Origin of the sequence: Variovorax stachyos, from assembly GCF_051400855.1 — a bacterium.
Classification (GTDB): domain Bacteria; phylum Pseudomonadota; class Gammaproteobacteria; order Burkholderiales; family Burkholderiaceae_C; genus Variovorax.
Genome location: NZ_JBLFFN010000010.1, coordinates 109,791 through 198,318, shown reverse-complemented (window position 1 = coordinate 198,318; position 88,528 = coordinate 109,791). Strand labels below are relative to the sequence as shown.

Sequence of the window (88,528 nt, the reverse complement as noted above, 5' to 3'; positions counted from 1 at the left end):
AGTAGGTCATCGTCAGGCTCTTACAGCCACAAAAAGCCCAGCCAGCAATGGTTGGGCTTTTTGCCTTTTAGCCACCCCCCTCCCCACCACCTCCACCATCTACCCAAGCATCGGCCTACCCCGCGCCACCACACCATTCGTCCTTGTTCCCGCTATTGGCCAGTCAACGCACTTCGACGTACCGCGCGAGCGCCCTTGGCTCCTTGATTCGCCGATATAGCCCTCTGGGCGCGCCGTGCCTCCAGGCGGTGTCGCCGCAGGAAGGCAAGCAACCGTGCCTCCGCTGAGTGAAGCCGGCGCGCACTTTGAGGTGCGTTTGCGAGTTCCTTCCAGATCTCGGTCATTGCCCCGGAGTCGGCGGCCAGCTTGGCGCCGAGCGTCAGCACAGCCGGATGAATATAGGCCTTCTTGCAAACCGCTGGCGTGTTGCCCAGTTGCCGCGCTACCGCGCCGAGAATTTCCTTGGCGCTGAGGCGTGAGTTGACTGATTCACCCGATTCGCCGCTGCAGGCAAGGCGCGTGAGTTCAAGTGCTTGCACTGTTCCATGCCAGGTTCGGAAATCTTTCGCGGTGAAATTTTCTCCCGCTGCCTCTCGCAGATACTCGTTGACGTCAGAGGAGGACACGCTGTGGACTTCGCCGTCGGAGCCCTGATACTGAAACAGCTCCTGGCCCGGCAGCTGCTGGCACCCCCGAATCACGCGCGCTACCCGTGGATCGTCGACCCGGGCCTCGTGCAGCACGCCACTTTTGCCGCGAAAGCGTAGCTTGAGCAGGCTACCGCGAACATCCACGTGCCGGTTGCGCAGGGTCGTGAGGCCATACGAGCGATTGCTGTTTGCGTATTCCTCATTGCCGACCCGCAGGAAGGTAACGTCGAGCAAACGCACCAGCGTGGCCAGCACTGTAGCGCGTCCCGGCAGCGGCTCCCTCGCACCTGCTAGAAGGTCGCGCGCCACCCGCGCGCGGATTTTCGGCAACGCGCGCCCGAAAAGCTCCAGTCGTTCGAACTTGGTCTCGTCCTTCAGCAGGCGCCATTCGGCGTGGTAGCGGTACTGTTTGCGGCCCCGCGCATCGATTCCCGTGGCTTGCAGATGGCCATTGGGCAGCGGACAAATCCAGACGTCTGTATACGCGGGTGGAATGGCCAACTGCCTGATACGGGAAAGCTCATCCGCGTCGCGCAACCAGCTGCCCTTCGCATCGCGATAGCGAAAGCTGCTGCCATGCCGCACACGCGTGAACCCAGGCATACCGGCATCCACATAGACGAGCCCGTTGGCAAGAGGCACGGTTCGAGGACTTGCAGCGTCAGCCATGCGCTTAAAAAATTGGAGCAAGAATGCATCCGCCGATGCATTGACGCGAGATGGCGCCGACCCCGCCCGCCTGTAGGACGCAGCAAGCGTTGCGAGTCCGAGCCCGCCCCTTCCCTGACCACCTGAGGCGAGGGCTCTCAGTCCTCGGGCTGCCAGAGCGTCGGGTAGTGCGTGACGAAGCCGTCGGGCGTGGTCAGCAGCAGGCCCTCGTAGTCGAAGCGCGGGGACTGGTACCAGTACTCGATCTCGCTGCGACGTTCGTAGTGCTGCGCCAGCGCACTGAGGCCTTCGTCGTCGAGGTCGAGCCAGGCGGCCGGCGCCTCGGCGCTCTCGCCGACCTGGAGATTCAGGCGGCGCAAGGGCAGGAGGTTGGTGGCGGGAGTGAAGCCCAGGTCCAGATCCGTGCAGTGCGCCAGGTCCGGCATCCGCTGGTCGTTCAGGGACCATTCGCCGTTGGCGGCTCGCGCGATTGCGAAGTCCACCGGGAGGCTGCCGACCCAACCACGTACGCGTCCCCACTTGGCATGCCATGCCTTGTCGCAATGCACGCGGTAGTCCAGACGGGCGGGCTGGCCGTTCTCGCTGCGGAAGACGGCCGCGCCGTCGAGCTGCCATCCGTCGCTGTGCTTCTCGAGGCGGCAGGCATCATGGCCGGGCAGGTCGAGCCGGCGCCAGAACATGGTGGCTACGATTTGCATGGGCCCGATGATGGCATCGATGCCCCCAGCGCACCAGTGCCCGCACCCGAACGTTCAGAATCCAGCGCGTGACCACCGCTCCTATCCGCCGCATCGCCCACCTCGACATGGATGCGTTCTATGCCTCGGTAGAACTGCTGCGCTACCCGCAGCTCAAGGGGCTCCCGGTCGTGATCGGAGGCGGCCGGCGCAAGGTGGATGAAGCCATCCGCGAGCTGCCGCAAGGCAGCACCCTGGCCGATATCCCCATCGAGGCGTTCCCGCTGCTCAGGGACTATGTGGGTCGAGGCGTGATCACCACCGCGACCTATCCCGCTCGGCCCTTCGGTGTCGGCTCCGCGATGGGCCTGATGAAGGCGGCGAAGCTATGCCCGCAGGCCATCATCCTGCCGGTCGATTTCGACGAGTACCGCCGCTATTCGCGCATGTTCAAGAAGGTGATCACCGAAATCGCGCCGGTGATGGAAGACCGAGGCGTCGACGAGGTGTACATCGACTTCACCGAGGTGCCTGGCGGCCAACGGGAGGGCGGCCGCGTGCTCGCCCGCCTCATCCAGCGCTCGATCCTCGAAGCCACCGGGCTCACCTGTTCCATCGGCGTCGCCCCCAACAAGCTGCTGGCCAAGATGGCGAGCGAGTTCGAGAAGCCGAATGGCGTCTCGGTGGTCTACGACCATGACCTGCAGCCGCGCATCTGGCCGCTGCCCTGTCGGAAGGTCAACGGCATCGGGCCCAAGGCCGACGAGAAGCTGCAGCGCTTCGGCATTCGCACCATTGGCGAACTCGCGGCCCGCGACCGCGATTGGCTGATCCAGAACTTCGGCAAGGCCACCGGCGCGTGGATGCACGAGGTGGCCTGGGGGCGCGACGAGCGGCCCGTGGTGACCGAGAGCGAGCCGGTGTCGATGAGCCGCGAGACGACGTTCGAGCGTGACCTGCACGCGGTGCGCGACCGGGCCGAGCTGGGCGCCATCTTCACGCACCTCTGCGGCAAGGTGGCGGAAGATCTGCAACGCAAGGGCTATGTGGGCAAGACCATCGGGATCAAGCTGCGCTATGACGACTTCAAGATCGCGACGCGCGACCAGACCGTCGAGCAGTTCACCTCGGACGCAAAAACCATCCGGCAAGCTGCCGGGCGCTGCCTCAAGCGCGTGCCGCTGGATCGGCCGCTGCGCCTGTTGGGCGTGCGCGTGGGGGCGCTGGTGAAGGCGGGTAGTCCGGAGGCACTGCTGGCGTCGGCGCAAGGTGGATCCGTCGCGCAGTCGCGCGCCGCCGCCTCCCTCGCGATGACAGCCTCCCTTTTCTAGACAAGGTGATCGCTCAACAGTGCCGCTGACCCGCATCTGCCTGCTGCATCCGCGGTCGACCTTGATGCGCAGCGCCGACCGATGACGCGAGAGTCCTTCAAGGCATCAGGCGCTTGCCCGATGAGTATTTCTGCTCGAAGCGAGTCTGCAGGAAGTCCAGCAGCGCGCGCAGGGCTGCACTGTTGTGGCGTCGCTGCAGGTAGGCGGCGGACAGCCACATGTCGTTGCGCACGCAGTCCTGCAGCACCGGAACCAGCTCGCCCTGGTCCATGTGGGTCTGTACCAGGAGGGCCGGCAGGTAGAGAACGCCGAAGCCCATCAGCGCCGCCTCGATCAGCGGCCCTGCCTCGGAGGCGTCCATTCGGCTCTTGACCGGCACGTCCAGCGCCTGGCCGCCGACCTCGAAGCGCCAGTGCGGATGGGTGCCGAGCCGGGAGTGCGTCAGCGTTTCGTGTTGCGTCAGGTCGGCCGGATTCGCCGGCGTGCCGCGCTTCTTCCAGTAATGCGGCGAGGCGCACACCACCAGTTTCAGCTGCGTCAGCTTGCGCACGATGAGGTTGTCGTCCTCGATGGGACCAACACGCAGCGCGAGGTCGATTGCTTCCTCGGCCATGTCGACTTGGCGGTTGCTCAGGTGAAGGCTGAGGCTGACTTCCGGGTAGTAGCCCATGAACTGCGCCAGGAGCTTGGGCAGGTCGCCCTGGCCCATGCCGTGCGGCGCCGAGATGCGCAACCGGCCCCGCGGCTGGCTCGCATGCTCCTGCAGTTCGGCCTGGGTGAGCTCCACCATCTCCATCACCGGCTTGCTGCGCTCGAGCAGCAGCGCGCCAGCGTCCGTGAGGCTGACGGAACGCGTCGAGCGGTTGAGCAGGCGCACGCCGAAGCGGCTTTCGAGCTCTGCCACGTACTTGCTCACTGTGGCCTTGGACATGTCGAGGCGGGTGGCCGCACGGGAGAAGCTGCCGTAGGCGGCGACTTCGCGGAATGTCTTGAGGAGGTCTAGGCTGTCCATGTCAGTCGCCCATTGTGCGGCGGACCCGGCAACTTCAGCTCGATCAGCCCGTGTTGCGCAGGCCCGCCGCCACCCCGTTGATCGACATGTGGATGCCGCGCTGCAGGCGCTCGTCGTCCTGCTGGCCGGCGCGCCAGCGGCGCATCAGTTCCACCTGGAGGTGGTGCAGCGGATCGATATAGGGGAAGCGGTGGCGGATCGAACGCTGCATTTCGACGTTACCTTCCAGCCGCTGCTTCGCGCCGGTGATCAGCGCCAATGCGTCGGAGGTGCGGTGCCATTCGGCCTCGATCATCGAGAACACCTTCTGGCGCAACTTGCGATCCTCCACCAGCTCGGCGTAGCGCGTGGCCAGGGCGAGGTCGCTCTTGGCCAGCACCATGTCCATGTTCGAAAGCAAGGTGCTGAAAAAGGGCCACTGCGCAACCATGCGCTGCAGCAGAGCCTGTCGTTCCTTGCGCCCCGCCGCGCTGCCCGCAGCACCCAGGAACCGTTCGATCGCCGAGCCGAAGCCGTACCAGCCCGGTAGCGTGAGCCGGCACTGCCCCCAGCTGAAGCTCCAGGGCACGGCGCGCAGGTCCTCGATCCGGCGGCTCGGATTGCGCGAGGCCGGCCGGGAACCGATGTTGAGCTCGGCGATCTCCCGGATCGGCGTGGCGCTGAAGAAGTAGTCGCCGAAGCCCGGCGTCTCGTAGACCAGCTTGCGATACGCCGCCATGCTGGCTGCCGACAGCTCGTCGGCAGCGGCGAGGAAGGCCGCCGGCGCCGCCTTCGCCGAGGGCAGCAGCGTGGCCTCGAGCGTGGCGGCGACCAGCGTCTCGAGATTGCGCCGCCCGATCTCGCGATTGGCGTACTTGGAGCCGATCACCTCGCCTTGTTCGGTCAGGCGGATCTGGCCGCGCACCGTGCCGGGCGGCTGCGCCAGGATGGCCTGGTAGCTCGGGCCGCCACCGCGCCCCACCGTGCCGCCGCGGCCGTGGAACATGCGCAGTCGGATGGAGGTCCCGGCCTTCTTGTTCAGCTCGTCGAAAAGCGCCACGAGCGCAGTGCCGGCGCGGTAGAGCTCCCAGTTGCTGGTGAAGATGCCGCCGTCCTTGTTGCTGTCGCTGTAGCCCAGCATCACGTCCTGCTCGGCGCCCGAGCGCGCGACCAGGGCCTGAATGCCCGGCAGGCCATAGAAGGCGCGCACGATGGGCGCGGCATTGCGCAGGTCCTCGATGGTCTCGAACAGCGGCACGACGATCAGGTCGCAGGTGGCATTGCCGAGCTGGGGGGCGGCGCCATTGCTCAGCGTGCCGCGCAGAAGGCCGACTTCCTTCTGCAGCAACAGCGCCTCGAGCAGGTCGCTCACCGTCTCGGTGTGGCTGATGATGTAGTGGCGAATCGCCGCCGCGCCGTAGCGCGCGCGCACCCTGCGCGCGGCCGCGAAGATCGCGAGCTCGCTCTGGGCAAGCGGCGAGTAGCCGGCATCGGGCACGCGCAGCGGACGCGCGTCGTCCAGCAGGCGCAAGAGGAGCGCTTGCTTCGCTTCTTCGGCCAGCGCCGGGTAGTCGGGCTCGATGCGCGCGGTGGCCAGCAGCTCGGCCACCACGGCCTCGTGCTTGTCCGAGCTCTGGCGCAGGTCCACCGTTGCGAGATGGAACCCGAACACCTCGACTGCGCGGATCAGCGGCCCGAGGCGCTGGCCCACCAGCGCCGCGCCATGCTTGTCGAGCAGGGATTCCTCGATGGTGCGCAGGTCTGCCAGGAATTCCTCGGCATGGGGATAGGGGTTCTGCGGCGCCACCGCATGGCGGGCCGCCTCGCCGCCGCTGAGTTCGCGCAGCGTCGCCGCCAGGCGCGAATAGATGCCGGTCAGCGCGCGGCGGTAGGGTTCGTCCTGCCGGTGCTCGCTGTGGTCGGGCGAGCGCTCTGCCAGCGCCTGCATCTCTACCGACACGTCCACCAGCGTGGCAGACAACGACAGCTCGCCGCCGAGATAGTGCACCTCGGTCAGGTAGTAGCGCAGCGCCAGCTCGGCCTGGCGGCGCATGGCGTACTCCAGGCTCTCGGCCGTCACGTTGGGATTGCCGTCGCGGTCGCCGCCGATCCACTGGCCCATGCGCAGGAAAGGCGCGATGTCGCTGCGGCCCAGGGCCCTCTCGAGCTCGGCGTAGACGCGCGGGATCTCGCGCAGGAACGTGGCCTCGTAGTAGCTCAGCGCGTTCTCGATCTCGTCGCCAACGGTGAGCTTGGAGAAGCGCAGCAGACGCGTCTGCCAGAGCTGGAGCACGCGCGCGCGCATGCGGCTCTCGTTCTCGGCCAGGGCGATCGGCGTCAGCATGTCCCGGGTACCGGCGAAGCACTGCTGGCGCAACTTGATGTCGTCGCGCTCGGTCAGCAGCTGCGCGATCGCACGCTCGGCATCGAGGATGCTCTTGCGCTGCACTTCAGTCGGATGGGCAGTGAGCACCGGCGAAACGTAGCTGTGTGCCAGCGATTCCACCACCGCTGCCGGCGTGATGCCCGCCTTGCGGATGCGCGCGAGCGCCATCTCCAGGCTGCCGGGGGCGCTGTCGCCCGTGCGTTCGGCCTCGGTGCGGCGGCGGATCTGGTGCCGGTCCTCGGCCAGATTTGCCAAGTGGCTGAAGTAGGTGAAGGCCCGGATCACGCGCACCGTCTCGGCCGCGCTCAGTCCCTTGAGGAGGTTCTTGAGCGCGCGGTCGGCTGCATGGTCGGCATCGCGCCGAAAGGAGACGGACAACGTGCGGATCTTCTCCACCAGCGCGAAGGCTTCCTCGCCCTCCTGCTCGCGGATCACGTCGCCGAGGATGCGCCCGAGCAGGCGGATGTCGTCGATCAGGGCTTGTTCATCGCTGTCGCGGCGCTTCGTGCTGGGAGCGGCGGTAGGGCTGCTTTTCATTCGGGACATCTCCTCGTTCGACCGGGTCGGCGCTGCGTTGCTGCGTTGCAACAATGCTAGCATTCCAACCGTCCCCCACAGCAACGGAAACGGCTCCCCTTGAGCAACATCGTTATCGCCACGCGCGAAAGCCGCCTGGCCCTCTGGCAGGCCGAGCATGTGCAGTTTCTGCTCCGCCAGCGAGGTCACGCGGTGAGCCTGCTCGGCATGACGACTCGTGGCGACCAGATCCTCGATCGCTCGCTCGCCAAGGTCGGCGGCAAGGGCCTGTTCGTGAAGGAACTGGAGCTGGCGCTCGAAGAAGGGCGTGCCGACATCGCGGTGCACTCGCTCAAGGACGTGCCCATGGATCTGCCCGAGGGCTTCGTGCTGGCCTGCGTGTTGGAGCGCGAGGACCCGCGCGATGCGCTGGTGTCGCCGCACTACGCGTCGTTCGAGGCCCTGCCGCAGGGTGCCGTGGTCGGCACCTCGAGCCTGCGGCGCGTGGTGCTGCTGCGCGCGCTGCGGCCCGATCTTCGCATCGAGCCCCTGCGCGGCAATCTCGACACCCGGCTGCGAAAGCTCGACGAAGGGCAGTACGACGCCATCGTGCTGGCGGCCGCCGGCCTCAAGCGGCTTGGCTTGGAGCACCGCATCTGCGCCGTCTTCGAACCCGAGGCCATGCTGCCGGCCGCGGGACAGGGCGCGCTGGGCATCGAGGTGCGGGCCGACCGCAGCGACCTGCTATCCCTGCTGGCGCCGCTCGCCAGCCTGCGCGACCAGCTCGCCACTGCAGCCGAGCGCGCCGTCAGCCGGGCCATGGGCGGCAGCTGCTCGATGCCGCTGGCCGCCCACGCGCGCTGGCAGGAAGACGGCCTGCTGCGCATCGATGCGGCCTGGGGCGATCCCGAGGGCGCCGCGCAGCTGGTCCGGGTCCACGCGCAGGCCGAGGTCACCGATCCTGCGCAGGCCGTCGCGCTCGGCGACGGGGCCGCTCGCCTGCTGCGCGAGGCGGGCGCGCACTGAATGAGATGCCTGCGCCCAGAGTGATCGTCACGCGCCCCGCGCGCGAGGCGGCGCGGTGGGTCGACGCCCTGCGCGCCGCCGGGCTGGACGCGCAGGCCCTGCCCCTGATCGGGATCGCCCCAGTGGCCGATCGGAAAGATCTCCAGGCGGCGCTGCAGCGCCTCGGCGACTACGCGGCCCTGATGTTCGTGAGCGCCGCAGCCGTCGAGCACTTCTTCGACAGCGCCGGCGTCATCGCCGCCGGCTTGCGTTCACGCTGCTGGGCCACCGGCCCCGGCACCGTGCGCGCGCTGCTGCAGGCCGGCGTTGCGGCCTCCGCAATCGACTCGCCGGGAGCGGACGCCGGGCAGTTCGATTCAGAGGCGCTGTGGGCCAAGGTGCATGCGCAGGTGGGCCCGGGCGCACGCGTGCTGATCGTGCGCGGCGGCGATGCGGTGGGGCAGCCGGCCGGACGCGCCTGGCTGTCGCGCGAAATCGCCGCGGCCGGCGCCGTCTGCGACGTCGTGGTCGCCTATCGCCGTGTCGCGGCGCCGTTCGACGAGGCCGCGCGTGCACTGGCCGCGGAGGGTGCGCGCGGCGAGGCGATCTGGCTCTTCAGCAGCGCGGAGGCCATCGCCCGTCTGCGCGCCGCGATGCCCGGTACGGCATGGGCGTCCGCCCGTGCGGTCGCCACCCACCCTCGCATCGCGGAAGCCGCGCGGGACGCGGGTTTCGGGGCGGTGCGCGTCTCTTCCCCGGCGCCGGGCGCGCTGGTCGCGTCGATAGAATCCTTCGCATGAGCGACGCCTCGGTCTTGAACGAAACCCTGCAGGAACCGGCTGCGCGCGCGCCCGTACCGACGCACCTGCAGACCGCGCCGCTGCCGGCAGCCACGCTCTCGAAGATCCTCCTCGGCCTCCTGGCCGGGGGCGCGGTGCTGGCACTGGTGGCGGTGCTGGTTCTCTGGCAGAAGGTCAGCGGGATGCAGGAGCAACTGGCCCGGCAGAGCGCCGACGCCATGGCGCAGTCCATGGAAGCCCGCACTTTGGCCCGCCAGGCGCAGGAGACGGTGCGAGACACGGCGGCGCGGCTGGCACTCAACGAAACCCGGGTTGCGGAGGTGGCGCTGCAGCGTTCACAGCTCGAGGAGCTGATGCAGAGCCTCTCGCGCTCGCGCGACGAGAACCTGGTGGTCGACATCGAAGCCGCCGTCCGCCTGGCGCTCCAGCAGGCGGAGGTCACGGGCAACGTGCAGCCGTTGCTGGCCGCACTCAAGGCCGGCGACCTGCGCATCGCGCGCGCCGCCCAGCCGCGGCTGGCGCCCCTGCAGCGCGCGATGCAGCGCGACATCGAGCGTCTGCAGTCCAGTGCCACGGCCGAGAGCGGCGAGACGCTGCGCAAGCTCGACGACCTGGTGCGCATGGTGGACGACCTGCCGCCCCTCAACGCGGTGGCCACGCGCGGCGCTGGCCTCAACCCGTGGACGGCCGAGCCGATGCCGGCTGATGCGCCCTGGTGGCAACGTGCGCTGCTGACGGTGCGCAACGAGGCGCGCTCCCTGCTGCGCGTGGGCCGCATCGACCGCCCCGAGGCCGTGCTGCTGTCGCCCGACCAGACCTTCTTCCTGCGCGAGAACCTGAAGCTGCAACTGCTCAACGCGCGCCTGGCCCTGCTGTCCCGACAGTTCGACACCGCCCGCAATGAACTGGCCACCGTTTCGGCCTCCCTCAGCCGCTACTTCGATCCGGCCTCGCGCCGCGTGCAGGCGGCTGCCACGCTGTTGCAGCAGCTGCAGGCCCAGATCAAGACCAGCGAGCCGCCGCGCATCGACGAAACGCTGGCGGCGCTCACCACGGCCGCGGCCGGACGATAGGCTTCCGGCATGCGCGCAGCCCTGTGGCTCCTGGCCTTGTTCGGCATCGCGGCGGCGGTGGCGCTGTTCGCCGGCAACAACCAGGGCACGGTCACCGTCTTCTGGCCGCCGTGGCGGGTCGACCTCTCGCTCAACCTCACGCTGCTGATCCTGCTTGTGGCCTTCGGGCTGTTGCACGTGGCCTTGCGCGCGCTGTCGGCGCTGTTCTCCCTGCCGCGGCAGGCGCGTCAATGGCGGCTGCAACAGAAGGAGCGCTCGCTGCATGCGGCACTGCTCGACGCCCTCGCGCAACAGCTGGCCGGCCGCTTCTCGCGCTCGCGCAAGGCGGCGCAAGCGGCGCTCTTGCAGGAGCGGGCATTGGCCGCGCTCGATGCAAGGCTGCCCCAGGCGCAGCAGATCCGCGTGCTGTCGCACCTGCTCGCCGCGGAGAGCGCGCACGCCCTGCAGGACCGTGCCGCGCGCGATGCGCACCTGCAGCAGGCGCTCAACGAGAGCGCAGACCGCGCCGTGCTGGCCAGCCCCGAGACGCGCGAAGGCGTGCAGTTGCGCGCAGCCCGCTGGGCGCTCGACGATCGCGACGCGCCTGCCGCGCTGGCCCGGCTGGAGGAACTTCCGCAGGGTGCGCAGCGCCGCACGCTCGCCCTGCGCCTGCGGCTCAAGGCGGCGCGCCAGGACGGGCGCACGCAGGAAGCGCTCGAGACCGCGCGTCTTCTGGCCAAGCATCGCGCCTTCTCCGATGCCGCCGCGCAGAGCATCGTGCGCGGCCTGGCGACGGAGCTGCTCTCGGGCGCGCACGACCCCACGCAGTTGCTGCGGGCGTGGAACGAGCTCGAGGGTGGGGAGCGCGAGATGCCTGAAGTCGCGATCCATGCGGCGCAGCGCATGGTGGCGCTGCGCGGCGACCTCACGCTCGCGCGCGCCTGGCTGCTGCCGATCTGGGAGCGCATGGTCGAGCAGCCTCGCAGCCTGAACGAGTCCTTGCGCGTGAAGCTGGTGCGAGCGCTGGAAGCCGGTCTCGACTCGGTCGATGCCGACTGGCTGGCGCGCATCGAGGCGGCACAGCGGAACAACCCGCGCGATGCCAATCTGCAGTACCTCGCCGGCATGGCCTGCATGAAACGCCAGCTCTGGGGCAAAGCGCAACAACTGCTCACCCATGCGGGCCTGGCGTTACAAGATCCCGCTTTGCACCGACGTGCCTGGCAGGCCCTGGCAGAACTCGCCGAAGCTCGTGACGACGCCGACCAGGCATCTGCTGCCTGGAAGCGTGCTGCGCAAATCGAAACCCCCTGATCGGCTGAGTCCGGTAAATTTTTCCGCTATCTTTTTGATAGCTGGAGAACTAATTCCCGCTTGAAATTGCGCCGTGTAGGAGCTTGCTTACCCCATCCGGCGCCGCAGCCGTTTAACCTGCCGGACGCTCTAGGCCAAGAAAGAATTTGAGCCTAGCGCGTTGCTGATGTACAGTCGTAACTGTTTGCAAAAGTATTCATTCAGGGTCTTGACGCGGAGTTGGGTTTGAAACGTTTCCTACTACTTGCCACTTTGTTCGCCTCGGCTGGGCTGCTGTTACAGGCTTGCGCGCCGCTGGCGCCCGGCTTTCGCTCGGCGGGCAACGATGGTGCCCAGGCTGTTTCGCCTTCGGGCTTTTCAACCGCGGAGATCGATCCGCCACCGCCCGGCGCCATCACCGAGATCACACCCCAGCTGATCCAGGCACAGCGCGCCGCTGTCGGCAACAACGTGCCGCCCGAAGTGCGGGCGCTGGTGGGTGAGCCCCCGGTCTACAAGATCGGTCCCGGCGACGTGGTGAGCATCGTGGTCTATGACCACCCGGAGATCGTGTTCAGCGGAATCCCTGCGACCACGGTGGCCGATCAGGCGAGCGTGTCGCCGGCGCCCGGCTTCATCGTGTCCAACACGGGCCACATGAGCTTCCCCTACGTGGGCCAGATCAAGGCCGAGGGCATGACGGTCCAGGAGCTGGAGCAAACGCTCATCAACAGGCTGTCGCGGGTGTTCAAGAACCCGCAGCTCAGCGTGCGCGTGAATGCCTTCCGCAGCAAGCGGGCCTATATCGAAGGTGAGGTCCGCACGCCCGGCCTGCAGATTTTCACCGACATTCCCATGACCCTGGCCGAGGCGATCAACCGCGCGGGCGGGTTCTCGGGGAACGGCGACCGCTCTGCGGTGACCCTGACGCGCGACGGCAAGACCGTCACCCTCGACCTGATGTCCATGGCCGAGGCCGGCATCGCTCCGACCAGCATTCCGCTGCGGTCGGGCGACCTGGTGATGGTGCGCAGCCGTGATGAACGCAAGGTCACCGTCATGGGTGAGGTGAACGTGCAGACCGGCGTGATGATGCGCAACGGCCGGCTCAGCCTCAACGACGCGCTGACCGAAGTCGGCGGCGTCAACCTCGGGACCGCCAATCCGCGCCAGATCTACGTGATTCGCAACGAGACCAATGGCCTGTCGATCTTCCACCTCGACGCCCGCACGCCAACGGCGATCGCCATGGCGGACGGCTTCGCCCTCAGGCCCAAGGACGTGGTCTACGTCGATCCGGTGCCGCTGGTCCAGTGGAACCGCGTGCTGAGCCTGATCCTTCCGACAGCCACGACCGCGACCTCCTATCGCGATCTGGGCTCGCGCAGCACCACCGGGAGCGGCAGATAGTGGCCATCCAGAACGTCCTCGTCGTGTGCACGGGCAACATCTGCCGCAGTCCGATGGCGGAAGCCGTGATGGCGGCCGATCTGCCCGACGTGAAGGTCGGTTCGGCCGGGCTGCAGGCGCTGGTAGGCAAGCCTGCGGACCCGACCGCGCGCGAATTGCTGGACGCGCGCGGCATCGATATCGGCGGGCACCGGGCGCAGCAGCTCAGCCTGGAGCTGTGCCAGCGCGCCGACCTGATCCTGGTGATGGACCGCGAGCAACGCCGTGCGGTCCAGGAGCGCTATCTCTTCGCTGCCGGCAAGGTGTTCCGTCTCTGCGAGTTCAGCGACGAGGATGTGCCTGATCCTTACCGCGAGGATCGCAGCATCTTCGAGCATTCGCTCCAGCTCATCGAATCCGGCGCCAGGCAGTGGGCCCAACGCATCTCAAGAGTATCCAGTTGATGACTTCCTCAATCATTACCAAAACGAATCCCTCCCCTCCGAGCGCGGCGGACGAGGAAGACCTCGACCTCGGGCGCTACATCGAGGTCCTGGTCTCGAACAAGTGGCTGATCGCGGCGATCACGCTCGTCGTGTTCGTCATCGGCGCGAGCTACGCCTTCCTCGAGCGCCCGGTGTACGAATCCAACATGGTGATCCAGGTCGAGGACACGGAGCCCGGTGGCAAGGGCATCCTGGCCGAGGCGGGTGGCCTGATCGACGTGAAGACGCCTGCAAGCGCCGAGATCGAGATCATCCGCTCGCGCATGATCGCGGGCCAGGCGGTCGAGGCCACGAAGCTGTACATCTCCTCCGGGCCGCGCTATGTGCCCTACATCGGCGGCTGGCTGGCGCGCCGCGCCAACGGCCTGTCTGACCCGGGCTTCCTCTGGCTGGAGGGCTATGTGTCCGGGACCGAGCGCATCCTCGTCTCGCAGTTCGACGTGCCGACCATCATGGAAGGCGGCCTGTTCACCGTGACTGCCGCAGCGAACAATCAGTACACCCTGGACTACCCAGGCATGCAGCAGCTCAAGGGCACCGTCGGCACGACACTGAAGGCCGACACGCCGGAGGGCCCGATCACGCTGCACGTCGACCAACTGGCCGGCAAGCCGGGCGCGCTGTTCAACCTGTACCGCTACGCGAAGCTGCCGACCACGATCGGATTGCAGTCCAGCCTTGTCCTCCAGGAGCGTGGCAAGAACTCCGGCATCGTCAACGTATCGCTGCAGGACACCGACCCCTTCAAGCTGACGCGCGTGCTCAATGCCGTGGGCGACCAGTACGTCCAGCAGAACGTCGAACGCAAGGCCGCGGAGGCGCAGAAGACCCTGGCCTTCCTCGACGTCCAGCTGCCCCTGTTCAAGAAGCAGCTGGAGGCTTCGGAGGAGGTCTACAACCGCTACCGCAACCAGAAGGGCACGGTGGCCTTCAGCGAGGAAGCCGCGCTGATCCTGGGCCAGTCGGTCGACCGGCAGACCAAGCTGCTGGATGCCCAGCAGCGCCGGCGCGAGCTGGAGTCGCGCTTCACTTCCGCGCACCCCGCGGTGCAGACGCTGGACACCCAGATTGCTGCGCTGAAATCCGACATGGGCAGCATTCAGGAACGCATCAAGGGCCTGCCGGCGATCCAGCAGGAGGCGGTGCGCATGGAGCGCGACGTCAAGGTGAACACCGAGCTCTACCAGTCGCTGCTCAACAATGCGCTGCAACTGCGCCTGGTGAAGGAGGGCAAGGTCGGCAACGTGCGCGTGCTGGACGAGGCGGTGGTGCCCACGCAGCCCGTCAAGCCGAACCGCAAGGTGATCATGGCCGCCGCGCTGGCGCTCGGGTTGTTCCTCGGCATCGTCGCGGCCTTCATCCGCAGCTCCTTCGTCGAGCAGCGGCTGCGCGATCCGCACGAGGTCGAAGCCGACACCGGCCTGCCCGTCTTCTCGACCATTCCGCTGAGCCCCTCGCAGGCTGCCATTGCCAAGCGCCGGCTCAGTGGCGCCACCGGCGTGCGCCTGCTGGCGATCGAGAACCCAGACGACCCGGCAGTCGAGAGCCTGCGCAGCCTGCGCACCGCGATGCAGTTCGCGATGCTGGAGTCACCCAACAACCGGGTGCTGATCAGCGGCCCCACGCCTGGTGTCGGCAAGAGCTTCGTGACGGCCAACTTCGCCGCCCTCATGGCCGCGGCCGGCAAGCGCACGCTGCTGATCGACGCCGACCTGCGCCGCGGCCACACGCACCAGTACTTCGGCCTGCAGCGCCACGGCGGCTTGTCCGAGCTGATCGCCGGCAGCCTGACGGTGCAGCAGACCGTGCACCGCCAGGTCGTGCCCAACCTCGACTTCCTTGCCACGGGCCAACTGCCGCCGAACCCGGCGGAGCTGCTGGTGTCGGACTCGTTCAAGACCATGCTGGAGCGCCTGTCCGAGCAGTACGACCTCGTCGTCATCGACACGCCGCCGGTGCTGGTGGCTGCCGACACGTCCACCGTGGCGGCCCACGTGGGCACGGTGCTGCTGGTGGCGCGCGCCGACCAGTCGACCATGGGTGAGCTGAAGGAAAGCACCCGACGGCTCGCCATGAGCGGCAAGGCCGCCACGGGCGTGCTGCTCAATGCGATGGACCTGGGCCGGCGCACCTTCGCACCCTACAAGTACGGGCGCTATCGCTACACCAGCTACAACTACGAGAGCATCCTGCCCGAAGAGCAGTGAGCAAAAAAGAACCGGGCCGAGGCCCGGTTCTTTTTTTGGAGCGGGCGCTCCTCTCAGCGCTTCGCAACGCAGGCCAGCAGGTCGCGCTCGAACTGCGCCAGCACGGCATCGCGGTCGAAGCGCGCTTCGGCCACGGCACGCGCCTTCAGCCCCAGCTCGCGCCGGCGTTCGGGCTGCGATGCCAGCGCCAGCACAGCGTCTGCAAAGGACCTGACGTCGTCCGGCGGCACGGCGATCCCGCATTCGGCCGTCACCTTGCCGAGCTCGGTCTCGGGGCGTGCACCGGCGACAACCGGCCTGCCGCTGCTGAGCATGCCGGTCAGCTTGGAGGGCATCACCAGGTCCGCCGCATCGGCACGCTGGGGCAGCAAATGGATGTCGGCCAGGCCGAGAAAGTCGCCGAGCCGCTCGACCGGCTGCAGGTCGAGGAAGCGCACGTTGGCGAGCGACTCGCAGCGTTTCATCAGCGCGGCGCGACCGGCGCCGTTGCCGCAGAAGACGAACTCCAGGCCGGGCTGGTCCTTGAGCATCAAGGCCATGTCGGCCAGCAGCTCCAGGCCCTGCTTGGCGCCCATGTTGCCCGAGTAGAGCGCCACCACCGCGTCGGGGCGAATGCCGAGTTCGGCGCGGTAGGGGCTCACGCCTTGCAGCGGCTGGATCGCCGAGACGTCGGCCCAGTTGGGCAGCGAGACCAGCCGCGCGTCCTCGGTGCCCTTGCTGCGTGCGCGCTCGAGCATGCGTTGCGAGATGGTCGAGACGCGGTCGAAGCGGCGCATCAGCCAGCGTTCGGCCGCCGCCACGAAGGCGCGCGTGCGCGCGCCCTTGAGCAGCCCGAGCTCGAAGGCGGCGTCCACCTCGTAGTCCTGGATGTGCAGCCAGGACCTGGCCGAGCGCAGGCGTGCAAAAGCCAGGGCCGCCGGCGTGCAGAACATCGGCGGCTCCGTGACCCACACCACGTCCGGCTTCCAGTGCCATTGGGCGAGCAGGGCCGGCACGCTGCTGGCGGCGAAGCTTGCCAGGTGCAGCAAGCGCTTCGCACCCGTCACCTTGCGCGGCACCCACAACGGCGTGCGAAAGACCTGGGCGCCCTGCCATTCGTGCCGGACGTAGCGCCCGGCGTGGTGGCCCGCCCGCACTTGCCAGTCGGGGTAGTAGGGCGGAGCGGTCACCACCCGCACTTCGTGGCCGCGCGCCGCGAGCCAAGCCACCATCTCCCCGGTGTACTTGCCGATGCCGGTCAGTTCCGGTGCGAAATTGATGCCGTAGACGAGCAGCTTCATGAGGGCCTGTTGACGCTATGGAAGGGGCGCGTTGGGCCCTCAGGAGATATGCGGAGCGTGCGTGCGGATGATGTCCACCAGCGTCGAAGCAACCTGCTCCATGCGAAAGCGCTGCTCGAAGGAGCGCAGCGCGGCGGCGCGCATCGCGTCCAGCTCGGCCGGCGTCGCGGCCAGCCAGCGTTGCAGCAGGGCGGTCGTGCCTTCCAGCGTGTCGGACTCGACGAAACCGGCCTGGTCCGCGTCGATTTCGCGCCAGATGTTGACCTTGTCGCTGATCAGCACCGGCCGGCTGCAGGCCATGGCCTCGACCACCGCGATGCCGAAGTTCTCCTGGTGAGAGGGCAGGCAGAAGACTTCGCATGCATGAAAGGCGCCCCACTTGAGATCGCCCGACAGCATGCCGGGCCAGCTGATGCGCGCGGCGACCCCCAGGCTGCGCGCACGGGCTTGAAGTTGCCGCGTGAGGGCATCGTCGCCGGGCCCCGCCATCACGAGATGGACGTCGGGCGCCCTTGCCGCCACCTGCGCGAAAGCCTCGATCAGCAGGTCGCATCCCTTCTTCTCGTGGATGCGGCCGAGAAAGAGCAGAAGGCGCTTGTTCCGCAGCTCGGGGAAGGACGAGAGGAAGACCTCCGACAGGCGCTCTGCATCCCGTGGCGGCGTACTGGTGCCGTAGGAGCCCACCACCTCGCGGCAGCGATAGAGCCAGAACGATTGCCGGGCCAGCAACCGCTCCTCCTCGCAGGTGAAGACCACGGCGGATGCGTCGCGCAGCACGCGGTACTCGCCCCAGGGCCAGTAGAGCCACTTCTTCAGGTGCTTGAGCGGATAGCGGCGCTTGAACCACGGGTCCAGCATGCCGTGGCTGTACACGAAGTAGGGCGTGCCCGAGCCGTGCAGCGCACGCCGGGCCGCGAAGCCCACGTACTGCCAGAGCCCGTTGACGATAACGGCGTCATAGCTGCCGGCATGTGCCTTCAACCAGGGCAGCAGGCGCTCGTTGTAGCCGTAGCTGGAGACCGAAGGGCCGGTCGCGACCACCGTGCCGGGGTAGGCGCTCACGCAGGCGGCATCGGGGCTGTCCAGGCTCACCACGTCGCCGCTGTGACCCAAAGCGGTCAGCGCGTCGTGAAGGCGCCGCACTCCCTCGATGACGCCTCCGCCCTGGGGATCGACGGAGGGGACCAGATGCAGCAGTCTCACGATCGCGAGGCGCGCGGCGGGAAGATCTCGAGCCTCGGATACCGGAATAGCAGGAGAGCGTAGGCGAACATGAGCCCGAGCAGGGCGTTGGCGGTCAGCTGCCCGAGGGCAGGCCAGCTGACCACCGCCAGCGCGGTCGTCAGCCACACGAGAAGCGGATAGGGGGAGTTGGTGCTGATCGATATCTTCAGGCTGCGGATCACGCCCAGCGTCAGCACCAGGTACTTGATCCCGATGTACGCGAAGCCCAGCAGTCCGCCTTCCATCAGGATGCGGCCGCCTTCGGCCTCCGCGAGCGCGAAGACATCGGCAGAGCCGGTACGCACGTAGGTGGCGAGATTGGAGCCGAAGCCCACGCCGTAGCCGAGCCAGGTGACGAGGTCGAGCACCCAGGGCTCGCCGAACAGCACCGTGAGCACCCGTTCGGTGAAGTTTTCTGCCGCCGACGCCTGCTCGAAACGGGTCTGAGTGACGCCGATGGCGTCGCGGAATACATAGGCGAAGATGGCGGTCAGCAGGCCGATCACCAACACGGCGGCGGCTGCGCCCACCTTGTTGCGCGCCTTCGAGAAAAGCAGGCGGCCGACCAGGAAGGCGCCGAGCATCCCCGCTGAGGAGATCGCTGCGGTTCTGGACCCGCTCACCAGTGCGCCGGTGGCGAAGGCCCCGAACACCGCGAGCGCGAACAGGAACTGGAACTGGTTGCGCTTGCGTGCGGCCAGGATGCCGAACACCAGCGGCGCCACCATGGTGAGGTAGGTGGCATAGCCCGAGGTGAAGCTGAAGGTCCCGGTGGTGCGGACCACCCCGACGACCGCGACGAACACGCTTTCCTCGTCGCCGTCGATCTGGGTGTTGATGCGCGCGCCCGGCGGCGAGTAGTGCTGCAGCACCGCCAGCGGTGCCAGCAGCAGCATGATCCAGGCGGCTGCCTTGATGGCGACGCGGTAGTCCGCTTCGTTCATCGCCGCCGCCGCGGCCACCGCGAACCAGATGTAGAGCAGCCAGAAGCGCAGCCCGATCACGAACACCACGGGCGTGCTCTGGCCAGCGACCAGCTGCAGCAGCCCCCAGCCAACCACCAGGCAGGTCCAGGCCATCATGGCGGCAGTGATCTTTCTGTGCCGCCTCAGGTGCCCGTGTCGCCAGGCGTAGACCACCAGCATCAGCGCCAGCATGTCGCGCAGCAGGATCAAGGGCAGGGTGGACGCAGAGGACACCCATTTACGGACCGAGCCCTCGAACACGACGATCAGGAAGACGGCGAGGAAAAGCTTGCCTGCGCGGCTGAGCGACACCGCCCGGCTGGGCGCCTGCACGGCCGTGGTAGGTGCAATGGCGCTCATCGGTATGCCTCGCTCGCGAGCGTGCGCAGTGCCGCCACGTGCGCGTCGATGCGATGGGGCTTGTACCACCTGTGCGCCTCGCCGCCCACGCTGCGTGCATCGGTGGTGGCATCGAGCGCGCCGAACCCGCGTACGTAGTGGACGTTGGCGGTCAGGCCGTCATGCTCGCCGTAATCCTTCGACAGCAGGATGGGGCAGACCGCGTGCGCGCAATAGGCAGCGAAGATGCCGCTCTTGGACACATAGTCCGGTGGATAGGCCAGTGCGCCGAATTCCGCGCCGGACAAGGCCGCGCTCACCTGTTCGGCCGGCAGCTTGCCGTGCACCACCACGCCTTCGTGGACCATGCGCTGCGCGACCGGCCCTTCGGGCATGGCCGGGCCGATGTCGTGGACCTCGAGGCCGTTGCGCTTCGCACTGCGGAAGATCTCTCCGTCGGACCAGTCGTAGACCTGGGCACGGATGCCGGCGCTGCCGAACACGACCAGCCGGCGCTGCCGCTCGGTGTCGATCACGTCGAGCTCCCCGACATTCGAGAACACGGGGAGCACCCGGTGCGGCGCAGCCTTCGATTGAGCCAGCAGCCAGCGCGCGGCATCCTCGCGGTTCGTCAGCCAGAAGTCGGCCTGAAGCAGCAACTCGCGTGCGATGCGCCGCTGAATGCCGCTGAGCCAGAAGGCCGAGCCCCACGGCGGTCCGGTCGCGAAGAGCTCATGGAAGACCACGCCGACCGCCTTGAACTGCGCGCGCAGGCTGCGGATCCGGCGGACCAGCCACAAGGGAATGCCGCGCTTCTCGAAGCCGTAGCCGCTGAAGTGCAGCAGCACGAAGTCACCCGAGAGCGATGCGGTGTCGGTGTCGTGTTTCAACTCCATCAGCGGTGCGTGGAGCGGATGGCCGACCACGGACGCGTAGTCTCGCACGCCGCCCGTGCCGGGCGGAATGAGGGAGAGCGAGGAAGCGTTCATGCAGGACAGGAAAGGGGCACCTCAGGAAGGAACGAGCTCTTCGCTGCGGAAGTCTTCGTAGGCGCGCGTCACGCCGTCGCGCAAGGATACCTCGGGCGTCCAGCCGAGCTCGCGAATGCGCGAGATGTCGAGCAGCTTGCGCGGCGCGCCGTCGGGCTTGCTGGTGTCGTAGCGGATCTCGCCCTGGTAGCCCACCACCTCGCTCACCAGGCTGGCGAGTTCCGCGATCGACAGGTCTTCACCGGTGCCGACGTTGATGTGGCTGGTGGTGACCTCGGTGCACGCCGCGTAGGTTTCGCGCGGCAGGTCCATCACGTGCACGCAGGCGCGGGCCATGTCGTCGACGTAGAGGAACTCACGCTTCGGAGAGCCGGTGCCCCAGATGACCACCGCCGGCGCATCGGCCAGCTTGGCTTCGTGGAAGCGCCTGATCATCGCCGGCAGCACGTGGCTGTTCTCGGGGTGGTAGTTGTCGCCCGGACCGTAGAGGTTGGTCGGCATCACGCTGCGGAAATCGCAGCCGTACTGGCGGTTGTAGCTCTCGCACAGCTTGATGCCCGCGATCTTGGCGATCGCATAGGGTTCGTTGGTCGGCTCCAGCTTGCCAGTCAGCAACGCGTCCTCGGCCATCGGCTGCGCCGCCAGCCGGGGGTAGATGCAGCTCGAGCCGAGGAAGAGCAGCTTGCTCACGCCGTTGCGCCACGCCTCGTGGATCACGTTCGCCTCGACCATCAGGTTCGAGTAGATGAACTCGGCCGGATAGCTGTTGTTGGCATGGATGCCGCCCACCTTGGCTGCGGCCACGTAGACCTCCTGCGGCTTCTCCTCGGCGAAGAACGCCCGCACCTGGGCCTGGTCGGTCAGGTCCAGCTCGGCACGGCTGCGGCTGATGATGTTGCTGTAGCCCCGCTCGACCAGGCAGCGCACGATGGCGCTGCCGACCATGCCGCGGTGGCCCGCCACGAAAATTCGCTTCTGGAACTGGCTCATGGAATGTTGACTTTCCGCGCAGGATTGGTGAAACCGGAACGCCCGGAGAAGGACCGCTCAGGCCAGCTTCTTGCCTTTGCCGAGGACGACGGCGGCGGGTGCGTCATCGAAGCGGACGATGTCGTCCTCGCCGAGATAGCCACCGGTCTGGACTTCGATCACTTCGAGCATGGTCTTGCCTGCGTTCTCGAGCCGGTACTTGGCCCCAACGGGGATGTAGATCGATTCGTCTTCCTTGACCAGGCACACCTCGCCGTTGCACAGCACGCGGGCCGTGCCCTTCACGACCACCCAGTGCTCCGCGCGGTGGTGGTGCATGCGCAGGGCCAGGCGCGCGCCGGGCTTCACCGTGAGGCGCTTGACGGCGAAACGTTCGCCATCGTCCACGCTGTCATAGGCGCCCCAGGGGCGCGGGATGCGGCGGTGGCGCGTGGCCTGGCTGTGGCCCTGGGTGGTCAGCAATGCGACCGCGTCCTTGACCTGTTCAGCGAATTCCGCGTGCGCGACCAACAATGCATCAGGCGTGTCCACCACCAGCAGGTCTTTGGTGCCCAACGCCACGACAGGACGGTTCGGTGCGTAGATGAAGGTGTTGTGCGCGCCCATGGCAAAGCCCTGGCCGCTGATCCGGTTGCCGTTGTCGTCGGCCTCGTGCAGCTCGGCGACCGCGTTCCAGCTCCCGACATCGCTCCAGCGGCCCTGGAATGGCAGGACGGCAACCTTCTCGCATTTCTCGAGCACGGCGTAGTCGATGCTCTGGCTGCGGCAGCGGCCGAAGGCAGCGGCGTCCATTCGAAGGAAGTCGCCGTCGATTTCCACGGTTGTGGTGGCCTCACGGCAACTCTGGAGGATGTCGGGTGCATGCTGCTGCAGCGCTGCGATCAGTACCCGGGCCTGGACCAGCAGGATGCCTGCGTTCCAGAGATGGCCGCCCGCGAGCAGCAACTGCTCGGCGTGTGCGGCGGCCGGCTTCTCGACGAAAGCGGCCACCGCATGGCCGGCCTCATCGCCCAGCGATGCCTCGAGCGGCTCGCCTTGCCGGATATAGCCGTAGGCCGTGCTCGGGAAGCTGGGCTCGACGCCGAAGGTCACGAGATGGCCGGCGAGGGCGGCGGGCACGCCCTTGCGGATCGTCGCCACGAAGCGCTCGGCATCGGGAATGTGATGGTCGGCCGGCGCGAACAGCAGCAACTGGTCGGGCTCGGACAGAAGGGCGACCGCCGCCATTGCGGCCGCCGTGTTGCGCGCCACCGGCTCGAGCAACTGCTGACCGCTCACGTCTGCCGCCTCGATGCTTTCCTGCACCAGGAAGCGGTGCTCTTCGGCTGCGACGCAGGTCACCTCGGGGTTCAGCAGCCGCAGGCGTTCCAGCGTGAGCACCAGCAGGTTCTTGTTGTCGATCAGAGGGACGAACTGCTTGGGTAGCGTCTTGCGCGAGAGCGGCCATAGCCGCGTGCCGCTGCCGCCGCAGAGAACGATGGGTCGAATCATGCTTACCTCGACCCGTCGCCGGTGATCACGGTGCGCACCGTCTTCAGCAGGATCTTGATGTCGAGCCAGAGCGACCAGTTGCTGACGTACTCCACGTCGAGCTCGACGCGTCGGGCATACGACAGCCGGTTGCGGCCGCTGACCTGCCACAGGCCAGTGATGCCGGGGCGCATCGCGCAGTAGTGCTCCCAGCCCTTGCCGTAGAGGCTGCGTTGGCGTTCCATGCAGGGACGCGGGCCGACCAGGCTCATGTCACCCTTGAGCACATTCCAGAACTGCGGCAACTCGTCGAGGCTCAACTTGCGGATGAACTGGCCGATCGGCGTAATGCGCGGGTCCTTCTCCAGCTTCTGGAAGGTGTCCCATTCGGTGCGCGCCATGTCGTTGCGGCTCAGGAACTCGTCGAGCACGTGCTCGGAATCGCGCACCATCGAACGGAACTTGTAGAAGCGGAAGCGCTGGCCGTTCTCCCCAAGACGGTGCTGCCAGAAGTGCACGGGACGTCCCATGCTGATGCCCACGCAGAGCGCCACCAGCAGATAGAGGGGGCCGAAGAGAATGAAGAAGGTCAGCGCACCCACGATGTCGATGCTGCGCTTCGCAGCGCGCTCCAGCAGGCCGAGCCTGCGCGGTTGCACGTAGATGGGAGACGCCGAGGGGCCGCCGCCCCCGGGGGTGTAGCGTCGAACCACGTTGCCGTGTGCGGTTGAGTCGGAACGAAACATTGAATATTCCCCCGGTGACGGGTATGTGCTGCCTCAAGCCAGAGCGCGGCAGCTGTAACGCTTTACTACTATTCGCAAGAATTTGAACACAAGATGAGCCGTTTGTCTTGTGAACAAAAGACGTACATCGCTTGTCAGACGACGTCAGCTTCACCCTCTACCAAAGAGCTTCGGCGAAGCCTTGACGCGATGCAACATCAAGCATGAAGTGTAGTTCTTTTGTATGACAAGATGTTAACGCGCATTGACGTTTGTGTGTTGTTTGCAGACGCCGCTCGCCGTTTTTGTGACGTAGTTAATGATTTCTTGCCGGGTTTGTGCTGTTGCGCTGCAGCATGCATAGAGTATGCCGTTCTGAACAAGAAGGAATTACACCGGCGCACGTAGGACAACACCTGCAAATGCTTCCCAGGGGCAGGCGGCGCCCCATGGCGGCAGGCTCGCGCACGAAAAAGGCCGCGCCATTTCTGGCGCGGCCTTGAGGCACCGTCGGCGGTACCGATGGAAGGAGGCAGGCGATTCGCCTGCGCAAGCCCTTACTGGCCTGCGCCAGGTTCGCGGACAGGCTGCTCGAACGGCAGCACCATGTTGCCGAGATCGCGTCGCGTTTCAACGAGGATCAGCGGCCCTTCGTCCTGCACGACGGCAGGCGGCCGTTCGCGCGGCACATGCACCGGCCGAGGTTCCGCCGCGATCGCAGCGCGAACCTCGGCAACGCGTTCGGCGTTCGAGTTCACCCACTGGAGGCCCGAGCCTTCGGCGATCTGCGCGAGCTCGTCCGTCGGCAGCTCAAAGGGCTGGACCTTCGGCAGCGCGCGAGTGCGCACGGCCGGCCGGTCGACGACTATGGGCGCGATGGGCGCGATGGGCGCGATAGGTGCGACGCGGGCAGCGGGCGCGATGGGCGCCGATGGTCTCTCGGGCGCCTTGGGCAGGCGATCGAGGTCGGCTGCGCCGCTCGCGTCGGCTGCTTCGAGCGGCAGCGCCGCCGCGCCGGTATCGGCTTCTTCGCGCGGGCCGCGTTCGCGACGATCACGGCCATAGCGGTCACGCGAGCGGCTGCGGCGTTCGTCACCCTCGCGGCGCGGTGCACCATCGCCGGTCACTGTTTCAGCGGCGTCGCTGCCGGTGGCCAGGGAAGTCTCGGCGGCCGGAGCAGCTTCGGTCGTGCGCGGAGCCCCGTCGCCTCGGCGTTCCCGCCGGCCTTCGCCGCGCTCGCCACGGGGGGCGCGTTCCTCGCGGCCACCGCGTGCGGCGCGCTCGGCATCCGGCTGGGCTGCATCGTTGGCGGAATCGCGCACGGTATCAGCGCTGCGTTCGCCGCGTTCCCGCCGCTCGCCGCGTCCGCGTGGCGCACGTTCTGCCTGCGGCGCTCCGTCGTCCGTCGCCGGGCCGTTCGGGGCAAGCGCTTGGGCGTCGAGCTGGATGTCGGCTTCGGCCGGGGCCTGGCGTGGCTCGTTGTCGCGCCGCTCGCCACGGCCACGCCGCTCGCCGTCGCGCGGTGCGCGTGCCTCGCGCGGCTCGCGGATCGGAGCGTCGTTGCGCGCCTCGCCGCGTGCTTCGCGTCCTTCGCGACGCTCGCCTTCACGGCGCTCGCCAGTGCGCCCGCCGCGGCGTTCACCGCCTCGACCTTCGCCGCCTCGACCTTCGCCGCGTCCGCCGCGGCGCGGCTCGCCTTCTCGCGCGGTGCGCGGTTCGCCGTCGCGGGCGCTGCGGCCTTCACGGCGCGGCTTGGGCGCTTCTACAGGAATGACCGCCGGGGCTGGCGCCGGTGCAGGAGGCGCGCCGAACAGTCGCTTGACCCAGCCGAAGAAGCCGGCTTCTGCCGGTTCCGGGGCGGCCGCCGGTTGCGGGGCCACGGGCGCGGGCGCTGCCGCGGGCGGCTGCACCGCTTCGGGCTTGGGCGCCACCACCGGCGCCGGCGCGTCGGGCAGCACGCCCTTGATCACCGGAGTTTGACGGTTGGTAGGCTCCTGCGAGCGCCGCGTGACCGAGGTCGGATCCTCGATTTCGTCGGCCATCTTGTAGCTGGCCTCGATGTGGTCCAGGCGCGGATCGTCGTGCTTCAGCCGCTCCAGCTTGTAGTTGGGCGTCTCCAGCGTCTTGTTGGGCACCATCAGCACGGTGACGCGCTGCTTGAGCTCGATCTTGGCGATTTCCGGGCGCTTTTCGTTGAGCAGGAAGGAGGCGACCTCCACCGGCACCTGCACATGCACGGCGGCCGTGTTGTCCTTCATCGACTCTTCCTGAATGATGCGCAGGATCTGCAGCGCGCTCGATTCGGTGTCGCGGATGTGGCCCGAGCCGCCGCAGCGGGGGCAAGGGATCGAGGAGCCTTCGGAGAGGGCAGGCTTGAGGCGCTGACGGCTCATTTCCATCAGGCCGAATTTGCTGATCGAGCCGAATTGCACGCGCGCGCGGTCCTGGCGCAGCGCATCGCGCAGGCGGCTTTCGACCTCGCGGCGGTTCTTCGACTCGTCCATGTCGATGAAGTCGATGACGATCAGGCCGCCCAGGTCGCGCAGGCGCATCTGGCGCGCCACTTCGTCGGCGGCCTCGAGGTTGGTGCGCGTGGCCGTCTCCTCGATGTCGCCGCCCTTGATGGCCCGCGCCGAGTTCACGTCCACCGAGACCAGCGCCTCGGTGTGGTCGATCACGATCGCACCGCCGCTGGGCAGCTGCACGGTGCGGGCGTAGGCGGACTCGATCTGGTGCTCGATCTGGAAGCGGCTGAACAGGGCGGCATCGTCGCGGTAGCGCTTCACGCGCTGCGCATGCTCCGGCATCACGTGCGCCATGAACTGCTGCGCCTGGTCGTAGATGTCGTCGGTGTCGATCAGGATGTCGCCGATGTCGTGGTTGAAGTAGTCGCGGATTGCCCGGATCACCAGCGACGACTCCTGATAGATCAGGAAGGCGCCCTTGCCGCCCTTGGCGGCGCCGTCGATCGCGGCCCACAGCTTCAGCAGGTAGTTCAGGTCCCACTGCAGCTCGGGGGCGGAGCGGCCGATGCCTGCGGTGCGCGCGATGATGCTCATGCCCTTGGGGTATTCGAGCTGGTCCATCGCCTCCTTGAGTTCGGCGCGGTCGTCGCCCTCGATACGCCGGCTGACGCCGCCGCCGCGCGGGTTGTTCGGCATCAGCACCACGTAGCGTCCTGCCAGCGAGATGAAGGTGGTCAGGGCCGCGCCCTTGTTGCCCCGCTCTTCCTTCTCGACCTGGACCACCAGTTCCTGGCCTTCCTTGATCGCGTCCTGAATGCGCGCCTGGCTGGCAGACACGCCCTCGGCGAAGTACTGCTTGGAAATTTCCTTGAACGGGAGGAAGCCGTGCCGGTCCTCGCCGTAGTCCACGAAGCAAGCCTCCAGCGACGGTTCGACGCGCGTCACGACCGCCTTGTAGATGTTGCCCTTGCGCTGCTCGCGCCCTTCGATCTCGATTTCGTAGTCGAGGAGCTTCTGCCCGTCGACGATTGCCAGGCGGCGTTCTTCTGCCTGCGTGGCGTTGATCAGCATCCGCTTCATGATGCGTTTCCTTTTGTCGTTTCTGTCGTTCTCACCGGTCCATGACGGACCCACGATGCACGGACGACGCTTCGCGAAACGAAGGAGGAATTGCCGCTTGACCCCGGATGCCGGCGGCGTGCGAGCGCGCGCCACCTGAATTGAGCGTCAGCTCAATCGCAGCAAGGGTGGGGGCGCGTGGATGGGCGCGAGCCCGATGTGATGTTGACTTGCCACGTTTTCGATGGCAACTGGCGCGGTGGAAACAGGCGCAACCGATGACTCAATGCCCGAAGGCGCCGGCATGAGCCAGCGTAGGCACAGTTGAATCAACAGCATCAACACAAGGGACTCGCTTCGATCCGCCGGCAGCCTGTTGCCTGCCGGCTGGTATTCCGTATCGGTGTTTCGTGGGCGTCGGCTTGGCTTGGATGGAGCGGCTGCCGCCTTGCACGTTTGCGCGTGGCCTGCAGATTCAACGCCCAAGCGGCATCGACCTCGCAGCGCTGTCGGCCGTGCTCTAAACTTCTGTTTAATCAAGCACTTACAAGACCGCGCTGGTGAAAAAGATTATAGGTGCGAAGCCAAGCCCCGCGGCAGCAGAAGTTCGCTTTCTGACGGTCGATGGTGAATTTGCGGGTCAGAGACTCGACAACTTCCTCTTCAGGGAGCTCAAGGGCGTTCCCAAGACCCATGTCTATCGGATCATCCGGTCAGGCGAGGTGCGCATCAACAAGGGGCGAGCGCAGGCCGAGACCCGGCTGGCAGCCGGCGATGTGCTGCGGCTGCCGCCGTTGCGGACGGCCGCACGGGCTGAGGCGGAGGGCGGATCGCCGCCTCCGCCGGCGCGCGAATTCCCCTTGTTGTATGAGGACGATGCGCTGCTTGCGATCGACAAGCCGGCCGGCGTGGCGGTCCACGGCGGAAGCGGGGTGAGCTCCGGCGTGATCGAGCAGCTCCGTACGGCGCGGCCGGCCGCCCGCTTCCTCGAACTCGTGCATCGGCTGGACCGCGAGACCTCGGGCATCCTGCTGGTCGCCAAGAAACGCAGTGCCTTGACAGGCCTGCAGGACCAGTTTCGCGAGCGCGAGACCGGCAAGACCTACCTGGCGCTGGTCGAGGGCCACTGGCCGGCGAACAAGAAGGTGCTCGATGCAGCGCTCGCACGCTATCTGCTGCCGAGCCGACCGGGATCTTCGGAGCCGGGCGAGCGGCGCGTGCGCGTTGTCGCCAAGGACCACCCTGACGCCATGCGTGCCGTGACACTGGTCAAGGTGCTGGCCCGGGTTTCGCTGCCGATCGAGCCGGCCGCCTTTTCCCTGCTCGCCGTCACCATCAAGACAGGCCGCACGCACCAGATTCGCGTCCATCTCGCCACTGGAGGCCATGCAATTGCCGGAGACGACAAGTATGGCGACTTCGAGCGCAACCGCGCGCTGCACAAGCTCGGCCTCAAGCGCATGTTCCTGCATGCCTGGCGGCTCCAGTTCACCCATCCCGTGAGCGGCGAGCGCATGGCCCTGCAAGCAGAGCTGCCGCCCGAGCTGCGCGCGCTGATGCCTCAGCCCGCGCTCGACACGCTCGCCGTTTCCGCCCCGCCCCCTGACCATGACTGAAATCCGTCCGCGCCGCTTCGACCTGATCGCCTTCGATTGGGATGGCACCCTCTATGACTCCACCCGCCTCATCGTGCGCTGCATCCAGGCCGCAGTGGTCGATGTCGGTGGCGCCAGGCCGAGCGAGAACGACGCCGCCTGGGTGATCGGCCTGGGCCTCGCCGAGGCGCTGGCCCGCGCGGCGCCCGATGTGCCCCGCGAGAAATACCCGGAGCTCGGCTCGCGCTATCGGTACCACTATCTCAAGCACCAGGACGACCTCGTGCTGTTCGACGGCGTTCTGCCGATGCTCGACGCGCTCCATGATCGGGGACACAAGCTGGCGGTGGCCACCGGCAAGTCGAGGCGCGGGCTGAACGAAGCCCTGGCCACCGTCGCGCTGCGCGAGCGCTTCGACGCCTCGCGCACGGCCGACGAGACCTTCGGCAAGCCGCACCCGCGCATGCTGCTGGAACTGATGGAGGAGCTGGAGGTGCCGGCCGAGCGCACCCTGATGATTGGCGACACCACCCATGACCTGCAGCTCGCGATCAATGCCGGCTGCGCGAGCGTGGGCGTGAGCTACGGCGCGCACGAGTCTGATACTTTCGATTCGCTGCAGCCCCTGTACGTGGCGCACTCGGTGTCCGGCCTCACGCGATGGCTACTCGACAACGCATGAAAATCGGGAAATGAGCGAAGGCATTCCCCTGTGCAATGCGGCCGATCTGGTCGAAGGCGGTCGTGCCGTGCCCTTCGACGTGGTTCACGGCGGTCAAACCTGCCGGGCCTTCGCGGTCCGCTACAAAGGCCAGGTGCATGCTTACCTGAACCGCTGCAGCCACGTGGCGATGGAGCTGGACTTCCAGCCCGACCGCTTCTTCGACGACAGCGGCCAATGGCTGCTATGCGCAACCCACGGCGCCGTCTACAAGCCGGACACAGGCGAATGCGCCGGCGGGCCTTGCCGCGGCGGGCTCGTGAAGATCGTCCTCAGCGAACGGGACGGCGTGGTGCACTGGCATACTGCCTGGAACCTCCAACCCCTGGCCTTCTGATATGACCGACCCCCACCGCACGGAACCCGAAGGTTTCGAGCCTTTCGAGCGCGCCACGCCAGCGCACAGCAGTTCCAGGAACGATCCGACGCGGCAGCCCGGCTGGGAGCGCGCCACGCTCGAGAAGCTCGCCTTCGCCAGCCTGCGCGAGCAGCAGGCCGCACGCCGCTGGAAGACTTTCGTCCGGCTGAGCTGGCTGGCCTTCTTCATCTTTCTGGTATGGATGGCAGTCTCGCGCGGCGCGCCGACCACTGCCAAGACCACCGCGCACACCGCGGTCGTCGAGATCAAGGGCGAGATCGCCAATGGCGCCGATGCAAGCGCCGAGTTCGTTATCGCGGCGATGAAGGCCGCCTTCGAGGACGAAGGCGCCAAGGGTGTCGTGCTGCTGATCAACTCGCCCGGCGGAAGCCCGGTGCAGGCCGGCATCATCAACGACGAGATCCGCCGCCTGCGGGCCAAGCACAACAAGCCGGTGTACGCGGTGGTCGAGGAGACCTGCGCCTCGGCGGCCTACTATATCGCCGCGGCGACAGACAAGGTCTTCGTCGACAAGGCCAGCATTGTCGGAAGCATTGGCGTACTGATGGACGGCTTCGGCTTCACGGGGCTGATGGAGAAGGTCGGCGTCGAGCGCAGGCTGCTCACGGCCGGCGAGAACAAGGGCTTCCTCGATCCTTTCAGCCCGATGAGCGATGCCCAGCGCGCGCATGCACAGCAGATGCTCGAGCAGATCCACGCGCAGTTCGTCGACGTGGTCAAGAAGGGCCGGGGCGAGCGGCTGAAGACCGGGACGCCAGGCCTGTTCAGCGGCCTGTTCTGGAGCGGTCAGCAGGCGGTGGATCTCGGGCTGGCCGATCAACTCGGCAATGTCGACTTCGTCGCGCGTGAGGTCGTCAAGGCCGAGGAAGTCATCGACTACACCCGCCGCGAGAACGTGGCCGAGAAGCTGGCCAAGAAGTTCGGCGCGGCGCTCGGCGATGCTTCGGTGCGTGCGATGCGCAGCGCACCGGCGTTGCGCTGATCAGGCCGGATCGGCCCAGCGCGCCGACGCTGCGAGCCCCACGGCGAAGGCCACCACGACATAGAGCGCCGCAGTCAGCGAACTGACCTCGGCCAGGAAGCCGATCACAGGCGGTCCCGCCATGAAGCCCAGATAGGCCGCCGCAGAAACCGCCGCGATGCCGCGCGCCGGCTCGACGCCCGGCACCCGCGCCGAGGCCGCGAACAGGATCGGCACCACGTTGGCGAATCCGGCCCCCACGCCTGCGAAGCCGACCAGTGCCAGCCACGGCGCATCGGTCAGCAGGACCAGTGTCATCGAGGCCGCCGCCAGCAGGGCGCTGGTGCGCAGCAGCACAGCGGGCGCGAAGCGCGCCCGCATCGTGTCGCCGCAGAAGCGCGTCGCGGCCATGGCGGCCGAGAAGCTGGCGTAGGCAAGGGCGGCCTGCTGTTGCGGACTGCCCAACTCCTGCTTGAGATAGAGCACGCTCCAGTCGTAGATCGCGCCTTCGGCGATCAGCCCCAGCGCGGCCAGCACGCCGAGGATCACGAGGGCGCCGCGGGGCAGGCGGAAGCCTTCGTTGTTGGCGGCGAAAGCGGTGGCTTCGCGGGGCAGCATCCATTGGCCCGCAAAGACGATCGCCACGGCCATTGCGCTCGCGACGAGCGTCAGATGCGACTGCGGGGCCATGCCCGCGGCCAGCGCCGCGCTGCCGGTCACCGCGCCGGCCATGCCGCCCAGGCTGAACATGCCGTGCATCCCGCTCATGAGCGGGCGCCCGTTGCGCAGCTCGAGTTCTGCGGCTTCGGTATTGATCGCCACGTCGAATACGCTGGTGACGATGCCGAAAGCCGCCAACAAGCCCAGCAATGCGGCATAGCCCGGCATGACCAGCAGGCCGGCGAGCAGCAGGGCGTAGACGGCGCCGCAGGAGCCAGCCGTCGTCCGTGCGCCATAGCGGCCGATCCACCGGCTCGCCTGCGTGAGGCCAAGCAGGGCGCCCACGCCCGCTGAGAGCATGGCCAGGCCGAGTTCAGCCTCCGTGACGCCGTATTGGGCTTTTACTGTCGGAATGTGCACGCCCCACGTGGCGAAGATGAAACCCGAGGCGAAGAACTGCGCGCGCGAGGCCCAGCGCGTGCGCGCGGACGGCTGCATGACGGTGGCAGACACGCCTAGCGTCCGATCGCGAACACGGCGGGCATGCGTTCGTTGGTGCCGGTTGGCTTGGCGCGCCAGGCTTTCACCGTCTCGCTACGGATGTCGGCGCTCGCGAGCGTCAGGCTGCGGGCCACCGCGAGTCGTGTGTTGTGCTGGAGTGTCTGCATCAAGGCTTGCAACAGGGCTGCATTGCGGTAAGGAGTTTCGATGAAGAGCTGGGTCTGGCCGGTGCGCAACGCGATCGATTCGAGCTCGCGGATGCGCTGCACGCGGGCTTCGGCCTCCTGCGGCAGGTAGCCGACGAAGGCGAAACTCTGGCCGTTGAGTCCGCTGGCCGCGAGCGCGAGCAGCAGCGATACCGGCCCGGTGAGGGGGGCCACCGCGATGCCCAGCTCATGAGCGGCGCGCACAACGGAGGACCCCGGGTCGGCAACTGCCGGCATGCCGGCCTCGCTCAGCAGTCCGATATCGATGCCGGCCAGCGCCGCGGCGAGCAGCGGGCGCGCGTCGAACTGGCCTGGGTCGTGGTCGCCCTTCTTGTGGACCTCGCGCGGCAACTCCTGGATCTGCTGCGCCTGCAGCGGTGCGGCGAGCGGCACGACGCCATCGATGCGCTTGAGATAGGCACGTGCCGACTTCGCGTTTTCGCAGATCCAATGGGTGATGCCGGCGGCGGCTTGCAGCGTGCCGAGCGGCAGCACCTCTTGAAGGGCGGCTTGCGTGTCGCATCCGAAATCCAGCGGTGCCGGAACCAGGTAGAGCTTGCCTCGGCTCACAGCAGATCGATTCCAGCGGCCCGCAGCATGTTGGCAGTGCGGATCAGGGGCAGGCCCACCAGCGCCGTCGGATCGTCGCTATCGATGGAGCCCAGCAGCGCGATGCCCAGGCCCTCGCTTTTGGCGCTGCCGGCGCAGTCGTACGGCTGCTCTGCCAACAAATAGCGTTCGATCGCCGCGTCACTGAAGTTGCGGAACACGACTCGCACGGGGGCGAGCTCGCGCTGGGTGAAGCCGGTGGCCAGGCAGACCACGGCGACGGCGGTCTGGAACACCAGCGTCTGGCCGCGCATGCGGCGCAACTGGGCGGTCGCGCGGGCATGGTCTCCGGGCTTGCCCAGCGGCTCGCCGGCCAGGTCGGCCACCTGGTCGGAGCCGATCACCACCGCTTCTGGAAAGCGGCGTGCGACCGCCACGGCCTTTTCGAGGGCCAGCCGCTCGGCCAAGGCGCTTGGCAATTCGTCAGGCAGCGGTGTTTCGTCGACCTCAGGGGGTTGGACGTCGAAGGGCAGGAGCAGGCGGGCGAGCAACTCGCGGCGATATCGCGAGGTCGAGGCAAGAATCACGGGGCGTTGCATGGCCCATGATTGTGCGTGAGCGGTTTAGACTGGCGACGATGAGCAAAGAATTCACCTCCGGCAGGCTCGACGTGAATCGCTTCGCCGAAGCGGCCGCGACGCTTTCGGACGAGGAGCCCCTCGAGGCGTATCCGCGCCTGCGCGCGGAGCTGGCCGGCCCGGCGGCCGATTCGCGCGTGCGCTGGGAGGCTGTCGGCACTGAGCGCGACGGCCACGCGGAAGCCCCCGTTCCGTGGCTCCATCTGAGCGCATCGACCACTGTGCCCCTGGTCTGCCAACGATGCCTGACGCCGGTGGATGTCGAGTTGAAGGTTGACCGCTGGTTTCGATTCGTCGCGGACGAAGGCACTGCGGCGGTCGAAGACGAGGAATCCGAGGAGGACGTGCTCGTCGCCAGCCGGGACTTCGATCTGCATGCCTTGATCGAGGATGAGCTGCTGATGGAAATCCCCGTTACTCCCCGCCACGAACATTGCCCGGAGCCACTGAAGCTGTCCGCAGTCGATCCCGATTTCGACGCCGCTCAGGCCGCTCGCCCCAACCCTTTCGCCGTGCTTGGCGCGCTGCGGCCGCACAAGCGGAAATAGCCTTGGAACCGAGTGGCTGGTATCTGGAGCTTCGATGGAGCTATAATCATGGGCTTCGCGCGCGCCGCCCATTGCATGTGGTCGACGGACGGCAAGGGCCGCCAGAGCCCACGGTCGAGCGCGTGCCCACCAACTCACCCGAACATTTTCAGGAGCCAGCATGGCTGTCCAGCAAAACAAAAAGTCGCCGTCCAAGCGCGGCATGCATCGTTCCCATAACGCATTGGGCGTGCCGGGCTTGGCTGTCGAGCCGACCACCGGCGAGACGCACCTGCGCCACCACATCAGCCCCACCGGCTTCTATCGCGGCCGCAAGGTGCTCAAGACTAAGTCAGAAGCCTGATCTGCTGTTTCAAGGCTGAAGGCCCGAAGCTACTTTTGCCGTAGCGTCGGGCCTTTGTTTTGATGGTTACGTCTTCCGACTCCGTAACGTCCGCCCATCCCGCGATCACGCTGGCCGTCGATTGCATGGGCGGAGATCATGGGCCGCGTGTCACGCTCGCGGCCTGTCGGGCCTTTCTTGAGCGCCATCCGGCGGGCTCGCTGCTTCTGGTTGGCGCGCCCGCCGCGCTCGTCGGCTTTTCGCATCCGCGCGCCCAGGTCGTGCCGGCCAGCGAAGTTGTTGGCATGGACGACCCCATCGAGGTCGCGCTCCGAAAGAAAAAGGACTCGTCCATGCGGGTCGCGATCCAGCAGGTGAAGGATGGCGCCGCCCAGGCCGCAGTTTCGGCCGGCAATACGGGCGCGTTGATGGCCATCGCGCGCTACCTGCTCAAGACGCTCGAAGGAATTGATCGGCCAGCCATTGCGCCGCAGCTGCCCAACAGCAAGGGCGGTGCGACTACGGTCCTTGATCTCGGCGCTAACGTGGATTGCGATGCGGAAGACCTTCTGCAATTCGCCGTGCTTGGCTCCGCCCTGGTCTCGGCCCTGACCGGCAACGAATCGCCTTCGGTCGGGCTGCTCAATGTCGGAGAAGAAGCGATAAAAGGAAGCGAAACAATCAAGAAGGCAAGCCAACTGCTTCGAACAGCTGCTAGCTCCGGTGATCTGAACTTCTACGGCAACGTGGAGGGGAACGACATCTTCAAGGGCACGACAGACATCGTCGTCTGTGACGGCTTCGTCGGAAACGTCACCTTGAAGGCCACCGAGGGCGTGGCATCGATGATCGTGGACTTCCTTCGAATTGAGTATTCCAGCACTATCTTCAGCAAATTTGCGGCTATCGTCTCGTATCCTGTACTAAAGGCTCTCAAGCGTCGCCTAGACCATCGTCGCTACAACGGCGCGGCTCTGCTGGGGCTGCGCGGCTTGGTATTCAAGAGCCATGGCTCTGCGGATGAAGTGGCTTTCGGTCATGCGCTCGATCGCGCTTATGATGCCGCTCGCAACAACCTGCTCGATCGCGTGCGGGCCCGCATCGCCCACGCCGCGCCCTTGCTCGCGCGGCAAGAGCAGGCGACGCCGGTCGACACGGCGGCGCTCCACGTTTGATGACTCCTTTTTCTCGCATCACCGGCACCGGCAGTTACCTGCCGCCGCGTAGAGTGACCAACGACGACCTCGCCCGCGAACTCGCGGCTCGTGGCATCGAAACCTCCGATCAATGGATCGTCGAGCGGACCGGTATCCGTGCCCGTCACTTTGCTGCGCCCGAGGTGACCAGCAGTGATCTGGGAGTCCAGGCAGCCAGGCAGGCGCTCGAGGCTGCGGGCCGCAGCGCTGCCGAAGTCGACCTGATCATCGTGGCAACCTCGACACCGGACATGGTGTTTCCTTCGTCGGCAGCCATTCTCCAGAACAAGCTGGGCATCACCGGCTGCCCTGCCTTCGACGTGCAAGCCGTGTGCAGCGGCTTTGTCTATGCTTTGACAGTCGCGGACGCGATGATCCGCACCGGGAGCGCCAAGTGCGCGCTGGTCATCGGTGCCGAAGTGTTCTCGCGCATCCTCGATTTCAACGACCGCACCACCTGCGTGCTGTTCGGCGATGGCGCCGGAGCGGTGGTGCTCGAGGCCAGCGCAGAGCCCGGCATCCTCGCCAGTGATCTGCATGCCGACGGCAAGCACGTTGGCATTCTTTGCGTCCCCGGCCATGTCTCGGGCGGCAATGTGCTCGGCACGCCGCTGCTCCACATGGACGGGCAGGCCGTGTTCAAGCTGGCCGTCCGCGTGCTGGAGGAGGCGGCGCGCGCCTGCCTGCAGAAGGCCGGCAAGGACAGCACGCAGATCGACTGGCTGATTCCCCATCAGGCCAACATCCGCATCATGGAAGGCACCGCGCGAAAGCTCAAGCTGCCGCTCGAGAAGCTGGTCGTGACCGTCGACGAGCATGGCAACACCTCCGCAGCCTCCATTCCGCTCGCATTGGACGAGGCAGTCCGTGCGGGCAAGGTGAAGAAGGGCGATACGGTCATGCTCGAAGGCGTCGGCGGCGGCTTCACCTGGGGCGCGGTGCTATTGACTATGTAGTGCGACACGCCGCCCGAGGGGACGGCGGGACGCGCAACGGAGACGCAACAATGAAATCCTTCGCTTTCGTATTCCCGGGCCAGGGCTCGCAGGCGGTCGGCATGCTTGACGCCTGGGGCGATCACCCCGCCGTGGTTGAGACGCTGCGGGAAGCCTCCGATGCGCTGGACGAGGATGTCGCGCGCCTGATCCGCGAAGGCCCCAAGGAAGCTCTGGGCCTCACCACCAACACGCAGCCCGTGATGCTGGTGGCCGGCGTCGCTGCCTGGCGGGCTTGGCTGGCCGAAGGCGGTGCCAAGCCGGCGCTGGTCGCTGGCCATTCGCTGGGCGAGTACTCCGCGCTCGTCGCTTCGGGCGTGCTCACGCTGGCGCAGGCGGTGCCGCTGGTGCGCTTTCGCGCTCAGGCGATGCAGCAAGCCGTGCCCGTGGGCGCGGGCGCGATGGCAGCAGTCCTCGGCATGGACGCGGAAAAGGTGAAGGCAGGTTGTGCAAAGGTGACGGCAGGCTTCGGGCCCGGCAGTGCCGAGGTCGTCGAGGCCGTGAACTTCAACGACCCGATGCAGACGGTGATCGCCGGCAGCAGGGCGGCGGTCGACAAGGCCTGCGAGGTGCTCAAGGCTGAGGGGGCCAAGCGGGCGCTCCCCTTGCCGGTATCGGCTCCCTTCCATTCCAGCCTGATGCGGCCTGCGGCCGAAGCCCTGCGCCAGCGCTTGGCATCTGTCAGCCTGGCGCCGCCGCAGATCCCGATCCTCAACAATATCGACGTGGCGGTGGAAACCGATGCCGACCGGATCCGCGATGCCCTTGTGCGCCAGGCCGCGGGTCCTGTGCGCTGGGTCGAAAGCGTGCTGGCTTTGAAGGCACGCGGCGTGGAGGTCATCGTCGAATGCGGGCCCGGCAAGGTGCTCGCCGGAATGGCCAAGCGCATTGCGCCCGAGCTCGTCGCGGCCTCTGTGTATGACCCGGCGACCCGGGCGGAAACCCAGCAACTGCTCGGCGCCTGAGTGTCGAGTCTCAACATCCATCTCCCATGAGCATTCCCAAATTCGAGGGCCAAGTGGCTCTGGTCACCGGCGCCTCGCGCGGCATCGGGGCGGCAATCGCGCTCGAGTTGGCGCACCGCGGCCTGCAGGTCATCGGCACCGGCACCACCGAGGAGGGGGCCAACAGGATCACCGCCGCTCTCGGCGCTTATGGTGGACGCGGCCTGGCGCTCGACGTGAACGACGGCCCGGCGGTCGAGGCGATGGTCGACCAGATCGTCAAGGCGTACGGTGCGATCCACGTGCTGGTCAACAACGCAGGTATCACCCGCGACATGCTGGCCATGCGCCTGAAGGATGAGGACTGGGATGCGGTGCTCGACACCAATCTCAAGGCCGTCTTCCGCCTCTCGCGCGCGGCGATCCGCCCCATGATGAAGCAGCGCTACGGCCGCATCATCAGCATCACCAGCGTGGTTGGCGCGTCGGGCAATGCCGGACAAGCCAACTACGCCGCTGCCAAGGCCGGTGTCGCGGGCATGACTCGTGCGCTGGCACGCGAGCTCGGCAGCCGCAACATCACGGTCAATTGTGTCGCGCCGGGCTTCATCGAAACCGACATGACGGCCAACCTGCCCGAAGCCCAACAGCAGGCGCTGCTGGCGCAGATCCCACTCGGCCATCTCGGCAAGCCGGCCGATATTGCCCATGCCGTGTCCTACCTGGCTTCGCCTCAGGCCGCCTATGTGACAGGGCAGGAGCTGCATGTCAATGGCGGCATGCATATGTGAATGCGGAAGCAATTCCTTTGCCGGGTCGGGCAGGGCCAAATGCCATGATCCGGCCGGCTAAAATCATCGATTACCTACAACCCTTAGAGGGAACCAAATGAGCGATATCGAAGCACGTGTCAAGAAAATCATTGCCGAGCAACTCGGCGTTGAAGAGTCCCAGGTCACCAACGAGAAGGCTTTTGTCGCGGACCTCGGTGCGGACTCGCTCGACACGGTCGAACTGGTGATGGCACTCGAAGACGAATTCGGCATCGAGATCCCGGACGAAGACGCCGAGAAGATCACGACTGTCCAGAACGCCGTCGACTACGCCACCAAGAATCAAAAGGCCTGATATCGGCCACACTGGGTTCCCGCATCGGTCCGCGGCTGCCATGATCGTGCAGGCCGCCCGATGGTCTCAGTGCTTCCAGAAAGGTTTGCCGGCATGACCAAACGCCGCGTCGTTGTGACCGGACTCGGTTGCATTGCCCCCGTCGGAAATACCGTCGCCGAGTCTTGGGCCAATCTGCTCGCCGGAAAATCGGGCATCGACACCATTGCCAGCTTCGATGCAAGCGCATTCGCGTGCAAGTTTGCAGGCGAGGTGAAGGGTTTCGACATCACCCAGTACATCGCCGAGAAAGAAGCGCGCCACATGGATCGCTTCATCCATCTCGGCTTGGCCGCTGCGATGCAAGCTGTGCAGGACAGCGGTTTGCCGACCGGCGATGCGCTGTCTCACGAAGACGCCGTTCGTATCGGCTGCAACATCGGCTCGGGCATCGGGGGGCTCCCCATGATCGAGGCGACGCATGCCGAGCTGACCAACCGCGGTCCACGCCGCGTCTCTCCCTTCTTCGTGCCCGCGTCGATCATCAACATGATCTCCGGCCATGTGTCCATCCAGTACGGCTTCAAAGGGCCGAACATCGCGATCGTTACAGCCTGTACCACGGGTTTGCATGCGATCGGCACCTCCGCTCGCATGATCGAGTATGGCGACGCCGATGTGATGATCGCCGGCGGTGCCGAATCCACGGTTTCGCCGCTCGGCATCGGCGGCTTCGCGGCGGCCCGGGCACTGTCCACGCGCAACGACGATCCGGCCACGGCCTCACGACCCTGGGATCGTGACCGCGACGGTTTCGTGCTCGGCGAGGGCGCCGGAGTGGTGGTGCTCGAGGAATACGAGCGAGCCAAGGCACGCGGCGCCAAGATCTACGCCGAGGTCGCTGGCTTCGGCATGAGCGCCGATGCCTTCCACATGACCGCTCCAGACATCGACGGGCCACGTCGCTCGATGGTCGCGGCGCTGAACAACGCCGGCGTCAATCCCGACCAGGTCCAGTATCTCAACGCGCACGGTACCTCGACGCCGCTCGGCGACCTCAACGAGACCAACGCGATCAAGAAGGCCTTCGGCGAGCAAGCCGGCAAGCTGGTGGTGAATTCGACCAAGTCCATGACCGGCCACCTGCTCGGCGGGGCCGGCGGCATCGAGTCCGTGTTCACCGTGCTGGCGATCCATCATCAGAAGAGCCCGCCGACGATCAATATCTTCAATCAGGATCCGGAGTGCGATCTCGACTACTGCGCCAATGAGGCACGCGATCTCAAGATCGACTTCGCGGTGAAGAACAACTTCGGGTTCGGCGGCACCAACGGCACGCTGGTGTTCAAGCGCGCTTGAATTCCCAGAACCCATGCACGGCGCCCCGTCGGTGAGCTACCCGGTGGGGCGTTCGCGTAATGCGGACCGGCTCTTGCTCCTCCTTTGGATCGGTGGCGCGTGCTGCGCGGTCGCGGCGTGCGCTCGGTTGGGCCAGGTGGACTGGCGCGCCGGGCTGCTGGTGCTCTGCGTCCTCGGAACTGGCGTGGCGGCGTGGAGAGGCTCGCCCCCGGCTTCGTCCGATGTTCTGGATTTCGACGGGTCGCGCTGGTCGATCCGGGGCGCGACTGGCTTGCAGGCGGCCCGAGCGCGCGTCGCGCTCGATGGCCAGTCCTGGCTTCTCGTCCGCATGGCCAAACCGGAGGGCGCCTGCACGTGGGTCTGGCTCGAGCGAAGTACCATGCCTGCGCGCTGGCAGAACTTGCGCCGTGCGGTATATTCGCGCCCCATTCCGGCGAGCCAGGCCCTGACCGACGACCGGTCCGAGCCCATCGGCGCGCAACATCCTCTTTCATGACCGCAGCTCCGCCGCCCGTGCCGCCCGACGCCGGCCTGACCGATGCGCCGACAGCCGCGCCGAGAGCCGGGGAGGTCGATTTCCAACTGGTCCAGCGCACGGTCGCCGGTGATCAGAAGGCGTTCGAATTGCTCGTCCTCAAATACCAGCGCCGGATCGAGCGGCTCATCGGCCGCATGGTCAGAGACGTGAACCTGGTCGAGGACATCGCGCAAGAGACCTTCATCCGGGCCTATCGGGCCCTGCATCAGTTCAGGGGCGAGGCGCAGTTCTACACGTGGCTCTACCGCATCGCTGTCAACACCGCCAAGAAGGCCCTGGTGGACATGAAGCGCGATCCGACCGTGACCGAGAGCACCCTGCGTTCGTCTTCCGACGAGGACGATGAAACTTACCGCCCCGGAAACGAACCAACCAGCGACGAGACGCCCGAATCCGTGCTGGCCGCCAATGAAATCGCGGCCGCCGTCGAAGCAGCGATGGAGGCCCTGCCCGCAGAGCTGAGGCAGGCGGTCACGCTGCGCGAGATCGAAGGCATGAGCTACGAAGAGATCGCCGAGGTCATGAATTGTCCGATCGGTACGGTGCGGTCACGGATTTTCAGGGCGCGCGAAGCCATTTCGGCCAGAGTCAAACCGTTGTTGGACAACCAGTCCGGCAAACGTTGGTAAGCAGGTGAACAAGATGAAGCACACGACCACTGTCCATGAGCAGGTTTCCGCACTCGCCGACGGGCATCTGCGGGATGAAGAGTTCGCCCGGGTAATCGACGAGGTCTGCGCGAGCGACGATTTGCGTGCCACCTGGCATGCCTACCACGTCGTCAGGGACGTTCTGCGGTCTGGCGTCCATACCGCATGCAGCGACAGCTCGCAGTTCCTCGCTCGGCTCCAGCAACGCCTGGCGGCCGAGCCCTCCGTTCCGGTGCTCGCGCCGGACGCCACGGCGATGCCCGTGCTGCGTCGCGCCGAGGCCGCCAACGAGCCGGTGTTCCGGTGGAAACTCGTGGCCGGCGCGGCATCGCTCGCAGCCGCGGCGGCCATCGGTTGGAACTGGGTCGGGGGCACCGGTCCTCAGCCGGCGCCGCAATTGGCGCAGCAGCAACAACAGCAGCAGAGTTCTGGCTCGGTGCTCGCCGCCAGCGGGGCCGCGCCGCAGGGCGCATCCGTGCTGACGCCGATGCGAGTCGTGGTGGGAAATGGTCATCCGCAGGTCATGCTGCGCGATCCGCGCCTGGACCAGTTGCTTGAAGCGCACCAGCAGGCTGGCGGCGCCTCCCAGATGCCCTCTGGCTTCCTGCGCAATGCGACCTTTGACGGGCCCCCGCGTTGATGATCGTGCTTCCGCAGCTGCCGCAATGACTGTCTCGATGCCGATGTCCGTGCGTGGCACCGTGGTCCTGGTCACGGCGCTGTGCGTGGCGCCGCTGGTCGTGGCCCAGAGCAAAGCGCCGTCGCCGGTGGGGAAAGCGGCGACCAGCGCGGTCGGCGGCGAGGCGCCGGCGCTGAGCGTGGTCGAGTGGCTGCAGCGCATGCATACGGCATCCCGCCAGCGTTCCTATGTAGGAACCTTCGTCGTTTCGGCCGCAGGCGGGAACTTGTCGAGTGCCCGCATCTGGCACGTCTGCGAAGGCGACCTGCAGCTCGAGCGCGTCGAGGTTCTGTCCGGGCCGCCGCGCTCGACCTTCAGGCGGAATGATCACGTGATGACCTTCCTGCCCGAGGCGAAGATCGTCAAGAGCGAGAAGCGCGAGAACCTCGAACTGTTCCCGAATCTACTCGGTTCACCCGACTCCGCGATCGGCAACTACTACGGTGTGCGCGTCCTGGGCAAGGATCGGGTCGCAGGTTTCGATGCAGACGTCGTGCAGCTGGAGCCGCGCGACGGCCTGCGTTTCGGCTACCGCATCTGGAGCGAGCGGCGCTCGGGTCTGGTCGTGAAGTTGCAGACCCTCGATGGTGAGAACCGCGTGATCGAACAGTCTGCCTTTTCCGAACTCCAGCTCGATGCACCGGTCAAAGCTCAGGCACTGGCACAGATGATGTCCAGCACCGCGGGCTACAAGGTGGAGAAATCCGAGCTCGAGCGCAGCACGCCTCTCAAGGAAGGGTGGGCCCTGCGAGCCCCCATCGCCGGTTTCAAGCCGGTCAGTTGCTACAGGCGCGCGATGGGCGCTGCGGCGGGCGGCGAGCAAGGGCACACGATGCAGTGGATATTTTCCGATGGCCTGGCAACGGTCTCGCTCTTCGTGGAGCCTTACGACCCCACGCGCCAGGCCCGGGAGGTCCTGCTCGCACGCGGCGCGACCTACACGCTGACGCGCAAGCTGACGAGCAAGGACGGCGATTGGTGGCTGAGCGTGGTCGGCGAAGTCCCGCCTCAGACGCTCGATGCGTTCGCGCAAAGTCTTGTGCGCGCGCGTTGAGCCGCCATATCGATGTTTTCTAGTTTTCTCCAACCAAGGAAGCCGATGATGTTCAGAACCGAGAGGAACAGGATCCGCTCATTCTTCCTGGCCGGCGCATTCATGCTCGCCTCCGGCGCCGCGCTGCTGCCAGCCACCCCCGCCGCCGCGCAGACCCAGGCGCGCGTGCTGCCCGACTTCACCGATCTGGTCGATCAGGTCGGCCCAGCGGTGGTCAATATCCGGACTGTGGAAAAGGTGACACAGCGCGGTGGCAGCAGCGAGATGGACGAGGAGATGCAGGAGTTCTTCCGCCGCTTCTTCGGGCAGCCCATGCCCAACATCCCGCGCCAAGGGCCGCGACCCAATCGGCCGCAGGCCCCCCAGGAAGAGGAGCGGCCGCGGGGCGTCGGTTCGGGCTTCATCCTGACGTCCGACGGCTTCGTGATGACCAACGCCCACGTGGTCGAGGGTGCATCCGAGGTCTTGGTGACCCTGGTCGACAAGCGCGAATTCAAGGCCAGGATCATCGGGGCCGACAAGCGAACCGATGTTGCGGTCGTGAAGATCGATGCGACCGGGCTTCCAGCCGTCAAGGTTGGCGACATCTCCAAGCTGCGCGTCGGCGAATGGGTGATGGCGATCGGCTCACCCTTCGGTCTCGAGAATACGGTGACTGCCGGCATCGTGAGCGCGAAGCAGCGTGACACCGGCGACTACCTGCCCTTCATCCAGACCGACGTCGCCATCAACCCGGGCAATTCCGGCGGGCCGCTGATCAACATGCGCGGCGAGGTGGTCGGGATCAACAGCCAGATCTATTCGCGCTCGGGTGGCTTCATGGGCATCTCGTTCTCGATTCCCATTGACGAGGCGATTCGCGTGAGCGACCAGCTGCGCACGAACGGTCGCGTTTCGCGCGGGCGCATCGGTGTCCAGATCGACCAAGTCACGAAGGATGTGGCCGAATCCATCGGGCTGGGCAAGGCCCAAGGCGCCCTGGTGCGCGGGGTCGAGGCGGGCTCGCCGGGCGAGAAGGCCGGCATCGAGCCCGGCGACATCATCACCCGCTTCGACGGCAAGGCCATCGAAAAGCCCAGCGATCTGCCGCGCCTCGTCGGCAATACCAAGCCCGGCACCAAGAGCACAGTCACCGTGTTCCGCCGCGGCAATTCGCGTGACCTGACCGTGACGATCGCGGAGATCGAGCCCGACAAGTCCGCGCAGGCCGCCGAGCGCGAGGAGCAGCCGGCCAGCAAGCCGTCGGCCTCGGCCGCTGCCAAGTCGCTGGGCCTCGCCGTCAGTGACCTCACCGAGTCGCAAAAGAAAGAGCTCAAACTCAAGGGCGGGGTGAAGGTCGATTCGGCCACGGAAGCAGCGACGCGCGCTGGCCTGCGCGAGGGGGACATCGTCCTGGCGGTCAATAACATCGAGGTTGCCAACGTCAGAGAGTTCGAATCCGCGCTGGTGAGGGCTGACAAGAGCAAGCCCGTGAGCGTGCTTTTCCGCCGCGGCGACTGGGCGCAATACGCCCTGATCCGCCCCTCACGCTGAACGGCGCTCCGCGTCAAGTGGCCCCATCCCGCAGTCGGGTTTGGGGCCTTTTTCGGCCCGGTTTTGGTGTTCTCGCAACCCGGACCAAAAAATTTTTTGGCGTCTCCGAGTCTGCCGAATAGTTGGCGATCACTAACTTACTTCAAAGCTAATAACGGTTTTCGGTAGAATACGGCGTCCAGGGCCCTCACTCGGCGCATAAGCCGGCGGAGCTTCTCCACGATGCGGGATTCCCGCATATCGCCCACCGGTGCTCCACAGATCGCCCACAAGTTGTTAAGGAACTGTTCCACCGATCCTGTTGATAAGCTGTTCACAAGTTCCATGTTGCTGACCTGCAACGACGGATCCAGGCCCCAGCCCCGGCTGTACGCGCCCCCCTTTTTGCCTACAATGAAGTTCCAACTACTGCAGTTGCCATTGCTTGTTGGTTCAGGGCGCGTCTCTTGGGGACGCGCCCTTTTTTCTTGCCTGTAGCCTGCTGCGCACGAGCCAATTCAAGTACTTAAGCGTTCCCGTTGATGAATCACATCAGAAACTTTTCGATCATTGCGCACATCGACCATGGCAAGTCGACACTCGCAGACCGCTTGATCCAGCGCTGCGGAGGCCTCGCTGATCGCGAGATGGAAGCCCAGGTCCTCGACTCGATGGACATCGAGAAAGAGCGTGGGATAACCATCAAGGCGCAGACCGCGGCACTGCACTACAAGGCACGCGATGGACAGGTCTACAACCTCAATCTGATCGACACACCGGGTCACGTCGACTTCTCTTATGAAGTGAGCCGCTCGCTGTCCGCATGCGAAGGCGCACTGCTCGTCGTCGATGCGAGCCAGGGCGTCGAAGCGCAGACGGTGGCCAACTGCTACACCGCTCTCGATCTCGGTGTCGAGGTGGTGCCGGTGCTCAACAAGATGGACCTGCCGCAGGCCGATCCCGACAACGCGAAGGCCGAGATCGAGGACGTGATCGGCATCGACGCGGGTGATGCGATTCCTTGCTCCGCGAAGACCGGCATGGGCATCGACGAGATTCTCGAGGCCATCGTCGCCAAGGTGCCGGCGCCGCGCGGCAATCCCGACGCGGCACTGCGCGCGATGATCATCGACAGCTGGTTTGATGCCTACGTCGGCGTGGTAATGCTGGTGCGCGTGGTCGACGGCCGCCTGGCGAAGGGCGACCGTATCAAGATGATGGCCTCGGGTGCGAGCTACAACGCCGACAGCCTTGGCGTGTTCACCCCGGCAACCGAGACGCGCCAGTCGCTCGAGGCAGGCGAGGTGGGCTTCATCATCGCCGGCATCAAGGAGCTGCAGGCCGCGAAGGTGGGCGACACGGTCACGCAGATCAAGACCGGCAGCGGCGGTGCGGCCGCCACCGCCACCGAGGCTCTGCCGGGATTCAAGGAAATCCAGCCGCAGGTGTTCGCCGGCCTCTACCCGACGGAGGCGAGCGAGTACGACTCGCTGCGAGATGCGCTGGAGAAGCTCAAGCTCAACGACTCCTCGCTGCACTACGAGCCGGAGGTGTCCCAGGCGCTCGGCTTCGGCTTCCGATGCGGCTTCCTGGGCCTGCTGCACATGGAGATCGTGCAGGAGCGCCTGGAGCGCGAGTTCGACCAGGACCTGATCACGACGGCCCCCAGCGTGGTCTACCAGGTCGTGAAGAACGACGGCGAGGTGATCATGGTCGAGAACCCGTCCAAGATGCCGGACGTCGGCCGCATGGCGGAGATCCGCGAGCCGATCGTGACGGTCCATCTCTACATGCCGCAGGAATACGTCGGCGCGGTGATGACGCTGGCCAACCAGAAGCGCGGCGTGCAGATGAACATGGCCTACCACGGCCGCCAGGTCATGCTGACCTACGAGATGCCGCTGGGCGAAATCGTGCTGGACTTCTTCGACAAGCTGAAGTCGGTCAGCCGGGGCTACGCGTCGATGGACTACGAGTTCAAGGAGTACCGCGCCTCGGACGTCGTCAAGGTAGACATCCTGCTCAACGGCGAGAAGGTCGATGCGCTGTCGATCATCGTGCACCGCAGCCAGAGCCAGTACCGCGGCCGGGCTGTCGTGGCCAAGATGCGCGAGATCATCAGTCGCCAGATGTACGACGTCGCGATCCAGGCCGCCATCGGGGCCAACATCATCGCGCGTGAGACAATCAAGGCCCTGCGCAAGAACGTGCTCGCCAAGTGCTACGGCGGCGACATCACCCGCAAGCGCAAGCTGCTCGAGAAGCAGAAGGCGGGCAAGAAAAGAATGAAGCAGATCGGTTCGGTCGAGGTCCCGCAAGAGGCCTTTCTCGCCATCCTGCAGGTCGAAGACTAAGAACACGGCATCGATGGCATTTCTCACCTCCCTGATCCTTGCGGCTTTCGTTGGTTATATCGGTGCGTGGTACTTCGGTGCGGTCGAAGGCAACTTCGCGCTGCTGCTGTTTCTGGCCACCGTGATCACGGGCCTGTACTGGTTGGCAGAGCGCCTCTATTTCCTCCCGCGGCGCCGCAAAACGGCCGAGGCGCTGGAGATCTCCCTCGTTCAACGGCGCGAAGAGCTGGCCCGCCAGGGCATCACCCAAGTCGACACCACGGACCCCAAGGCGCGCGAGCGCCTGCTCATGCAGCCGTGGTGGCTGGACTGGACGGCGGGCCTGTTCCCAGTGATCCTGGCGGTGTTCCTGCTGCGCTCCTTCCTGGTCGAGCCCTTCAAGATTCCCTCCGGCTCGATGATGCCCACGCTGCTGACGGGCGACCTGATCCTCGTCAACAAGTTCACCTACGGCCTGCGCTTGCCCGTCATCAACACCAAGCTGACCGAAGGCACCCCGCCGGCTCGCGGCGACGTGATGGTGTTCCGCTACCCCCCCAAGCCGAGCATGGACTACATCAAGCGAGTGATCGGCGTGCCCGGCGACGAAGTGGCCTACCTCAACAAGAAGCTCATCATCAACGGACAGCCGGTCAGCAAGCAGCCGGAGCCCGACTACTTCGACGAGGAAGCGATGCGCTACCTCAAGCAGTATTCCGAGGACCTGGGCGGCAAGAGGCACATGCTGCTCAACGACGAGGGCCGTCGCGCGGGCCTTTCGGAAGCCGAAATCATGGCGTTCCCGCACCGGGAAAATTGCCGCTACAGTGTCGAGGGCGTGGTGTGCAAGGTGCCGCCGGGCCACTATTTCATGATGGGCGACAACCGCGACAACTCGCTCGATTCGCGCTACTGGGGCTTCGTGCCTGACAAGAACATCGTGGGCAGGGCCTTCTTCGTCTGGATGAATTTCGGCGACCTCAAGCGCATCGGCGGGTTCCAATAATCGAGGTTTTGGAGGGAAAGAGGGCATGAGAGCAAGTCAATCCAGGCGGTCCCAGCGTGGCATCTCCTTCATCGGGCTGCTGTTCGTCGCCGTCGTGCTGGCCTGCGTCGGCGTGGTGGTGGCTCAGGTCATTCCGACGCTGATCGAGTACCAAGCGATCACCAAGGCGGCGAACAAGGCCAAGGAGGGAACGACTGTTCCCGAGGTGCGGGCGATCTTCGACCGCGCACAGGCCATCGACGACTTCCAGTCGGTCGCGGGCAAGGACCTCGACGTCAAGAAGGTCGGCGACAAGGTCGTGGTGTCCTTCGCCTATGAGCGCGAGATCCACCTGTTCGGTCCGGCCTACCTGACGCTCAAGTACGCAGGCCAATCGAACTGAAATGGACGCCCACGGGGTCGCGGCCAAGCCCTTGCGTCACCTTTCCGAGGGGTTGCGCAGGCCCCGGCGCAGCGCCTCGACGGGCCGGCCGTGACGGGCGGTGACCTTGACGCGCTGCAGGCGCGCCTGCAGCATTCTTTTTCCGACCCGCGGCTGCTCCAGCGTGCATTGACGCACCGCAGCTTCTCGGCCGATCACAACGAACGGCTCGAATTCCTCGGCGATTCGGTGCTCAACCTCGCGGTCGCTCACCTGCTCTACGAGCAGCTGTCGCAATTGCCCGAGGGCGACCTGTCCCGGGTGCGGGCCAATCTGGTCAAGCAGGACACCCTGCATCAATTGGCACTCAAGCTGGCGCTGTCCCCGCTGCTGCGGCTGGGCGAAGGGGAAGCGCGCTCCGGCGGGCCGAACCGGCCCTCGATCCTGGCCGATGCGCTGGAGGCGTTGATCGGCGCCGTCTACCTCGACGCCGGCTATGGGCCGGCCCAGGCGCTGGTGCGACGGCTCTACGAATCCGTCGCCATTACCCCGCGCATGGACGCCGCGGCCAAGGACCCCAAGACCGAATTGCAGGAATGGCTGCAGGGCCACAAAATGAAGCTGCCGGTCTACCGTGTGGTCGGCACGCTGGGCGCGGCGCACAAGCAGACCTTCGATGTCGAATGCGAGGTACCCGAACTGGGCTTGCGCGAACGCGGCATCGGAGGCTCGCGGCGCGCCGGCGAGCAGGCCGCTGCCGCCGCCATGTTGATCCGGCTCAAGGCGCGCGGAGGCGCTGCAAAGGCATCCCCATGAACCATCCCACCGAATCCGACCCGCTCCCTCCCGCAGAGGGCGCGGGGCCGAACCCATCCCCCGGCCAGCGCTGCGGCCTGGTGGCCATCGTCGGCAAGCCCAACGTGGGCAAGTCGACGCTGCTCAACGCGCTGGTCGGCCAGAAGATCAGCATCACCTCGCGCAAGGCGCAGACGACGCGGCACCGCATCACCGGCATGCGCACGCGCGGGCTGACGCAGTTCGTTTTCGTCGACACGCCGGGCTTCCAGACACTGCACGCCAACGCGCTCAACCGCTCGCTCAACAAGACCGTGGTGGGCGCGGTCTCGGACGTGGACCTGATCCTTTTCGTGGTCGAGGCCGGGAGTTTCACCGCGGCCGACGAGCGGGTGCTGAAGCTGCTCGGCACCGGCATCCCGACGGTGCTGATCGCCAACAAGCTCGACAACGTGCATCGGCGCGGCGAGCTGGCGCCGTGGCTGCAGGACATGCAGAGCCGGCACGCGTTCGCCGAGTTCGTCCCGATGTCGGCCAAGAACCCGAAGGACATCGAACGCCTGTTCGGCATCTGCGAAAAGTACCTGCCGGAGCAGGCCTGGTGGTATTCCGAGGACGAGCTCACCGACCGCAGCGAGCAATTCCTCGCCAGCGAGCTGGTGCGGGAAAAGCTGTTTCGCCTGACCGGCGACGAGCTCCCCTACACATCGACCGTGGTGATCGACAAGTACGAGGAGGAGCCGCCTGCCCGCAAGGGCCAGAAGCGCCTGCTGCGCATCGCCGCCACCATCGTCGTGGAGCGCGACAGCCACAAGGCGATGGTGATCGGCGACAAGGGCGAGCGCATCAAGCGCATCGGCATGGAAACGCGGCAGGAGCTCGAAAAACTCGCCGACGCCAAAGTCTTCATCGAGCTTTGGGTCAAGGTGCGTTCGGGCTGGGCTGACGACGAGGCACGGGTGCGTTCATTCGGATATGAATGAACGCGCCCAAGGGTGAATGGCAACTCACCGCGTTTCGCATGAACCGGCCTATGTGCTGCACCACTACGACTGGAGCGAGTCGAGCCTGATCCTGGAGGTCTTCACCCGCCACCACGGGCGCATCGCCCTGGTGGCCAAGGGGGCCAAGCGGCCGAGCTCCAACTTCCGGCCGGTGCTGCTGCCGCTGCAGCCGCTGCAAGTCAGCTACGGCGGCGACGCCGAGATCCGCACCCTCAAGGGCGCCGAGTGGATGGGTGGCCATGTGATGCCCACCGGCGAAGCCCTGCTGTCGGGCTACTACCTGAACGAACTTCTGCTGCGCCTGTTGGCACGCGACGACGCGCACGAGGCGCTGTTCGACGGTTACGCCGTCATGGTGCAGGTGCTGGCCGGCGACCATGGCGGAGCCCAGGCTGCCACCCAGGCGGCCGCGCTGCGGGCCTTCGAGCTGCTGCTGCTGCGCGAGGTCGGGCTGCTGCCGGTGCTGGATATCGAAACGCTGACGCTGGTGCCCCTCGACCCGCAGGCTCGGTACGCCCTCGTGCCCGAGGCCGGCCTGCGCCTCGCAGCCGAGGACGAAACCGCGCTCGAAGGCGCCGAGTGGCAGGCCCTGCAGCGCACGCTCGAGGAGCGCGCGCCCCTGGCTGCCACGCTGCGCCAGGTCGCGACCATGAACGTCGGCGCCAGCAGCGCCCTTCGCAACCAGCTGCGCGTGCTGCTCAACTACCATTGCGGTGTGAGCACGCTGCGCACGCGCCAGATGATGAGAGACTTGCAAGCCTTATGAGCACTTCCCTGTCGATCAACCTCAACAAGGTGGCGCTGGTGCGCAACACGCGCTCGCTGGGCATCCCCAGCGTGCTCTTCGCCGCGGCGCTATGCCTGGATGCCGGGGCGCACGGCATCACGGTGCACCCCCGGCCCGACCAGCGCCACATCCGGCCGCAGGACGTGCAAGACCTGTCGGAGCTGCTGCGCAAGGACTGGCCCCAGGCCGAGTTCAACATCGAGGGCAATCCGTTCCACAACCTGATGGACTTCGTGCGCGAGCTGCGCCCGCACCAGGCGACCTTCGTTCCCGACGAGGTGGCCCAATCGACCAGCGACCACGGCTGGACTTTCCCCGATGATGCCGATCGGCTGCGGCCGCTGATCGCCGAAGCCAAGACCCTGGGCGTGCGCGTGAGCCTCTTCATGGATCCGGAGCCGGACATGATGGCGGCCGCCAAGGCCGTCGGCGCCGACCGCATCGAGCTTTACACCGAAGGCTATGCCGCCTCGCGCGGCACCTCCAGGGCGGACACGGTGCTGGCGCTTTACGCCGAGGCCGCCCGCGCGGCGCAGGCAGCCGGCCTCGAAGTCAACGCCGGTCACGACCTGAGCCGCGACAACCTCACCGAGTTCCTGCGGGCGGTGCGCGATGTGCGCGAGGTTTCGATTGGCCATGCCTTCGTCTCCGATGCACTGGAGCTAGGCTACGCCGCAGCCACGCGGGACTACCTGCGCTGTATTCGAGAGGCCACGTGATCTACGGCATCGGCACCGATATCTGCGACATCCGCCGCATCGCCGCAACCTTCGAGCGCCAGGGTGAGCGCTTTGCGCAGCGCGTGCTGAGCGACGCCGAACTCGCCGTCTGGCGCGCCCGCAGCGCCCGCTGGCCCAAGCGCGGCTTGCGCTACCTGGCCACCCGCTTTTCCGCCAAGGAGGCCTTCAGCAAGGCCATCGGCATGGGCATGCGCATGCCGATGAGCTGGCGGCTGTGCGAGATCGCGAACCAGCGCAGCGGCAAGCCCGTGATCGTGCTCCACGGTGTGTTGAAGGACTGGTTCGAGGCCGAAGGCCTGGTTGCGTACGTGACAGTGACCGACGAGACCGACTACGCGGCCAGCTTCGTCGTGGTCGAACGCGTGCCATGACCGACCAGAATCTCGTGCACGCCCCCTTGATCATCGACGTCGCGGGCACCGCCTTGAATGCGGCCGACCGCCGACGCCTTGCCGATCCGCTGGTGGGCGGCGTGATCCATTTCGCGCGCAACTGGCAGGACCGGGCTCAGATGAGCGCCCTCAACGCCGAGATCAAGGCGCTGCGGCCGGACATGCTGATCTGCGTCGACCACGAAGGGGGTCGGGTGCAGCGCTTCCGCTCCGACGGCTTCACGCGCCTGCCCTCGATGCGCACGCTGGGCGAACTCTGGATGCGCGATCCGATGCGTGCCACCCAGGCGGCCGTGGCCTGCGGGCATGTGCTGGCCGCGGAGCTGCGCGCCTGCGGCGTCGATTTCAGCTTCACGCCCGTCCTGGACCTGGACTACGGCGAAAGCAGCGTGATCGGCGACCGCAGCTTCCACCGCGATCCGCGCGTGGTCGCGCTGCTGGCCCGCAGCCTCGCGCACGGCTTGCTGCAGGCGGGCGTGGCCAACTGCGGCAAGCATTTTCCGGGGCATGGCTTCGTGCGTGCCGATTCGCACGTGGCGATCCCCGTGGACCGTCGCAGCCTCAAGGCGATCCTGGCCGACGATGCGAAGCCGTACGACTGGCTGGGCGGCACGCTCGCAGCAGTCATGCCGGCGCATGTGATCTATCCGAAGGTCGACGCCCGTCCGGCGGGCTTCTCGCCGAAGTGGCTGCAGCAGATCCTGCGCGGCCGACTCGGGTTCGAAGGGGCGGTGTTCAGCGACGACCTCAGCATGGAGGCCGCGCGCAGCATTCAGGGGGAGCTGCTGAGCTACACCGATGCCGCGCTCGCCGCACTCGACGCTGGCTGCGACCTCGCGCTGCTGTGCAACCAGAGCATCGGCGAGAGCACGGTGCTCGACGAAGTGCTCGACGGCTTTGCGGCAGCGCGCAGCAACGGCCGCTGGAAGCCGGAGGCCGTCCGCGAGGCGCGTCGGCGCGCTCTGCTGCCACAGGGCGATGCGCTCGCCTGGGACGAGCTCATGCACTCGCCGGCCTATCGGCAGGCGGCGGCAACGCTGTCCAGACTCTGACCTCGGTCAGGCTGTCGCCGACCAGAGTGCAGCTCCGCCACTCTCCAGGTGCGTCAGGTAGAGGCGCAGGTCGAACTCGAACCGGTGATAGTCCGGCTCCATGTGCATGCAGAGCTGGTAGAAGGCCTTGTCATGGTCGCGCTCCTTCGTGTGCGCCAGTTCGTGCACGACGATCATGCGCAGCCATTCGATCGGCACTTCCTTGAACAGGTTCGCCACGCGGATCTCGCGCTTTGCCTTGAGCTTGCCGCCCTGCACGCGCGAGATGGTCGTGTGGGTGCCGAGCGCGTTGCGGATCACGTGCAGCTTGCTGTCGAAGGCAACCTTGGCCAGCGGCTCGGCGTTGCGCAGGAACTCGCTTTTCAGTCCGCTCACGTAGTCGTAGAGCGCACGGTCCGTCCGGATGCCGTGCACACCGCCGTACCGCTTCAACAGCCAGTCGCCGAGGCGGCCCTGCGTCACGAGCTCTTCGACCTGGGCGCGCAGCGCCGCGGGGTAGGCGGCCAGGTATTTCATGCGGGTCGCGACATTCCGACGCCGGCGGCGGCATAGGCCAGGCCTGCGGCCACGCCGCCGAAGAGATCGCCTTCGATGACCTCGGTGCCCGGAAAGGCCTTCCGCAGCGCGCTTTGAAAGGGGCGCAGAGCCGAGGAGCCGCCGGTCAGATACAGGGCGTCGAGCTGGCCGCTGCGCAGGCCTGCACGCGCGACGCAATCGCGTGCACACGCGATCACGTTGTCCAGCTGCGCCGCGAGCTGGCGGTCCATGTCGCCGGCCGTGAGCATGGCGCTCAGCTCGGGTTCTGCGAACGACAGGTCGATCGCCACGTCGTCCCTGGTCATCGAACTGCGGATCTTGGCCTCTTCCACCTCGCTGGCAATGCGATGCCCCTGCCGGTCGGAGAGCACGTTCATGAGCCGGTCGTGCAGCCGCGTGTCGAGGTAGTTGACGCGCAGCTCCTGCGCCTGCCGGATCGCCTTCGGCGCATAGAGCCAGTTGATCAGGTGCCACGACGACAGATCGAAAAAGGTCCTGCTCGGCACCTCGCGGCCCTGTGGGCCGATGTGGCGAAATCCGAAATGCGGCATGACGCATTCGACGCTGAGCCGCTGGTCGAAGTCGGTGCCGCCGATGTGCACGCCCGTGGTGGCCAGCACGTCGCTGGAGCGATCAGTCTTTGCGATCCGCCCGGGGCCGAGGCGCACCACGGTGAAGTCGGACGTGCCGCCGCCGATGTCGACGATCAGCACCAGCGATTCGCGGGCGACGCGCCGCTCGTGGTCGAAGGCGGCGGCGATCGGCTCGTACTGGAAGTCGACCTCGCCCAGGCCGGCGTTCCGCGCGGCCCTGCGCAGCGTGGCTTCGGCCTCGCGGTCGCGCGCCGGGTCATCGTCAACGAACTGCACCGGCCGACCGACTACGACCCGCGCGGGCCGCACGCCGAGCTGTTGGTGCGCGCGTGCGGCAAGCTCCGACAGGAAGAGGGCGATGATGTCCTCGAAGCTGACGCGCTGGTGGCCGATCTCGGTCTGGTCCTGCATCAGCGCGCTGCCGAGCAGGCTCTTGAGCGATCGCATCAGCCGGCCCTCGGTACCCGCCAGGTACAGCGCCACCGCCTCGCGGCCGAAATGCGTGCTGCGGTCCTCGGTGTTGAAGAAAACCGCGGTCGGGATCGTCGTGGCCGATCCCTCCAGCGGCAGCAGGCGGGCGAGTTCGCTCCCTGCTACGCACGCGACCGCGGAATTGGAGGTGCCGAAGTCGATGCCGAGGACGGGCGCCTGTGTACTCAAGATTCCCGGCGCAATGCAGGAAAGAGGATCACGTCACGGATGCTGGGCGAATCGGTCAGCAGCATCATCAGCCGGTCGATGCCGATGCCGCAGCCGCCGGTGGGCGGCATGCCGTATTCCAGCGCGCGCACGAAGTCGTGGTCGAAGAACATCGCCTCGTCGTCGCCGCTGTCCTTCGCCGAGACCTGGGCGTTGAAGCGGGCGGCCTGATCCTCGGCGTCGTTGAGCTCGCTGAAGCCGTTGCCGAACTCGCGGCCGGTGATGTAGAGCTCGAAGCGCTCCGTGACCTCCGGGCGCTCGTCGTTGGCGCGCGCCAGGGGCGAGATCTCGGTCGGGTGCTCCATGATGAAGGTCGGCTGCCAGAGCTTCTCTTCGACGGTCTCCTCGAAGTACATCACCTGCAGGCTCGCCAGGCTGCGTTGGGAGAGCTTGTCCTTCTCCTCGCTCAAGCCGAGCTTGCGAAGGGCATCGCGCAGCCAGGCGGCATCGTCGGCGCTCGCACCGGCCTCGGTGTGCCTGGCGATCGCCTCGCGGATCGTGAGCCGCTCGAAAGGTTGGCTGAGGTCCACCGGCTTGCCCTGGTACTCGAGCTGGAGCTTTCCGACGCTCTTCTGCGCAATCGTGCGGATCAGCGTCTCGGTGAAGTCCATCAGGTCGCGGTAGTTCCAGTAAGCCGCGTAGAACTCCATCATCGTGAACTCGGGGTTGTGCCGCACCGAGATGCCCTCGTTGCGGTAGCTCCGGTTGATCTCGAAGACGCGCTCGAAGCCGCCGACGATCAGGCGCTTCAGATAGAGCTCGGGCGCGATGCGCAGGAACATCTCCTGGTCCAGCGCGTTGTGGTGCGTCTTGAAGGGCTTGGCGTTGGCGCCCCCAGGGATCGGGTGCAGCATCGGCGTCTCGACCTCGAGAAAGCCGTTGGCCACCATGAATTCCCGTAGCGCGCTCACCGCGCGGCTGCGTGCGACGAAGCGCTCGCGCGCCGACTCGTCGGTGATCAGGTCGACGTAGCGCTGCCGGTACTTCTGCTCCTGGTCGGCCATGCCGTGGAACTTGTCGGGCAGCGGGCGCAGGCTCTTGGTCAGCAGGCGCAGCCGCGTCACCTTGACCGAGAGCTCGCCGGTCTTGGTCTTGAAGGCAGTGCCTTCGGCGCCGACGATGTCGCCAAGGTCCCAGCGCTTGAATTCTGCGTAGGCTTCTTCGCCGATGGCGTCGCGCGTGATGTAGAGCTGGATGCGGCCGGTGGCGTCCTGCACCGTGGCGAAGCTGGCCTTGCCCATCACTCGCTTGAGCATCATGCGGCCGGCCACGCTGACGGCGATCGGTGTGGCTTCGAGCGTCTCTGCCTCGGTCTGGCCGTGCGTCGCGATCAGTGCTGCCGCGCGGTCCGCGGGCTTGAAGTCGTTCGGGAAGGCGACACCCTTGCCCTCGGCCTGTGCGGCGCGCAGCGCCTTCAGCTTCTCGCGCCGTTCGGCGATGAGTTGGTTGTCGTCGTGGGCGGAGGCAGTTGAGGGGAGGGCGTCGGACATGAGGGGAGAAGTAGGAGCGCGGCAGTCGCGCGCAACCGGCGATTTTAGCCGGCGGTGTCCTGCAGCCCGGCTGCCGGGCTACTTCGTGATGCCGGTGCGCACGAGCAGGTCGCCCACCAGCTCGAGCCGCATCAAGGGGCTGTCCAGCTCCATCAGCCGCTGCTTGAGCTCGGCCGGTACCGGCAGCAGCTCGCACCAGCGGTTGGCCACCCAGCCGCAATCGTCGAAGCGGAAGGGCGGCTGAACCGGCAACCGGACCTGCTCGTTGGCCTGGCTGCGGCGCCGCTCTTCCAGTGTGTCCACCAAGCGGCGCAGCGCGTCGGAAACGGCTCGAAGATCATCGGGGACGGCGAGCGCCACGTCGTCGGCGACGGTCTCGACCTCCGCGGTCCAGAGCCCATGGGTCTGCAGCGCGCTGGTGCGCACGCGGAAGCGCTGCGTGCCCACGCATGCGATCTGCATCAGCCCGACCTGCGGGACATCGAACTCGCGGATCTCGGCGAGCGTGCCGACCCCGGCAAAGCGCTCGGCCTGCGCGCCCGCGCGCCGGACTTCCGCGCCCTGCGTCAGGCTGACCACGCCGAAGGGCGTGCCTGCCTTGTGGGATTTGCCGATCATGTCGAGGTAGCGCACCTCGAAGATGCGCAGCGGCAGGAAGCCGCCGGGAAAGAGCACGGTGCCCAGCGGGAACAGGGGCAGCGGCTGCGGGAGGAATTGAGTCGTCATCGAGGAACCTTGCGTGGCTATCATCGCATTCCGTTCACGACAGCGCGCCATGTTCTACCAGATCCCATCGTTCCTTCTCGACGTGATCGTCGGCCTCCTCGGCGGGGCATGCCTGCTGCGCCTGTACATGCAGTACCACCGCGTGCCTTTCGGCAATCCGCTGGGGCGCTTCGTGTTCGCGATCACCGACTGGATCGTGCTGCCGATGCGGCGCGTCATACCCGCAGTCAAACGCTGGGACCTGGCGAGCGCCGCGGCCGCTTGGCTGCTGGTGATGCTCAAGTTCCTGCTGCTGTGGGCCCTGATGGGAGCGCTCGGCCGCTGGGCGATCCTGCCGCTGGTGTCGCTGATCGGGCTGATGCAGCTGGCGGTGTCGGGCCTGACTGCGCTGCTGATCGTCTATGCAGTTCTCTCGTGGATCCCGAATGCGTCGTCGATGCTCCAGGACCTGATCGGGCGCCTGGCCGAGCCGCTGGTGCGGCCGCTGAGGCGCTTCATCCCGCTGGTGGGCGGCGTGGATCTGTCGCCGCTCGCCGCCATCGTGCTGCTCCAGGTGGGCGCCATCGTGCTCGGAAGCCTGATGGCGACGATCTTCGGGATCGGCCGCTGACCCGGGTCAGTCCACTGCGTCGGCCGGCTGTCGCAGCAGCATCGCGAGCGTGTTGGCGACCGTCTTGCGCAGTTCGCGCCTGTCGCAAATGAAGTCGATCGCACCCTTGGTCTGAAGGAATTCGGCACGCTGGAAGCCTTCGGGCAGCGTCACCCGCACGGTCGATTCGATCACCCGCGGGCCTGCAAAGCCGATCAATGCCTTGGGCTCGGCGATCACCACATCGCCCACGAAAGCGAAGCCGGCGCTCACGCCGCCCATGGTCGGGTCGGTCAGCACGCTGATGTAGGGCAGGCCCTTCTTGGCCAGCCGCGTGAGTGCCGCGTTCGTCTTGGCCATCTGCATCAGCGACAGCAGGCCTTCCTGCATGCGTGCGCCGCCGGTGGCGGTGAAGCAGATGAAGGGCACCTTCTGCTCGATGGCGGTTTCGACGCCGCGCACGAAGCGCTCGCCAACCACGCTGCCCATGCTGCCGCCCATGAAGTCGAACTCGAAGCAGGCGACCACCACGTTGATGCTGTGGACGGAGCCGCCCACGACCACCAGCGCGTCGGTCTCGCCGGTGTTTTCGAGTGCTTCCTTGAGCCGTTCCGGGTACTTGCGGCTGTCCTTGAACTTGAGGGCGTCGACCGGCAGAACCTCCTGGCCCACTTCGTAGCGGCCTTCCGAGTCCAGGAAGGCGTCGATACGTGCGCGTGCGCCGATGCGGTGGTGGTGGCCGCAACTCGGGCATACATTCTGGTTGTGCTCGAGGTCGGTCTTGTAGAGCACGGTGTCGCAGCTCGGGCACTTGATCCAGAGGCCTTCGGGCATCTGGCGCCGCTCGCTCGGGTCGGTGGGCGCAATCTTGGGCGGAAGCAGTTTTTCAAGCCAGCTCATGGGGGCTCCAGTTCGATGTTCTCGCGAAGCAAGCCTTCGCGGCGAGTAGCTCCCCTCTCCCGCCCGCGGGAGAGGGGCTGGGGGCGAGGGGCGACGCCGGATTATCGGCCAGCCGCATTCTTGGCCGTCGCCGCCGGCAGCGCATCCAGCGCTTCCCGGATCTCGGCCAGGAATTCGCGCACCAGCGGTACCACCTGCTCGCGCGGCTGCGCGTCGATCAGCTGGATGATGCGGGTGCCGATCACCACCGCGTCCGCCGTCGAACCCACGGCCTGCGCGCTGCGCGCATCGCGGATTCCGAAGCCCACGCCCACCGGCAGCTTCACGTGCTCGCGGATGCGCGGGATCATCCGGCCGACCGCCTCGGTGTCGAGGTGCCCGGCGCCGGTCACGCCCTTGAGCGAGACGTAGTAGACATAGCCCGTGGCGATGCGGCCGACCTGCGCCATGCGCTCGGGCGTGCTGGTGGGGGCCAGCAGGAAGATCAGGTCGATGCCGTGCGCCTGCAGGCCGGCGGCGAAGTCCTCGCATTCCTCGGGCGGGTAGTCGACCACCAGCAGCCCGTCGACCCCGGCGGCCGCGGCGTCGCGGATGAAGCTGCCCTTGCCGTGCACGCCGTCGTAGCGCTCGATGGGGTTGGCATAACCCATCAGCACCACAGGCGTCGCGTCGTCCTTGCGGCGGAAGGTGCTCACCATGGCCAGCACCTGCTTCATCCCGACCCCCAGCGCCAGCGCGGCTTCGCCAGCGGCCTGGATCACCGGGCCGTCGGCCATCGGGTCGGAGAAGGGCACGCCGAGTTCGATCACGTCTGCGCCTGCTTCCACCATGCCGTGCATCAGCTCGGGGGTGATGTCGGCGTAGGGGAAGCCGGCCGTGACGTAGGGAATCAGTGCCCTGCGGCCGTGCTCGCGGAGGCGCCCGAAGGTGGCAGCGATGCGGCTCACTGGAGTGCCTTCGCCTTCGGTTACGGCGCTATTCGCCTTCGGGGCGGCCGTGCGGCTCATGCGCGGCCTCCCTTCACGCTGAGGCCGCGCATCGACGGCCGGTCGTAGAAGTCCACGCCCGACAGGTCTGCCACGGTGCCGATGTCCTTGTCGCCGCGGCCGGAGAGATTGACCAGGATCGACTGGTCGGCACGCATGGTCTTGGCGAGCTTCATGGCGTAGGCCACCGCGTGGCTGGATTCGAGCGCGGGGATGATGCCCTCGGTGCGGCACAGGTAGTGGAAGGCCTCGAGGGCCTCGCCATCGGTGACCCCCACGTACTCGGCACGACCGATGTCGGCCAGGTAGGCGTGCTCGGGCCCGACGCCGGGGTAGTCGAGCCCGGCACTGATGCTGTGGGTCTCGGTCACCTGCCCGTCCTCGTTCTGCAGGAGGTACGTACGATTGCCGTGCAGCACGCCGGGGCTGCCGCGCAGGATCGAGGCTGCATGCTTGCCGCTGTCCAGGCCTTCGCCGGCCGCTTCGACGCCGATGAGGCGCGTGCCCGTGAAGGGGATGTAGGGGTGGAAGATGCCCATGGCGTTGCTGCCGCCGCCCACGCAAGCCACCACGACATCCGGTTGCCGGCCTTCCGCCTCCCCGACGATGCCTTGTGCGGCCAGCATCGCCGGCATCTGCGCGATGCACTCATCGCCGATCACGCGCTGGAAGTCGCGCACCATCATCGGGTACGGATGCGGGCCGGCCACGGTGCCGATGATGTAGAAGGTGTTCTCGACATTGGTGACCCAGTCGCGCATTGCTTCGTTCAGCGCGTCCTTCAGGGTCTTGCTGCCCGATTCGACCGGGACCACGGTCGCGCCCAGCAGGTTCATGCGATAGACGTTCGGGCTCTGGCGCTTGACGTCCTGGCTGCCCATGTAGACCACGCATTCGAGCCCGTAGCGTGCGCAGATGGTGGCCGTGGCCACGCCGTGCTGGCCGGCGCCGGTCTCGGCGATCACACGCGGCTTGCCCATGCGCCGGGCGAGCATGGCCTGGCCGATGGTGTTGTTGACCTTGTGCGCGCCGGTATGGTTCAGGTCCTCGCGCTTCAGGTAGATCTGCGCGCCGCCCATCTCGCGGCTGGTTCGTGCCGCGTGGTAGATCGGCGAAGGACGGCCCACGAAATGCGCGAGCTCGTGGCGGAATTCGGCCTGGAATTCGGGGTCGTCTTTGTATTTCGCGTAGGCCTCGCGCAATTCGTTGATCGCGTGGGTCAGCGTCTCGCTGGCGAAGGTGCCGCCATAGATGCCGAAATGGCCGCTGGGATCGGGTTGGTCGTAGCTGTTCATGGTCTCGATCGGTGGGTGGGCCGCCGGGCGATCGAGCCGGGCGACGCGCTAGGTCAATGCATCGGCCGCCCGTACGGCGGCCACGAATTCGCGGATCTTCGCGGCGTCCTTGATGCCCTTGGCGGCCTCGACGCCGGAGCTCACGTCAACGGCCAGCGACTTCGCGGCCGTGCGCAACCGGCGAATGCCATCGCCCACGTTTGCAGGTGCGAGCCCACCACTCAAGACGAGGTGAGCGTCGACGGCGGGTGGAAGAAGTGACCAATCGAATGCCTTGCCGCCACCGCCATAGGCTTCGACATGGGCGTCGAGCAGGATGGCCAGGGCGTGGGAGTAATCGGAGGCGTATTTTACGAGGTCGAACGCGGCGCCGGCAGCGCCGAGCGGAATGCGGGCTGCGCGCATGAAGCGGTGGGTACCCCGGCCGCTCGCTTCCCAGCATTGCTCCGGAGATTCATCCCCGTGAAACTGGGCCATGGCGCCAGGCACGCCCTGCAGGGCCGCCAGGGCCGCAGGCGCCGGCTCGTTGACGAACAGCAGCACCGGCGTCACGAAAGGCGGCAGTCGCGAAGCCAACTGGCGCGCGCGGCTCGCGGTCACCGCGCGCGGGCTGGCCGCGTAGAGCACGAATCCCACGGCGTCGGCACCCGCCTCGACCGCTGCATCGACATCCTGCTCACGTGTGAGTCCGCAGATCTTGATGCGCGTACGGCCGGCTATGCTCATGGCGGGCCATCATACGTAGCGCCGCCCGCCTGCAGGGTCGCCTCGGGTGGAAGACCCCACCCGGCGTCGTAGAGCGGTCCGAGGAAGTAGAGCCCGTTGGGCGAGAAGGTCGGCGCGGCAACCAGGCGGCTGCGCGCCTCCAGCACTTCGCGCATCCATTTCGGCGGGGCCTTGCCATGACCGATGCGAACCAGGCAGCCCATGATGTTGCGGATCATGTGGTGCAGGAAGGCATCGGCCTCGAATTCGAAGTGCCAGCGGCAGCGGTCGTTGGCGCCTCGTCGCGTGATCTCGATGCGCCGCAGGTCCTTGACAGGCGACAGTGCCTGGCAGGCCGAGGCCCGGAAGGAGCTGAAGTCGTGCCGGCCCAGCAGCATGGCCGCGGCGGCGCGCATGGCGTCGCCATCAAGCGGGTGGATGGACCAGCCGACCCGGCCCGCGTCCAGGCTCGGGCGCACCGGCGACTGCGACAGCACGTAGAGATAACGCCGCGTCAGGGCGCTCGCGCGGCAATGAAACTGGCTGGGCACGGGCTGCGCCCATTGCACCGCGATGTCATCCGGCAGAAAGCGATTGGTGCCGCGGACCCAGGAGACGGGCGCGCGCTCGATCGAGGTGTCGAAGTGCACCACCTGCATCAGCGCATGCACGCCGGCGTCGGTGCGACCGGCGCACAAGGTGGAGATGGGCTGATCGGCAAAGCGGCCGAGCGCGGCCTCCAGCTTGTCCTGGACGGTGCGGCCCGAAAGCTGGCTCTGCCAGCCCTCGTAGGCCTGGCCCTGGTAGCGGACGCCGAGGGCCAGCCTCACCGGGGGATCGGCTCCAGCAAGCCGCTCAGCGCAGTTGGCCGAGCAGTTGCTTGGCCTCGGCCTTCACATCGCCCGAGCCTTCGGCGGCCACTTCCTCCACCAGCGAGCGGGCACCTTCGACATCGCCGAGCGCCTTCAGTTCGCGCGCCAGCGACAACTTGATGGCATGCGGGCTTTCGCCGCTTTCCTCGGCCAGGGGCTCCAGGCGGCCGCGCTCGGTGTCGGCGGGGGCGCGCAGCCCGGCCATGGAGCTCATGTCGAACTCGATGAAGCCGGAATCCCCCGGCAGGCCGGCACGCAGGGTCGCCGGCTGGGTCATGTCTTCGTCCGAGGTCAGCGGTCCGCGGACCGTGGTCGTCTCGAGGACACCGGGGGCGGTGTCGAAGTCGTTGTGCAGGTCGAGCTTGCCGGCCGGCGCGGTGGGCCCCGAATGGCTTCCATTCGTCACCGCCGTACGCGGGGCCTGCGCGGACACCTGGATCTGCGTCTGCGGCAAACTGGCGCTAACGGGAGCGGGAGCCGGGGGCTTGCTCAGGTCAAGGTCGAAATCCAGCGGGGCGACCGACGGCACGAAGGCCGGTGGGGGCGCGGCGACTACCGGGGGAGGTGTGGGCGCCGCAGCAACAGGAGCCGCTGGCGCTGCCGTTGCGGCGGCCAGGGTGCCGGCGAAGGCAGCAGCTTCGGCGGACGTGACGTTCCGGCCGCCCGATTCGTACAGCGGATTGCCGGGGTCCAGCTCCTTGCCCATTTCTGCCACGCGGTTCCAGTCGCTGCCGGTGCTGCCGGTCAGCTTGTGCACGTCCGACGCGAGGGCCTCGAAGGCGCGCATGTCGCGCCGCTTGGCGTGGATCTCGAGCAGTTTGAGGTGGATGGCGGTGCGTTCGGGCGTGACGCGCAGTGCCTCGCGCAGGATTTCCTCGGCCTGCAGGTCGCGGCCGTAGGCGAGGTAGACGTCGGCCTCGGCCACCGGATCGACGTCGCCGGCATCGAGCTGGCTCGGCGAATAGGACAGCGAGGAAACGACCGAATTGCCCCGGTTCTTGGTGTCCACCGACTCGCCGCCGCTGGCGCCGAAGAAGGAATCCTTGGGGATACGGCTCTCGAGGAACACGCTCTCGCCGGCTTCGCGACGTTTGCGGCCCAGGACGCGGTACAGCAGGAAGCCGCCCAGCAGGGCGATCAGCGCGGCACCACCGAGGATCAGTGGGTTTGCGAGCAGTTCGTCGAAGAAGCTGGGGGCGGGAGCTGGGGCGGGCGCCGCGGCCTTGGGGGCAGTGGCCGCCGGGGCTGGCGCCGTTGCGGCAGCGGAAGCAGCTGCCTCGGGCGCTGGGGCCGGCGCCGTCGGCGCGTTTGCTGCAGGTGCAAGCGTGGATGGCAGGGCGGGCGCGGCCGGAGTCGCGGTGGCTGCGGTAGCGCCGGAAGTCGGTGCGGCGCCTGGTGGTGCCGTCGCAGGTGCAGCGGGCGAGGCTGCCGTGGCCGCAGGCGCCGTTGCTTGCGGCGTGCCTCCGGCGGCGGCGACCGGCGGGCTACCGCTTGCGGCTTGCAGCTTGTTCAGCTCTTCAATGTTCTTCGACAGCTCGGCGACGCGCGTGCTGCTTTCCTGGCTCTGGCGGCTCCGGGCCAACTGCTCTTCGGTTTGCCTGCCTGCGCCGCCCTGCGTGACGCGCAGCTTGTCGGCAGCGGCGTTCGCAGCGTTGCGGTCCTCGACGTTGGCCTGCAACTGGCCCTTGGCCTGCCTGTCCGCCTCGGCGACCTGCGAGGCTGGAGCATTTTCGGCCAAGCGGCGACGGTAGTCGCCGAAATCGCGGCTTTGCGCCGTCACCGTGCGCCTGGCTTCATCGCTTGGAACAGCCGCCGCCTGCGCCGCGCTCGGCACATCGAGCACGGCGCCGGCCTTCATGCGGTTGACGTTGCCGCCGATGAAGGCACTGGGGTTGGCCCGCAGCAGCGCCACCAGCATCTGATCGAGCGATACGTCCGCCGGCTTGTAGGCGCCGGCGATCTTGCTCGCGGTATCGCCAGGACGGACCGTCACCTGCTGGTCCCCCGAGCCGGTGCGTACGCTGCGCTCGGCTTCCGCGGGCGCAGCCGGAGCGGTTACAGCGGCGGCGGGCGCGCGGCGCGAAGGCGCCTGTGCGATTGCCGGGGCGCTGCGCGGCGCGGGCGCCGGGCTGATTTGCGGGGCGGTGGGTGCGATCGGCGCGGCTGCGGTGGCAGTGCGGCTCTTTGGCGGATCCAGCAGCACCGTGTAATCGCGCACGACGCGGCCGGAATTCCAGCTGGCCTCGACCAACAGGTCGATGAAGGGCTCGCTGAGCATGCGGTTGCTGGTGAGACGCACCACATAGCGCCCGTCGGCCCGGCGCTGCAGGCTGGTTCTCACATCGGCCAGCGCCGCGTTGTAGGGGACCCCGGCGGCATTGAAGGCCTCGGCGGAGGCAATACTGACCTTGAGTCCATCGGCTTCGGCCGGGGCGATCTCGGTGACCTCGATCTCGGCCCGCAACGGCTCGCCGAGGGCGGATTGCACATTGAGCCGTCCGAGTGCCAGCGCGGCGGCGTCGACACTTACCAGCCCCAAGCCCAAAGCCACCGCGGTACTGAGGAGAGAGAGCTGGCCGCGGGCAGGAAAGCGCGAGGTCGGGCGACTGGCCGGGAGTCGGGCCGCAGGCAACTGATGACGTGTCATGCTGGTAGGGGGCGAGCTTGGCCCGAAAGTGTAAGAGGACGTTAACATCATCACCCCGCACTGACAAGGCGACAGGGCTTGTCTACCCAGTGCGCGCCAACTTCGTAGCCCTTTGGCCGTTGCGACACCGCAACGCCGGGCGTCTGGAGGACGCCCGACGCCGCCTCAGGCCTCGAGCAGGATGCGCAGCATACGCCGCAGCGGTTCCGCGGCTCCCCACAGCAACTGGTCGCCGATGGTGAAGGCACCGAGGTATTCTGGGCCCATTGCAAGCTTGCGCAAGCGGCCGACGGGGATGTTCATCGTGCCGGTCACGGCGACCGGTGTCAGGTCCCGCATCGTGGCTTCGCGGGTGTTCGGCACCACCTTAGCCCAGGCGTTGTCGTTGGCGATGAGCGCCTCGATATCTGCCAAGGGCACGTCCTTCTTGAGCTTGAAGGTCAGCGCCTGGCTGTGGCAACGCATCGCGCCGACGCGCACGCAAAAGCCGTCGACCGGCGTGGCGGCGGTTCCGAAAGCTGCGCCCTGGCCGAGGATCTTGTTGGTCTCGGCGCCGGCCTTCCATTCTTCCTTGCTGGTGCCGTCGCCCAGATCCTTGTCGATCCAGGGGATGAGGCTGCCACCCAGCGGCACGCCGAAATTGGCGGTTTCGCCGTTGCTCAGGGACTGCTGCCGGGCCAGCACCTTGCGGTCGATCTCGAGGATGGCGGACTTCGGGTCGTCCAGCAGCGCGCGCACCTCTGCATGAAGGCTGCCGAACTGTGTCAGCAGCTCGCGCATGTGCTGGGCGCCGCCACCCGAGGCGGCCTGGTAGGTCATGCTGGTCATCCACTCGACCAGGCCTGCCTTGTAAAGGGCACCAACGCCCATCAGCATGCAGCTGACGGTGCAGTTGCCGCCGATCCAATTCTTGCCGCCCTTGGCGAGCGCCTTCTGGATCACCGGCAGGTTGACCGGGTCGAGCACGATGATGGCGTCGTCGTTCATGCGCAGGGTGGAGGCGGCGTCGATCCAGTGACCGTTCCAGCCCGCGGCGCGCAGCTTGGGGAAGACCGCGCTGGTGTAGTCGCCGCCCTGGGCGGTGATGACGATGTCGCACTTCTTGAGCGCCTCGATGTCGTGCGCGTCCTTCAGGGCGGTCTCGTTCTTCGCCATGGCCGGGGCCTTGCCGCCGGCGTTGGAGGTGGAGAAGAACAGCGGCTCGATCAGTTGGAAGTCGCCTTCGGCCTGCATGCGGTCCATCAGGACCGAGCCGACCATGCCGCGCCAGCCGACGAGACCGACCAGAGGTTGAGTTGCGTTCGCCATTTTCAGTTTGCCCTTGTGAAAAAAAGAAAGTCGTCTTTTTTGGCGCCCGGCTCGTCGGAGCCGGGAAGGGCATGACGAAACGGGCTGCGGTTAGCCGGTAATCGTCTTTTTGGTGATGGCTGCCACCACGGCGTCGCCCATCTCGCGCGTGCCGACCCTGGTCGTGCCCTCCGACCAGATGTCTGCCGTCCGCAGGCCCTGCGCCAGCACGTGCTTGACTGCCGACTCGATGCGGTCGGCAGCCTCGGCTTGGTTCAGGGAAAAGCGGAGCATCATGGCAGCGGACAGGATTGTAGCCAAAGGATTGGCAATCCCCTTCCCCGCAATGTCGGGGGCGCTGCCATGGCTGGGCTCGTAGAGGCCCTGGTTGCTGGCGTTGAGCGAGGCCGAGGGCAGCATGCCGATCGATCCGGTCAGCATGGCGGCCTCGTCGGAGAGGATGTCGCCGAACATGTTGCCCGTGACGACCACGTCGAACTTCTTGGGGGCCTTGACCAGCTGCATCGCAGCGTTGTCCACGTACATGTGGTCGAGTTCGACGTCGGGGTATTCCTTGCCCACTTCGCTCACAACGTCCTTCCAGAGCTGGAAGGTCTCGAGCACATTGGCCTTGTCCACGCTGGTCACCCGCTTGCTGCGCTTGCGCGCCGCCTGGAAGGCGACATGGGCGATGCGCTCGATCTCCGGGCGCGAGTAGCGCATCGTGTCGAAAGCCTCCTCTGCGCCCGGGAAGTGGCCGTCCGGTGCCGTGCGGCGGCCGCGCGGCTGCCCGAAATAGATGTCGCCGGTGAGCTCGCGGATGATCAGGATGTCCAGGCCCGCAATCAGCTCGGGCTTCAGGCTGGAGGCGCCGACCAGCTGCTCGTAGCAGATCGCCGGCCGGAAGTTGGCGAACAGGCCCAGGTTCTTGCGCAGGCCGAGGATCGCCTGCTCCGGCCGCAGCGAGCGCTCCAGCTTGTCGTATTTCCAGTCGCCGACCGCGCCGAACAGCACGGCATCGGCCTCCTTGGCCAGCTTGAGCGTGGCTTCGGGCAGCGGATGCCCGTGGGCTTCGTAGGCCGCGCCGCCGACCAGGGCGGTCTCCATCTCGAAGGCCAGGTCCAGCGTGTCGAGCACGCGGATGGCCTCGGCCACTATTTCGGTGCCGATGCCGTCACCGGGAAGAACTGCGATTTTCATGAGGTCGTTCTGAAGAATGAAAGGGTCAGGCGATCAGCTGGTGCGCCAGCCAGGGCTTGCGGGCCAGGCGCTCGGCCTCGAAGGCCTGGATCTTGTCCTTGTGGCGCAGGGTCAGGCCGATGTCGTCCAGGCCGTTGATCAGGCAGTACTTGCGGAAGGCCTGGACTTCGAAAGCGATCTCGCTGCCGTCGGGCTTGACCACGACCTGGCGCTCGAGATCGATGGTCAGGCTGTAGCCCGGAAAGGCGAAGGTCTCGTCGAAGAGCTGAGCCACCTGGGACTCGGACAACACGATCGGCAGCAGCCCGTTCTTGAAGCTGTTGTTGAAGAAGATGTCCGCATAGCTCGGCGCGATGATGGCGCGAAAGCCGTACTGGTCGAGCGCCCAGGGGGCGTGCTCGCGCGAGGAGCCGCAGCCGAAGTTCTGGCGCGCCAGCAGGATGGAGGCGCCCGCATAGCGTGGCTGATTGAGCACGAAGTCGGGATTGGGCTTGCGCGAGGCCGGATCCTGGCCTGGCTCGCCCGGATCGAGGTAGCGCCAGGCGTCGAACAGGTTGGGCCCGAAGCCGGTCTTCCTGATCGACTTCAGGAACTGCTTGGGAATGATGGCGTCGGTGTCGACGTTCTCGCGGTCCATCGGTGCCACGAGGCCTTTGTGGACGGTGAATTTCTGCATGGTCTTGCTCCTCAGGCGAATTGGCGGACGTCGACGAAGTGCCCGTGCACCGCAGCTGCCGCGGCCATGGCCGGGCTCACGAGATGGGTTCGGCCGCCGGCGCCCTGCCGGCCTTCGAAGTTGCGATTGCTGGTCGAGGCGCAGCGCTCGCCCGGCTCCAGCCGGTCGGCGTTCATCGCCAGGCACATCGAGCAGCCGGGCTCGCGCCATTCGAAGCCTGCGGCCTTGAAGATCTGGTCCAGGCCTTCGCGCTCGGCCTGTTCCTTCACCAGGCCGGAGCCAGGCACCACCATCGCGAGCTTGACGTTTTTCGCGACCTTCTGGCCCAGCTTCTTGACCATGGCAGCGGCCTCGCGCATGTCCTCGATGCGGCTGTTGGTGCAGGAGCCGATGAAGACCTTGTCGATGAAGATGTCGTTCATCGCCTTGTTCGGCTCCAGGCCCATGTAGCTCAGGGCGCGCTCGATCGCGCCGCGCTTGCTGGCGTCTTTTTCCTTGTCGGGGTCCGGCACGCGGCCATCCACGGGCACCACCATCTCTGGCGAGGTGCCCCATGTGACCTGGGGCCTGATCTGCGTCGCGTCGAGCTCGACCACGGTGTCGAAGTGCGCGCCGGGGTCGGACTGCAGCGTCTTCCAGTACTCGACCGCCTGGTCCCATTCGACGCCCGTCGGTGCCATGGGCCGGCCCTGGATGTAGGCGATGGTCTTCTCGTCCACCGCCACCAGCCCGGCGCGGGCACCGGCCTCGATCGCCATATTGCAGACCGTCATGCGGCCTTCCATGCTGAGATCGCGGATCGCCGAGCCGGCGAACTCGATGGTGTAGCCGGTGCCCCCGGCAGTACCGATGCGGCCGATGATGGCCAGCACGATGTCCTTGGCGGTGCAGCCGGCTGCGAGTTTGCCCTCGACCTTGACGAGCATGTTCTTGGCCTTCTTCGCCAGCAGCGTCTGCGTGGCCATCACGTGCTCGACCTCGCTGGTCCCGATGCCGTGCGCCAGCGCACCGAAGGCGCCATGCGTCGAAGTGTGCGAATCGCCGCACACCACGGTCATGCCCGGCAGCGTGGCGCCCGTCTCGGGTCCGATCACGTGCACGATGCCCTGGCGCTTGCTCAGGAAGGGGAAGAAGGCGGCGGCGCCGAACTCCCGGATGTTGCTGTCCAGGGTCGTGATCTGCTCTTTGCTGATCGGGTCGGCAATGCCGTCGTAGCCGCGCTCCCAGTGCGTGGTGGGCGTGTTGTGGTCGGCGGTCGCGACCACCGAGCTGATGCGCCAGAGCTTGCGGCCCGCCACGCGCAGCCCCTCGAAGGCTTGCGGGCTGGTCACCTCGTGGACCAGGTGGCGGTCGATGTACAGGATCGAGGTGCCGTCTTCCTCGGTGTGGACGACATGTTCGTCCCAGAGCTTGTCGTAGAGCGTGCGTGCCATGGTGATGGTCTCTTTCGTGGGGAGGGAAATTGTCTGCCGATCCGGTGTCAGGCCGCCAGCGGATCGGCCACCGCGTCCGGCGCCTGCAGGTGCTTGACCAGCGTGCGCGCTGCGACCGGCAATGTGGAAAAGTCGCGTGCCACCAGCCGGATCTCGCGTGCGGCCCAGGCGTCGTTGAGCGCGACGCTGCGCAGCCCACGCCCGATGCCGCCCTGCATCAGCTCGAAGGCGCGCCGCGGCATCACGCCGATGCCCAGGCCGTTTTCGATCATGCGGCACATGGCATCCAGCCCGGTGACGTGGATGCGCAACTTGATGGTGCGGCCGGCGGCCAGCGCCGCCTGGTGCATCGCGACGTAGATCGAGCTGTTGGTGTGCAGGCCCACGTGGTCGAAAGCCAGCGAATCTGCGAAGTCGATCGCACCGCGCCCCGCGAGTGGATGGCCCGCGGGCGCGATCAGCATCAGGGTGTCATGGCGATAGAGCAGACTCTGCAACTCGTTCGCACCCTCGGGCATGTGGCAGATGCCGAGATCGGCCGCGCCCTCGTGCACCGCGCGCACCACTTCGCTGCTGAGATGCTCCTCGAGGTCGATCTTGATGGCGTCGTGCTCGCGCGTGAAGGCGCCCAGGTCCTCGGGCAGGAACTGGACGATGGCCGAGATGTTGGCGTGCACGCGCACATGGCCGCGCACGCCGTCGGCGTATTCGCTGAGCTCGCCCTGCATCTTCTCGAGGCTGTAGAGCACGGAGCGCGCATGGTGCAGCAGGCTCTCGCCCGCCGGCGTCAGGTCGACGCCACGCGCGTGGCGGTAGAGCAGGGGCGTGCCGAGAGTGGCCTCCAGATCCGACAGCCGCTTGCTGATCGCAGAAGCGGCGATGAATTCGCGCTCCGCCGCTCGGCCGATGCTGCCGAGCTCGCAGACGGCCACGAACAACTGCAGCGACGTGAGGTCGATGCGGCGGGCGAAGCTGCGTTCGGATGAGGACATGAGGGGCCTGACATCTCATATGGAGATGGAGGCCCCTATTGTCCCTCTGTTTTTAGTCTCGAGTCATCGCGAACTGCGATGACATGGTTGCCTGTGGGCGATGGTCGCGCGGGCGTCTATTGGCGCTTCTTGCCCGAGTCTTCCATCTTTTCACCGGCCTTCTGCACGTCCTGGCCAGCACCCCTCCAGGTGTTGCAGCCCTGCAGGGGAACAGCGAGGGTGAATGCGACGGCGATCAATGCGGCAAGCCTCTTCATAACGTACTCCTTCGTTTAAAAGTGCTACGCAGAGTGCGCCTGCCACCTGACCGCGTGTGTCAGCCAAAACGCAGAAAAGCTGCCCGAGGGCAGCTTTCCGGAGTGAGCGCCGCGAACGATCAGCGCTTGGCGAGGGGCTGCACGTCGCGCTTGGGCGAGCCTTCGAAGAGCTGGCGCGGGCGGCCGATCTTGTAGTCGGGATCGCCGATCATCTCGTTGAGCTGGGCGATCCAGCCCACCGTGCGCGCAAGCGCGAAGATGGCGGTGAACAGAGGCACCGGGATGCCGATCGCGCGCTGCACGATGCCCGAGTAGAAGTCCACGTTCGGGTAGAGCTTGCGCGAGACGAAGTATTCGTCCTCGAGGGCGATCTTCTCGAGCGCCATGGCCAGCTTGAACAGCGGATCGTTCTCCAGGCCCAGTTCGCCGAGCACCTCGCGGCAGGTTTCCTGCATCAGCTTGGCGCGCGGATCGTAGTTTTTGTACACGCGGTGCCCGAAGCCCATCAGCTTCACGTTCGAGTTCTTGTCCTTGACCTGCTTGATGAACTCGCCGATCTTGTCGACCCCGCCGGCCTTCTGGATGTCGTAGAGCATGTTGAGCGCTGCCTCGTTGGCACCGCCGTGGGCCGGGCCCCAGAGGCAGGCCACGCCGGCCGCGATCGCCGCGAACGGGTTGGTGCCCGACGATCCGCACAGGCGCACGGTGGAGGTCGAGGCGTTCTGCTCGTGGTCTGCGTGCAGGATGAAGATGCGGTCGAGCGCGCGCTCGAGCACCGGGCTGACCTTGTACTCCTCGCATGGCGTCGCAAACATCATGTGCAGGAAGTTGCCCGCGTAGCTGAGGTCGTTCTTCGGGTACATGTACGGCTGCCCGATGGTGTACTTGTAGGCCATGGCCACCAGCGTCGGCATCTTCGCGATCAGCCGGATCGCGGCGATCTCGCGGTGCTTCGGATTGTTGATGTCCGTGCTGTCGTGATAGAAGGCCGACAGCGCGCCCACGAGGCCCGTCATGATGGCCATCGGGTGCGCGTCGCGGCGGAAGCCGCGCAGGAAGAACTGCATCTGCTCGTTGACCATGGTGTGGTTGGTCACGAGCTTGGTGAAGGCGTTCTTCTCGCCTTCGTTCGGCAGCTCGCCGTACAGCAGCAGATGGCAGGTCTCGAGGAAGTCGCAGTTGGTCGCGAGCTGCTCGATCGGGTAGCCGCGGTACAGCAGCTCACCCTTGTCGCCGTCGATGTACGTGATGGCCGATTCGCACGAGGCTGTCGACATGAAGCCCGGGTCGTACGTGAACATGCCTGTCTGGGCATAGAGCTTGCGGATGTCGATCACGTCGGGACCCATCGTCCCCTTGTAGATCGGCAGCTCGACGGCCTGTCCGCCGTTGCTGAACGACAGGGTGGCTTTGGTGTCGGATGCTTTCATTGCGAGTGTCTTTCAAAAAATGATCAAGATGAGAGGGGGTGCGCGCCCTCGGTACGCATCAGCTGCAACAGTTCGATCACTTCGGCGCCGGCCCATCCGGGCTCGGGCTCCTTTCTTCGAAGCAAGAGGTCGAGCAGATCGTTGTCCGACAGGTCCATCAATGTCTCCATGGCCTGCGCCTGCCCGCAGGTCAGACCTTGCTCATGAAGCTCGAAGAAGCGGGCGATGAACAGGTCGTTTTCGAGCAAGCCGCGCCGGCAACGCCATTTGAGCTTGCTCAGCGCGCGTTCGCTGACCGGCTGGTCGAGGTCGGCGGCGGATTGCATGAGGTTCGCCAATGGCTAGATGGCGCGGCGCACCATCAGTTCCTTGATCTTGCCGATGGCCTTGGTGGGATTCAGGCTCTTCGGGCACACGTCGACGCAGTTCATGATGGTGTGGCAGCGGAACAGGCGGTACGGGTCTTCCAGGTTGTCCAGGCGCTCGGCGGTGGCTTCGTCGCGGCTGTCGGCGATGAAGCGGTAGGCCTGCAGCAGGCCGGCGGGGCCGACGAACTTGTCCGGGTTCCACCAGAAGCTGGGGCAGCTGGTCGAGCAGCTCGCGCACAGGATGCACTCGTACAGGCCGTTGAGCTCGTCGCGCTCCTCGGGCGACTGCAGGCGCTCCTTCTCGGGCGGCACCGTGTCGTTCTGAAGGTAGGGCTTGATCGAGTTGTACTGCTTGAAGAACTGCGTCATGTCCACGATCAGGTCGCGGATCACCGGCAGGCCGGGCAGCGGCTTCAACACCACCGTGCCCTTGAGCGTGTTCATGTTGGTCAGGCAGGCCAGACCGTTCTTGCCGTTGATGTTCATCGCGTCCGAGCCGCAGACGCCCTCGCGGCAGGAGCGGCGGAAGGACAGCGACGGATCCTGCGCCTTGATCTTCATTAGGGCGTCGAGCAGCATGCGCTCGTGGCCGTCGAGCTCGACCTCGACCGTCTGCATGTAGGGCTTGGCGTCCTTGTCCGGGTCGTAGCGGTAGATCTGGAATGTGCGCTTCATCGTGAAAACCTTGTGGTGTGTTCTTAGAACGTGCGGACCTTGGGCGGCACGGAGTCGACCGTCAGCGGCTGCATCTTGACGGGCTTGTACGACAGGCGGTTGCCCTCGCTGTACCAGAGCGTGTGCTTCATCCAGTTCGCATCGTCGCGGCCCAGCGGCGCCACGGGATCGTCGGCCGGGCGCTCGTAGTCCTCCACCGTGTGGGCGCCGCGGCATTCCTTGCGTGCGGCCGCCGAGACCATCGTGGCCTGCGCCACCTCGATCAGGTTGTCGACTTCCAGCGCCTCGATGCGTGCCGTGTTGAAGACGCGCGACTTGTCCTTGAGCGTGACGTCGGCGACGCGCGAGCGCACGGCAGCGATCTTCTGGACGCCTTCGTCCATCGAGGCCTGGGTGCGGAACACGGCGGCGTGCTTCTGCATCGTCGCGCGGATCTCGCCCGCGACGTCCTGCGCGTACTCGCCCGAGGTCGAGGCCTCGAGCTGGTTCAGGCGCTCGAGCGTGCGGTCGGCGGCGTCGGCAGGCAGGGGCTTGTGCTCGCGGTGCTTGTCGTTGAACTCGACGATGTGGTTGCCGGCCGCGCGGCCGAACACCAGCAGGTCGAGCAGCGAGTTGGTGCCCAGGCGGTTGGCACCGTGCACGCTTACGCAGGAGCATTCACCCACCGCGTACAGGCCGTTGACCACGGCGCTGTTGTCCTCGCCGTTCTGCACCACGACCTGGCCGTGGATGTTGGTGGGGATCCCGCCCATCTGGTAGTGGATGGTCGGCACGACCGGGATCGGCTCCTTGGTGATGTCGACGTTGGCAAAGTTGACGCCGATCTCGTAGACAGAAGGCAGGCGCTTGTGGATGGTCTCGGCACCCAGGTGGTCCATCTTGAGCAGCACGTAGTCCTTGTTCGGACCGCAGCCCCGGCCTTCCTTGATCTCCTGGTCCATCGAGCGCGAGACGAAGTCGCGCGGCGCCAGGTCCTTCAGGGTCGGCGCGTAGCGTTCCATGAAGCGCTCGCCGTTGCTGTTGATCAGGATGGCGCCCTCGCCGCGGCAGCCCTCGGTCAGCAGCACGCCGGCGCCGGCCACGCCGGTCGGGTGGAACTGCCAGAACTCCATGTCCTGCAGCGGGATGCCGGAGCGCGCCGCCATGCCGAGGCCATCGCCGGTGTTGATGAACGCATTGGTCGAGGCGCCGAAGATGCGGCCCGCGCCGCCGGTCGCCAGGAGCACCGTCTTGGCCTGCAGGATGTGCAGGTCGCCGGTTTCCATCTCGAGCGCGGTCACGCCCACTACGTCTCCTTCGGCGTCGCGGATCAGGTCCAGCGCCATCCACTCGACGAAGAACTGGGTGCGGGCTTCCACGTTCTTCTGGTAGAGCGTGTGCAGCATCGCGTGGCCTGTACGGTCGGCTGCGGCGCAGGCACGCTGCACCGGCTTTTCGCCGTAGTTGGCCGTGTGGCCGCCGAAGGGACGCTGGTAGATGGTGCCGTCCGGGTTGCGGTCGAAGGGCATGCCGAAGTGCTCGAGCTCGTAGACCACCTTCGGGGCCTCGCGGCACATGAATTCGATCGCGTCCTGGTCGCCGAGCCAGTCGGAACCCTTGATCGTGTCGTAGAAGTGGTAGTGCCAGTTGTCCTCGCTCATGTTGCCGAGCGACGCGCCCACGCCGCCTTGGGCGGCCACGGTGTGAGAGCGGGTCGGGAAAACCTTCGAGAGCACGGCCACGTTGAGCCCCGCGCGCGCCAGCTGAAGCGAGGCGCGCATCCCGGAGCCGCCCGCGCCGACGATGACGACGTCGAACTTGCGCTTGGTGATTTGTTCTTTGGTGTAGGAAGACATGGCGCTTAGATTCTCCAGAGCACTTGAATGGCCCAACCCGCGCATGCCACAAGCCAGACGATCGTGAAAACCTGCAATACGAGGCGGATGCCGACCGGCTGGACGTAGTCCATCCAGATGTCGCGCATGCCGACCCACACGTGATAGAGCACCGAGGCGATCACCACGAAGGTGAGCACCTTCATCCATTGCGAGGCGAAGATGCCGGCCCACGCGTCGTAGCCGATCGGCCCGCGCGTGAAGAGCACCTGGGCCAGCAGGACGACGGTGAACAGCGCCATCAGGGCGCCCGTGATGCGCTGGCTGAGCCAGTCGCGCAGACCGTAATGCGCGCCGACGACGATGCGCTTGGAGCCGTAGTTCACAGACATGAGTCAGTTTCCCAATCAGTTGGAGTCAGAGCCGAAGATCTGGTCCGCAAATCAATAAAGACCGAACAGCTTCGCGCCGAGCACGACGGTCAGCAGGATGCTGATGGCCAGCGTGGCGATGGCCGAGCTGTGGCCGAATTCCCTGCTCACCGCGGCATGGCTCACGTCCATCCACAGATGGCGCAGGCCGGCGATGAAGTGATGCAGGTAGGACCAGATCAGTGCCAGCGCCACCAGCTTGAGAAACCAGCCCGGAACGAAACCAAGGCCGCTGTTGAAGGCGGCCTTGAAGCGGGCATAGGAGTATTCGGAAGACACGGATGTGTCGAACATCCAGATCACGAAGGGCAGCAGCAGGAACATCAGCGCGCCGCTCACGCGGTGCAGGATCGACACGAGGCCGGCCGGCGGCAAACGGTAGGTGGTGAGGTCGGTGAAGGCGTTGATGTTGCGGAACTCGCGCCGCTGGGATCGGGGTGGTGTGGCCAGCTCTGTCATGTGGGCTTTCAGAATTTTTAGAGGGGGCGGCTCGTTCTTTGACGGAAATGCAAACAACACAAAATTCTATTGCAATGCACCATCGGCTAGCTGACGCCGAACTGTCACCGCAGCGCGGCGCTCGGATGTTCGCGAGCCGCCGCCTTCATGAACTACAGCGCGAACGCGCTCAGCCGAGTTCATTGCGGTAGTGGTGCGTGTCGGTGCGATAGAGGCCCCGGCGCAGCTCCATCGGCGTGTCGTGGTACGTATGGGCAACACGTTCCACGCTCAGGAGCGGCGTGGCGGTGCTGACGCGAAGCAGCGCGGCCTGAGCCTCGTCGGGCAGCACGGCGCGGATCTTCTCCTCGGCGCGCACCATGCGCACGCCGAACTCGGTCTCGAACATCGCGTACATCGGTCCGTGCCAGGCCGTCAGCCGCTCGGCCGTGAGGCCCTTGAAGGGCGCGCCCGGCAGCCAGAGGTCTTCCAGGATGGTGGGCGTGCCGCGATAGGCGAGCACGCGCCGTACCTGCAGTACCGCATCGCCGGTGCGCAGCGCGAGCAGGCGGGCGACGTCGGCGCTGGCGCGCAGCCGCCTGCAGTCGACGATCTCGCGCTCGGCCGGGCCCTCGCTGTCGACGTCGCCGCTGTCGGGGACCAGCTTCAGGAAGCGGTACTGCACATGCTGTTCAGCGTGGGTGGCGACGAAGGTGCCCTTGCCCTGGCGGCGCACCACCAGGTTCTCGGCTGCCAGTTCGTCGATGGCCTTGCGCACCGTGCCCTGGCTCACGCGGAAGCGCGCCGCCAGTTCGATCTCGCTCGGGATCGGCTCGCCCGGCTTCCATTCGCCGGCATGCAGACTCTGCAGGATCAAGGACTTGATCTGCTGGTAGAGCGGGCTGAACGACGGCGTTGCCGACTCGGCAAGCGCGATGGTGGAGGTGGTCATTGGCAGGGCGGGGTGCGCCACGGCGGCGAGTTTCGGCCGACATCTTATATAAGACACAAGACCGGCGCCATCCAGGCCGCAAATCGGCATAAAATCCAAGCCGGCCTTTGCGACCGGGCGCATCGCCCGGCCCCGACCTCCGCGGCCGCAACCGCGACCGCGCACCGTTTTCACCTTTCCTGGAGTTTTCCCATGAGCAAAAAGCCTGTTCGCGTTGCCGTCACCGGCGCCGCCGGCCAAATCGGTTACGCCCTGCTGTTCCGCATCGCCTCCGGCGAGATGCTCGGCAAGGACCAGCCGGTCATCCTGCAACTGCTCGAGATCCCGGACGAGAAAGCGCAAAAGGCGCTCAAGGGCGTGATCATGGAACTCGAGGACTGCGCCTTCCCGTTGCTGGCGGGCGTGATCCCCACCGGCGATCCGCTGGTCGCCTTCAAGGACGCCGACTACGCGCTGCTCGTCGGCGCCCGCCCGCGCGGCCCCGGCATGGAGCGCGCCGACCTGCTGGCTGCCAACGCCCAGATCTTCACCGCCCAGGGCAAGGCCCTGGACCAGGTTGCCAGCCGCAACGTCAAGGTGCTGGTGGTCGGCAACCCGGCCAACACCAACGCCTACATCGCCATGAAGAGCGCACCCAGCCTGCCGCGCAAAAACTTCACCGCCATGCTGCGCCTCGACCACAACCGTGCGCTCAGCCAGATCGCCGCCAAGACCGGCACCGCCGTGGGCGACATCGAGAAGCTCACGGTCTGGGGCAACCACTCGCCCACGATGTACGCCGACTACCGTTTCGCGACGGTGAATGGCAAGAGCGTCAAGGACCTCATCAACGACCAGGTCTGGAACGCCGACGTGTTCCTGCCCACCGTGGGCAAGCGCGGCGCCGCCATCATCGAGGCCCGCGGCCTCTCGTCGGCCGCCTCGGCCGCGAACGCCGCGATCGACCACATGCGCGACTGGGCCCTGGGCTCCAACGGCAAATGGGTCACGATGGGCATTCCTTCCGACGGCCAGTACGGCATTCCGAAGGACGTGATCTTCGGCTTCCCCGTCACCACCGAGAACGGCGAGTACAAGCTGGTCGAAGGCCTGGAGATCGACCAGTTCAGCCAGGAACGCATCGACAAGACCCTGAAGGAACTGCAGGACGAGCAGGCCGGCGTCGCCCACCTGCTCTGAGTTCTACCCGTCAGTCACCGGCATGCTCGACTGGAACCCCGCGCTCTACCGTCGTTTCGAGGACGAGCGCACGCGCCCCGCCCAGGAACTGCTGGCGCGGGTTCCGCTGGCCTCGGCGACCCGCGCGGTCGACCTGGGCTGCGGGCCAGGCAATTCCACCGAGCTGCTGGTGCAGCGATTCCGCGGTGCCGAGATCATCGGCACCGACAACTCCGAAGCGATGCTGAAGAGTGCACGCGAGCGCCTGCCGACGGCGCGCTTCGAGCTCAGCGACATCGCGAGCTGGCAGCCCGAGTCGCCGCCCGACCTCATCTACGCCAATGCCTCGCTGCAATGGGTGCCCGACCACGAGACGCTGATCCCGCGCCTGTTCGCCGCTCTGGCGCCGGGCGGGGTGCTCGCCATCCAGATGCCCGACAACCGCGAGGAGCCCACCCACCGGCTGATGCGCGAAGTCGCGGCCGAGGCGCCGTGGGCCGAGACCATCGGCGATGCCGACCGGCTGCGCACCCTGCTGCTGCCGCTGACCGGCTACTACGACCTGCTGGCCGCCGAGGCGGCGCAGGTCGACGTCTGGCGCACCGCCTACCAGCATCCCATGGCCTCGGCGGCCGCCATTGTCGAATGGGTGCGCGGCACAGGCCTCAAGCCCTTCGTCGACCGGCTGCCGGCCGACCTGCAGGCGAGCTATCTGGCTGCCTACGAGCGGCGCGTGGATGCCGCCTATCCCGTGCGAGCCGACGGCAAACGGCTGCTGGCCTTCCCGCGCATGTTCATCGTTGCCCAACGAAAGCCATGAGCCGTACGGCAGCTCCGAAGGCGAAGGTATCCCGATGACCGGATCCGTCCACCCGCAGGAAGTGCTGCTCGGCGCGCAGGCCGGCGCCGTGGTGCTGCCGGTGTGCGACCACTACAGCGGCGTCGAGGCGCGCATGCGCAAGAGCCTCGCGCTGCAGGCCGAAATGGCGCAGGAGTTCGGCGCCTGCGTGTTCGACGTCACCCTCGATTGCGAGGACGGCGCCCCCGTGGGCGGTGAGGCCGAGCACGCGGCGCTGGTCACCGAACTCGCCCTGGCCGCTGCCCCCGCCATGCGCGTTGGGGTGCGCGTGCATCCGGTCGACCACCCGGCCTTCGGCGGCGATGTGGTCACCATCGTGGGGCGCGCCGGCCATCGCCTGAGCCACCTGATGGTGCCGAAGGTCGAGTCGGCCGACGATGTGCGCGAGGCGGTCGAGGCGCTCAACGCCGCCGGCGCAGAGGCCCTGCCGCTCCATGTGCTGATCGAGTCGCCTTTTGCCGTGCACCGGGCCTTCGAGATCGCGGCCCATCCCCGCGTGCAGTCGCTCAGCTTCGGCCTGATGGACTTCGTCTCGGCCCACGGCGGCGCAATCCCTGCCGAGGGCATGGGCGCAGCGGGCCAGTTCACCCATCCGCTGGTGGTGCGCGCCAAGCTCGAGATCGCCGCGGCCGCGCATGCGCACGGCAAGGTGCCTTCGCACTGCGTGGTGACCGAGTTCAACGACGTCGACGCGATGCGCGCCGCCGCCAGGAGAGCGTCCGGCGAATTCGGCTACACGCGCATGTGGAGCATCCATCCGAACCAGATCCGTCCCATCCTCGAGGCCTTCGCGCCCGACGAGCGGCAGATTCAAATGGCTACAAAAATCATAGCGTCCGCTGCCGCTGCCAATTGGGCCCCGGTCAGTTTTGATGGCACATTGCACGACCGCGCAAGCTACCGTCATTTCTGGCAGGTGCTTTCGCGGGCGCATGCCACCGGCCGTGCGCTGCCGCCGGAGGCGCAAGCATGGTTTGCGGCGGCGTCCTCCTGAAAACCACACCTCGACAAGGAACAGACACCCATGAAGAAGATTGCCCTGATCGCCGCCGTCGCGCTCGCACTGCCGCTGTCGGCACTGGCCCAGGATTCCGCGGCCAAGCCGCCGCTCAAGGAGCGGGCCGCGAACTCGGCCAAGAAAGTGACCCAGAAGGTGGTGCCCAAGCGCGTCATCAAGAAGATCGAGGAAGCCAAGCCCATCAGTGAAGAGTCCGACGTCGTCCTCTCGCCCGAAGACCTGGAGGTCTCCAAGCGCGTGCTCACCGGCACCATCAAGTGCGAACTCGGCGCCAGCGTGGCTATCGAGAGCAGCCAGAAGAAGCCCGGCTTCTTCATCCTCACGCACGGCAGCACCAAGTACTTCATGCACCCTGTCAACAGCCGCACCGGGGCTATCCGCCTCGAGGACCCGAAGGCCGAGGCGATGTGGCTTCAGCTGGGCAACAAGTCGATGCTGATGAGCCAGAAGCAGGGCCTGCGGCTGGCCGACGAGTGCCAGGCGAACGAGCAGACCGCCGTGGCCGAAGACATGAAGAAGAACCCGCCCAAGAGCCTGTTCGACGGCGCTGACGCTCCCAAGAAGTAAGCAGAACAAGGCGCCGGCGGCCCGCCTTTTGCTTCGGCCGCCACACCGGTTCCCGATCTCGGAGAAGAGAAGAAATGTTGCAAGCCTACGTTGACCATGTCGCCGAGCGCGCTGCGCTCGGCATCCCGCCGCTGCCCCTGTCGGCCAAGCAGACTAGCGAAGTCATCGAACTGATGAAGACCGCCACCGCCAAGGATGGCGAGTTCCTGCTGAACCTGCTCACGCACCGCGTACCGGCCGGCGTGGACGACGCGGCAAAGGTCAAGGCGAGCTACCTGGCGGCCGTGGCCCACGGCACCGAGAAGAGCCTGCTCCTCTCCCGTGCGCACGCCACCGAACTGCTGGGCACCATGCTGGGCGGCTACAACATCAGCCCGCTGATCGATCTGCTTGAAGACGCCGAGGTTGGCGGTGTCGCGGCCGAGGGGCTGAAGAAGACCCTGCTGATGTTCGACCAGTTCCACGACGTCAAGGAAAAGGCCGACAAGGGCAACGCCAACGCCAAGGCGGTGCTGCAGAGCTGGGCCGATGCCGAGTGGTTCACCAGCCGTCCTGAGGTTCCGCAGAGCCTGACCGTCACGGTCTTCAAGGTGCCCGGCGAGACCAACACCGACGACCTCTCTCCCGCACCGGACGCCACCACGCGCCCCGACATCCCGATGCATGCGCTGGCCATGCTCAAGAACAAGCGCGAAGGCGCACCCTTCGTGCCGGAGGAAGACGGCAAGCGCGGCCCGATCAAGTTCATCGAGTGGCTGAAGGAGAAGGGCCACCAGGTCGCCTACGTGGGCGACGTGGTCGGCACCGGTTCGTCGCGCAAGAGCGCCACCAATTCAGTGCTCTGGTTCACCGGCCAGGACATCCCGTTCATTCCCAACAAGCGCTTCGGCGGCGTCTGCCTGGGCGCCAAGATCGCACCGATCTTCTACAACACGATGGAAGACGCCGGCGCGCTGCCCATCGAGCTCGACGTGAGCCAGATGGAGATGGGCGACGTGGTCGAGCTGCGCCCCTACGAGGGCAAGGCGCTGAAGGACGGCAAGGTCATCGCCGAGTTCAAGGTCAAGAGCGAGGTGCTGTTCGACGAGGTGCGCGCCGGCGGCCGCATTCCGCTGATCATCGGCCGCGGCCTGACGGCCAAGGCGCGCGAGGCGCTGGGACTGCCGGCTTCGACGCTGTTCCGCCTGCCGGTCAGCCCCGTCGACACCAAGAAGGGCTTCTCGCTGGCGCAAAAGATGGTGGGCCGCGCTTGCGGCCTGCCGGAAGGGCAGGGCGTTCGCCCCGGCACCTACTGCGAGCCGAAGATGACCTCGGTCGGCAGCCAGGACACGACCGGCCCGATGACGCGCGACGAGCTCAAGGACCTGGCCTGCCTCGGCTTCAGCGCCGACCTGGTGATGCAGTCCTTCTGCCACACGGCCGCCTACCCGAAGAAGGTTGACGTGAAGATGCACCACGAGTTGCCCGACTTCATTTCCACCCGCGGCGGCGTCTCGCTGCGCCCGGGCGACGGCGTGATCCACAGCTGGCTCAACCGCCTGCTGACGCCCGACACGGTCGGCACTGGCGGCGACAGCCACACACGCTTCCCGATCGGCATCAGCTTCCCGGCCGGCTCGGGCCTGGTGGCCTTCGCGGCCGCCACCGGCGTGATGCCGCTGGACATGCCCGAATCCGTGCTGGTGCGCTTCAAGGGCAAGATGCAGCCCGGCGTGACCCTGCGCGACCTGGTCAACGCGATCCCGCTCTACGCCATCAAGCAGGGCCTGCTGACGGTCGAGAAGAAGGGCAAGAAGAACGTCTTCTCGGGCCGCATCCTCGAGATCGAGGGCCTGCCCGATCTGAAGGTGGAACAGGCCTTCGAACTGAGCGACGCCTCTGCAGAGCGCTCGGCGGCCGGCTGCACGGTGCACCTGAACAAGGAACCGATCATCGAGTACATCAACAGCAACATCACGCTGATGCGCTGGATGATCGCCGAGGGCTACGCCGACGCCCGCACGCTGGCGCGCCGCATCGCGGCGCAGGAGGCCTGGCTGAAGGACCCGCAGCTGCTGAAGGGCGATGACGACGCCGAGTACGCCGCCGTGATCGAGATCGACCTGGCGGACATCCACGAACCGATCGTGGCCTGCCCCAACGATCCGGACGACGTGAAGACGCTGTCGGACGTGGCAGGCGCCCAGATCGACGAGGTCTTCATCGGCTCCTGCATGACCAACATCGGGCACTTCCGTGCCGCCTCGAAGCTGCTGGAAGGCAAGCGCGACATCCCGGTCAAGCTGTGGATCGCGCCGCCCACCAAGATGGACGCGCAGCAGCTGACCGAGGAAGGCCACTACGGCGTGTTCGGCAACGCGGGCGCGCGTACCGAGATGCCGGGCTGCTCGCTGTGCATGGGCAACCAGGCGCAGGTGCGCGAAGGCGCGACGGTGATGTCGACCAGCACGCGCAACTTCCCCAATCGCCTGGGCAAGAACACTAACGTGTACCTGGGCAGCGCCGAGCTGGCCGCCATCTGCTCGCGCCTGGGTCGCATCCCGACCAAGGAAGAGTACATGGCCAGCACCGGTGTGCTCGAAGCGTCGAGCGACCAGATCTACCAGTACCTCAACTTCGACAAGATCGAGGAGTACACGGAAGTCGCGGACAAGGTCGCCGCCTGATCCGCAGGCAATTCAGACCAGCCCGCCTGTGCCAGGCGGGCTTTTTTTTTGCGCGTTCGACGCGACGCGAAAGCCGCGTTCGTTTGTTCGTCCGCCGCCCAACGTCGTCAGCCTGCGGCCTGCTGGGCCATCCCGGCCAGCGCGGCGGCGGTCGAGGCGTCCGCCGGAAAGAACGATTCCACTGCCAGCTCCTGCAACGTGACGTCCACCGGCGTGCCGAAGATGGTTGTCGTGCTGATGAAGCTCAGCACGCCCTGGGGCGTCACGTACTGGAAGGGCACGGCCACGCCGGCGAGTTCGCTGTTGTTGGCCGGCGTGTCGTGGCTGACCCGCGGCGCGGGGTAGGCCGCGAGTTCGTCGTGCAGCGCGACCAGGGTCGCATCGCCGGTGGCCGCGATCTGCTGCTGCAGTCGCTCCAGCAAGTGGGCACGCCATTGGGCGAGGTTGGCGATGCGCGGTGCCACCCCATCGGGATGCAGGCTGAGCCGCAAGACGTTGACGGGAGGAGCCAGCAGCTCCGGCGCCGCGCCTTCCATCAGCAGGGGCACCAGCGCGTTGTGCGCCACCAGGTTCCAGTGCCGATCGACCGCCAGTGCCGGGAAGGGCTCGTGCCCCTTGAGCACCAGGTCCACCGCTTGCCGGGCGGGCGCCAGGGCCGGATCGTCCAGCGACCGCTGCCGGTACATCGGCGCATAGCCGGCCGCCACCAGCAGCGTGTTGCGCTCGCGCAGCGGCACCTCGAGCCGCTCGGCGAGGCGCAGCACCATCTCGCGGCTGGGCACGGCGCGGCCGGTCTCGACATAGCTCAAGTGGCGGGTCGACACCTCGGCCTCGTGGGCCAGGTCGAGCTGGCTGAGGCGGCGGTACTGGCGCCAGTGGCGCAGGTGGGCGCCGAAGGAATCGGCTGCGGTGGGTGGCGTGGAATGCAGGCTCATGGCCGCCATCGTAGTGAAGCGGCGCGCGCCGACCATGACCTCCCAGGTCATCGACCATGCGCCCTTGCGCCGGAATGATGAAGGCACGACGCAGCAGGAAGGGCCTGCAGCGTGCAAACCCAAGGAGCCTCGCATGTCCCGTTTCGCCTCTCCCCGTTTTCTTCCCCGCGTGATGGCGGTGGATGCCGCCTCGTGCGCCGCAACGGGCGCCCTGCAGCTGGTCTTCACCGATCCCATGGCACGGCTTACCGGCCTGCCTTCGCCGCTGCTGCTGGGCACCGGCATCTTCCTGCTGGCCTACGCGGCCGCCGCCGCGTGGATGGCCAGCCGCGAAGAGCCCCCGCGCCGATTGATCGGCCTGGTCATCATCGGCAACTTCGCCTGGGCCGCAGCTTGCATCGCATTGCTGGCCGTGGTGGGGCCCTCGATAGGTGCGCTGGGCTGGATATGGGTACTGGCCCAGGCGCTGACCGTCGTCGTGCTCGCCGAGCTGCAATGGATGGGGTTGCGCCGCAGCAGACCGGAGCGGCGCGGCGCCATCGCAGCCTGAACAACCGAAGGGCGCACTGGGGGATGCGCCCTTCGGCCTCACCGTGTCATCGAACCCTGCTATCTTTGAGGTGCTTCCACGAATCCCCAAGGAGTTCCACATGGCCAGAGAACCGGCGCACGCTTTCGCCCCCATGCTCAAGACCTTCAAGACTGCATCGGGCAAAGCCGGCAAATACTGGTCGCTCAAGGAACTCGCCAAGCAATACCCGAATGTCGACAAGCTGCCGGTCTCGATACGCATCGTGCTCGAGTCGGTGCTGCGCAACTGCGACGGCAAGAAGGTCGCGCCCGAGCATGTCGAGCAGCTCGCCAACTGGGCGCCCAACGCGGACCGCACCGACGAGATCCCCTTCGTCGTGACCCGGGTGGTGCTGCAGGACTTCACCGGCGTGCCGCTTTTGGCCGACCTGGCCGCGATGCGCAGCGTGGCGCAGTCGCTCGGCAAGTCGCCCAAGACCATCGAGCCGCTGGTGCCGGTGGACCTGGTGGTCGACCACTCGGTGATGGTGGATCACTACGGCACTCCGAAGGCGCTCGACCTCAACATGAAGCTGGAATTCCAGCGCAACAACGAGCGTTACCAGTTCATGAAATGGGGCATGCAGGCCTTCGATACCTTCGGCGTGGTGCCGCCGGGCTTCGGCATCGTGCACCAGGTCAACCTCGAGTACTTCGCCCGCGGCGTCTACAAGAGCCCGCAGGATACGAGCGACCCGCCGGTCTACTACCCCGATTCGCTGGTGGGCACCGACAGCCACACCACCATGATCAACGGCATCGGCGTCGTGGGCTGGGGCGTGGGCGGCATCGAGGCCGAGGCGGCGATGCTGGGCCAGCCGGTCTACATGCTCACGCCCGACGTGGTGGGATTCGAGCTCGGCGGCAAGCTGCGCGAGGGCGTGACGGCCACCGACCTGGTGCTCTACGTCACCAACATCCTGCGTAGCGAGAAGGTGGTGGGCAAGTTCGTCGAGTTCTTCGGTCCCGGCGCCGCTTCCATCCCGGTTCCGGACCGCGCGACCATCGGCAACATGGCGCCCGAGTATGGCGCGACCATGGGCTTCTTCCCCGTCGACGAAATGACCGTCGAGTACTTCCGGGGCACGGGACGCACCGACAAGGAAATCGAGCGCTTCGAGGCCTACTACAAGGCCCAGGGCCTGTTCGGCATGCCTGCCCCCGGCGAGCTCAACTACACCAAGGTCGTCAAGCTGGACCTCGGCACCGTCACCCCCAGCCTGGCCGGCCCCAAGCGCCCGCAGGACCGCATCGACCTCGGCCATCTGGCGACCAAGTTCGCCGAGCTCTACAGCAAGCCGAACGAGGCCAACGGCTTCAACCAGCCTGCCGAGAAGCTCAAGGCGCGCTATCCGCTGTCGCAGCACGGCGAGACGGCCGAGGAGGCGCCCGCCGAGCCTCGCCCCGGTGCGCCGGCGCCGGTGGTCGAGATGGTGGCCAACAAGCCGACCGCCGAAGCCGCGCATGTCGGCGCCACCACGGCCCATGCGCCGAACAATACGGTGACCATCGGGAACGGCGACGTGCTGATCGCTGCCATCACCTCGTGCACCAACACCTCCAATCCGAGCGTGCTGCTGGCGGCAGGCCTGCTGGCCAAGAAGGCAGTGGAGGCGGGCCTCAAGGTCAAGCCGCACGTGAAGACCTCGCTGGCGCCGGGTTCGCGCATCGTCACCGAGTACCTCGAGAAGGCGGGCCTCCTGCCCTACCTGGAGAAGCTGGGCTTCTACCTGGCGGGCTACGGCTGCACCACCTGCATCGGCAATGCAGGCGACCTGGCGCCCGAGATCAACGAAGTGATCACGAAGAACAACCTGGTGGCTGCCGCCGTGCTCTCGGGCAACCGCAACTTCGAGGCCCGCATCCATCCGAACCTCAAGGCCAACTTCCTGGCCTCGCCGCCGCTGGTGGTGGCCTATGCGATCGCCGGCAACGTCATGGTCGACCTGATGACCCAGCCGGTGGGCAAGGGCAAGAAGGGCAGGGACGTGTACCTGGGCGACATCTGGCCCACCTCCAGGGAGATCGACGAGAACCTGCGCTACGCGATGGACGCCAAGGCCTTCCGCAGGAACTACGAGCAGATCCAGGAGAACCCCGGCAAGCTGTGGAGCAGCATCAAGGGCACCACGGGCCAGGTCTACGACTGGCCGACCTCGACCTACATCGCCAAGCCGCCATTCTTCGACGGCTTCAAGATGCAGCCGCACGCCTCGGACGCGGGCTTCACCGGGGCGCGCATCATGGCGCTGTTCGGCGATTCGATCACCACCGACCACATCTCGCCCGCCGGCGCGATCAAGGAAAGCTCGCCGGCCGGCATCTGGCTCAAGGCCCACGGCGTGTCGAAGGCCGACTTCAACAGCTACGGCTCACGCCGCGGCAACCACGAGGTGATGATGCGCGGCACCTTCGCCAACGTGCGCATCAAGAACCTCATGATCCCGCCCGGCCCCGATGGCTCGCGCGAGGAGGGCGGCGTGACCTTGTACCAGCCCGGCGGCGAGAAGATGTTCATCTACGACGCGGCGATGAAGTACATCGAACAAGGCGTGCCCACCGTGATCTTCGGCGGCGAGGAGTACGGCACCGGCTCGTCGCGCGACTGGGCGGCCAAGGGCACGCAGCTGCTGGGCATCAAGGCGGTGGTGGCGCGCAGCTTCGAGCGCATCCACCGCGCCAACCTGGTCGGCATGGGTGTGCTGCCGCTGCAGTTCCGCGGCGCCGATTCATGGGAAAGCCTGGGCCTCACCGGCGAGGAAAAGATCGACGTGGTGATCGGCGGCGAGCTCAAGCCGCAGATGGACGTGAAGATCGTCGTCCACCGCGCCGACGGCACGCACCAGGAGGTGACGGTGCGCCTGCGCATCGACACGCCGATCGAGGTCGACTACTACAAGCACGGGGGCATTCTGCCGTTCGTGCTGAGGCAGCTGCTGGCCGCCTGAGCGCGCCGGTTTTTTCTTCAGTCGTTCCCGAGTCGCTGCGAGAGCCGGTCCAGCACGGGCCGGATGCCTTCCCCCACGCGGATCTGCGGGTTGGAGAAGCCGTCTTCCTTGCCGGCGTCGATTTCGCGCTGCTTGATCACCGGCACCGCCTCGGCAAAGGCCGCCTCGAAGGAGCGCGTCTTGCGCAGGGCCTCGTCGAACATCGCGCGTCCGAAGAAGGTGAGCTCGGAGCGGTGGCCGCAGCCGTAGGAGGTGTGCTCGGCATCGGCGGCCGTCATGATCAGGCTGTGCTCGGTGGTCAGGGGTTCGATCCAGCCGCCCGAATAGCAGGCCGAGATCGCGATCACCCGATGCCGGATGCCGGCCGCGTCCAGCGCCTCGCGCAGCTGCTGCGGCGTCAGCCAGGGCACCGTGAGCGGCCAGTGGGACGAGGCCAGCTTGAAGTCGCGGGCGCCGTGGGAGGTCATGTAGAGCACCAGCACGTCCTGCTCGCGGTCCATGCGGGCGGCAAGCGCTTCCACGGCGCGCCGGAGGTTCAGCGGCGTTGCCCAGGGCAGTTCCTCCGCGGTCGTGGCATGGTTGACCAGGCGCAGCACATGGCCGCGCGCATCGAAGCGCTCCTCCAGCAGCGTGGCCACCATCGCGCTCTCGCGCAGGAAGACGTCCTCGGAGGCGTAGGGCGCGAACACCAGGCCGAACACCTGGGCCTCTCCGTCCCGCCGAGGCGCGATGCCGTCGACCGCTCGTTGCCAGACGGCCTGCTGGGCCTCGAAAGTCTCTTGCGTCAGGCGCAGCCGGGGCCGCTCGGGCGCCTTGGCGGAGGCGCTGGCGTCTTCCTGCCAGATGCGCTCCTGCTCCTGCAGGGCCTCCCAGATGCCGAGCGCGCTGATCGCCAGCAGGCCCGGCACGAAGATCGCGAGCCGCATCGGGCTGGGGACGCACCGGGCCATCAGAAACACCGCGGCCACCAGCCCGATGCCGATCAGGGCGCCGTACACCGCCCAGAAGCCCGACGCCGTGGTCAGCACGTTCGGCAGCCAGCCGCGGGAATAGGCGAGGGACATGCCGGCCATCAGCAGGCTCCAGGGCACTGCGGCCCAGGTGCCGAGCGCGAACCAGCGGCCGAGGGCACCTCGCGCGGGCGTGGTGTTCAGCGTCCACCAGCCGAGCCACAGCACGAGCGCTGTCGCCCAGAAGGATTGAAGCGCCGGCAGCGGGTGGAAGCTGGCCGGCCCCTCGATCTGCAGGCGCGC

Annotated in this window: 82 protein-coding genes (1 of these 82 running past the window's edge); 42 read left to right on the top strand and 40 right to left on the bottom strand. The window is 66.7% G+C overall.

The features are described from left to right. Positions 1–152: 152 nt before the first annotated feature. Entirely contained in the window at positions 153–1,319 is a 1,167-nt protein-coding gene (locus ACMGEZ_RS19305) for a DNA topoisomerase IB (RefSeq protein WP_436823892.1), read from the bottom strand. Between the two features lie 137 nt (positions 1,320–1,456). Next, entirely contained in the window at positions 1,457–2,017 is a 561-nt protein-coding gene (locus ACMGEZ_RS19300) for a putative glycolipid-binding domain-containing protein (RefSeq protein ID WP_436823880.1), read from the bottom strand. Positions 2,018–2,124: 107 nt separating this feature from the next. On the opposite strand from ACMGEZ_RS19300, the gene ACMGEZ_RS19295 reads away from it, so the two are divergent. Beyond that, positions 2,125–3,327, top strand: coding sequence for a Y-family DNA polymerase (locus ACMGEZ_RS19295; protein ID WP_436823891.1), 1,203 nt, complete (start codon positions 2,125–2,127; stop codon positions 3,325–3,327). Positions 3,328–3,424: 97 nt separating this feature from the next. Here the strand turns inward: ACMGEZ_RS19295 and ACMGEZ_RS19290 are convergent, their stop codons facing one another. Beyond that, positions 3,425–4,339 carry a LysR family transcriptional regulator gene (locus ACMGEZ_RS19290; RefSeq protein WP_436823879.1) on the bottom strand — a complete coding sequence of 305 codons (915 nt, stop codon included), beginning with the start codon at positions 4,337–4,339 and terminating at the stop codon, positions 3,425–3,427. Between the two features lie 43 nt (positions 4,340–4,382). Then, on the bottom strand, positions 4,383–7,241 hold the full coding sequence (gene ppc, locus ACMGEZ_RS19285) for a phosphoenolpyruvate carboxylase (protein WP_436823878.1): 2,859 nt from the start codon (positions 7,239–7,241) through the stop codon (positions 4,383–4,385). A 99-nt stretch (positions 7,242–7,340) separates the two neighbouring features. Here ppc and hemC point away from each other — a divergent pair, with 99 nt between their 5' ends. From hemC to ACMGEZ_RS19250, 7 genes are all read left to right on the top strand, one after another. Next, positions 7,341–8,246, top strand: a complete 906-nt coding sequence (gene hemC, locus ACMGEZ_RS19280) for a hydroxymethylbilane synthase (protein ID WP_436823877.1) — start codon at positions 7,341–7,343, stop codon at positions 8,244–8,246. A gap of 5 nt (positions 8,247–8,251) precedes the next feature. After that, positions 8,252–9,025 (top strand): uroporphyrinogen-III synthase, encoded by a 774-nt coding sequence (locus tag ACMGEZ_RS19275; RefSeq protein ID WP_436823876.1) that lies wholly within the window; start codon positions 8,252–8,254, stop codon positions 9,023–9,025. Further along, positions 9,022–10,098, top strand: a complete 1,077-nt coding sequence (locus tag ACMGEZ_RS19270) for a uroporphyrinogen-III C-methyltransferase (protein ID WP_436823875.1) — start codon at positions 9,022–9,024, stop codon at positions 10,096–10,098. Before ACMGEZ_RS19275 ends, ACMGEZ_RS19270 begins: the two co-directional genes overlap by 4 nt. A 9-nt stretch (positions 10,099–10,107) precedes the next feature. After that, a complete protein-coding gene (locus ACMGEZ_RS19265; protein ID WP_436823874.1) occupies positions 10,108–11,391 on the top strand; it encodes a heme biosynthesis HemY N-terminal domain-containing protein in 1,284 nt (427 codons plus the stop codon). 252 nt (positions 11,392–11,643) lie between these two features. Then, positions 11,644–12,780, top strand: a complete 1,137-nt coding sequence (locus tag ACMGEZ_RS19260; protein ID WP_436823873.1) for a polysaccharide biosynthesis/export family protein — start codon at positions 11,644–11,646, stop codon at positions 12,778–12,780. Between the two features lie 5 nt (positions 12,781–12,785). Then, the gene (locus ACMGEZ_RS19255) at positions 12,786–13,223 is read left to right on the top strand and encodes a low molecular weight protein-tyrosine-phosphatase (RefSeq protein WP_436823890.1); all 438 of its coding nucleotides are present in this window, start codon (positions 12,786–12,788) and stop codon (positions 13,221–13,223) included. Further along, the gene (locus ACMGEZ_RS19250) at positions 13,223–15,472 is read left to right on the top strand and encodes a polysaccharide biosynthesis tyrosine autokinase (RefSeq protein ID WP_436823872.1); all 2,250 of its coding nucleotides are present in this window, start codon (positions 13,223–13,225) and stop codon (positions 15,470–15,472) included. Before ACMGEZ_RS19255 ends, ACMGEZ_RS19250 begins: the two co-directional genes overlap by 1 nt. 53 nt (positions 15,473–15,525) lie before the next feature. Here ACMGEZ_RS19250 and ACMGEZ_RS19245 read toward each other — a convergent pair whose 3' ends face one another. The 8 genes from ACMGEZ_RS19245 to ACMGEZ_RS19210 all read right to left on the bottom strand — a co-directional run bounded on the left by ACMGEZ_RS19245 (position 15,526) and on the right by ACMGEZ_RS19210 (position 26,999). After that, positions 15,526–16,752 carry a glycosyltransferase WbuB gene (locus ACMGEZ_RS19245; RefSeq protein WP_436823871.1) on the bottom strand — a complete coding sequence of 409 codons (1,227 nt, stop codon included), beginning with the start codon at positions 16,750–16,752 and terminating at the stop codon, positions 15,526–15,528. 39 nt (positions 16,753–16,791) lie between these two features. Beyond that, positions 16,792–17,955, bottom strand: a complete 1,164-nt coding sequence (locus tag ACMGEZ_RS19240) for a glycosyltransferase (protein ID WP_436823870.1) — start codon at positions 17,953–17,955, stop codon at positions 16,792–16,794. After that, the gene (locus tag ACMGEZ_RS19235) at positions 17,952–19,301 is read right to left on the bottom strand and encodes an O-antigen ligase family protein (RefSeq protein ID WP_436823869.1); all 1,350 of its coding nucleotides are present in this window, start codon (positions 19,299–19,301) and stop codon (positions 17,952–17,954) included. Before ACMGEZ_RS19235 ends, ACMGEZ_RS19240 begins: the two co-directional genes overlap by 4 nt. Continuing rightward, entirely contained in the window at positions 19,298–20,269 is a 972-nt protein-coding gene (locus ACMGEZ_RS19230) for a hypothetical protein (protein WP_436823868.1), read from the bottom strand. Before ACMGEZ_RS19230 ends, ACMGEZ_RS19235 begins: the two co-directional genes overlap by 4 nt. 21 nt (positions 20,270–20,290) lie before the next feature. Next, positions 20,291–21,259, bottom strand: a complete 969-nt coding sequence (fcl, locus tag ACMGEZ_RS19225; protein ID WP_436823867.1) for a GDP-L-fucose synthase — start codon at positions 21,257–21,259, stop codon at positions 20,291–20,293. 57 nt (positions 21,260–21,316) lie between these two features. Continuing rightward, positions 21,317–22,750: a mannose-1-phosphate guanylyltransferase/mannose-6-phosphate isomerase gene (locus tag ACMGEZ_RS19220; RefSeq protein ID WP_436823866.1), complete on the bottom strand. Its 1,434-nt coding sequence runs from the start codon at positions 22,748–22,750 to the stop codon at positions 21,317–21,319. Positions 22,751–22,752: 2 nt separating this feature from the next. Continuing rightward, positions 22,753–23,475 carry a sugar transferase gene (locus ACMGEZ_RS19215; protein ID WP_436823865.1) on the bottom strand — a complete coding sequence of 241 codons (723 nt, stop codon included), beginning with the start codon at positions 23,473–23,475 and terminating at the stop codon, positions 22,753–22,755. Between the two features lie 536 nt (positions 23,476–24,011). After that, a complete protein-coding gene (locus tag ACMGEZ_RS19210; RefSeq protein ID WP_436823864.1) occupies positions 24,012–26,999 on the bottom strand; it encodes an Rne/Rng family ribonuclease in 2,988 nt (995 codons plus the stop codon). A gap of 539 nt (positions 27,000–27,538) precedes the next feature. On the opposite strand from ACMGEZ_RS19210, the gene ACMGEZ_RS19205 reads away from it, so the two are divergent. From ACMGEZ_RS19205 to ACMGEZ_RS19190, 4 genes are read left to right on the top strand one after another with little or no spacing between them, the layout of a single operon-like run. Further along, the gene (locus ACMGEZ_RS19205; protein WP_436823863.1) at positions 27,539–28,594 is read left to right on the top strand and encodes an RluA family pseudouridine synthase; all 1,056 of its coding nucleotides are present in this window, start codon (positions 27,539–27,541) and stop codon (positions 28,592–28,594) included. Beyond that, on the top strand, positions 28,587–29,255 hold the full coding sequence (locus tag ACMGEZ_RS19200) for an HAD-IIIA family hydrolase (RefSeq protein WP_436823862.1): 669 nt from the start codon (positions 28,587–28,589) through the stop codon (positions 29,253–29,255). The genes ACMGEZ_RS19205 and ACMGEZ_RS19200 overlap by 8 nt, the downstream gene beginning before the upstream one ends. A 10-nt stretch (positions 29,256–29,265) precedes the next feature. After that, on the top strand, positions 29,266–29,631 hold the full coding sequence (locus ACMGEZ_RS19195; protein ID WP_436823861.1) for a Rieske (2Fe-2S) protein: 366 nt from the start codon (positions 29,266–29,268) through the stop codon (positions 29,629–29,631). 1 nt (position 29,632) lies between these two features. Further along, on the top strand, positions 29,633–30,655 hold the full coding sequence (locus ACMGEZ_RS19190) for a S49 family peptidase (protein ID WP_436823860.1): 1,023 nt from the start codon (positions 29,633–29,635) through the stop codon (positions 30,653–30,655). Here the strand turns inward: ACMGEZ_RS19190 and ACMGEZ_RS19185 are convergent, their stop codons facing one another. The 3 genes from ACMGEZ_RS19185 to ACMGEZ_RS19175 are packed head-to-tail and all read right to left on the bottom strand — an operon-like array spanning position 30,656 to position 33,149. Next, positions 30,656–31,792: an MFS transporter gene (locus ACMGEZ_RS19185; RefSeq protein WP_436823889.1), complete on the bottom strand. Its 1,137-nt coding sequence runs from the start codon at positions 31,790–31,792 to the stop codon at positions 30,656–30,658. 17 nt (positions 31,793–31,809) lie between these two features. Then, positions 31,810–32,571 (bottom strand): SAM-dependent methyltransferase, encoded by a 762-nt coding sequence (locus ACMGEZ_RS19180; protein WP_436823859.1) that lies wholly within the window; start codon positions 32,569–32,571, stop codon positions 31,810–31,812. After that, positions 32,568–33,149, bottom strand: a complete 582-nt coding sequence (locus tag ACMGEZ_RS19175) for a Maf family protein (protein WP_436823858.1) — start codon at positions 33,147–33,149, stop codon at positions 32,568–32,570. Before ACMGEZ_RS19175 ends, ACMGEZ_RS19180 begins: the two co-directional genes overlap by 4 nt. A gap of 38 nt (positions 33,150–33,187) precedes the next feature. Between ACMGEZ_RS19175 and ACMGEZ_RS19170 the strand changes: the two genes are divergently transcribed. The 22 genes from ACMGEZ_RS19170 (at position 33,188) to nagZ (ending at position 52,562) form a co-directional block, all read left to right on the top strand. Next, entirely contained in the window at positions 33,188–33,736 is a 549-nt protein-coding gene (locus ACMGEZ_RS19170; protein ID WP_436823857.1) for a YceD family protein, read from the top strand. A 160-nt stretch (positions 33,737–33,896) separates the two neighbouring features. Next, positions 33,897–34,079 carry a 50S ribosomal protein L32 gene (gene rpmF, locus ACMGEZ_RS19165; protein ID WP_436823856.1) on the top strand — a complete coding sequence of 61 codons (183 nt, stop codon included), beginning with the start codon at positions 33,897–33,899 and terminating at the stop codon, positions 34,077–34,079. 62 nt (positions 34,080–34,141) lie between these two features. Beyond that, positions 34,142–35,233, top strand: coding sequence for a phosphate acyltransferase PlsX (plsX, locus tag ACMGEZ_RS19160; RefSeq protein WP_436823855.1), 1,092 nt, complete (start codon positions 34,142–34,144; stop codon positions 35,231–35,233). Continuing rightward, entirely contained in the window at positions 35,233–36,210 is a 978-nt protein-coding gene (locus ACMGEZ_RS19155) for a beta-ketoacyl-ACP synthase III (RefSeq protein ID WP_436823854.1), read from the top strand. The genes plsX and ACMGEZ_RS19155 overlap by 1 nt, the downstream gene beginning before the upstream one ends. A gap of 50 nt (positions 36,211–36,260) precedes the next feature. Next, positions 36,261–37,214, top strand: a complete 954-nt coding sequence (gene fabD / locus ACMGEZ_RS19150; protein ID WP_436823853.1) for an ACP S-malonyltransferase — start codon at positions 36,261–36,263, stop codon at positions 37,212–37,214. Positions 37,215–37,240: 26 nt separating this feature from the next. Next, complete coding sequence (gene fabG, locus ACMGEZ_RS19145) at positions 37,241–37,984, top strand: 3-oxoacyl-ACP reductase FabG (RefSeq protein ID WP_436823852.1); 744 nt, start codon at positions 37,241–37,243, stop codon at positions 37,982–37,984. A 97-nt stretch (positions 37,985–38,081) separates the two neighbouring features. Next, positions 38,082–38,321 (top strand): acyl carrier protein, encoded by a 240-nt coding sequence (gene acpP / locus ACMGEZ_RS19140; RefSeq protein WP_007830471.1) that lies wholly within the window; start codon positions 38,082–38,084, stop codon positions 38,319–38,321. Positions 38,322–38,414: 93 nt separating this feature from the next. Continuing rightward, positions 38,415–39,659: a beta-ketoacyl-ACP synthase II gene (gene fabF / locus ACMGEZ_RS19135; RefSeq protein ID WP_436823851.1), complete on the top strand. Its 1,245-nt coding sequence runs from the start codon at positions 38,415–38,417 to the stop codon at positions 39,657–39,659. Positions 39,660–39,732: 73 nt separating this feature from the next. Further along, the gene (locus ACMGEZ_RS19130) at positions 39,733–40,155 is read left to right on the top strand and encodes a hypothetical protein (RefSeq protein WP_436823850.1); all 423 of its coding nucleotides are present in this window, start codon (positions 39,733–39,735) and stop codon (positions 40,153–40,155) included. Then, positions 40,152–40,826, top strand: coding sequence for an RNA polymerase sigma factor RpoE (gene rpoE, locus ACMGEZ_RS19125; protein WP_436823849.1), 675 nt, complete (start codon positions 40,152–40,154; stop codon positions 40,824–40,826). Before ACMGEZ_RS19130 ends, rpoE begins: the two co-directional genes overlap by 4 nt. Positions 40,827–40,839: 13 nt before the next feature. Further along, complete coding sequence (locus tag ACMGEZ_RS19120) at positions 40,840–41,487, top strand: sigma-E factor negative regulatory protein (RefSeq protein WP_436823848.1); 648 nt, start codon at positions 40,840–40,842, stop codon at positions 41,485–41,487. Between the two features lie 25 nt (positions 41,488–41,512). Beyond that, positions 41,513–42,580 (top strand): MucB/RseB C-terminal domain-containing protein, encoded by a 1,068-nt coding sequence (locus ACMGEZ_RS19115; RefSeq protein WP_436823888.1) that lies wholly within the window; start codon positions 41,513–41,515, stop codon positions 42,578–42,580. Between the two features lie 45 nt (positions 42,581–42,625). Then, positions 42,626–44,113, top strand: a complete 1,488-nt coding sequence (locus tag ACMGEZ_RS19110) for a DegQ family serine endoprotease (protein WP_436823847.1) — start codon at positions 42,626–42,628, stop codon at positions 44,111–44,113. 521 nt (positions 44,114–44,634) lie between these two features. Continuing rightward, positions 44,635–46,446 carry a translation elongation factor 4 gene (lepA, locus tag ACMGEZ_RS19105; RefSeq protein ID WP_436823846.1) on the top strand — a complete coding sequence of 604 codons (1,812 nt, stop codon included), beginning with the start codon at positions 44,635–44,637 and terminating at the stop codon, positions 46,444–46,446. A 13-nt stretch (positions 46,447–46,459) separates the two neighbouring features. Further along, positions 46,460–47,431, top strand: coding sequence for a signal peptidase I (gene lepB, locus ACMGEZ_RS19100; RefSeq protein ID WP_436823845.1), 972 nt, complete (start codon positions 46,460–46,462; stop codon positions 47,429–47,431). Positions 47,432–47,456: 25 nt separating this feature from the next. Beyond that, on the top strand, positions 47,457–47,813 hold the full coding sequence (locus tag ACMGEZ_RS19095; protein ID WP_436823844.1) for a DUF4845 domain-containing protein: 357 nt from the start codon (positions 47,457–47,459) through the stop codon (positions 47,811–47,813). Between the two features lie 90 nt (positions 47,814–47,903). Next, the gene (gene rnc / locus ACMGEZ_RS19090) at positions 47,904–48,608 is read left to right on the top strand and encodes a ribonuclease III (RefSeq protein ID WP_436823843.1); all 705 of its coding nucleotides are present in this window, start codon (positions 47,904–47,906) and stop codon (positions 48,606–48,608) included. After that, positions 48,605–49,570 carry a GTPase Era gene (gene era / locus ACMGEZ_RS19085; RefSeq protein ID WP_436823842.1) on the top strand — a complete coding sequence of 322 codons (966 nt, stop codon included), beginning with the start codon at positions 48,605–48,607 and terminating at the stop codon, positions 49,568–49,570. Before rnc ends, era begins: the two co-directional genes overlap by 4 nt. 16 nt (positions 49,571–49,586) lie before the next feature. Further along, entirely contained in the window at positions 49,587–50,357 is a 771-nt protein-coding gene (gene recO, locus ACMGEZ_RS19080) for a DNA repair protein RecO (protein WP_436823841.1), read from the top strand. Further along, on the top strand, positions 50,354–51,097 hold the full coding sequence (locus tag ACMGEZ_RS19075) for a pyridoxine 5'-phosphate synthase (RefSeq protein ID WP_436823840.1): 744 nt from the start codon (positions 50,354–50,356) through the stop codon (positions 51,095–51,097). The genes recO and ACMGEZ_RS19075 overlap by 4 nt, the downstream gene beginning before the upstream one ends. Then, the gene (gene acpS, locus ACMGEZ_RS19070; protein WP_436823839.1) at positions 51,094–51,489 is read left to right on the top strand and encodes a holo-ACP synthase; all 396 of its coding nucleotides are present in this window, start codon (positions 51,094–51,096) and stop codon (positions 51,487–51,489) included. Before ACMGEZ_RS19075 ends, acpS begins: the two co-directional genes overlap by 4 nt. Continuing rightward, the gene (gene nagZ / locus ACMGEZ_RS19065; RefSeq protein WP_436823838.1) at positions 51,486–52,562 is read left to right on the top strand and encodes a beta-N-acetylhexosaminidase; all 1,077 of its coding nucleotides are present in this window, start codon (positions 51,486–51,488) and stop codon (positions 52,560–52,562) included. The genes acpS and nagZ overlap by 4 nt, the downstream gene beginning before the upstream one ends. Positions 52,563–52,568: 6 nt before the next feature. Here the strand turns inward: nagZ and ACMGEZ_RS19060 are convergent, their stop codons facing one another. From ACMGEZ_RS19060 to ACMGEZ_RS19045, 4 genes are all read right to left on the bottom strand, one after another. Beyond that, the gene (locus tag ACMGEZ_RS19060) at positions 52,569–53,078 is read right to left on the bottom strand and encodes a M48 metallopeptidase family protein (protein ID WP_436823837.1); all 510 of its coding nucleotides are present in this window, start codon (positions 53,076–53,078) and stop codon (positions 52,569–52,571) included. Continuing rightward, positions 53,075–54,355, bottom strand: a complete 1,281-nt coding sequence (locus ACMGEZ_RS19055) for an Hsp70 family protein (protein ID WP_436823887.1) — start codon at positions 54,353–54,355, stop codon at positions 53,075–53,077. Before ACMGEZ_RS19055 ends, ACMGEZ_RS19060 begins: the two co-directional genes overlap by 4 nt. Further along, positions 54,349–55,881 (bottom strand): lysine--tRNA ligase, encoded by a 1,533-nt coding sequence (lysS, locus tag ACMGEZ_RS19050; protein ID WP_436823836.1) that lies wholly within the window; start codon positions 55,879–55,881, stop codon positions 54,349–54,351. Before lysS ends, ACMGEZ_RS19055 begins: the two co-directional genes overlap by 7 nt. Before the next feature lie 78 nt (positions 55,882–55,959). Next, complete coding sequence (locus tag ACMGEZ_RS19045) at positions 55,960–56,607, bottom strand: LON peptidase substrate-binding domain-containing protein (protein ID WP_436823835.1); 648 nt, start codon at positions 56,605–56,607, stop codon at positions 55,960–55,962. Between the two features lie 49 nt (positions 56,608–56,656). On the opposite strand from ACMGEZ_RS19045, the gene ACMGEZ_RS19040 reads away from it, so the two are divergent. After that, positions 56,657–57,217, top strand: coding sequence for a YggT family protein (locus ACMGEZ_RS19040; protein WP_436823886.1), 561 nt, complete (start codon positions 56,657–56,659; stop codon positions 57,215–57,217). 6 nt (positions 57,218–57,223) lie between these two features. Here the strand turns inward: ACMGEZ_RS19040 and accD are convergent, their stop codons facing one another. The 19 genes from accD to ACMGEZ_RS18945 form a co-directional block, all read right to left on the bottom strand. Next, positions 57,224–58,096: an acetyl-CoA carboxylase, carboxyltransferase subunit beta gene (gene accD, locus ACMGEZ_RS19035; RefSeq protein ID WP_436823834.1), complete on the bottom strand. Its 873-nt coding sequence runs from the start codon at positions 58,094–58,096 to the stop codon at positions 57,224–57,226. A gap of 101 nt (positions 58,097–58,197) precedes the next feature. After that, positions 58,198–59,043, bottom strand: a complete 846-nt coding sequence (trpA, locus tag ACMGEZ_RS19030) for a tryptophan synthase subunit alpha (RefSeq protein ID WP_436823885.1) — start codon at positions 59,041–59,043, stop codon at positions 58,198–58,200. A gap of 56 nt (positions 59,044–59,099) precedes the next feature. Further along, the gene (trpB, locus tag ACMGEZ_RS19025) at positions 59,100–60,377 is read right to left on the bottom strand and encodes a tryptophan synthase subunit beta (RefSeq protein ID WP_436823833.1); all 1,278 of its coding nucleotides are present in this window, start codon (positions 60,375–60,377) and stop codon (positions 59,100–59,102) included. A 48-nt stretch (positions 60,378–60,425) separates the two neighbouring features. Beyond that, on the bottom strand, positions 60,426–61,103 hold the full coding sequence (locus tag ACMGEZ_RS19020) for a phosphoribosylanthranilate isomerase (RefSeq protein WP_436823832.1): 678 nt from the start codon (positions 61,101–61,103) through the stop codon (positions 60,426–60,428). Further along, complete coding sequence (truA, locus tag ACMGEZ_RS19015; RefSeq protein WP_436823831.1) at positions 61,100–61,912, bottom strand: tRNA pseudouridine(38-40) synthase TruA; 813 nt, start codon at positions 61,910–61,912, stop codon at positions 61,100–61,102. Before truA ends, ACMGEZ_RS19020 begins: the two co-directional genes overlap by 4 nt. A 25-nt stretch (positions 61,913–61,937) precedes the next feature. Continuing rightward, positions 61,938–64,493: a motility hub landmark protein FimV gene (locus ACMGEZ_RS19010; protein WP_436823830.1), complete on the bottom strand. Its 2,556-nt coding sequence runs from the start codon at positions 64,491–64,493 to the stop codon at positions 61,938–61,940. 273 nt (positions 64,494–64,766) lie between these two features. Beyond that, on the bottom strand, positions 64,767–65,909 hold the full coding sequence (gene asd, locus ACMGEZ_RS19005; protein ID WP_436823829.1) for an aspartate-semialdehyde dehydrogenase: 1,143 nt from the start codon (positions 65,907–65,909) through the stop codon (positions 64,767–64,769). Between the two features lie 90 nt (positions 65,910–65,999). After that, a complete protein-coding gene (leuB, locus tag ACMGEZ_RS19000; protein ID WP_436823828.1) occupies positions 66,000–67,088 on the bottom strand; it encodes a 3-isopropylmalate dehydrogenase in 1,089 nt (362 codons plus the stop codon). Between the two features lie 25 nt (positions 67,089–67,113). Further along, on the bottom strand, positions 67,114–67,764 hold the full coding sequence (leuD, locus tag ACMGEZ_RS18995; protein WP_436823827.1) for a 3-isopropylmalate dehydratase small subunit: 651 nt from the start codon (positions 67,762–67,764) through the stop codon (positions 67,114–67,116). A gap of 11 nt (positions 67,765–67,775) precedes the next feature. Further along, complete coding sequence (leuC, locus tag ACMGEZ_RS18990) at positions 67,776–69,197, bottom strand: 3-isopropylmalate dehydratase large subunit (protein ID WP_436823826.1); 1,422 nt, start codon at positions 69,195–69,197, stop codon at positions 67,776–67,778. Positions 69,198–69,244: 47 nt separating this feature from the next. After that, positions 69,245–70,189 (bottom strand): LysR family transcriptional regulator, encoded by a 945-nt coding sequence (locus ACMGEZ_RS18985; protein ID WP_436823825.1) that lies wholly within the window; start codon positions 70,187–70,189, stop codon positions 69,245–69,247. A gap of 116 nt (positions 70,190–70,305) precedes the next feature. Then, on the bottom strand, positions 70,306–70,446 hold the full coding sequence (locus ACMGEZ_RS18980) for an entericidin A/B family lipoprotein (RefSeq protein ID WP_436823824.1): 141 nt from the start codon (positions 70,444–70,446) through the stop codon (positions 70,306–70,308). 119 nt (positions 70,447–70,565) lie between these two features. Continuing rightward, the gene (gene gltA / locus ACMGEZ_RS18975) at positions 70,566–71,876 is read right to left on the bottom strand and encodes a citrate synthase (RefSeq protein WP_436823823.1); all 1,311 of its coding nucleotides are present in this window, start codon (positions 71,874–71,876) and stop codon (positions 70,566–70,568) included. Between the two features lie 23 nt (positions 71,877–71,899). Next, complete coding sequence (locus ACMGEZ_RS18970) at positions 71,900–72,202, bottom strand: FAD assembly factor SdhE (protein WP_436823822.1); 303 nt, start codon at positions 72,200–72,202, stop codon at positions 71,900–71,902. 15 nt (positions 72,203–72,217) lie between these two features. Continuing rightward, on the bottom strand, positions 72,218–72,919 hold the full coding sequence (locus tag ACMGEZ_RS18965; RefSeq protein ID WP_162588140.1) for a succinate dehydrogenase iron-sulfur subunit: 702 nt from the start codon (positions 72,917–72,919) through the stop codon (positions 72,218–72,220). A gap of 23 nt (positions 72,920–72,942) precedes the next feature. Next, entirely contained in the window at positions 72,943–74,754 is a 1,812-nt protein-coding gene (gene sdhA / locus ACMGEZ_RS18960; protein ID WP_436823821.1) for a succinate dehydrogenase flavoprotein subunit, read from the bottom strand. 5 nt (positions 74,755–74,759) lie between these two features. After that, positions 74,760–75,125, bottom strand: a complete 366-nt coding sequence (gene sdhD / locus ACMGEZ_RS18955) for a succinate dehydrogenase, hydrophobic membrane anchor protein (protein WP_436823820.1) — start codon at positions 75,123–75,125, stop codon at positions 74,760–74,762. Positions 75,126–75,176: 51 nt separating this feature from the next. Next, positions 75,177–75,623, bottom strand: coding sequence for a succinate dehydrogenase, cytochrome b556 subunit (gene sdhC / locus ACMGEZ_RS18950; protein ID WP_436823819.1), 447 nt, complete (start codon positions 75,621–75,623; stop codon positions 75,177–75,179). Positions 75,624–75,792: 169 nt separating this feature from the next. Continuing rightward, positions 75,793–76,554, bottom strand: coding sequence for a GntR family transcriptional regulator (locus ACMGEZ_RS18945; protein WP_436823818.1), 762 nt, complete (start codon positions 76,552–76,554; stop codon positions 75,793–75,795). A 192-nt stretch (positions 76,555–76,746) separates the two neighbouring features. On the opposite strand from ACMGEZ_RS18945, the gene ACMGEZ_RS18940 reads away from it, so the two are divergent. From ACMGEZ_RS18940 to ACMGEZ_RS18920, 5 genes are all read left to right on the top strand, one after another. Then, entirely contained in the window at positions 76,747–77,733 is a 987-nt protein-coding gene (locus ACMGEZ_RS18940) for a malate dehydrogenase (protein ID WP_436823817.1), read from the top strand. A 22-nt stretch (positions 77,734–77,755) separates the two neighbouring features. Then, positions 77,756–78,532: a trans-aconitate 2-methyltransferase gene (gene tam / locus ACMGEZ_RS18935; RefSeq protein WP_436823816.1), complete on the top strand. Its 777-nt coding sequence runs from the start codon at positions 77,756–77,758 to the stop codon at positions 78,530–78,532. A 34-nt stretch (positions 78,533–78,566) separates the two neighbouring features. After that, complete coding sequence (locus tag ACMGEZ_RS18930) at positions 78,567–79,565, top strand: HpcH/HpaI aldolase/citrate lyase family protein (protein ID WP_436823815.1); 999 nt, start codon at positions 78,567–78,569, stop codon at positions 79,563–79,565. A 30-nt stretch (positions 79,566–79,595) separates the two neighbouring features. Then, positions 79,596–80,156: a hypothetical protein gene (locus tag ACMGEZ_RS18925; RefSeq protein ID WP_436823814.1), complete on the top strand. Its 561-nt coding sequence runs from the start codon at positions 79,596–79,598 to the stop codon at positions 80,154–80,156. Positions 80,157–80,230: 74 nt separating this feature from the next. Then, positions 80,231–82,822: a bifunctional aconitate hydratase 2/2-methylisocitrate dehydratase gene (locus ACMGEZ_RS18920; protein ID WP_436823813.1), complete on the top strand. Its 2,592-nt coding sequence runs from the start codon at positions 80,231–80,233 to the stop codon at positions 82,820–82,822. A 107-nt stretch (positions 82,823–82,929) separates the two neighbouring features. Here ACMGEZ_RS18920 and ACMGEZ_RS18915 read toward each other — a convergent pair whose 3' ends face one another. Further along, a complete protein-coding gene (locus ACMGEZ_RS18915) occupies positions 82,930–83,757 on the bottom strand; it encodes a helix-turn-helix domain-containing protein (RefSeq protein WP_436823884.1) in 828 nt (275 codons plus the stop codon). Positions 83,758–83,890: 133 nt separating this feature from the next. Between ACMGEZ_RS18915 and ACMGEZ_RS18910 the strand changes: the two genes are divergently transcribed. After that, entirely contained in the window at positions 83,891–84,307 is a 417-nt protein-coding gene (locus ACMGEZ_RS18910) for a hypothetical protein (RefSeq protein WP_436823812.1), read from the top strand. A 100-nt stretch (positions 84,308–84,407) separates the two neighbouring features. Continuing rightward, positions 84,408–87,275, top strand: coding sequence for an aconitate hydratase (locus ACMGEZ_RS18905; protein WP_436823811.1), 2,868 nt, complete (start codon positions 84,408–84,410; stop codon positions 87,273–87,275). A gap of 17 nt (positions 87,276–87,292) precedes the next feature. On the opposite strand, the gene ACMGEZ_RS18900 is transcribed toward ACMGEZ_RS18905, so the two are convergent. Further along, positions 87,293–88,528, bottom strand: the 3' portion of a protein-coding gene (locus tag ACMGEZ_RS18900; RefSeq protein ID WP_436823810.1) for a C13 family peptidase. The gene runs 213 nt beyond the window's last position; 1,236 of the gene's 1,449 nt are visible here — the last part of the coding sequence; the start codon falls outside the window, past its right edge; it ends in the stop codon at positions 87,293–87,295.

Bases quoted from the DNA above. Each gene is read 5' to 3' on its own strand.
- ACMGEZ_RS18945 (WP_436823818.1), bottom strand. From the start codon at position 76,554: ATGACCACCTCCACCATCGCGCTTGCCGAGTCGGCAACGCCGTCGTTC.
- ACMGEZ_RS18970 (WP_436823822.1), bottom strand. From the start codon at position 72,202: ATGCAATCCGCCGCCGACCTCGACCAGCCGGTCAGCGAACGCGCGCTG.
- ACMGEZ_RS18915 (WP_436823884.1), bottom strand. From the start codon at position 83,757: ATGAGCCTGCATTCCACGCCACCCACCGCAGCCGATTCCTTCGGCGCC.
- trpB (WP_436823833.1), bottom strand. From the start codon at position 60,377: ATGAACAGCTACGACCAACCCGATCCCAGCGGCCATTTCGGCATCTAT.
- rpoE (WP_436823849.1), top strand. From the start codon at position 40,152: ATGACCGCAGCTCCGCCGCCCGTGCCGCCCGACGCCGGCCTGACCGAT.
- ACMGEZ_RS18980 (WP_436823824.1), bottom strand. From the start codon at position 70,446: ATGAAGAGGCTTGCCGCATTGATCGCCGTCGCATTCACCCTCGCTGTT.
- ACMGEZ_RS19155 (WP_436823854.1), top strand. From the start codon at position 35,233: ATGACTCCTTTTTCTCGCATCACCGGCACCGGCAGTTACCTGCCGCCG.
- lysS (WP_436823836.1), bottom strand. From the start codon at position 55,881: ATGTCCGACGCCCTCCCCTCAACTGCCTCCGCCCACGACGACAACCAA.
- ACMGEZ_RS19040 (WP_436823886.1), top strand. From the start codon at position 56,657: ATGTTCTACCAGATCCCATCGTTCCTTCTCGACGTGATCGTCGGCCTC.
- ACMGEZ_RS19290 (WP_436823879.1), bottom strand. From the start codon at position 4,339: ATGGACAGCCTAGACCTCCTCAAGACATTCCGCGAAGTCGCCGCCTAC.
- ppc (WP_436823878.1), bottom strand. From the start codon at position 7,241: ATGAAAAGCAGCCCTACCGCCGCTCCCAGCACGAAGCGCCGCGACAGC.
- tam (WP_436823816.1), top strand. From the start codon at position 77,756: ATGCTCGACTGGAACCCCGCGCTCTACCGTCGTTTCGAGGACGAGCGC.
- sdhC (WP_436823819.1), bottom strand. From the start codon at position 75,623: ATGACAGAGCTGGCCACACCACCCCGATCCCAGCGGCGCGAGTTCCGC.
- ACMGEZ_RS19220 (WP_436823866.1), bottom strand. From the start codon at position 22,750: ATGATTCGACCCATCGTTCTCTGCGGCGGCAGCGGCACGCGGCTATGG.
- ACMGEZ_RS19270 (WP_436823875.1), top strand. From the start codon at position 9,022: ATGAGCGACGCCTCGGTCTTGAACGAAACCCTGCAGGAACCGGCTGCG.
- ACMGEZ_RS19275 (WP_436823876.1), top strand. From the start codon at position 8,252: ATGCCTGCGCCCAGAGTGATCGTCACGCGCCCCGCGCGCGAGGCGGCG.
- ACMGEZ_RS19170 (WP_436823857.1), top strand. From the start codon at position 33,188: ATGAGCAAAGAATTCACCTCCGGCAGGCTCGACGTGAATCGCTTCGCC.
- fabF (WP_436823851.1), top strand. From the start codon at position 38,415: ATGACCAAACGCCGCGTCGTTGTGACCGGACTCGGTTGCATTGCCCCC.
- ACMGEZ_RS18965 (WP_162588140.1), bottom strand. From the start codon at position 72,919: ATGAAGCGCACATTCCAGATCTACCGCTACGACCCGGACAAGGACGCC.
- ACMGEZ_RS18925 (WP_436823814.1), top strand. From the start codon at position 79,596: ATGAAGAAGATTGCCCTGATCGCCGCCGTCGCGCTCGCACTGCCGCTG.
- ACMGEZ_RS19075 (WP_436823840.1), top strand. From the start codon at position 50,354: ATGAGCACTTCCCTGTCGATCAACCTCAACAAGGTGGCGCTGGTGCGC.
- accD (WP_436823834.1), bottom strand. From the start codon at position 58,096: ATGAGCTGGCTTGAAAAACTGCTTCCGCCCAAGATTGCGCCCACCGAC.
- fabD (WP_436823853.1), top strand. From the start codon at position 36,261: ATGAAATCCTTCGCTTTCGTATTCCCGGGCCAGGGCTCGCAGGCGGTC.
- ACMGEZ_RS19230 (WP_436823868.1), bottom strand. From the start codon at position 20,269: ATGAACGCTTCCTCGCTCTCCCTCATTCCGCCCGGCACGGGCGGCGTG.
- ACMGEZ_RS19110 (WP_436823847.1), top strand. From the start codon at position 42,626: ATGATGTTCAGAACCGAGAGGAACAGGATCCGCTCATTCTTCCTGGCC.
- fcl (WP_436823867.1), bottom strand. From the start codon at position 21,259: ATGAGCCAGTTCCAGAAGCGAATTTTCGTGGCGGGCCACCGCGGCATG.
- acpP (WP_007830471.1), top strand. From the start codon at position 38,082: ATGAGCGATATCGAAGCACGTGTCAAGAAAATCATTGCCGAGCAACTC.
- ACMGEZ_RS19200 (WP_436823862.1), top strand. From the start codon at position 28,587: ATGACTGAAATCCGTCCGCGCCGCTTCGACCTGATCGCCTTCGATTGG.
- plsX (WP_436823855.1), top strand. From the start codon at position 34,142: ATGGTTACGTCTTCCGACTCCGTAACGTCCGCCCATCCCGCGATCACG.
- leuB (WP_436823828.1), bottom strand. From the start codon at position 67,088: ATGAAAATCGCAGTTCTTCCCGGTGACGGCATCGGCACCGAAATAGTG.
- gltA (WP_436823823.1), bottom strand. From the start codon at position 71,876: ATGAAAGCATCCGACACCAAAGCCACCCTGTCGTTCAGCAACGGCGGA.
- ACMGEZ_RS19190 (WP_436823860.1), top strand. From the start codon at position 29,633: ATGACCGACCCCCACCGCACGGAACCCGAAGGTTTCGAGCCTTTCGAG.
- ACMGEZ_RS19215 (WP_436823865.1), bottom strand. From the start codon at position 23,475: ATGTTTCGTTCCGACTCAACCGCACACGGCAACGTGGTTCGACGCTAC.
- ACMGEZ_RS19300 (WP_436823880.1), bottom strand. From the start codon at position 2,017: ATGCAAATCGTAGCCACCATGTTCTGGCGCCGGCTCGACCTGCCCGGC.
- era (WP_436823842.1), top strand. From the start codon at position 48,605: ATGAACCATCCCACCGAATCCGACCCGCTCCCTCCCGCAGAGGGCGCG.
- ACMGEZ_RS19245 (WP_436823871.1), bottom strand. From the start codon at position 16,752: ATGAAGCTGCTCGTCTACGGCATCAATTTCGCACCGGAACTGACCGGC.
- ACMGEZ_RS19060 (WP_436823837.1), bottom strand. From the start codon at position 53,078: ATGAAATACCTGGCCGCCTACCCCGCGGCGCTGCGCGCCCAGGTCGAA.
- ACMGEZ_RS19185 (WP_436823889.1), bottom strand. From the start codon at position 31,792: ATGCAGCCGTCCGCGCGCACGCGCTGGGCCTCGCGCGCGCAGTTCTTC.
- recO (WP_436823841.1), top strand. From the start codon at position 49,587: ATGGCAACTCACCGCGTTTCGCATGAACCGGCCTATGTGCTGCACCAC.
- ACMGEZ_RS19265 (WP_436823874.1), top strand. From the start codon at position 10,108: ATGCGCGCAGCCCTGTGGCTCCTGGCCTTGTTCGGCATCGCGGCGGCG.
- fabG (WP_436823852.1), top strand. From the start codon at position 37,241: ATGAGCATTCCCAAATTCGAGGGCCAAGTGGCTCTGGTCACCGGCGCC.
- ACMGEZ_RS19295 (WP_436823891.1), top strand. From the start codon at position 2,125: ATGGATGCGTTCTATGCCTCGGTAGAACTGCTGCGCTACCCGCAGCTC.
- ACMGEZ_RS18930 (WP_436823815.1), top strand. From the start codon at position 78,567: ATGACCGGATCCGTCCACCCGCAGGAAGTGCTGCTCGGCGCGCAGGCC.
- lepA (WP_436823846.1), top strand. From the start codon at position 44,635: ATGAATCACATCAGAAACTTTTCGATCATTGCGCACATCGACCATGGC.
- ACMGEZ_RS18985 (WP_436823825.1), bottom strand. From the start codon at position 70,189: ATGTCCTCATCCGAACGCAGCTTCGCCCGCCGCATCGACCTCACGTCG.
- ACMGEZ_RS19175 (WP_436823858.1), bottom strand. From the start codon at position 33,149: ATGCAACGCCCCGTGATTCTTGCCTCGACCTCGCGATATCGCCGCGAG.
- ACMGEZ_RS19115 (WP_436823888.1), top strand. From the start codon at position 41,513: ATGACTGTCTCGATGCCGATGTCCGTGCGTGGCACCGTGGTCCTGGTC.
- asd (WP_436823829.1), bottom strand. From the start codon at position 65,909: ATGGCGAACGCAACTCAACCTCTGGTCGGTCTCGTCGGCTGGCGCGGC.
- ACMGEZ_RS19120 (WP_436823848.1), top strand. From the start codon at position 40,840: ATGAAGCACACGACCACTGTCCATGAGCAGGTTTCCGCACTCGCCGAC.
- lepB (WP_436823845.1), top strand. From the start codon at position 46,460: ATGGCATTTCTCACCTCCCTGATCCTTGCGGCTTTCGTTGGTTATATC.
- ACMGEZ_RS18905 (WP_436823811.1), top strand. From the start codon at position 84,408: ATGGCCAGAGAACCGGCGCACGCTTTCGCCCCCATGCTCAAGACCTTC.
- ACMGEZ_RS19305 (WP_436823892.1), bottom strand. From the start codon at position 1,319: ATGGCTGACGCTGCAAGTCCTCGAACCGTGCCTCTTGCCAACGGGCTC.
- ACMGEZ_RS18910 (WP_436823812.1), top strand. From the start codon at position 83,891: ATGTCCCGTTTCGCCTCTCCCCGTTTTCTTCCCCGCGTGATGGCGGTG.
- ACMGEZ_RS19210 (WP_436823864.1), bottom strand. From the start codon at position 26,999: ATGAAGCGGATGCTGATCAACGCCACGCAGGCAGAAGAACGCCGCCTG.
- leuD (WP_436823827.1), bottom strand. From the start codon at position 67,764: ATGCAGAAATTCACCGTCCACAAAGGCCTCGTGGCACCGATGGACCGC.
- sdhD (WP_436823820.1), bottom strand. From the start codon at position 75,125: ATGTCTGTGAACTACGGCTCCAAGCGCATCGTCGTCGGCGCGCATTAC.
- ACMGEZ_RS18940 (WP_436823817.1), top strand. From the start codon at position 76,747: ATGAGCAAAAAGCCTGTTCGCGTTGCCGTCACCGGCGCCGCCGGCCAA.
- ACMGEZ_RS18920 (WP_436823813.1), top strand. From the start codon at position 80,231: ATGTTGCAAGCCTACGTTGACCATGTCGCCGAGCGCGCTGCGCTCGGC.
- ACMGEZ_RS19045 (WP_436823835.1), bottom strand. From the start codon at position 56,607: ATGACGACTCAATTCCTCCCGCAGCCGCTGCCCCTGTTCCCGCTGGGC.
- nagZ (WP_436823838.1), top strand. From the start codon at position 51,486: ATGACCGACCAGAATCTCGTGCACGCCCCCTTGATCATCGACGTCGCG.
- ACMGEZ_RS19235 (WP_436823869.1), bottom strand. From the start codon at position 19,301: ATGAGCGCCATTGCACCTACCACGGCCGTGCAGGCGCCCAGCCGGGCG.
- ACMGEZ_RS19195 (WP_436823861.1), top strand. From the start codon at position 29,266: ATGAGCGAAGGCATTCCCCTGTGCAATGCGGCCGATCTGGTCGAAGGC.
- ACMGEZ_RS19095 (WP_436823844.1), top strand. From the start codon at position 47,457: ATGAGAGCAAGTCAATCCAGGCGGTCCCAGCGTGGCATCTCCTTCATC.
- sdhA (WP_436823821.1), bottom strand. From the start codon at position 74,754: ATGTCTTCCTACACCAAAGAACAAATCACCAAGCGCAAGTTCGACGTC.
- rpmF (WP_436823856.1), top strand. From the start codon at position 33,897: ATGGCTGTCCAGCAAAACAAAAAGTCGCCGTCCAAGCGCGGCATGCAT.
- ACMGEZ_RS19250 (WP_436823872.1), top strand. From the start codon at position 13,223: ATGACTTCCTCAATCATTACCAAAACGAATCCCTCCCCTCCGAGCGCG.
- leuC (WP_436823826.1), bottom strand. From the start codon at position 69,197: ATGGCACGCACGCTCTACGACAAGCTCTGGGACGAACATGTCGTCCAC.
- ACMGEZ_RS19020 (WP_436823832.1), bottom strand. From the start codon at position 61,103: ATGAGCATAGCCGGCCGTACGCGCATCAAGATCTGCGGACTCACACGT.